Source organism: Mucilaginibacter sp. P4_D1, from assembly GCF_056401935.1.
In genome coordinates this window covers 115343-213189 of record NZ_JBFUIJ010000007.1, presented here as the reverse complement: position 1 = coordinate 213189, position 97847 = coordinate 115343, and the positions used below count along the sequence as shown (strand labels likewise).

86 protein-coding genes and 2 tRNA genes (1 of these 88 cut by a window edge) are annotated in these 97847 nt (G+C 42.0%); 45 read left to right on the top strand and 43 right to left on the bottom strand.

The genetic code is table 11. The features are described from left to right. Positions 1 to 273 (bottom strand): glutamine synthetase III domain-containing protein (locus tag AC1DV1_RS09670; protein ID WP_477358128.1); only part of this gene is annotated, 273 nt, incomplete at its 3' end. A 717-nt stretch (positions 274 to 990) separates the two neighbouring features. Between AC1DV1_RS09670 and AC1DV1_RS09665 the strand changes: the two genes are divergently transcribed. The 3 genes from AC1DV1_RS09665 (at position 991) to AC1DV1_RS09655 (ending at position 4601) form a co-directional block, all read left to right on the top strand. After that, the gene (locus tag AC1DV1_RS09665) at positions 991 to 2517 is read left to right on the top strand and encodes an ammonium transporter (protein ID WP_477358125.1); all 1527 of its coding nucleotides are present in this window, start codon (positions 991 to 993) and stop codon (positions 2515 to 2517) included. Between the two features lie 187 nt (positions 2518 to 2704). Then, a complete protein-coding gene (locus tag AC1DV1_RS09660) occupies positions 2705 to 3772 on the top strand; it encodes a porin (RefSeq protein WP_477358123.1) in 1068 nt (355 codons plus the stop codon). A 235-nt stretch (positions 3773 to 4007) separates the two neighbouring features. Next, positions 4008 to 4601 (top strand): DUF4468 domain-containing protein, encoded by a 594-nt coding sequence (locus AC1DV1_RS09655; protein WP_477358120.1) that lies wholly within the window; start codon positions 4008 to 4010, stop codon positions 4599 to 4601. Positions 4602 to 5028: 427 nt separating this feature from the next. Here the strand turns inward: AC1DV1_RS09655 and AC1DV1_RS09650 are convergent, their stop codons facing one another. Continuing rightward, positions 5029 to 6336 (bottom strand): ammonium transporter, encoded by a 1308-nt coding sequence (locus AC1DV1_RS09650; RefSeq protein WP_477358117.1) that lies wholly within the window; start codon positions 6334 to 6336, stop codon positions 5029 to 5031. A 377-nt stretch (positions 6337 to 6713) separates the two neighbouring features. Beyond that, entirely contained in the window at positions 6714 to 7070 is a 357-nt protein-coding gene (locus AC1DV1_RS09645; RefSeq protein ID WP_477358114.1) for a hypothetical protein, read from the bottom strand. 410 nt (positions 7071 to 7480) lie between these two features. Between AC1DV1_RS09645 and AC1DV1_RS09640 the strand changes: the two genes are divergently transcribed. Beyond that, a complete protein-coding gene (locus tag AC1DV1_RS09640) occupies positions 7481 to 8317 on the top strand; it encodes an energy transducer TonB (RefSeq protein WP_477358111.1) in 837 nt (278 codons plus the stop codon). A gap of 285 nt (positions 8318 to 8602) precedes the next feature. Beyond that, complete coding sequence (locus AC1DV1_RS09635; protein WP_477358108.1) at positions 8603 to 9430, top strand: energy transducer TonB; 828 nt, start codon at positions 8603 to 8605, stop codon at positions 9428 to 9430. 110 nt (positions 9431 to 9540) lie between these two features. Here AC1DV1_RS09635 and AC1DV1_RS09630 read toward each other — a convergent pair whose 3' ends face one another. Beyond that, the gene (locus tag AC1DV1_RS09630) at positions 9541 to 9996 is read right to left on the bottom strand and encodes a GNAT family N-acetyltransferase (protein WP_477358106.1); all 456 of its coding nucleotides are present in this window, start codon (positions 9994 to 9996) and stop codon (positions 9541 to 9543) included. A gap of 173 nt (positions 9997 to 10169) precedes the next feature. Between AC1DV1_RS09630 and AC1DV1_RS09625 the strand changes: the two genes are divergently transcribed. From AC1DV1_RS09625 to AC1DV1_RS09600, 6 genes are all read left to right on the top strand, one after another. Continuing rightward, positions 10170 to 10703: a hypothetical protein gene (locus AC1DV1_RS09625; protein WP_477358103.1), complete on the top strand. Its 534-nt coding sequence runs from the start codon at positions 10170 to 10172 to the stop codon at positions 10701 to 10703. A gap of 110 nt (positions 10704 to 10813) precedes the next feature. Continuing rightward, a complete protein-coding gene (locus tag AC1DV1_RS09620; protein WP_090648758.1) occupies positions 10814 to 11005 on the top strand; it encodes a cold-shock protein in 192 nt (63 codons plus the stop codon). A 212-nt stretch (positions 11006 to 11217) separates the two neighbouring features. After that, on the top strand, positions 11218 to 13029 hold the full coding sequence (locus tag AC1DV1_RS09615; RefSeq protein ID WP_477358100.1) for an AsmA family protein: 1812 nt from the start codon (positions 11218 to 11220) through the stop codon (positions 13027 to 13029). 310 nt (positions 13030 to 13339) lie between these two features. Continuing rightward, positions 13340 to 15955: a DUF5686 and carboxypeptidase-like regulatory domain-containing protein gene (locus AC1DV1_RS09610; RefSeq protein WP_477358097.1), complete on the top strand. Its 2616-nt coding sequence runs from the start codon at positions 13340 to 13342 to the stop codon at positions 15953 to 15955. 127 nt (positions 15956 to 16082) lie between these two features. Further along, positions 16083 to 16799 carry a hypothetical protein gene (locus AC1DV1_RS09605; protein WP_477358094.1) on the top strand — a complete coding sequence of 239 codons (717 nt, stop codon included), beginning with the start codon at positions 16083 to 16085 and terminating at the stop codon, positions 16797 to 16799. Next, positions 16792 to 17343 (top strand): hypothetical protein, encoded by a 552-nt coding sequence (locus AC1DV1_RS09600; protein ID WP_477358091.1) that lies wholly within the window; start codon positions 16792 to 16794, stop codon positions 17341 to 17343. Before AC1DV1_RS09605 ends, AC1DV1_RS09600 begins: the two co-directional genes overlap by 8 nt. Before the next feature lie 35 nt (positions 17344 to 17378). On the opposite strand, the gene AC1DV1_RS09595 is transcribed toward AC1DV1_RS09600, so the two are convergent. Beyond that, the gene (locus AC1DV1_RS09595; RefSeq protein ID WP_477358089.1) at positions 17379 to 17810 is read right to left on the bottom strand and encodes a hypothetical protein; all 432 of its coding nucleotides are present in this window, start codon (positions 17808 to 17810) and stop codon (positions 17379 to 17381) included. 298 nt (positions 17811 to 18108) lie between these two features. Between AC1DV1_RS09595 and AC1DV1_RS09590 the strand changes: the two genes are divergently transcribed. The 5 genes from AC1DV1_RS09590 (at position 18109) to AC1DV1_RS09570 (ending at position 22656) form a co-directional block, all read left to right on the top strand. Beyond that, the gene (locus tag AC1DV1_RS09590; protein WP_477358086.1) at positions 18109 to 18720 is read left to right on the top strand and encodes an RNA polymerase sigma factor; all 612 of its coding nucleotides are present in this window, start codon (positions 18109 to 18111) and stop codon (positions 18718 to 18720) included. Then, positions 18717 to 19157 (top strand): hypothetical protein, encoded by a 441-nt coding sequence (locus AC1DV1_RS09585; protein ID WP_477358082.1) that lies wholly within the window; start codon positions 18717 to 18719, stop codon positions 19155 to 19157. Before AC1DV1_RS09590 ends, AC1DV1_RS09585 begins: the two co-directional genes overlap by 4 nt. Positions 19158 to 19221: 64 nt before the next feature. Then, the gene (locus AC1DV1_RS09580; RefSeq protein WP_477358079.1) at positions 19222 to 19650 is read left to right on the top strand and encodes a hypothetical protein; all 429 of its coding nucleotides are present in this window, start codon (positions 19222 to 19224) and stop codon (positions 19648 to 19650) included. Between the two features lie 133 nt (positions 19651 to 19783). Continuing rightward, on the top strand, positions 19784 to 20164 hold the full coding sequence (locus AC1DV1_RS09575) for a hypothetical protein (RefSeq protein WP_477358076.1): 381 nt from the start codon (positions 19784 to 19786) through the stop codon (positions 20162 to 20164). A 38-nt stretch (positions 20165 to 20202) separates the two neighbouring features. After that, positions 20203 to 22656, top strand: a complete 2454-nt coding sequence (locus tag AC1DV1_RS09570; RefSeq protein WP_477358073.1) for an outer membrane beta-barrel protein — start codon at positions 20203 to 20205, stop codon at positions 22654 to 22656. A 392-nt stretch (positions 22657 to 23048) separates the two neighbouring features. On the opposite strand, the gene AC1DV1_RS09565 is transcribed toward AC1DV1_RS09570, so the two are convergent. The 4 genes from AC1DV1_RS09565 to AC1DV1_RS09550 form a co-directional block, all read right to left on the bottom strand. Next, entirely contained in the window at positions 23049 to 25205 is a 2157-nt protein-coding gene (locus tag AC1DV1_RS09565; protein ID WP_477358070.1) for a molybdopterin cofactor-binding domain-containing protein, read from the bottom strand. A 30-nt stretch (positions 25206 to 25235) separates the two neighbouring features. Then, a complete protein-coding gene (locus tag AC1DV1_RS09560; RefSeq protein WP_477358067.1) occupies positions 25236 to 25877 on the bottom strand; it encodes a hypothetical protein in 642 nt (213 codons plus the stop codon). After that, on the bottom strand, positions 25874 to 26347 hold the full coding sequence (locus tag AC1DV1_RS09555; protein ID WP_477358064.1) for a (2Fe-2S)-binding protein: 474 nt from the start codon (positions 26345 to 26347) through the stop codon (positions 25874 to 25876). Before AC1DV1_RS09555 ends, AC1DV1_RS09560 begins: the two co-directional genes overlap by 4 nt. 312 nt (positions 26348 to 26659) lie before the next feature. Further along, complete coding sequence (locus AC1DV1_RS09550; RefSeq protein ID WP_477358061.1) at positions 26660 to 27679, bottom strand: helix-turn-helix domain-containing protein; 1020 nt, start codon at positions 27677 to 27679, stop codon at positions 26660 to 26662. A gap of 23 nt (positions 27680 to 27702) precedes the next feature. Here AC1DV1_RS09550 and AC1DV1_RS09545 point away from each other — a divergent pair, with 23 nt between their 5' ends. From AC1DV1_RS09545 to AC1DV1_RS09525, 5 genes are all read left to right on the top strand, one after another. Continuing rightward, entirely contained in the window at positions 27703 to 28554 is an 852-nt protein-coding gene (locus AC1DV1_RS09545; RefSeq protein WP_477358058.1) for an aldo/keto reductase, read from the top strand. Between the two features lie 11 nt (positions 28555 to 28565). Continuing rightward, the gene (locus tag AC1DV1_RS09540; protein WP_477358055.1) at positions 28566 to 28961 is read left to right on the top strand and encodes a (R)-mandelonitrile lyase; all 396 of its coding nucleotides are present in this window, start codon (positions 28566 to 28568) and stop codon (positions 28959 to 28961) included. A 12-nt stretch (positions 28962 to 28973) separates the two neighbouring features. Next, the gene (locus AC1DV1_RS09535) at positions 28974 to 29957 is read left to right on the top strand and encodes an aldo/keto reductase (protein ID WP_477358052.1); all 984 of its coding nucleotides are present in this window, start codon (positions 28974 to 28976) and stop codon (positions 29955 to 29957) included. Between the two features lie 69 nt (positions 29958 to 30026). After that, positions 30027 to 30539 (top strand): nuclear transport factor 2 family protein, encoded by a 513-nt coding sequence (locus AC1DV1_RS09530; RefSeq protein ID WP_477358049.1) that lies wholly within the window; start codon positions 30027 to 30029, stop codon positions 30537 to 30539. Between the two features lie 155 nt (positions 30540 to 30694). Further along, the gene (locus tag AC1DV1_RS09525) at positions 30695 to 31525 is read left to right on the top strand and encodes an SDR family oxidoreductase (protein WP_477358047.1); all 831 of its coding nucleotides are present in this window, start codon (positions 30695 to 30697) and stop codon (positions 31523 to 31525) included. A 144-nt stretch (positions 31526 to 31669) separates the two neighbouring features. Here the strand turns inward: AC1DV1_RS09525 and AC1DV1_RS09520 are convergent, their stop codons facing one another. Together AC1DV1_RS09520 and AC1DV1_RS09515 are read right to left on the bottom strand one after the other, a co-directional pair. Continuing rightward, positions 31670 to 32239: a dihydrofolate reductase family protein gene (locus AC1DV1_RS09520; protein ID WP_477358044.1), complete on the bottom strand. Its 570-nt coding sequence runs from the start codon at positions 32237 to 32239 to the stop codon at positions 31670 to 31672. A gap of 428 nt (positions 32240 to 32667) precedes the next feature. Next, entirely contained in the window at positions 32668 to 33543 is an 876-nt protein-coding gene (locus AC1DV1_RS09515; protein WP_477358041.1) for an alpha/beta fold hydrolase, read from the bottom strand. A gap of 515 nt (positions 33544 to 34058) precedes the next feature. Here AC1DV1_RS09515 and AC1DV1_RS09510 point away from each other — a divergent pair. Continuing rightward, the gene (locus AC1DV1_RS09510) at positions 34059 to 35153 is read left to right on the top strand and encodes an SBBP repeat-containing protein (protein ID WP_477358038.1); all 1095 of its coding nucleotides are present in this window, start codon (positions 34059 to 34061) and stop codon (positions 35151 to 35153) included. Positions 35154 to 35945: 792 nt separating this feature from the next. Beyond that, entirely contained in the window at positions 35946 to 36494 is a 549-nt protein-coding gene (locus AC1DV1_RS09505; RefSeq protein ID WP_477358035.1) for a flavodoxin domain-containing protein, read from the top strand. A gap of 400 nt (positions 36495 to 36894) precedes the next feature. On the opposite strand, the gene AC1DV1_RS09500 is transcribed toward AC1DV1_RS09505, so the two are convergent. Further along, positions 36895 to 37122, bottom strand: a complete 228-nt coding sequence (locus AC1DV1_RS09500; RefSeq protein WP_477358032.1) for a hypothetical protein — start codon at positions 37120 to 37122, stop codon at positions 36895 to 36897. Positions 37123 to 37485: 363 nt separating this feature from the next. On the opposite strand from AC1DV1_RS09500, the gene fbp reads away from it, so the two are divergent. After that, positions 37486 to 38514 (top strand): class 1 fructose-bisphosphatase, encoded by a 1029-nt coding sequence (gene fbp / locus AC1DV1_RS09495; protein ID WP_477358028.1) that lies wholly within the window; start codon positions 37486 to 37488, stop codon positions 38512 to 38514. Between the two features lie 226 nt (positions 38515 to 38740). Here the strand turns inward: fbp and AC1DV1_RS09490 are convergent, their stop codons facing one another. The 15 genes from AC1DV1_RS09490 to AC1DV1_RS09420 all read right to left on the bottom strand — a co-directional run bounded on the left by AC1DV1_RS09490 (position 38741) and on the right by AC1DV1_RS09420 (position 62511). Then, positions 38741 to 40090, bottom strand: a complete 1350-nt coding sequence (locus tag AC1DV1_RS09490) for a sugar transferase (RefSeq protein ID WP_477358025.1) — start codon at positions 40088 to 40090, stop codon at positions 38741 to 38743. A gap of 436 nt (positions 40091 to 40526) precedes the next feature. Beyond that, entirely contained in the window at positions 40527 to 41441 is a 915-nt protein-coding gene (locus AC1DV1_RS09485; RefSeq protein WP_477358022.1) for a glycosyltransferase family 2 protein, read from the bottom strand. 6 nt (positions 41442 to 41447) lie between these two features. Then, positions 41448 to 42599: a glycosyltransferase gene (locus tag AC1DV1_RS09480; RefSeq protein ID WP_477358019.1), complete on the bottom strand. Its 1152-nt coding sequence runs from the start codon at positions 42597 to 42599 to the stop codon at positions 41448 to 41450. Between the two features lie 10 nt (positions 42600 to 42609). Further along, the gene (locus AC1DV1_RS09475) at positions 42610 to 43908 is read right to left on the bottom strand and encodes an O-antigen polymerase (protein WP_477358016.1); all 1299 of its coding nucleotides are present in this window, start codon (positions 43906 to 43908) and stop codon (positions 42610 to 42612) included. After that, complete coding sequence (locus tag AC1DV1_RS09470) at positions 43905 to 44717, bottom strand: glycosyltransferase family protein (RefSeq protein ID WP_477358013.1); 813 nt, start codon at positions 44715 to 44717, stop codon at positions 43905 to 43907. The genes AC1DV1_RS09475 and AC1DV1_RS09470 overlap by 4 nt, the downstream gene beginning before the upstream one ends. Then, positions 44710 to 45450, bottom strand: coding sequence for a glycosyltransferase family 2 protein (locus AC1DV1_RS09465; RefSeq protein ID WP_477358010.1), 741 nt, complete (start codon positions 45448 to 45450; stop codon positions 44710 to 44712). Before AC1DV1_RS09465 ends, AC1DV1_RS09470 begins: the two co-directional genes overlap by 8 nt. Then, complete coding sequence (locus AC1DV1_RS09460; RefSeq protein ID WP_477358007.1) at positions 45450 to 46634, bottom strand: glycosyltransferase; 1185 nt, start codon at positions 46632 to 46634, stop codon at positions 45450 to 45452. The genes AC1DV1_RS09465 and AC1DV1_RS09460 overlap by 1 nt, the downstream gene beginning before the upstream one ends. Beyond that, complete coding sequence (locus AC1DV1_RS09455) at positions 46627 to 47550, bottom strand: NAD-dependent epimerase/dehydratase family protein (RefSeq protein WP_477358004.1); 924 nt, start codon at positions 47548 to 47550, stop codon at positions 46627 to 46629. The genes AC1DV1_RS09460 and AC1DV1_RS09455 overlap by 8 nt, the downstream gene beginning before the upstream one ends. Before the next feature lie 2 nt (positions 47551 to 47552). After that, positions 47553 to 48179 carry an acyltransferase gene (locus AC1DV1_RS09450; protein ID WP_477358001.1) on the bottom strand — a complete coding sequence of 209 codons (627 nt, stop codon included), beginning with the start codon at positions 48177 to 48179 and terminating at the stop codon, positions 47553 to 47555. Positions 48180 to 48182: 3 nt separating this feature from the next. Next, positions 48183 to 49454 (bottom strand): lipopolysaccharide biosynthesis protein, encoded by a 1272-nt coding sequence (locus AC1DV1_RS09445; protein ID WP_477357998.1) that lies wholly within the window; start codon positions 49452 to 49454, stop codon positions 48183 to 48185. After that, the gene (locus AC1DV1_RS09440; RefSeq protein WP_477357996.1) at positions 49451 to 50386 is read right to left on the bottom strand and encodes a glycosyltransferase family protein; all 936 of its coding nucleotides are present in this window, start codon (positions 50384 to 50386) and stop codon (positions 49451 to 49453) included. Before AC1DV1_RS09440 ends, AC1DV1_RS09445 begins: the two co-directional genes overlap by 4 nt. 217 nt (positions 50387 to 50603) lie before the next feature. After that, positions 50604 to 51605 carry a lipopolysaccharide biosynthesis protein gene (locus AC1DV1_RS09435; RefSeq protein WP_477357993.1) on the bottom strand — a complete coding sequence of 334 codons (1002 nt, stop codon included), beginning with the start codon at positions 51603 to 51605 and terminating at the stop codon, positions 50604 to 50606. 176 nt (positions 51606 to 51781) lie between these two features. Continuing rightward, a complete protein-coding gene (locus tag AC1DV1_RS09430) occupies positions 51782 to 54262 on the bottom strand; it encodes an SLBB domain-containing protein (protein WP_477357990.1) in 2481 nt (826 codons plus the stop codon). Between the two features lie 153 nt (positions 54263 to 54415). Next, positions 54416 to 56110: a capsule assembly Wzi family protein gene (locus tag AC1DV1_RS09425; protein ID WP_477357987.1), complete on the bottom strand. Its 1695-nt coding sequence runs from the start codon at positions 56108 to 56110 to the stop codon at positions 54416 to 54418. A 497-nt stretch (positions 56111 to 56607) separates the two neighbouring features. Further along, complete coding sequence (locus AC1DV1_RS09420; RefSeq protein ID WP_477357984.1) at positions 56608 to 62511, bottom strand: beta-propeller fold lactonase family protein; 5904 nt, start codon at positions 62509 to 62511, stop codon at positions 56608 to 56610. A gap of 241 nt (positions 62512 to 62752) precedes the next feature. On the opposite strand from AC1DV1_RS09420, the gene AC1DV1_RS09415 reads away from it, so the two are divergent. Further along, on the top strand, positions 62753 to 63859 hold the full coding sequence (locus tag AC1DV1_RS09415) for an acyltransferase family protein (RefSeq protein WP_477357981.1): 1107 nt from the start codon (positions 62753 to 62755) through the stop codon (positions 63857 to 63859). A gap of 155 nt (positions 63860 to 64014) precedes the next feature. Here the strand turns inward: AC1DV1_RS09415 and AC1DV1_RS09410 are convergent. The 7 genes from AC1DV1_RS09410 to AC1DV1_RS09380 all read right to left on the bottom strand — a co-directional run bounded on the left by AC1DV1_RS09410 (position 64015) and on the right by AC1DV1_RS09380 (position 68053). After that, positions 64015 to 64101, bottom strand: a tRNA-Ser gene (locus AC1DV1_RS09410). A 49-nt stretch (positions 64102 to 64150) separates the two neighbouring features. Then, positions 64151 to 64237 (bottom strand) — tRNA-Ser (locus AC1DV1_RS09405). A 98-nt stretch (positions 64238 to 64335) separates the two neighbouring features. Then, positions 64336 to 65316: a YihY/virulence factor BrkB family protein gene (locus tag AC1DV1_RS09400; protein WP_477357978.1), complete on the bottom strand. Its 981-nt coding sequence runs from the start codon at positions 65314 to 65316 to the stop codon at positions 64336 to 64338. 10 nt (positions 65317 to 65326) lie between these two features. Beyond that, complete coding sequence (locus tag AC1DV1_RS09395) at positions 65327 to 65734, bottom strand: acyl-CoA thioesterase (RefSeq protein ID WP_439697830.1); 408 nt, start codon at positions 65732 to 65734, stop codon at positions 65327 to 65329. Further along, positions 65734 to 66786 carry an endolytic transglycosylase MltG gene (gene mltG / locus AC1DV1_RS09390; RefSeq protein ID WP_477357975.1) on the bottom strand — a complete coding sequence of 351 codons (1053 nt, stop codon included), beginning with the start codon at positions 66784 to 66786 and terminating at the stop codon, positions 65734 to 65736. Before mltG ends, AC1DV1_RS09395 begins: the two co-directional genes overlap by 1 nt. 186 nt (positions 66787 to 66972) lie before the next feature. Next, the gene (locus AC1DV1_RS09385; RefSeq protein ID WP_477357972.1) at positions 66973 to 67281 is read right to left on the bottom strand and encodes a rhodanese-like domain-containing protein; all 309 of its coding nucleotides are present in this window, start codon (positions 67279 to 67281) and stop codon (positions 66973 to 66975) included. Beyond that, a complete protein-coding gene (locus AC1DV1_RS09380; RefSeq protein WP_477357970.1) occupies positions 67262 to 68053 on the bottom strand; it encodes a PASTA domain-containing protein in 792 nt (263 codons plus the stop codon). Before AC1DV1_RS09380 ends, AC1DV1_RS09385 begins: the two co-directional genes overlap by 20 nt. 230 nt (positions 68054 to 68283) lie before the next feature. On the opposite strand from AC1DV1_RS09380, the gene AC1DV1_RS09375 reads away from it, so the two are divergent. The 3 genes from AC1DV1_RS09375 to AC1DV1_RS09365 all read left to right on the top strand — a co-directional run bounded on the left by AC1DV1_RS09375 (position 68284) and on the right by AC1DV1_RS09365 (position 71134). Further along, the gene (locus AC1DV1_RS09375) at positions 68284 to 69261 is read left to right on the top strand and encodes a D-alanine--D-alanine ligase (RefSeq protein WP_477357967.1); all 978 of its coding nucleotides are present in this window, start codon (positions 68284 to 68286) and stop codon (positions 69259 to 69261) included. A gap of 125 nt (positions 69262 to 69386) precedes the next feature. Further along, positions 69387 to 70022: an ABC transporter ATP-binding protein gene (locus tag AC1DV1_RS09370; protein ID WP_477357964.1), complete on the top strand. Its 636-nt coding sequence runs from the start codon at positions 69387 to 69389 to the stop codon at positions 70020 to 70022. Further along, on the top strand, positions 70022 to 71134 hold the full coding sequence (locus tag AC1DV1_RS09365) for a hypothetical protein (protein WP_477357961.1): 1113 nt from the start codon (positions 70022 to 70024) through the stop codon (positions 71132 to 71134). The genes AC1DV1_RS09370 and AC1DV1_RS09365 overlap by 1 nt, the downstream gene beginning before the upstream one ends. Here AC1DV1_RS09365 and prmC read toward each other — a convergent pair. After that, positions 71121 to 72059, bottom strand: a complete 939-nt coding sequence (gene prmC / locus AC1DV1_RS09360) for a peptide chain release factor N(5)-glutamine methyltransferase (RefSeq protein WP_477357958.1) — start codon at positions 72057 to 72059, stop codon at positions 71121 to 71123. The two genes, AC1DV1_RS09365 and prmC, sit on opposite strands and share 14 nt — an antisense overlap. Positions 72060 to 72092: 33 nt before the next feature. Here prmC and ribD point away from each other — a divergent pair, with 33 nt between their 5' ends. From ribD to bioB, 5 genes are all read left to right on the top strand, one after another. After that, positions 72093 to 73139 (top strand): bifunctional diaminohydroxyphosphoribosylaminopyrimidine deaminase/5-amino-6-(5-phosphoribosylamino)uracil reductase RibD, encoded by a 1047-nt coding sequence (gene ribD / locus AC1DV1_RS09355; RefSeq protein WP_477357955.1) that lies wholly within the window; start codon positions 72093 to 72095, stop codon positions 73137 to 73139. Between the two features lie 162 nt (positions 73140 to 73301). After that, positions 73302 to 74195 carry an EamA/RhaT family transporter gene (locus AC1DV1_RS09350; protein ID WP_477357952.1) on the top strand — a complete coding sequence of 298 codons (894 nt, stop codon included), beginning with the start codon at positions 73302 to 73304 and terminating at the stop codon, positions 74193 to 74195. A 71-nt stretch (positions 74196 to 74266) separates the two neighbouring features. Next, positions 74267 to 74881 (top strand): IMPACT family protein, encoded by a 615-nt coding sequence (locus tag AC1DV1_RS09345; protein ID WP_477357949.1) that lies wholly within the window; start codon positions 74267 to 74269, stop codon positions 74879 to 74881. Between the two features lie 132 nt (positions 74882 to 75013). After that, positions 75014 to 76369 (top strand): magnesium transporter, encoded by a 1356-nt coding sequence (mgtE, locus tag AC1DV1_RS09340; RefSeq protein WP_477357945.1) that lies wholly within the window; start codon positions 75014 to 75016, stop codon positions 76367 to 76369. Positions 76370 to 76426: 57 nt separating this feature from the next. Continuing rightward, entirely contained in the window at positions 76427 to 77428 is a 1002-nt protein-coding gene (bioB, locus tag AC1DV1_RS09335) for a biotin synthase BioB (protein ID WP_477357942.1), read from the top strand. Between the two features lie 346 nt (positions 77429 to 77774). Here the strand turns inward: bioB and AC1DV1_RS09330 are convergent, their stop codons facing one another. Then, complete coding sequence (locus tag AC1DV1_RS09330) at positions 77775 to 78266, bottom strand: YajQ family cyclic di-GMP-binding protein (RefSeq protein ID WP_439697824.1); 492 nt, start codon at positions 78264 to 78266, stop codon at positions 77775 to 77777. Positions 78267 to 78453: 187 nt separating this feature from the next. Between AC1DV1_RS09330 and ppk1 the strand changes: the two genes are divergently transcribed. The 8 genes from ppk1 to AC1DV1_RS09290 all read left to right on the top strand — a co-directional run bounded on the left by ppk1 (position 78454) and on the right by AC1DV1_RS09290 (position 86514). Then, positions 78454 to 80505 (top strand): polyphosphate kinase 1, encoded by a 2052-nt coding sequence (gene ppk1 / locus AC1DV1_RS09325; RefSeq protein ID WP_477357939.1) that lies wholly within the window; start codon positions 78454 to 78456, stop codon positions 80503 to 80505. Next, the gene (locus AC1DV1_RS09320; protein WP_477357936.1) at positions 80502 to 81380 is read left to right on the top strand and encodes a Ppx/GppA phosphatase family protein; all 879 of its coding nucleotides are present in this window, start codon (positions 80502 to 80504) and stop codon (positions 81378 to 81380) included. Before ppk1 ends, AC1DV1_RS09320 begins: the two co-directional genes overlap by 4 nt. Positions 81381 to 81562: 182 nt before the next feature. After that, positions 81563 to 82126 (top strand): UbiX family flavin prenyltransferase, encoded by a 564-nt coding sequence (locus AC1DV1_RS09315; RefSeq protein WP_477357933.1) that lies wholly within the window; start codon positions 81563 to 81565, stop codon positions 82124 to 82126. Between the two features lie 169 nt (positions 82127 to 82295). Beyond that, a complete protein-coding gene (locus AC1DV1_RS09310) occupies positions 82296 to 82646 on the top strand; it encodes an NINE protein (RefSeq protein WP_477357930.1) in 351 nt (116 codons plus the stop codon). A 117-nt stretch (positions 82647 to 82763) separates the two neighbouring features. Further along, the gene (gene mtaB, locus AC1DV1_RS09305; protein ID WP_477357927.1) at positions 82764 to 84083 is read left to right on the top strand and encodes a tRNA (N(6)-L-threonylcarbamoyladenosine(37)-C(2))-methylthiotransferase MtaB; all 1320 of its coding nucleotides are present in this window, start codon (positions 82764 to 82766) and stop codon (positions 84081 to 84083) included. Positions 84084 to 84112: 29 nt separating this feature from the next. Then, positions 84113 to 85279: a prolipoprotein diacylglyceryl transferase gene (locus AC1DV1_RS09300; protein WP_477357924.1), complete on the top strand. Its 1167-nt coding sequence runs from the start codon at positions 84113 to 84115 to the stop codon at positions 85277 to 85279. Then, a complete protein-coding gene (locus tag AC1DV1_RS09295; protein ID WP_477357921.1) occupies positions 85272 to 85757 on the top strand; it encodes a GtrA family protein in 486 nt (161 codons plus the stop codon). The genes AC1DV1_RS09300 and AC1DV1_RS09295 overlap by 8 nt, the downstream gene beginning before the upstream one ends. Beyond that, positions 85723 to 86514, top strand: coding sequence for an inositol monophosphatase family protein (locus AC1DV1_RS09290; protein WP_477357918.1), 792 nt, complete (start codon positions 85723 to 85725; stop codon positions 86512 to 86514). The genes AC1DV1_RS09295 and AC1DV1_RS09290 overlap by 35 nt, the downstream gene beginning before the upstream one ends. A 231-nt stretch (positions 86515 to 86745) precedes the next feature. Here AC1DV1_RS09290 and AC1DV1_RS09285 read toward each other — a convergent pair whose 3' ends face one another. From AC1DV1_RS09285 to AC1DV1_RS09275, 3 genes are all read right to left on the bottom strand, one after another. Further along, entirely contained in the window at positions 86746 to 87297 is a 552-nt protein-coding gene (locus AC1DV1_RS09285; RefSeq protein ID WP_147051710.1) for a NifU family protein, read from the bottom strand. A gap of 262 nt (positions 87298 to 87559) precedes the next feature. Then, on the bottom strand, positions 87560 to 88345 hold the full coding sequence (gene xth, locus AC1DV1_RS09280; protein WP_477357915.1) for an exodeoxyribonuclease III: 786 nt from the start codon (positions 88343 to 88345) through the stop codon (positions 87560 to 87562). A gap of 90 nt (positions 88346 to 88435) precedes the next feature. Continuing rightward, entirely contained in the window at positions 88436 to 88612 is a 177-nt protein-coding gene (locus AC1DV1_RS09275) for a hypothetical protein (RefSeq protein WP_477357912.1), read from the bottom strand. Between the two features lie 417 nt (positions 88613 to 89029). Between AC1DV1_RS09275 and AC1DV1_RS09270 the strand changes: the two genes are divergently transcribed. Further along, on the top strand, positions 89030 to 89248 hold the full coding sequence (locus tag AC1DV1_RS09270; protein ID WP_477357909.1) for a hypothetical protein: 219 nt from the start codon (positions 89030 to 89032) through the stop codon (positions 89246 to 89248). 220 nt (positions 89249 to 89468) lie between these two features. Here the strand turns inward: AC1DV1_RS09270 and AC1DV1_RS09265 are convergent, their stop codons facing one another. After that, entirely contained in the window at positions 89469 to 91349 is a 1881-nt protein-coding gene (locus AC1DV1_RS09265; RefSeq protein ID WP_477357907.1) for a gliding motility-associated C-terminal domain-containing protein, read from the bottom strand. Positions 91350 to 91789: 440 nt separating this feature from the next. Between AC1DV1_RS09265 and AC1DV1_RS09260 the strand changes: the two genes are divergently transcribed. Beyond that, positions 91790 to 94510, top strand: coding sequence for an outer membrane beta-barrel protein (locus tag AC1DV1_RS09260; protein WP_477357905.1), 2721 nt, complete (start codon positions 91790 to 91792; stop codon positions 94508 to 94510). 301 nt (positions 94511 to 94811) lie between these two features. Here the strand turns inward: AC1DV1_RS09260 and AC1DV1_RS09255 are convergent, their stop codons facing one another. From AC1DV1_RS09255 to AC1DV1_RS09245, 3 genes are read right to left on the bottom strand one after another with little or no spacing between them, the layout of a single operon-like run. Further along, entirely contained in the window at positions 94812 to 95045 is a 234-nt protein-coding gene (locus AC1DV1_RS09255) for a hypothetical protein (protein WP_477357902.1), read from the bottom strand. Next, a complete protein-coding gene (locus AC1DV1_RS09250) occupies positions 95009 to 95923 on the bottom strand; it encodes an IS3 family transposase (RefSeq protein WP_477357898.1) in 915 nt (304 codons plus the stop codon). Before AC1DV1_RS09250 ends, AC1DV1_RS09255 begins: the two co-directional genes overlap by 37 nt. 2 nt (positions 95924 to 95925) lie before the next feature. Then, the gene (locus tag AC1DV1_RS09245; protein WP_477357895.1) at positions 95926 to 96480 is read right to left on the bottom strand and encodes a hypothetical protein; all 555 of its coding nucleotides are present in this window, start codon (positions 96478 to 96480) and stop codon (positions 95926 to 95928) included. A gap of 133 nt (positions 96481 to 96613) precedes the next feature. Here AC1DV1_RS09245 and AC1DV1_RS09240 point away from each other — a divergent pair, with 133 nt between their 5' ends. Both AC1DV1_RS09240 and AC1DV1_RS09235 read left to right on the top strand, forming a co-directional pair. Continuing rightward, the gene (locus AC1DV1_RS09240; RefSeq protein ID WP_477357892.1) at positions 96614 to 97594 is read left to right on the top strand and encodes an NAD-dependent epimerase/dehydratase family protein; all 981 of its coding nucleotides are present in this window, start codon (positions 96614 to 96616) and stop codon (positions 97592 to 97594) included. Between the two features lie 3 nt (positions 97595 to 97597). Next, on the top strand, positions 97598 to 97847 hold the start of the coding sequence (locus tag AC1DV1_RS09235; protein WP_477357889.1) for an SDR family NAD(P)-dependent oxidoreductase. The gene runs 545 nt beyond the window's last position; 250 of the gene's 795 nt are visible here — the first part of the coding sequence; it begins with the start codon at positions 97598 to 97600; its stop codon lies off the right edge, out of view.

Here is a 97847-nt window from a genome sequence, read left to right as displayed (position 1 = left end):
AAACCAGTGTGTATAATGGGTGGCTCCTTTACCCAGCGCCCATGATTTCATCGCCGAAGCTATCTGTTCGGCCAGGTCGCGCGGGATAGGCTCGCCTTTTTCAATGGAATTAACTATACCCTGGTACGCTTCTGTCGAAAGGTATTCCTTCATTTTCTTTTTATCGAAAACATTGGCGCCAAAATATTCTGAGATTTTGGCTGCAGGCGGTTTCACCTCGGGGATAGTTCTGCTTAGAACGTCCTGAAGTGCTTTAAATCGGATGTTAGGCATTTATATATAGGTTTATATACGGTTTTAAATAAAGACAAATTCAAAAATAGAACTATCCTTTAAAATATGCACCAAAATTTAACGAAATAAAATGATTTGAACTGCTATTAAGTTATCAAAATGCTAAATATTTTGAAGGTTAGTGCAGGGATTAGGGAAAATATGAGGCTAAAATTTGCTTTTTATGTTATTTTTTTTCGATTTTTTTGCCAAAACATCGTGTTTTTACTGTTTTATGTAGTAAAATTCCTTTTTTATAATTCTAAATCTGTTTTATTGGTATTTATTGCTTTTTGCTGTTGAAAATTCATTAAAATTTAACCTCTTTTTTAGTTTTGAATTGCGATTATGATAATTTTTATATTTTTTATCATGTTTTTTTTGTTAAAAATTTGTTATTGTTAAAATAACTACCTAATTTCATGAAATAATTTACATAAACCCTATAAATATTATATTTTTTATAAAAAAGTGTAGTGTTTATTGGTCAAAACCTAAAGAGTGCTTTTTTACGGTTGTTTTTTGAAGAATTAATGCCTTGCAATCAAACTATTTTATATAATACAACAATCAAACTAAAATTAAACTATTAAAAAACAATCAAACTAAATTAAAAAACAAATGAAAGTAAGTTCTACAAAATTAAAMCTCCTAAGTTCAGTCCGACAGCTGACACGTGAGAAATGGGCGCTGGGAGCTACCATTTTTACAGGAAAAATGATTGGCCTCTTGCTGGTTTTTGCCGCAATGATGGTTTTACCTGGTGTACTTGGCACATCTGCGCATGCTGCCGAAACTTACACCGCTCATGAAACATCGTTAATTAATACAGTTAACACTGTTTGGACACTGGTTGCAGCCTTTTTAGTATTTGGTATGCAAGCTGGTTTCGTTATGCTTGAAGCAGGCTTTGCCCGCAAAAGAGAAACCGTGAACGTATTAATGGAGTGTATTTTTGATACTTGCCTTTGTGGTTTGTTATTTTACGCTGTAGGTTATGCGTTTATGTTTGGTAATGGTAACGGCTTTATTGGCTGGGGCGGCTTAGGTGCTGATGGTAAAACCATCACCAACTGGTTTTTCCTGCAAAACACGCCTGATACTTATGGCTCAACAGGTATCCCTGTATTGGCACACTGGATATTCCAGTACGCTTTTGCTGATACCTGCTCAACTATCGTATCTGGTGCAATGATTGGCCGTACCAGCTTCCGTGGCGATATCCTTTACAGTATAGGTATTACAGGTTTTATTTACCCAATAATTGGTCACTGGGCCTGGGGACCGGATGGTTTCTTGGCTACAATGGGAACTTCAGGTTTCTTCCAGTCAATAAGCGCTCAGCCTTTCCGTGACTTTGCAGGCTCAACTGTGGTACATACTATAGGTGGTGTAGCTTCACTGGCAGGTGCAATGGTGTTAGGCCCACGGTTGGGCAGGATATTTGCCCGCGATGATAAAGAAAAAGGCGGATTACCTCCAGGTCATAACTTGTTAATTGCAGCAGTGGGTGGTTTTATCCTGTGGTTTGGCTGGTATGGTTTTAACCCTGGTTCAACTTTATCTGCAATGGATATGCAAGGTATCGGCCGCGTAGCCGCCAATACTACACTTGCTGCCTGCGCCGGTGGTTTTGCTGCAATGCTTATGGCATTATGGTTTGGCCCAACAAAAGGTAAGTTTGATTTAGCTTTTACTATCAATGGTTTCTTAGCTGGTTTAGTTGCTATTACCTGCCCTTGCTACTGGGTTAGCCCGCTGGGTTCAATCCTGTTAGGTGCGATTGCTGGTGTTATCATATTTGCAGGTGTTTACCTTATTGAGTGGTTCCGTATCGACGATCCGGTTGGTGCAGTATCTGTACACGGTTTAAACGGTATCTGGGGTACTTTATCATTAGGTTTATTTGCATCTGGCCAGTATGGCGCTACAGGCCCAACTGGTGCCGATAACTCTGCACCCGTAAAAGGTTTATTTTACGGCGGTGGTTTTGATGTATTAAAAGCACAGTTGATAGGTAGCTTTACAATTACCATTGCAGTGTTTGTGGTAACCTTTGCAATGATGTTTATCATCAATAAATTAGGTCACCCATGGAAACTACGTATTGAAGAAGAAGGTGAAACAGGTGCCGGTGGTATCGATGTATTCGATCACGGTATCGAAGTTTACCCAGCCCAGGATGACGAGATTAGCTTAAGTGGCCTTTTTGATAAAGGTGTAGCATCTCCATCTGCAGTATAATAAAAATCTTTAATGCCTTGTGCGGTTGGTTTAATACCGACAATCTTTTACAACCAACCGCACAGGCTTTTTTATTTCAACCTTGCAATTTTTTAACTGCTTTTACTAAAGGCTATTGTTGTGCATTAGCTTAATGGGAAAGCTTTATTTCAACCCAAATCAAATTCAAATCAATTAAATCGTTATCATGAAAAAAACACTTTTACTTTTATCAGCTCTTGTTGCCGGTTCCTTCGTTGTTAAAGCGCAGGATACCGTTAAAACCACGTCAGATGCCCCTTTGGTTATCTACGGTTCGGTAGATACCTACTTCAAAAAAGATTTTGCTAATAAACCAAACATTCAAACCTCTTTTGGTTCTGATAATAACTCGGTATCAATTGGTATGATCGACCTTGGTTTAAAGAAAAAGGTAGGCAAGGCATCGTTTGTTGGCGAAATGTCATTTGGCCCGCGTGGCCAGGAACAATCAGTTCCTGATGCTTTGTATGGTTCATTGCCGGCCGGTACTTCAAGTTACCATATTCAAAACTTATACGTTTCTTATGATGTAACCGATAAGTTTAACTTAACCGCAGGTTACATGGCTACATTTGTTGGTTATGAGGTAATTAGCCCGGTAGGCAACTTTAACTATTCAACTTCTTATTTATTCAGCGCGGGCCCGTTCCAAAATGCAGGCTTTAAAGCAACTTACGCTTTCTCTGATAAAGTAAGCTTGATGGCCGGTATTTTTAACGATAACTGGAATACCTACAAATCAAATTCAGCTACACCAGAAGTATCAACCTTTGGCGCACAGTTGTTTTTATCGCCTGTTAAAGGATGGACAGCTTACATTAACCTTGCAAGTGGCAAATACTCTGGTACTATATTGGATTTAACCACTGCTTACCAAATAACTGATGCATTTAAATTAGGTTTAAATGCGGCACGTAAAACTGGTATGGGTGCTTATAATTATTTTGGTTATGCCTTATATCCTCAAATAGCTGTTTCAAAAGCAGTTACTTTTGGTTTAAGAGAAGAGTATTTTAAAGCTAAAGCAACAAACGGTGGTCCTGATATTGGCATTTCTCCGGGCAACTCGGTTATTGCTTCAACTTTAACTTGCAGCATTAAATCAGGTCCTTTAACTTTCATTCCTGAGTTTAGGTTGGATCATACAAAAACTGGTGATGTTTTCTTGAAGAGTGATGGTACTGCTTCAAAATCAGCCGGTCAGTTTTTGTTAGCCGCTGTATACGCGTTCTAACTTAAAATAAAATATTATTTTACAAAAAGCCTCCTGATATAACCGGGAGGCTTTTTATCTTTATAGCTGCGTAGAGTCAAGAGTTAAGAATCAAGAATTAAGACAAGAGTTTCAAATTCATTTACCTTTGAGAACCCTGTGTTAGTTTGCTGATCTCTAATAATATAATAAAACAGCGGTGCCTTTTATCTTACCTCTTGATTCTTAACTCTTGACTCTTTTTTTATCTTATTAAATGAAAAATATCTTTATTGCTCTAATCTGTATTCTTTCTGCTAAAAGCGCCATCGCCCAAAAAGATACACTGGCCTTTGATGAACGTAATAAATACATTTACTATCAAACGGTTGATCAACAGGGGTTAAGCAAGGATACCTTGTATGGCCGGGGATTGTATTTTATGCACAAGGCATATCCTAAAGGCAAACTAAAAATTACTAAAACTGATGAAACCCAGGGCGTGTTGAGCGGAGAGGGCAGCTTCGCTGTGTCAAAACGGTCGCTGTTGTCTGGTAGTCTTGGCGGCGAAATAAGCTATACGTTAAGGATAGAAGTTAAAGATTCAAAATACCGCTATTGGTTTACCGATTTTAAGTTTACCCCTTATAAACGCGACAGGTATGGCATGGAAGTTTTGGATCCTGGTATTATATTCCCGATGGAAGAAGCAAAAAATAAACTGGAGAAAAGGGATGTTGTAGTTTATTTAGACAAGATACTCAGTTACAGCAGGCAAAATGGTGCGATTTTAAAATCGTATATGCTGAAAATAGCGCCCGTAAAAAAGAATGCTCCTGCATTAAAAAAGATATCGACGAAAGATTGGTAGTTCGTTGGTTCATTGGTTCAAACTGCCGGGGCGATTTTGTTTTAAATATTTGATTTTTTGCCGCAGTTGCCGTACTGGTTGCTTGATGTTCTTTTCTTCGATACAATAATTCGTAGACACCTCCTTTCTTACTAACAGCTTTCAAAGCAGATTTGTGAATTTCGCCCTAATTCGTGAAATTTGTGTGAATCAAATTCGTTTGAAATAAAAAAGCCGCCCCTTAACTGTAGGGCGGCTTTAGTTTTTAGTTAGCCTTGGCGAGACAATATTAAAAACGTTAATTCTTTTTTGTTAATTGATATTATGTTTGATTGTTGTTTGATTCTCTTTTTGTTCTGATATGGTGATTCGTAAACACCTCCTTTCGTATTAATAGCTTTCAAAGCAGATTTGTGAAAATTCGACCCAATTCGTGAAATTCGTGTTATTACAATTCCTCATCGTGCTGGCTGATATCCAAACCTGCCAATTCTTCTTCAGGTGTAACACGTAATGTGCTTATCATGTCGGTTATTTTTAACAATAATAATGAGCCGAAGAAAGCAAATGCCGATACGCCAACCAAAGTTACCAGGTGAAGTAAAAACAAGTGGGTTTCGCCGTAATATAAACCATTACCGGTTGTGTTACCTGCATTTACATTTTGATGCGCAAATACACCGGTTAGCAACATACCAACCATACCGCCTACGCCATGGCAAGGGAATACATCAAGTGTATCATCAATACTGGTTTTGCTTCTCCAGATAACTACCAGGTTACTTACAACAGCTGCAACAATGCCAATTATTAATGAGTGGGGGATGGTTACAAACCCTGCAGCAGGCGTAATAGCAACCAAGCCAACTACGGCACCAATACACGCGCCTAATACGCTTGGTTTTTTACCGCGCAGGATATCAAAAAACATCCAGGCCATTGCTGCTGCTGCAGATGCGGTGGTTGTAGTAGCCAAAGCCGTAGCCGCAAGTGTGCCCGAACCTAAAGCAGAACCGGCGTTAAAGCCAAACCAGCCAAACCATAATAAACCTGTGCCCAATAATACGTAGCTGATACGGGCCGGATTGTGCGATGTTTCGTTACGGCCTTTTAAATATAATGCCGATGCAAGGGCTGCCCAGCCGGCGCTCATGTGTACAACGGTACCGCCTGCAAAGTCAAGCACGCCTTTACCAAACAGGAAACCATCCGGATGCCAGGTTGAGTGGGCCAAAGGCGCATATATAAATACCATGAACAGGCAAAGGAAAATAACATAGGAATTAAAGCGGATACGCTCGGCAAATGCGCCGGTAATAAGGGCCGGGGTAATAACCGCGAATTTTAACTGGAACATAGCAAACAGTACCAATGGAATGGTTGGTGCAAGTTTCCAGGTGGCGTTACCCAAGGTGCCCTTCATCATAAAAAAGGTACGCGGATCGCCAATGAAGCCGCCAATGGTATCGCCAAAAGCAAGGCTAAAGCCAAAAATAACCCAAATTACAGTGATAACGCCCATACATACAAAGCTTTGCAGCATGGTTGATAGTACGTTTTTTTTGCTTACCATACCGCCATAAAAAAAGGCAAGTCCTGGTGTCATAATCAATACAAGAGCAGTACTTACCAATAGCCAGGCAGTATCGCCGGTGTCAATTTTACTGTCTTTAACGGTTGTTAAAGTTACCGATGGAAATATAAGGGCAAGTACTATAATAAGTATAAGTATGCCAAATGGGATGAATTTTTTCATGCTTAGGGTTTTAGGGAATAGTTAATAAAAAKCTGATAGCTTAATGCATGAAGCAAAAAGCCAGGTTTTCAAAAAAAGCCCGGTTTATAAAATATTGATAGCTAACTACAATAACTAACCTTATTGCAATAACAACCGATAGTTAAAGCCTCGCCCTTGTGCAGGCAAGCTTAACATTGTATAAACAAGGTTGGTTAATACTTTTAGTTTAATGACGGATGAAGAAACTGCCCGGTACCCAATCAAAATACCGGGCAGCTCAACAACTATACTTGCAAGGCACCCAATCAAAATGCCTGTAAGTATTTAAACTAAGTTTTTAAAAAACAATAAACACGGTTGTGTAATCAGCACAGCCGCATGTAATTGTTTAACTATTACCAAAAAGCGTGGAATGGAAAAAGAATGAGTTTGCGGAATCGCGATAGCTCGCTTGTACCCCTGCCGCAAATAAAATTGAGATACTTTACGTGTATGATGTAAAAATTGGGGCTTGTGTAAAGGAATGGCAGCGAATGCGCCCCCCGATGCTGCTGCAGATTTATAATTTGTACCGGTACATTATTAAGGCTGTAATCATAGTTATAAGGGCTATGATGGTTGGTTGTGGCCGATACCGATGTTTTTTTATCGTCTTTATGGCTGGCATGGTACAATCCTCCCCTTGCCGAGGCCGAAAACCCCGAAAATAAAAGGAAAATTAGCGCCGTAAACCGATAAAGGCTATTGAACATGCCTAAAAGTAATAAAAAAATAAAATAAATGCATTTTTTTTACAAGTATTTTAACTTTTTGATTGTTTATGTGAAAAATATGTATAGAATTTGGCTTTTTAATTCATTGATTGTGAGAAAATATAGATGGTATATTGAGTTTTGCCAGATTTTATTGTCAAATTTTAACTTTTTTGCATTTTGGTGAAACCTGATTTTTGGTGGTGGGATTTAAAGCACCCGACAATTTGGGGCCCTTTTGGGGTAGTGAGGCTCTGTTAAATAAAAATCTATTAAACTATTCTGTACGAATGCGTCCTTTGTTGTTTTGCGCCTTTCGAAATTTTATTTGGCAAATATTGATTTATTCAAAATTAAATATACTATTTGTTTTGATTTATCGTTATTTTTGAAATAAAATTCTTAAAACAATGTCAGTAACAAAATTTAATTTGTACAACGCCGAGTGGGTCGACCTTGTATTTGATCAGCGTAACAAAAATTATGGTGCCTATGAACTACGGCAACATTACGGTCGTACCATGAGTAAGGCAATGGCGTTAACCTTTGCCGCCATTACAGTTTGGGCGGTGGCAAGTTTGGCATTCAGGCATAAAGTGGAGGACGGAGTTATCATTAGAGAGATTCCCATCTTAAAAGTCCTGCCCCCTCCTCCGGTCTCACCCAAAGCGCGCCAGGTGATACCACCTCAGGCGGCGGGTGCTCAACAACCGAAGGATCTTTCTAAAAAGATTAATTTCCCGCCACCTGTTGTGGTGCCCGAAGAAAAAGCTGTCGATCCGCATACTATGGCCGACCTTCAGAAAGCTACCATATCCAATACAGATCAGGCCGGACCAGATGCTCCGGCAGGAAATATTTTAGATGTCGATATTAAAGAGGGTCCTGGTTCGGGTAATCCTATTACTGAGGACGGAAAGGTACGGCCTTTTAGCGAAGTAGAGATATTACCGCAACCCGATGGTGGAATGGCCGGATGGGCAAAATTTTTACAAAAAAACCTGCATTACCCGGCAATAGCGCGCGAAAACAATATATCGGGGAAAGTATTTGTAAGTTTTATTGTGGAGAAGGACGGGCAGCTAACGGATATAAAAATAGTGCGCGGACTTGGTTACGGACTGGACGAGGAAACCATAAGGGTATTAAAACTGGCCAAGCCCTGGAAACCCGGCATCCAGAATGGGCGTCCGGTCCGCGTAGCTTACAGTATACCATTTGCATTTCAGCTGGCGGAGGAGAATTAATTGGTTCGGGTTGCAGAGCTCGGAGGCGGGCAGAACGGGAGTCAAATAAAGTAAAGGGTTCAGGGATAACGGGGGCGAGGCAGACTAATCCATGTACCATTTATCTGAGCAACCCGTAACCCGTAACCCGAACCTCGCAACCCGCAACCCGATCAACATAATCCGCAACCCAAATGAAAATGAAATTTTGATGAAATTTATTTTTTGCGAATGCTACATTTTTTCATGTTTTGTAAAATATAACAATTGTTTATTCGTTATATAAGAAATTTAATTCTTTAAATTATGCCTATCACAAAATTTGATTTGTACAACGCCGAGTGGCTCGACCTTGTATTTGACCATCGTAACAAAGAATACGGAGCTTATGAATTAAGGCAACACTACGGCCGAACTATGAGTAAGGCTATGGGTTTGGCATTTGCAGGTATCGCGGTTATTGCAATATCCACCTTTGTTTTTAAAGGCAAACCGGTAGAAATTGTTAAGATGACGCCTGTTGATTTGACCAGGGTTTTAATTCAGCCCCCGATTGCGCCGCCCAAGAAGGCCGAACCGCCAAAATCTACCGAACCGCTTAAGCCTGTTGAGCCGATAAAAACAGTTGCCAGCCTGCCACCCGTTGTGGTACCTAATGACCCCATTGTGCAACCGCATACCACTGCCGAATTACAGGCAAGCACCATCGGAGCTACAGACAGTAAAGGAGCTGACAAACCAGGCAATGCAATGGATGTTAATACCAATAAGGGTACAACAGGCACCGGCCCTGCGGTTGATAATGCCATACATGATATGGATGGCACCCTTGAAGCAATGCCCGAACCGGTAGGTGGTGCAGCGGCGTGGAGTAAATTTTTGCAAAAGAACTTGCGGTTCCCGGTGGTAGCGCAGGAGCAGGGGGTATCTGGCAAGGTATTGATGAGTTTTGTGATTGAAAAAGATGGCTCGCTATCAAATATAAAGGTTGAACGCGGTGCGGGTTTTGGATTTGATGAAGAAGCTTCCCGGGTATTAAAGCTGGCCAAAGCCTGGAAGCCAGGCATGCAAAACGGGCAGCCCGTGCGCGTTAAATATGTAATACCAATGAACTTTCAATTAGCCGACCAGTAATATTTAAGTTTCGGGTTGTGAGGCTCGTGGGTGTTGTGATGACAGATGTGTGTGATTGTGTGTTAGCCTCCGGAGAGATCTTCGGGGGCTTTCTTTTTGGGCAAGGTTACTTATAACGCCCTCCTGAAACAGATACTATCCGGCAAATCAACATACGGGCCATATTTGGGGATGGGCACATAGCCCGCTTTTGGATATAAGCTTAATGCCTCTACCTGCTTTTCGCCGGTTTCGAGCACGGTATATTTATAGCCTAAGCTGCGTGCCCAGGTTTCCAGTTCAGTTAATACCATTTTGCTTATGCCGTTGCCGCGTGCATCAGGGTGTACAAACATTCGTTTAACTTCCACAGCTTCGGCATCGTACCATTTAAAACACCCGCATCCGGCAGGCTGGTTATCAACATAAGCTATCACAACGGTATCAATTTTTTCTATCAGGTTGTGCTGATCGTAAATATCCATCATAGCGCCATTGCGGTCGCGCAAATCAGCATCAAGCTGGTTTACCAGGATGCGAAAATCGGGATCGGTGCTGGTGGAGCGGGCGAGGCGTACTGTTTTCATTAGGGCAAAAATAGAATAAGAAAAAGATAAGTTGGATTCGAGACGGGATAATTTTAAGTAATGGAATTTTATCAACCCTGAGCTATAGAAGCTGTATGCTTTAGGGATAAATTATATGTGCCCGGATAAAACCTTTTTGATAATGCATTGTCGTACCTGCAAATTAACTTTATATGAAAAAAATAGTCTTCGCCGCAATGGCATTGTTAAGCTTTTTTAGCTTCAAGGCAGCCGATGCCCAGGTAAGTGTTAGCCTTGGTATTAATATAGGGAGTCAGCCCGCATGGGGGCCTGTTGGCTACGATTATGCCCTTTACTATTACATGCCGGATATTGATGTATACTACTCGGTTCCAACACATCAGTATGTTTATTACCAAAATAACAGCTGGATAAAAACAAGTGTATTGCCCGCCAGGTATGGCAATTTTGACCCCTATCAAAGTTATAAAGTAGTAATAAACGAAAAGGACCCGTGGGTACGGAACAACGTTTATCGTACCAAATATGCAACTTACAAGGGGCGTCGCGATCAGATTATTATCCGAGATAGCCGTGACGAGAAATATCGCAACCATTGGGATAACGGTAAACATAAAGGCTGGGATAAGCAAAAATATAAAAAGCAAAAGAACGATAAGGGTGACGACAACCAGAGCAATGGCAATGGACACGGCAAGGGACATGGTCATAAAGACAAAGATTAATAACCGGCCTTTCGGATAGCTTTGTTTTTTACCAAAAATTAAACTATTTTATCAATAGTAAAAATGTCAATTATTTAGTGTATGTTTGCAACTTATTAATATACAATATAATGCAACAAGGAACAGTAAAATTTTTTAATGACGAAAAAGGTTTCGGATTTATTACCCCAGCAAATGGTGGAAGCGAAATTTTCGTACACTCATCTGGTTTAATTGACAACATTCGCGAGAATAACTCAGTTAGCTATGATGTAGAAGAAGGTCGTAAAGGCCCAAATGCCGTAAATGTTAAAATAGTTTAATACCCTATATAATCATTTTTAAAGCCCGTTCCTGCAAAGGAGCGGGCTTTTTTTGTGTTTTTTGCTCTTGCGTCGTCTTCTATCAGTTACGTAAATCAATTTTGACTTTTAAATTTTAACTTTTGAATTTGTAAAATCAATTTCCCCATTTCCGTGTTAAACAACCAGTAAAAGCCGCCGTGGTGGTTGCTTAATGTAAAAGCAAATAGAATATGACGGCTTGGGTTTTTAAAAACAGGTGGCGAAAAATTGCGATAATTGGCCTGGGCATATTAGGCGTTATCATACTGGTAGTGGTGTTCTTTTTGAATAGTTTTTTAAGCAGAACGCTCTCGTCGAAACTTAAAGAGGCTGTGCTTAAAGGCACCGACAGCCTGTACCGGGTAAACTTCAGCAAACTTGATGTTAATGTATTTAACGGCGCCGCTATATTACACGATATTACTTTTACGCCCGATACCGCGGTATACCACCGCCTGAAACAGGCAGGCCATGCGCCCAATCGTTTAACGGAGATAAGAGTGAAACGGCTGGAAGTGTCTGGTGCACATCCGCTGGATATCTGGCTGCATAAAAAGATAGAAGTAGCATTAATCGACTTAAAAAATCCCGAAATATACATCAGCAAAAACGACGATAAGCAACAGCCCAAAAGGCCTGCAGACAAGCGTACCCTTTATCAAAAGCTTTCTGCAAGTTTCAAGCTTATCCATGTAGCCGATATCCGCCTCGGCGAAATAAACTTTACCTACCGGGATAAATCGGGGCCAAAACCGTCGGTTCATGTGTTAAAAGAGATGGACGTGCACGCTACCGATCTGCTCATTGATTCCGCCACGCAGGCTGATACGTCCCGCACGTTGTATTGCCGCGATATTGTTACCCAGCTTGAGCATTATACAGGCAAATCGGCAAACGGCTTGTATACCTATAAAATAAATTCGGTAAAGTTATCAACCAAAACCTCCAGGTTGGATATTGCCGGGGTAGATGTGCAGCCGCTTGCCATAAGCACGTACCTGGCTAAAAGCAACACAGATCGTTTTGGCCTGCACCTGAATGCCGTTACCCTGCACCATTTTAATTACCGCAGCTACCGCCGTGGCCAGAGTTTGGATGTGGAGAGGGCGGTATTAAGTAAAGGCGAATTCAGCATATTCAGCAATCCAAACGGCCCGCTTAAAACTACCGATAGATTGGTTACTTTTCCTAACTGGGCCATCCGCCAGCTAAAAATGGGGCTTCAGATTGACACCCTCGAGGTTAAAGATCTCGATGTAAATTACAGCGAATTCAAAAAAGATAAATCGCGTAAAACCGGTACGGTAAGGTTTAGCACAGTTACAGGCAGGTTCTTTAACCTTACCAATAAAAAAGCCTTGTTACAAAAGGCCCCCCTGGCTACGGTACACCTGAGCGCCCTGTTTATGGGCAAGGGGCGGCTAAACCTGCAATTTGTCTTTAACCTTGCCGATGATGCCTATAGCTACAGCTACAAAGGCCATATGGGCGCCATGAATATGGCCGATGCTAACCCGGCTGTTATGCCGCTTGGTCTGGTACGTATTACATCAGGCGCGGTAACCAGCCTTGATTTTAATATTCATGGCAATCAGCATAGCTCGGCAGGTAAGGTTACCTTTTTGTACCATAATCTTAAGGTTGATGTATTAAAGCCCGACGATGAAAAAGGTTACGCAAAAAAGGGCATCATTTCGTTACTGGCAAACGCGGTAATACTTAAAAGCGATAACCCCGACAATGGCAAAGCTGTCCCTCGCGTGGCTGATGTTGCCTTTATCAGGCCCAAAAACTTCCCTTATTTTAAAACCATCTGGCTTGCCCTGCTCAATGGCCTTAAAGGCTGCGCCGGCGTAGGAAAGGCCGATGAAAAAGAGAAAAATCAGCCGCTCACCAAAAAAGAAATAAAGGAAAAGGCCGAAGCAAAAAAGAAAGCCAGCGATTTTAAACAGAAAGAGGATAAAAAGTTTAAACAAAAGTTAGCCAAAAAACAGAAACCTTAACCAGGCCGGCCTTGAACTTTAACAACAGGGCCGTATCTTCAACATCAAAACAGAATCAAATGGTAACTTAAGCAGTGTTATTACGTTAACAACACTAAAGAACAACTCAAAATTATGTTTTTGGGGCTTTTTACTTACAGTTTCTAACTGAAATTAACGGCTGATTTGCCACTAACACCATGGTACTTTGGGCATTAACGTAAGGTTAATAGATAATTAATATGAATAACTAAATACTTCAAACCGCGTTTTTTACGTTTAATCAATCAATTTGCTACTTACTTTTTGTAACCCCGACATTAAAATAACTTTGCTGATACAGAGAAAACTCCGCTTTTATAACCTTTTTATCGTTAATAAATTAAACACAGCCGCTCTGGCTATTTTACTGTTATTTTCAATACATGCTGCCGCGCAGCAAACAGATAGTCTTAAAACAGGCAAAGCTGCGGTTACTACCGTAACCGGACATATTGTTGATGATGGCTCGGGCTTGCCGCTGGCCTATATCAGCATTACGTTTAATGGCAGTAACTTTGGCGCCACATCCGATAAAGATGGCAATTTCAGGCTAAGCGCCAACGGTTTGTTTAACCGCATTACGTTTAGTTATGTGGGGTACTCATCGCTTACGCGTGCTATAAAACCGGGGCAGGCCAGCCAGCTACAGGTGCGCATGCGTAGCAAGCAAACGCAGTTAAAAGAGGTTTCGGTTACATCGGGCAAAAAAGCGCGGTACCGTAATAAAGGCAATCCGGCCGTCGAACTTATTCAACAGGTAATTGATCATAAAGACGAAAACCGGATGGCGGCTGTCGACTACTATCAGTATAACCAGTACGAGCGTATCGGCATGTCGTTTTTCCATTTGTCGCCCAAGTTTATTAATGGTAAGTTTTTTGGCAAATACAAGTTTATGCTCGATAGCTCGCAGGTGATTGACGGGCGCAAAGAAACCTCCCTGCCCGTTTACTTTAGCGAAAAGATTTACCAGCAGTATTACCGTAAAGAGCCCGCCAAATCTATCAGTATATTGCAGGCGCAAAAAGAAACCAACATTATTAAGTTTGTTGATACCGCCGGGCTTGATACCTATATTAACCGCTTTTACGGCAATAATATTGATATTTACTCCAACAATATTTTTATTGTAACCAACCAGTTTTTAAGCCCGATATCCAATCACTCGCCCGATTTTTATAAGTTTTTTATTACCGATACCGTACAAACCGATAAAGGGAAACTGGTAGGCATCAGCTTTACGCCACGCAATAAAGGCGACCTGTTGTTTGAAGGCCGCTTGCTGGTTTCATTGGACGGCCATTATGCCGTACAATCATGCGAGCTTAATGTAAACAAGCAAATCAACATCAACTTTATGCGCAGCCTTAAGGTGAAACTTGATTTTCAGCAATTTCCCGGCGGGCGCTACTACCTGCAAAAAAGCGATGTAACTGCTGATTTTGGGATTCTAAAAAACAAAGGAATAGCCGTATACGGTCAGCGTACTGTTTTTTATGATAACTATAAACTAAACCAGCCCCAGCCGGCCGGTTTTTATGAGGGTAAAAGCAGCCAAACCATGGCCGACGCTAATAAGCCCGATACCGCTTACTGGGCACAACACCGCAGCGATACGCTCAACAGCCAGCAAAAACAGCTGTACGCGCGCATTAACCGGTTGGAAAGCATGCCATCATATAAACGGCTCACCTGGATAGCGGCAACCCTTACCGGTGGTTATGCCGTGGTAGGGCCCGTACAGATTGGGCCCATAGGGTCGATTTTTGCGTATGATAACCAGGAGGGTGCCCGGTTCCAGTTAGGCGGGCGCACAACGCCTGCCCTGAGCAAAACAATCTATTTTGACGGCTATACTGCCTACGGCACCAAAGATAAAGCAGCCAAGTATGAATTGAATACCTATATATCACTCAACAAAACTGCGCCCTATCGCTATGCCAACAACTACTTTAAAATAGGATACCGGTACGATGTGGACCTGCCGGGGCAAAGCCTGGCGGTAAGCAACCAGCAGGCTGCGCTTACATCGTTCCATACCGGTACTACCAATTACTGGTTGTATAACCGCACATTTACGCTGGCCTATGTAAGGGATTTCGATAACCATTTTTCGTACAACCTTGCTTTACGCAACTGGAATCAGCGGCCAGCAGGCACCCTTCAATTTCAATCAAATACCGATAATAGCCTTATCCCCAGCCTTACCACTACCGAGGTTGCCCTGGGCATGCGCTACGCCCCACATGAGCAGTTTATACAAGGAACCATATTCAGGCATACCGTATTTAGTAAATACCCCATTTTTAACCTGCAAATCAATCACGGTTTTGCGGGCCTGCTAAACGGGGCTTATAGTTACAATAACATATCGGCCAATATTTTTAAGCGGTTTTACATGTCGCAATTGGGTTTTACCGATATAACGCTGTTGGGCAATCTTGTTACCGGCAAAGTCCCTTTCCCGCTGTTGAATATGCCGCCCGCCAACCAATCATTAAAGTACGACCCGGACGGCTACAATAACATGAACTACCTTGAGTTTGTGAGCGATCACTCGGCGGGCATCAATATTACCCACAACTTCAACGGCTTTATCCTCAATAAAATTCCGCTGATAGAGCACCTCAAATGGCGCGAGTTCCTGTCGTTTAAAGCTATCTACGGCGGTTTACGCGCCGAAAATAATCCGCTGCTATCGGCCAACCTGTATAACCTGCCACCGGCGCTGGGCAACGCCAATGGCACCTACGCACTGGGTAGCACCCCCTACATTGAGGCCGGCGTCGGCATCGGTAATATATTTAAACTGCTGCGGGTTGACGTTATTAAACGCTTCAACTACCTCGATCATCCCGGCGTAAACCAATACGGTATCAAGTTTAGTATTGTGCCTGATTTGTAAAAACAAGTTGTAAGTATTCTTTTTATAGGCTATATTAGTTTAATATTCAATCTGTTATAAATAGCCTGTATTTTAATTTCCCTGTGTTAAAATATTAAGCAGTCTCTGCCCACTTAAGCCTGTTAATATGACTTTGCATCGTGTTTTAAAAAATGCTGTTATCGTTTTGATCTTTATGCTCAACTGTAGCTTAGAGGGCTTTGCGCAAGCTGATAGTCTTCGGTTTTATGCCAGCCAATTAGATTCGATTTATACTAAATGGACTAACTCGCCCGATAGTACACTTAAAACAGACCCGGTTATAATGGCCTTCTTACACGTAAACCCTACCTCGAGGATAAAAGGGGCAGGCAAGCTTGAGGGGTTTGCCCTTACTTATAATACACCCGAAATAAACTGGTATGATTTGGCAACGGTAATAGACAAAGATTCTGTTGGTTATTTAATTAAGGTGCGTATTCCCCGAAAAATTTATAGTCAGCATAAAATGCTTACCTGTTGGGCCGTTTGGTGGGGCAGCGAGATGCAGGTTGTTAAATATGGTGGTATTAATATGCGGATAAAACTAACGCTGCAATCCCAACCGCAAAAAGCCAGCGTATATTTAATACCGCACAGAATTTGGAAGAGCAAATTTGAAAACACCGCGTGGCAAACTCATATTGATTTGCTAAACGATTACATGGTGGATAGCGATCAAACAAACACGTCTGTAACCATTGATGAAACCGTTTATACAGTGGTATTTAAGTTGGGTAATAAATTCCTTACCCGTACGCACTATACCAGGCCGATGGATATAGAACCAACTCAAAAAGTGACCGTAGATTTTCAAAATGAATAAATGGAAAGCTATTTTAAAAACCGGCTCGGGATTGTTTGCAACCATTCCGGGTTTGGGGGTACTTTTAAGTAATATAGGTGTACCGCCCGATAGTTCAAAATACCTGTTTTGCGGTATTATAGAGTCCTTTGGGGTATTTACACTTTTAATATTAAAGTTCAACTCCGGCTATTTCAAATCACTTTCTGTAAAAACCATCAATCGTTTGGCTATCATGTCAATCGTAACTTTTGGGCTTACATTGTTTTTTTACCTGTTCCTTTTTAACCAATATGTTGTGGGGTATAAGGATTCGAAACCCGTGTTTTTCCCGGTATGGCCCCAGGGCGAACTTAGGGAGGGGCTGCTGGAAACAGGTAGTAAAGCCAACTTAATCAGGGAGTGGGGCCGCGATGACGTACGCACGGTTATCCAGTCGTCATCATCGGCCATGTTAAACTATAGCATGCTGCTGTTTTTACTAATATACCAACTGATTTTCGTGTCGCTTACTTTTGCATTCGGAATCCTTTCTATGCGGGTTAGCGAGATTGACAAAGGATAATACTGGCGTGCAAATCAATCCGTCAGTTAATTTCGCTAAAACCTTGTAAAATTGAAAGCGGAAGGGGGGGTTGGAGTGAATATAGTTGCCCTTCGCGATTTAGAATCAGGAGTAAACAAACATTCAGCCAGGGCTTTTACATCGTTTTTGCTAAATGGGATTGATGTGCCTTCCCATTGCCGGTAACTCCGGGTGTCATAATCCACACGGAAACTCCCAATGTAGTACTTTTCAAAATCCTGGCTATAGTTAATGATACAGTAATCTGGCAGGTCGAGATTTTTCATTTCATACAACTCAAGACCTGTGTTGTAGTCGTCGTCCATTAACTCGCTATAGAAATATAGTTTTTCCACCTTCCCCGATTTTAGGTTTGGTGGCTTTTTTGATTGCAGTAACAATGGGCTAACATATATAGCACGTTCGCCGCTTTCTGTTTGAATAGTTAGGGCATAAAAGTTAAGCATAACATTTCAGGTTTACATTGTGGGTATCTGCATGAGCAACCATATTAGCCTTTAATATATGCACTATATTGATAAGTTGAAAATTTGGAGCTGATTGAATGAGGAATTTTTAACTATTTAACAGCTGCCAAAACGATCTTGGGTCATTTAATGATTTAGAGATTCAGCCTCGCCAATCAATGCCAAATAGCGGGACTCAGGCATCAGGATTTTTGATTTCCGGACTTAAGGATGCAATTGCTACTTGATACTAAAAAATTATTGCAACCTTTATGCGATAGCCCGGTCTAATCAGCAAGTGAGTCACCAAAACGAATATCAGCATCCAGATCAGCAACTGGTTTCCCGAGTTTTGGGTGGCGATAGGTATGCTTTTGGCGTCATTATCAAAAATACTGAAGGATTGGTGGCGCAGCTTATCTTTAAGATGATACCCGTGCCTGCCGATAGGAAGGATATAGCACAGGACGTTTACCTGAAGGTTTACAAAAACTTGCCCGGCTTTAAATTTCAATGCAAATTATCAACCTGGATAGCGCAAATTACATACAACACCTGCCTGCATTACCTGGAGAAAAAAAAGGTCGTACTAATAGAAGCACAGGATGATGACGACGGGCAACGGCAAACGCTTGAGCGACTGCAACAAAAAGATGTCGGCCGTTATGATAACGAGGTAGAGCGCTTGCTATCAGCAAAAGAATTGTCGGTTATTTTAAATGCCGAATTGGATAAACTGTCACCAGTTTATAAAACGCTGTTATCCCTGTATCACCAGGAAGAAATGAGTTATACCGAAATAGGCCAGATCACTAACCTGCCCGAAGGTACCGTTAAAAATTACCTGTTCAGGGCCCGCAAGGCATTAAAACAAAACCTGCTAACCAACTATAAACGCGAAGATTTATGAGTAGTTACCATCCAACAGACAATGAATTACAGCAATATGCCCTGGAAGGCACGTTAGCGGGCGCAGACATTGCCGACCACGCACAAGGCTGTGCTGCCTGCAGCGCTAAACTGACCAATTACCGCCTGCTTGGCCGGCAAATGTATACTTTGCAAAAACCTGCATTTGATTTTAACCTTGCCGACCTGGTACTACAGCAAATACCGGCCCCAAAGGCAGAATTTCCGTGGATAGCAGCACTGGGCGTAACCCTCACTGTGGTTTTCCTTTTTACAGTTTCGTTGTTATTTGGCACTTACCTGTTGCAGCTGTTTCAAAATCTGCCGGCCCTGTTTGGCACCATTTTAACAGCAAGCGCAATAGCTGTATTCGCCGGCATGCTTAATACCATGATTAAAGAACACCACGATCAGATGAAAAAGCTGGATTTTAATTAATTAACTGCAACATAAACATGGGCTGCCGGTCTCATCCGGTATTACAACGATAAAAAACAACAACATGAAAAAAATTGCCACTATCATATCTTTAATGTCGGCAGGTATTACTGCCAATGCGCAAACCGTATTTGATCCCTTTACAAACGAGCAGGCCTTTTTTGAGATGATGCACAGCGTCGTGATCATTATCCTCGTTTTCCTTGCCTCGTCATTTGTGCTCACACTCATCAAGCTTTTTTTAGACGACAGGTTAAAACGCACCATTGTTGAAAAAGGCGTTGCCGAAGGTGTAATTGCCCAACTATTACCCGCAAATCAAAAAGGCAAAGAGAACTCGCTTAAATGGTTTGCCATACTAACTGCTATCGCCATCGGCCTCACGGTCATCAGCTTTTACATGCCATCGGGCCTGTACGCCGCCACCGTGATGATATTCAGTATAGCCCTGGGGTTCCTGGGGTATTACTTCCTGTTAAAAAAGCTTAGTTAGGAAGAATCAAGAGTTAAGAATCAAGACAGCTGCAAAATTCCGGTAGCATTTTTAAACGTCCGCATCTTGGGCACAGGGAAAGCTATGCCCTTTAATTAATAAATCCATCCATCAACCCTCAACTTAACCAACCATGAAATCGTTTTATTATCTACTTATAACAGGCATTATATCCATTACTATTTGCCTTGCATTTACTATTGCCAATAATGGCGACCGCACCAGGGTTAAAATAACCGAGACATTCAGCATGTATAAACTGGAAGCCTCTTACAGTCGCGATCAAACTAAAAAGGTGGAAGCTTTTATCAACCAAACCTTAAAGCCGGTAACCGTATTTAACACTTCCGACGAATTAGATACCCGGGTAACGCTTGGCGATAGCAGCAATTTTTACATCAGGGCGTCTGCCGGTTGGCTATTGGTTAAGGTTGATAAAGACACCAATTCTGAAGCATCCCTGCTGCGCCTCAAAAAGCTCTGTCAGCAATTAAGCAAAAACGTAATTAAGTAAGGCCGCGCGCCCGTACCAAACCCTTTAATCTTATTGAAATGAAAAAACTGATCATGGTTATATTAACCATATGGATAACTATTGCCCCAATTTTTGTAAAAGCCCAGATAGCAATTGGTAAAATAACCGGCAAAGTACGGGATGCCACCCAAAAGCCTGCTGATGGCGCTACCATAACACTACGCGGCGTAAAGGATTCTATCGTGCTTAAATACGAACTGGCAGATGCCGGCGGCTGCTTTGTTTTTAACGGACTAAAAACCGGCCTTTACCAGGTGTTTATAACCGCCGCCGGTTATGCCCCTTATAAAAGCGATACTATCGCTATCAGCGATAAGCAACCGGCGGTGGCGTTAAAAGAAGTGGTTTTACAAACCGGTAACATTGCGCTCAAAGAGGTAAGCATCAACGGTAAAAAATCATACATCGAACATAAGATAGACCGGACGGTGGTAAATGTAGATGCTATCATTAGCAATGCAGGTGCTACGGCGCTGGAGGTGTTGGAGAAATCGCCGGGGGTACTGGTTGATCAGAACGGGACAATCAGCCTTAAAGGGCAGCAGGGCGTTGTTATCTTTATTGATGATAAGCCCAGCTACCTGTCGGGTGCCGCCCTTGCCGATTATCTGCGCAGCCTTCCATCATCCAGCCTGCAACAAATAGAGATTATGACCAACCCGCCCGCAAAATACGACGCTGCCGGCAACGCAGGCGTTATCAACATAAAAACCAAAAAAACGCAGGTTAGGGGCTTTAACCTTGGGCTTAGTTTAAGCATTGGCCAGTCCAGGTATACCCGTACCAACAATAGCCTTAATTTCAATTATCGCAAAAATAAGCTCAACCTGTTTGGTAACCTGGCTTACACCGTGCGTAACAGTTATGCCGATGTTGCCATTTTTCGCCGGTACAAAAATACCGATGGCCAAACTACGGGTAGTTTTAACCAGGATACCTATAACCGCCGCCAGGGGCATGGCGGCAAGCTTACTATTGGCGCAGATTATGATGCATCGCCAAATACAACCTTTGGCATAGCGCTCACCGGTTTGGCCCGCTATCCGTATTTGCTAAGTACAGGCACGGGCAACCTGTTAAACGCGGCAGGGCAGCCCGACTCCAGCGTGATTTCGAAAAACACCGAAAAGGGCAGCTTTAAAAACACAGCCCTGAACTTGACTTACCGGCGCGAGTTTAAGAAAGACGGCCCGGATATTACCGCCAACCTTGATTACCTGCATTACGCCACCACCAACCAGCAGGATTTTGACAGCCAAACGTTTTTGCCGGGCGGGGCATTAATAAACCAAAGCAGCTTAAACGGCAGCCTGCCTTCAAATATTAAAATCCTATCGGGCAAGGCCGATTACGGGCATCCCCTGGGCGGCGGCCTAAAACTGGAAGCCGGCTTAAAAACCAGCTACACCCAAACAGATAACGTGGCCGGCTATTTTAATACTGTAGACGGCAATACCACGCCCGATTATGATAAAACCAACCACTTTAATTATAAGGAGAACATTAATGCGGCGTATCTTAACTTCAATAAGGAATTTAAAAGGCTCAGCATCCAGGCCGGTTTACGATTGGAGAATACCAGCTCAAAAGGGCATCAGTTGGGCAACGTTTTAAAGCCCGATTCGGCCTTTAACCGTAACTATACCAACCTGTTCCCAACCTTATTTCTGCAATACAAGCTGGATAGCCTGGCCGATAACCAAATTCAACTGAACTATGGCCGCCGTATTGACAGGCCGTATTACCAGGACCTGAACCCCTTTGTTTCCCCGCTTGATAAATTTACTTACTACGTAGGCAATCCTTACCTGCAGCCGTCATTCGCCAATAAAATTGAGTTGGCCTATATTTTCAAAAATCATATTACCGGGACCCTAAGTTACAGCGACACAAAAAACGATACGGACGAAACCATCCAGATAGTAAACGGTATTTACTACAGCCGCCCCGGCAACATCGGCCATAAAACGGTAAGCAGCTTTTCTGTTGATGCCGATTTTGAGCCGGCAAAATGGCTTACTGTACAGGTAAATGGCGAAGTTACCCACGTACACTCGCGCAGTAATTTTTACACCGGCTTATTGGATACCAAAGGCACGTTTGTATACGGGCAGGGCATTTTGCAGTTTAAACTTAAAAAAGGCTTTAATCTGCAGCTTGATGGCAATTACCAAAGCAGTATTACCAGTGCCCAGTTTGTTACCGGTAGTAAGGGCGCTTTAAATGCAGCGGTATCAAAAAATCTATCGCCCAAAGTAACCCTTAAATTCAGCGTGAATGATATTTTGTATACAAACATCAACCGGGGTACCATCAATAACCTGTACCTTACCGATGCCAGCTACACCAACCACGGCGACACCCGGTCGGCCTTGCTAACGCTTAGTTTTCGTTTCGGCAAAGCCGTAGCCGGCCAGCGCAAAAAAGAACAAACGGGAGCGGATACCGAGCAGGGGAGGGTTAAGAATTAGTAGCAAGCGGGGAAGTATCAGGTAGTTAGTATCAAGTATCAAGATTTTTAACTTTCGGACTTAAGAAATTGCAGCTGTCATGCTACTTGCTATTTGATACTATAAGTGCAGCTGTCTTACTACTTGATACTTGCTACTTGATACTAAAAAAGCAGCTGTCTTACTACTTACTACTAAATAAATTATAGCGTACGCCGCCGGTAGAAGCGGGCGCCAGGCTTTCTGTTCATACTGCACCGGCCTTAGCCACCCGGCCGGTACCCACGCCAATCCTTTACGCGAAATATGGTGATAAAAAAATGCCCGGGTATCAATAAATATCCGGGCGTTGTGTATTCAGTTCTGGCTGTGCCATCAATATATCAAACAAGCTCAACGCTTAAAATTGCGTTTTATACCGTCGCCATGTCAAACGGTAGTTTTCGGATGCGTTTGCCTGTCAAATCAAAAATAGCTTCTGTTAGTGCCGGTGCAAATGGCGGTAGTCCTGGCTCGCCAACACCACCGGCATTGGCATCATTTTCCATAATATGTACCTCTACCAAAGGCATATCATTAATTCTGGGCATTGGATAGTTATAAAAGTTTCGCTGTTCTACCAGGCCATCTTTGAAGGTGATTTCATGGGTGGTAGCAGCACCAAGCGCCATAACAATAGCGCCCTCTACCTGGGCATGAACAATATCGGGGTTTACGTACCAGCCGCAATCTACTACCGCCCACACCTTGTCAATTTTTACCTTTTCACCGTTCTTTTTCGATACCTTAACAATTTGGCCAACCGTGGTTCCAAAGCATTCTGTAATGGCAACCCCAAATCCATCGCCTTTATTTTTCGATTTCCAGCCCGAAACCTGTTCCATTTTATCTATTAGTTTTTGTTCCCGCTCTTCGTTTAAATAACCTCGTCTAAAATCAAGCGGGTCTTTACCGGCAAGGTGTGCCATTTCGTTCAAAAAACTTTCATAAGCAAAGCCGTTGGTTGATGCATATACAGATCGCCACCAGATATTGGGGATAGGTGTTTCAAACGGTACATCGGCAAAGCTAATGTCTTTTATGCTTTTATAATACGGGGCCAGGAAGCCTTCGGTAGTGCTGCGGTTGGCTCTGTCTTTAGTACCGCCCTGCCAGTGCGCCGTGTTTTGTCCGGCCATCCGGAACTTTAAAGCGCTAAGTTGCCCATTGCTGAGCGCACCCTGGCAACGGTATGAGATCCCGGCCCTATAGGGGCCTTGTGTCATATCGTCTTCCCTTGTCCAAACTACCTGCACCGGTGTCCCGGTTTCCTTTGAGATCAGGCAGGCCTCGTGAGGATAGTCCATGAATGCCTTTCGCCCAAAACCGCCGCCCAAAAAGGTCATGTTAACAATCACTTTTTCTTTCGGCAGCTTAAACTGCGCGCAAATGTAATCCTGCACCCATTCGGGTGCCTGTATCGGCCCCCATATTTCAAGCTTATCCGGCTGGTAAAAAGCCACGCAATTCAGCGGCTCCATAGCGCTGTGCGATTGGTAGGGCGTTTCATAAACCAGGTCAAGCTTTTGGGTGGCGGCATTTAATACCGCATCCGGATCGCCCTGTTTCCTGGCAGATAAGCCTTCTTCTTTACTAATGAGTTCGTTTTGTTTTTTATAAATATCGGGCGTGTTTATGTGCTCAAACCCGCTGTCGTCCCATTCAATGGTTAACGCTTTGCGGCCCTGTATGGCTGCCCAGGTACTATCGGCCACCACGGCAACGCCGTCCCTGAAAGTCTGGAAAACGCCTGTTTGTATTTTGAATACTTTTTTAACACCCGGAACTTTTAATGCCGCGCTGGCATCAAATGATTTGAGCGTTCCGCGTAAGCGTGGGTTGCGCTCAACTACCGCATATAGCATCCCTGGAAGTTTAAAATCTAACCCGAAAATGGCTGTACCGTTGGTTTTTAATGGGGTGTCCTGCCGGTGAAGCGGTTTGCCTATCTGTTTGTAATCGGAGCGCTTTTTCAGGACAACCTCTTTAGGTGCTTCCAGCTTAGATGCTGCCTCCACCAGTTCGCCATAATGAAATTTCTTTCCTGTTGGACGGTGGATCACATGCCCGGCTTCGGCATAACATTCCGTTGCCGGTACATTCCATTTGGTGGCTGCTGCCGCTATCAGCATTTCGCGTGCCGATGCACCTAATTTCAATAAATTCTTGTACGAACCACGAATGGTAGAGCTGCCGCCCGTTACCTGGTTGCCGTATTTTTGACGGTCGCCCTGCGCGAAGCGTATGTTTACATCATTCAAATTAACTTCCAGCTCTTCTGCAACAATCTGCGGAACAGATTGGTAAGCTCCCTGGCCCATCTCGGCCCGGTGGCTGAAAATAGTAACCTTGCCATTCGTGTCAATATGTATCCAGGCATTCATCTCTATATCCGAAGCTACCGCCGAATCTGCGGTAGCAACCTTAGCTTCTTCGGCGCTAGACGGAAAATACAGGCCAACAAACAGCGCTGTTCCGGTAAGACCCGCCGCCCTTAAAAAGTTTCTTCTTGATATGTTACTCACACTCATGGTATTCTGGTTAAGTGGTTAGGCTGTCAATTACTTCTTTGGTGCATATGCCCCGGTGGTAAGCCAGGTTATCCATGCTTTTTTAAATGCTGCGTGGCTCATGGGCGGCAGGGTACGGCCTTCGCCGGGGTTCCAGCCACTTAAAACTAAACCGTCATCAGCATGCGCAATCAGCTTTTTCATATCCTTATGGCCATTTTGTTTTGGATCAATGATCTGTTTGGCCAATTGCCGCGGGCTCCTGCCCTGGAATATCATCTTCATATCGGCCGGGGGCAAATGCCAGTTGGGGTTGCCCGGAGGTGTATGCAATCCCGGTGTGTTTGTTGCCTGGTGGCAGTTAGCGCATTTCATGGCATATACACCCTTGCCATCAACGCCTCTTTGGGGCGACATGGTATGCAGGTGACTGTCGTCGCCTTGCAAAGGAACATTGCCCGAGGGGTGACAGTTCATACATCGGGCGCTCATCAAAACGCTGTAAACCTGCTTAAACGCCTTAACCGATGCCACACTATCTTTCCTGATGACGATAGGAGTGGCCTTTGTTTTTTCGGGTTCGGAGTTTAGTCCGAAAGCCATGATAGCTATGGCAGATAACAATACGCCAACTACAGCAAAGGCTTTTGCGACGCTTGTATAACGCGGCTTATTTTTTAGTTGCTTTTTCATTTGCTGGCGCTCTCCTTTCTCTGCAATTCTGCAGCAGTATGAATAGCTTTGCGAATACGCTGATAGGTGCCGCAGCGGCAAATATTACCGGCCATGGCTGCATCAATATCGGCATCGCTGGGGTTGTTATTTTCGCGCAGTAGCACCGCCGCCGACATGATTTGGCCCGAATGGCAATAACCGCATTGCGGCACTTGCTCCTGGTTCCAGGCAAGCTGGGCCGGGTGATTGTTGTTGGCTGATAAACCCTCGATGGTGACGATCTTTTGACCTTCGGCACGGCTTACTTTGGTTACACATGACCGAACTGCTTCGCCATTGAGGTGGACAACGCAGGCACCACACTGTGCCACGCCGCAACCAAATTTTGTACCAGTGAGGCCAATAATATCCCGTATTACCCACAACAGCGGCATATTAGGATCTGCCTCAATCTGATGCGCTGTTCCGTTTACATTAATGTTGATCATAGCATTTATAATTGGTATTAAATGTTAAAGCTTCGACTGTTATTTTTAGATATTGCAAAAATATCAAAAAAGCGTCCCGGTATCTCACCTCCGGAACGCCGTTACCGTTGGGTAATCAACTAAATCACCAATTTCATGCTGGTGATGCCTTTGGCGCTTTCCGGAAGCACACTAAATGTCGTGTCAACGATAAATTGACGGATTGTCTTTAGTCCGAAGTCTTAAGTTCTAAGTCGAAAAAGGAAAAATTCAACATTAGACTTACGACTTAATAATGTTGATTTAACACTAATATATAACTTTAATAAGTTTTCAATTCAATGAACGGTATTCATGGGGTGTTTGGCCCACCTGTTTTTTAAACAATCGTGTAAAGTGCTGCGGGTATTTAAAACCTAACTCATAAGCAACCTGGTTCACGGTTTTTTCGCCGTCGAAAATCTTTTCTTTGGCAAGATTAATAAGTTTAAATTGAATATACTCCTGCGCGGTTTTACCGGTTTCTTTCTTCACAAGATCGCCAAAATAATTTGCTGATAAATTTAATTCATCAGCACAATAGGCAACCGATGGCAGGCCAACTGTTTGAGGTTTTTCTGAAGAAAAATAATCATTCAAAAGCTTTTCAAACTTTTCAATGGTACCCTTATACACGTGGTCGCGGGTGATGAACTGCCTGTCGTAAAAGCGAACGCTGTAATCCAAAAATAATTCGATGTTGGATACAATTAACATCTTGCTGTGTTTATCAATACCCCGCTCCAGTTCGTAGTTTATTTTTGAAAAGCAATCCAATACGATGCTCCTTTCCCTTTCAGATAAATGCAGCGCTTCGCTTGATTGGTAGCTGAAAAAGTTATAGTCCTGAATATGCCTGCCCAACGATGTACCATGAATTAAATCTGCATCAAAAGCCAGCACATGGCCTTTGGGCTGATAGTACTCGCCATTGCTGTTTACGCCTGCAACTTGTCCCGGCGCCATAAAAACCAATGTGCCCTCCTGGTAATCATAGGTATTACGGCCATAAACCAGGTCGCCGCATTTAACATCTTTTAAAAATACGATGTAAAAGCCAAAATACATTTGTGAGCCTTGCCTTGGGGCAGCCTTTGACAGGTCGACCACGCTAACCAATGGGTGCCTGGTTTCATTGTTATTAAATGCATTGTATTCGCTTATCGTATTAAAACGCCGCATGCCGTCCATAATCAATTCTTTATTCGAATTTACATTATTAATCAATGCATTAATCATACCAGCGTGCAAATCGGTAATAATGGTAGAAACATCTGTAATCTGTATCCTATCCGGGTAAATGAAACACCTCATCTTTGTATTTGTTAAGTATCTTTATGCAAAAAGTGAAATTAAATAACGGCGTTGAAATGCCAATTTTAGGATTTGGCGTTTTCCAGGTAACCGACCTGGCAGAATGTGAAAGAAGCGTGGTGGACGCCATTGAAACCGGTTACCGGTTAATTGATACTGCACAATCCTATATGAATGAAGAAGCCGTGGGCAAAGCCATTAAACGCAGCGGTGTGGCCAGGGAAGAGTTGTTTATTACTACCAAACTGTGGATACAATCAAACGGTTACGACGGTGCTAAAAAAGCTTTTGAAGCTTCGTTGAAGAAGCTGCAGCTGGATTATCTTGACCTTTACTTAATTCACCAGCCTTACGGCGATGTATATGGCGAATGGCGCGCGATGGAAGATTTGTACAAAGAAGGTAAGATACGGGCCATCGGCGTAAGCAACTTTCAGCCCGACAGGTTGATTGACCTGATTATCAATAACGAAATTGTGCCCGCCGTTAACCAGGTAGAAACCCACCCGTTTCACCAGCAAATTGATGCGCAGCAATTCATGATTGATAACAACGTGCAGATAGAATCATGGGGGCCTTTTGCCGAAGGTAAGAATAATATGTTTAAAAATGAGCTGCTGCAAGCCGTTGGCAACAAATACAATAAATCAGTTGCCCAGGTAGTACTGCGCTGGTTAACCCAAAGGGGTGTTGTTGCTATTCCTAAATCAGTACGCAAAGAGCGCATGGCCGAAAACCTGGATAGCCTTGGCTTCGAGCTCACAACTGATGAAATGGATAAAATTAAAACATTGGATACCAATGCCAGCAGCTTTTTTGATCACCGCGATCCGAAAATGGTGAAATGGCTGGGAGAGCGAAAATTGAATAACTAAAATTTAAACCTATGAAAATTCAACGTATTGGCTCCAAACCGTCGGCAAAAGGGCCTGCCGAATATTTTACCGGCACTGTAAGAATTGATCCGCTAAACGAACCACCTGCACCTGCCCGTGTAGCAATGGCGCTGGTAACATTTGAGCCGGGAGCACGTACTGCCTGGCATACGCATCCGTTCGGTCAAACACTTATTGTTACCGCAGGAGCGGGCTGGGTACAGCGGGAGGGCGGCGTTAAAGAAAATATCTTTCCGGGCGATGTGGTTTACTTTGAGCCGAACGAGAAGCATTGGCATGGCGCAACTGCCGCCACCGCCATGAGTCATATTGCTGTACAGGAAAAGGAGAATGGTTCACCGGTAGATTGGCTGGAGCAGGTTACTGACGACGACTACAATGGCTAAACAAAACTGAACATGAGAAAGAGGCAATTAGGAGATAGCGGGTTGGAAGTATCAGCCCTTGGATTGGGTTGCATGGGCCTGAGCTTTGGCTACGGCCCGGCAACAGAAAAACAAGAAGCAATTAGATTAATACGCGCCGCGTTTGAACGCGGTGTTACTTTTTTTGATACTGCAGAGGCTTACGGGCCTTTTACTAATGAAGAATTGTTGGGCGAGGCCCTGGAGCCTTTTCGCGACCAGGTGGTTATTGCCGCCAAATTTGGCTTTAAGGACGGCAAACCGCTCCATGGTTTGGACAGCCGGCCGGAGCGTATCCGTGCGGTTGCTGAAGCCGCATTGATACGTTTGAGAACAGACCATATCGACCTGTTTTATCAACATCGCGTTGATCCAAATGTGCCGATAGAGGATGTTGCCGGTACGGTTAAAGATTTGATTGCCGAAGGCAAGGTTAAACATTTTGGTTTATCAGAAGCAGGTGCCGGTTCTATCCGCAAAGCGCATGCAGTACAACCGGTGGCTACCCTGCAAAGTGAATATTCGCTTTGGTGGCGCGAACCTGAGCAAGATATATTGCCTGTACTGGAGGAATTGGGCATAGGTTTCGTACCCTTCAGCCCGCTGGGTAAAGGGTTTTTAACCGGTGCAATTAACGGGAGTACGACATTTGATAAGAGCGATTACAGGAACACGGTTCCTCGTTTTTCTGAAGAAAACCGGAAAGCGAACCAGGCGTTAGTTGATATACTTGGCCATATTGCCGAAGACAAAAAGGCAACGCCTGCCCAAATTGCGTTGGCTTGGTTGCTTTCGCAGAAGCCCTGGATAGTTCCTATCCCGGGTACCACAAAAATACACCGTTTGGAAGAAAATTTGGGCGCTGCTGATATTCAGCTATCCGCCAAAGATCTCCTTGAGATTGGCAATAGCCTGTCGCAAATCGAAGTGCATGGGCATCGCTATTCCGAACAGGGACAACAAATGGTAAACCGTTAAACCGGTGCCGGGTACAACAGCATAAACTAATTTCTTAATACATACAACCAAATATTAAAAACCCAAATCATGAAAGTAACCATTATCGCACTATTTCTGTGTATTGCCTGTGTGCAGCTTGCTAACGCCCAGGCCAAATTGCCTAATGCGGCATCAACAACCACAACCAGAGACGAACAGGAACTACTTGGCCTATCCAAAACGAAATGGACATGGATGGCCGATAAGAATGTAGATGCATTAACCGGATTGTTTGCCGAGAACTGTGTATTTGTACACATGGGCGGAAGCTGGGGTAAAACCCAGGAACTGAATACCATTAAGGGTGGCTTCATCTGGTATAAACAAGCCGAAGTTTACGGGGCATCGGTAAATGTTTTTGGTAATACGGCCATCCTGTTAAACGATATCGATTTACTGGCGGTAGTAGGTGGTAACGAAGTTGTGCATGCGTTTATGGTAACCGAGGTATACATTAAAGAAAACGGGAAATGGAAAATGGGTTCGCTTACTTTTTCAACATTGATACGGCCTGTTAAAATGAAAACCAACCTAGCACAACCGGCACAGCCACAACACTAACTTAATCTGCAATATATGAATCGTCGTGATCTCCTAAAAACCGGTTTAACAAGCGGAAGAGACACAACAACAAGGTTGGTGATCCGTATAACAGCCAACATAAAAGCGAGCCGGACTTTTGTATTGAGATAACTAACATCAACAAAGATATATTTATGAAGAATGTGATTGTTGTAATTGGCGCAGGTGCCATCGGTCAGGCTATTGCACGCAGAGTAAGTGCCGGAAAGCATATTTTACTGGCCGACCTGAAACAAGATAATGCCGACACTGCCGCCAAAGTGTTGGGCGAGGCCGGTTTTGAAGTAAGCACTACAATGGTTGATATTTCGTCCCGTACGTCTATACAGGCATTGGTTGAAAAGGCAACGTCAATCGGCAGTATAACCCGGTTGATACAAGCTGCAGGTGTATCGCCTTCGCAGGCATCGCCTTCAACTATATTACATGTCGATCTCTATGGCAATGCTGTTGTACTGGAAGAGTTTGGCAAAGTGATTGCGAACGGTGGATCTGGTGTAGTTATCGCGTCCCAGTCGGGCTACCGCTTGCCGGCATTAACCCCCGAACAGGATAAAGCTTTGGCAACCACACCTGCCGAAGAATTGCTGGCTTTAGATTTTTTACAGCCCGGCCAGGTAAAAGATTCATTGCATGCCTATCAATTATCCAAGCGGGGAAATTCACTGCGTGTAATGGCCGAAGCTGTGAATTGGGGCAAACGCGGAGCGCGGATAAACGCGATCAGCCCTGGAATTATCATTACGCCGCTGGCTAAGGACGAACTAAGCGGTCCCCGCGGCGAAGGTTATCGCAAAATGATCAATATTTCTGCTGTCGGAAGAGCCGGTACGCCGGACGAGGTTGGAAACTTAGGTGCTTTGCTTATGGGGCAAGACGGCGCTTTCATTACCGGCAGCGACTTTTTGATGGACGGCGGTGTAACGGCTGCTTACTGGTATGGCGACCTTGCCCCCAAACAATGATATAAGCGTTAATCATGTGATAAAGGAAAGCGGCTGTATCATATAATGATGCAGCCGCTTTATCATAAGTATTGCCAACATAAAAGTAAGGCCGAACGAATCAATAATAATCTCGTCCGGCCAACTGCCTGAGGCCATGAAATATCAGGATTTCAACGGTCCAACGTGCCGGTAGGTATTTACGAGCAACCCTGTGGGCGTGGCTTTCGAGTCGACAAATACGAGTTCCCGGGCGTTGATACTGTCCGCTAATAAGCGTTTACCACGGCCAAGCAAAACCGGGTAAGTAATGAGCACAACCTCGTCGGCCAGTCCCTGGTCAAGTAATATAGACGTTAGGGTCGAACTTCCCACAACAATCAGGTCGGGACCGTCAGTTTGCCGGAGGTCTCGAACCGCTTCTATAACGTCATCGCCCAAATGCTTCACCGGTCCCCATTCCAGGCTGCCGGGCCTGTGGGTTGCAATGTATTTTGTTGCAGCGTTTATGGCGTTTGCCATCGGGAAATCTCCGGCATTGGGCCAAAAGCTGCTAAATATGTCGTAAGTGTGGCGGCCAAGCAGCAGGTCGAAGTTTGGCCCGTATGCTTCAAATAGCATTGCCGCCCCGGCAGGGCTTCGGTAGGGCGTAGTCCATGCGCCGTAGGTGTAATCTCCGTCGTGTTCAATCACGCCATCCAGCGAGATATGTTCAAAAACCCTGATTTTTCTCATTTTGTTTATAATTAGTTCATAGATAAATTTGATATTAAAAATGCATGGCTATCACAATTTCCTCGAGACCGTCATTGCGGGTATCTATCAGGTAAAGCCCAAAAAATCGTTATGACGTGCATCGGATATAGTTAAACGAATGCACTAAACTACCGTCATTGAGGTACGAAGCAATCCCCAACTATGTGGGACTTAGCATGTAGGTGATTGCTTCGTGCCTCGCAATGACGGTAGTTTGATACTTACAGTCAATAACTTATTGGCGAGTCATTATAAAGTCCGAAGCAATCTTCCGACTAATGCGTGGAAGGCTATTTGTGTACATCCAATACATAGTGGTAACAACAGCATCGGCCCGCTCATGGCCGCAGGTGGCTATCCGAAGCCTTTCTGCTGACGATTTGGGGACGGCGAAAGCTTTGTTACTTTTACTTTAAAAAGTCGTCCAGGTAAGCTGCTATTGTTTTCGTTTGCATCATCAGGCTCACGTGGCCTTGCGCAGGCACAATGGCTAAATGTGATTTTGGCATCGGCCCCAAATCGGCAGCTACGCCGCCTCCCAATAATTGGTACGTTTTCATCAGCTCCACTTTGTCAAGGCCATCATTGTCGCCCGAGATGAGCAATACCGGCGATGTAATTTTGGCAATATTGGCGTCGCCCACATCAAAGGGCACCCCGGCAAAAGCAATCATTTGTTCAATAAATTTTGTCCATTTTGTTTTGTCGGGTGCTACTGCATCATATGCCGTTTTTATAGGCGTATTGTTAAAAAACTCGGGCTTAAAATTTTTAAACCCACTATTTATAGCGGGCAGCCAGCCACTGGTTTTGTAGGTAGAAGAAATGATTACCAATTTTTTTACCCGTTTAGGGCTTTTTACTGCCAATTGGTAAGCTATAGAACCACCCATACTATAGCCTGCAACATCGGCACTGTCAATTTTTAAAAAATCCATTACCCCTACCACATCACTTGCCAGGGTAGCAATATCTAATTTTCTGTCCGAAAACGGGGTGTGCCCATGTCCCTGCATTTCAAGGGCAATCACCTTTCTTGTTTTTGCCAGTTCGGGTATCAACTGGCTCCAGTTCATCTCGATGGTATAAAACGCGCCATGCAGCAAAACAAGGGGCTTTCCCTCGCCATATACCTCATAATAAACCTTAATGCCATTAACAGGCGCATAACCACTGTTTGCAGGTTTAAGCTGCTGGCCATAACACTGCAATACGGTAAAAAAAAGCAAAGCAATTATGAATGCAGGTTTCATGACATCAGTTCCTTTAAATACTCTTTTCATAAAATGTTATTTAAGTTGTTTCGATTTTATTGACAATACAAATATCGATAGCATTTCGGGACTTTACGCTGGGCAGAAGTGACAATTTGAGGGGTGGATAACGACAAGGTATTGACGATTGATAGGGGAGAGTGTTCGGGTGGTAGGTTGTAGTTGGTTGAGGGAGCAAACGGGTGTTGTAGCAAAACGCACATTTTTAAGATTGAATACAGTGTTGTATACTTAGCATACAGGCCACGAGCCCGGGACGCTTGCGGGGAGACACACCAACAAGCGCGGAATAGAAGGATTTAACAAAATTCCTATTGTTAAGTTATTTGACAACAAGAATTCTGTTAAATGAAAAATAGCTTAGGAGATCCGGCAAAGGACATTAAGGTTAACAATATGCGTTGTTGATTGCCCTAAAAGCATGGTATATACCAGGCAGGTGGGGCACATAGTTATGCAGTATCTATGCGGATGATAGTTTTTCTTCGGCTTTTTTGTTTATTTTCGGCACATAACTTAAACTTATGACAATACGCCCTGCTGCTATATATAAACAAATTTTTTTCGGGTTGATTTTTGCTTTTATTTTCAGCGCATGTAACAAGAGCGCTCTTGATAACGTGCAGCCAACTGATTCTGTCAAAATAATTACCCCTGCAAAAAAGTGGGTGGTTTCTACGGTGGCCGGAGCTGCTACGGCAGGTTTTAACGATGGAGATACCACACAGGTACAATTCAGTAATGCTCAGGGTATTGTTACAGACAACCATGGAAACCTTTTTGTAGGCGACCAGGGAAATGCCAGCATTCGGCAGGTTACCTATTCGGGGCATGTTACTACCTTTACCAGCAAAAGCATTGGGAACCCAAATCCCGATTTTGGAAATATTTATAGCCTGGTAAGGGATAGTAAAGGTAATTTATATACCATAGAATATGGTTTGATACGGAAGATAGCCTCGCCTACGATTAATGCTGTTTTTGCAGGATCCTTGTCGGTAAATTATTTAGATGGCGTTGGCACGCAGGCGGCATTTAATATTATTGGCAACATGGCTATAGATAACCATGACAATATCATTTTACCTGATTACAACAATCACGATAATTTTGTTTTGCGCAAGGTTACACCTAATGGTGTGGTTTCTACCTTTACCTTAAATGATAAAACAGGTTTTTCATCTGATGGATTGCCAAACTACCATTATTTGTATGCAATAGCCGTGGATACATCGGGCAATATATTTGTAACAGGGAATGGCAATTGCCTTATCAAGAAGATAGATAAAGCCGGGAATGTAATTGTTTTTGCAGGAACCGGAGCGATAGGCTTTAAGGATGGTAAGGGAAACGAGGCCCAATTTAACACGATTAGCAGTATGACTTGCGATGCCCTGGGGAACCTGTGGGTTAGCGATAGCGATAATCACGCCATCAGAAAAATAACGCCGGATGGGGTGGTTACAACTATAGCAGGAAGCGGAGAAATGGGCTATAAAGATGGCGACGGCGCCCTGGCACAATTTAAATTTCCGTACGGTATTGCTGTCGACAACACCGGAACCGTATTTGTTATGGACACTGGAAATAACAGGGTAAGGAAATTAGAATATAAATAACGAAATTTTCTGCTCCCGTAATAGGGCGATGCCCATCGCATGCGGGTGCCGCCCTTTTAGGGTTGCAGGAGGCGGGCTTTAAATCACGATGCAATGTCGTCGCGACAAAGTTTGCCGGTTTTGGATAGTTCTGTTATGCATTTGTCACCAGGTAAGTAGCTGGCCCTGAAAGGGTCAACTATATTAACGCAGCGCGTAACGCTGTGCTATCCAAAAGCCCTGAAAGGGTGACATATATCGGCAGTCGCAATGGTGGAGACGGAGGTTTTAGCAATAACGGCGTTGCGTTAAGGACTGAAATAGATACCGGCCCGGTGGTTGGCATGGGCATTGGCCGCGCCTAAGGCCTTGTGCGCGTATGAATGGAAGGCCTGGCCCCGTTTCTACCAACGGGGAAACGCTCATAGAGTATCAAGTAGTTAGTATCAAGTATCAAGATTTTTTTGGGGAAAGTAGGGAGTAGTTGGTATTCGACGAGGGTTTTTTGGGGTTCATTACGATATGACTTCATGACCGAATGACCGCCATGCATAGTTCGCGATTGCCGCGCTGCGCTCGCAATGACGAAAGTTTTGGACAAGATATATTCCCGCAGCTGTCTTGCTACTTGATACTTGCTACTTGATACTTTTTCATGCAGCTGTCTTGCTACTTGATACTCGCTACTTGATACTTTTTCATGCAGCTGTCTTGATACTAAAAGAGACGCCCATCAGCAATTCCCATGACCCTGATCATTTTCCTTAAGGACGCGGCTACCTAAATTGCCGAAATTAAAAACCGGGAAAAATCATGAATGGGATTATTATATACCAGGGTAAATACGGCGCAACTGAGCAGTATGCGCAATGGCTGGCTGGTGAGCTGCACATGCCATTTTTAAAGGCCGACCAAGCTACGCCCACCATACTTGCAGGTTATGATGTGGTGATTATAGGCAGTTCGGTTTATGTTGGTAAACTGACCATTGGAAAATGGCTGAAAAGGAACAGTAGCATACTGGCTAACAAAAAGATATTCTTATTTATTGTGTGCGGCACGTCGGCCGATGATAAGGCAGAGCAGCGGCAGATTCTGCGGACGAACCTGGAACCGCGGGTTATGAAAACGAGGGGGATATTTTTTATGCCCGGGCGGTGTATTGTTGCCAAACTGGCGTGGACAGATCGCCTTGTTTTAAAACTGGGAGCCATGCTGCAAAAAGATCCCCAAAAGAAAGCTGTTATGAACCATGGGTTTGACCATATGGACAAAAAAAACTTACGGAGCCTGATTTCGGCGGTAGGCCTGGAATTTGAAGTGGCGACGGCGGTGCTCCCCAGCGCAACAAGGGGGCACTGAAATGTTGGGGAAACTGAACGACACGCAGATTGAATAACTGCTTAAAAGTCTTTTAAGCCTTCGGCGCCCATACAGCCTTGGGCGCCAGAACCTCCTTAGCAATCGCTGATATGCGGTATATCACTAAGCAGATGGCCAAAATAATAACCCGTTGCACTAAAATTAGCCCCAAACTCCGGCGATGTCACATGCCATTCAGACCGCTTATTGTTTGCGCGTTTGCTGCACATAAAACAGAATAGGGGCAAGCAGGGTGATTAATTTTTTCATTCGCGTTGTTTTAGCCGCCCAGTTTGCCGGCGCGTTTAGCCTCAGGCCAGCCACGAAAAATGCCAATAACCGCATCAACAGGCTGGCCCGATGCGGTTTTTAACAAACTATAGATATCATCATAAGAAGGCTAGCGGGTTATAGATGTATTCACCTGTACTTGAATGTTTTGTTGCTGTAGCTGCTTAATAACGGTACCGATGGCTGTTAAAAGCACATCAATTGTAATAATTAATACATGAACATGCCCTGCACCAATAATTTCGTCGGCCAGTTCAATTATTGAATTTTTTCTGATAATAATTTGCCCCGGAAATCTTATCTTTATGTTCCTGAGGGTACCATCTGTTTGCATCATTAGATGTGTAAACGCCGATATGTTTTTTTATCTATCTGTTATCAAATTATTTTACGATCGTATCTAAAGATAACGGAGTGTGGCCTATAAAGCAGACTGAAATATTCGAACTTTAAGTATAGAAGTTATCGATTAACCGGGATTGCCCCGGAGTACAGGAATTTGTATTATAGGACAGTGCATGACAGTTTTGCTTTTGTGGCCAGCTACCTTAGTGAAAAGGTTTTTAGATAGTTATAGTCAATAAACAGCCAATTACATGCGGTTGTATTAAAGTAACTGGGGCCTCCAATTTTATTTTTTTACCTGCGACACTCTTTTATACCAGGGAGTCTCTTTATTTTCAAACTAACAAAAAGCCCTATGAAGACAGTAAAAACATTAGGGCAATTTATTATAGAGAAGCAAGCAGATTTTCCTTATGCCAAAGGCGAGCTTTCGAGGCTTTTGCGCGATTTAGGTATCGCGGCAAAAATTGTGAACCGCGAAATTAATAAGGCTGGGTTAATTGACATTATTGGCGAAACAGGCGAAACCAATTCGCACGGCGAGCAGCAGAAAAAAATGGATATCTATGCAAACGAACAATTTATTTCGGCATTGCAGAGTGGCGGCGAATGTTGTATTGTTGTTTCTGAAGAGAATGAGGAGCATATTTATATCGACTCTGAAATATCAAAAAGTGCCAAATATATTGTAGCTATTGACCCTTTGGATGGCTCATCTAATATTGACGTAAATGTAAGTGTCGGCACCCTATTTTCTATTTATCGCAGAAAATCAAGCGAAGGTATGGCAACGCTTCAGGATGTTTTGCAGAATGGTACCGAACAGGTGGCAGCTGGATATGTAATATACGGATCGTCTACCATGTTGGTATATACCACCGGTAAAGGTGTAAACGGCTTTACACTTGATCCTTCAATCGGGGAGTTTTGCTTGTCGCACCCTGAGATGAGTATTCCTGCTGAAGGTAATACTTATTCGATAAATGAAGGATACTACACTCATTTGCCCGAAGGTGTAAAAGAATATATTAAATATTGCCAGGTAGAAGATGACATTACCAATAGGCCATATACATCAAGATACACCGGATCGATGATTGCAGATATCCACCGGAATTTAATAAAGGGGGGAATCTTTATCTACCCAACCACAGCCCAATATAAAAACGGAAAACTTCGCCTGGTTTACGAATGTAATCCGATGGCGTTTATTGTGGAGCAGGCCGGCGGACTGGCGACTAACGGATACGACAGAATTTTGGATATTGAAGTAGAGCAACTTCATCAGCGTTCGGCTATATTTATAGGATCGAAGTTAATGGTAAAAAAGGCGCAGGAGTTTATGAATTCTTTTTCGCCTAAAAGTGCTGTTGGTTTAGTTTAGCGTAAACTGCTTGTCAGGGAGCCGTATCAATGGTCTATATCATAATGAAATCGTCTGGTTAAGCACACCATCAGAATAAACTATTTTATCATGATCAAAAGAGCCAATTAAACATACCAATTTAATTGGCTCTTTTGTTTACGGTTTCGTTAATGGCCAAAGACGTGTTGGGGGAGATGCCCAGGTACCTGCTACAAAACACCTAAGAAAAATAAGCGATTCGAAGCTATTTTCCTTTCAATTGCACCATTACCTGGACTGTTTTTAAAATGATATTTAAGTCGTTGTTCAACGAAACGTTTTTCAAATAAACTAAATCGTATCTAACCCTGTCACGCATTTGGTCCAGATTTTCCGCATATCCATAATTTACCTGCCCCATGGATGTAAGACCGGGCTTTAAGCTGAAAAGCTTTTTATAATTAGGAGATTTTTCTATAAGTTGTTCTATAAAAAACTGCCGTTCCGGTCTCGGCCCAACAATAGACATATCCCCTTTTATAACATTCCAAAATTGCGGTAATTCGTCAAGCCTTGATTTTCTGATAATGCTTCCCCACTGGGTAATTCGCGGATCGCCATCACTTGATAATTGTGGCCCTAAGGCTTCGGAGTTTACAAACATACTCCTGAATTTATAAATGTAAAACGGCTTGAGATCTCTTCCCATCCTTTCCTGGCGATAAAAAACCGGACCTTTTGAAGTCAATTTAGTTATGATCATCAACAGTATAAATACCGGGAAACCAATTATCATAACCAAAGCGGAAAATATGATATCAAAACTGCGTTTAAAAACTACAATTTTTAAAGCAAGCTCTGGCTTTGACGTAAGCTGAATAACGGGAAGATTGTCGTAGTTTATAACGTTCGCAAAATTATTAGTAAGGAACAGGTCGGAAACAAACTTTATTTTAACTCTCTTTTCGTCACCTTTATCTACCAGTTTTTGTAACAAAGACGGCTGGATGCTCTTATAACAGACAAATATCTCATCGGCCTGTTTTTCAAAAAAAATATCAAGTAATTTTTCTTCAGGAATATCCTGAGTGGTTTCTTCCTGGATAAAATCTATAAAATGGTAACCATACTCGGGGTGGTTATAGAATGTTCTTTTTAATCTATCTGCAATGTTTTTGTCGCCAATTAAAAGGATGTGCCTTCTGTTGTATCCTTTTTTTCTGATATAATCAAGAATAAAAAAGATAGCGGCTCTTTGTAACAATATCAACGAAAGAAACAAGCTATAGGTAAAAAGCATTTCCCAGCGACTAACCTCGTAAAACTTAAAAAAGTATACAACACCAAGTACCGCTAACGAATGGTAAATAAGAGAAGATAAAATTCGGTTAACACTGTTGCTAAATACTAACGGCCGGTGAATAACATAATTTTTAGTCAGCGAGGCGATGGAAATCCATGCCATATTAACCAGAAGTAAAAAAACAGAGGAGCTTATCTCGTTGGAGAAATAGTTAAATACCAATAAATGAGCACATTGTATACAGATATTTAATAATATTAGATCACTGATAAAGGTGATTACAGGGACGAGTTTTGAGTATCTTATATTCATAAGGTTAAGGATGCACAAATGTAATATTTTTTCATTTAAAAAGCATTAATTATGCCAAAATGATAACAATTACTACTATTACGAATGATAAACCTTAAACGCTACAATAAAGTTTTAATTATTTTTTATTAAAAAAGGCGCTATTTTTATTTTTTTCTACTGATTATATAGTTCAAAATTTCTGTTTTGAACCTGTCAGTTGAAAATCTGGCGGCATGGGTGGTAATTTCGTTGTAATTAAATTGCAATTTATTAATAGCAAACAAGTCACCAGCTGATTGAGTTTAATTTTTCGTAGATAGATATTCGTTTTTTTATTTTCGACAACGCTTGCAGAGTTGTTATCGTCTTGTAGACGAATCGACGTACATATTCGATTACTTTCAATTGTAGTGGCGGCAGCTTACCTACAGATCACTCTACAAACCGGGGGGAATTACTTCCAATAATGTTTGTGCATCGATAGTCTTTTTAATAACGAACTGGGAATTTGCCTGTAAAATTTTCCAGATAAATATCCTAACCACTTTGCGCCGAGTGACGCGATCGACTTGAAAACTACCTTCGGGTCGTTTTTTAACACATATTTCAACTCTGATCTCATGAACTTTATTCCCTCTCCTGTTGGTTTACCGTATTTTTCTATCAACCACTTGTTTTGTTCATGAAAAACACGTGTATCAAAATAGCGTTTAAATTCCTCAGTAATCGCATAGCTATGTGAATGATAAACAGTTGCATTTGCAGCGTAAGCCTTTTTGTAACCAGCCAGTAACATTTTACCGGCCACGATCGCATCTTCTCCCATAATAGAATCTGGAGGAAAACCTCCTACTTTTGCCAGGGCGCTATATCGGTAAGCTGCAAAAGAGTTTGAACAAAAAGTTATTTTGAAGCCCAATTGATCAGCATCAGAAAGGGAATTTATTGCCGACTGATCAGCGTAATTAAATAACCGGGCATGCGTCTCTAAAGGCCTGGCATTTTTATGAGGTAATTGCCTGCCATAAGCCATGCCGATATTGGGATCATTAAACGCAGCCACTAAATTTTCTACAGAGTTGGTTGAGGCTAATATTGCATCTTGTGTCAGAAAAACACAGATATCTACACCGTTTGATAAATCAACCGCTTGTTGCCGGGTTTTGCCGTGATTAAATTCGGACTTTTTTATTTCAACTACCTCAAAGCCATATTGCCTGGCCAAAGGAACGGTATCATCAGATGACCCGGAGTCAATGATGATTTTTCTCTTAAACAAAAGGTCCTGATTGGCTATGCTGTCTAAAACATCAGGCCAGATGTTGCCGGYGTTTAACGTAGGTATTAATATACTAATATTTAACTTCATTGCTTATTAATTTAACTTTCTCTCAGTCTTCTTTTCTTTCGCTTTAAATATCAAGAAAGAAAGAAGACTCTCCCAATTGTTAAAAAAAGGTGCTTCTGGTACTTTGCCTTCTTTTTTATCAAAAGTTAATATGCCTTGCATATAGAGCAACATGTAAGCTGCCAGTTCTTCAGCATCTTCGGCATTAAAAAATTTTACTTTTTCATAACTCCCAACATTTTCGCGGGCATATGGTAAATCCGAAACTATCATAGGTTTATTAGAAGATCTAAACTCTGAAAGCGGTAGTCCCCAGGTTTCTAATTTAGACGGGAATAATAGACAATCAGTTTTTCCATATAAATCATGAACAATGGCGCGTTTTTGTATACCTATAAACTTTATACTTTTTACGTGACCATACTTTTTAATAATTTCGGATGCATATGTGTTTTCGGTACCGTTTAATGTAACTACTAACTCAAATTGTGCGTTCTTTTTTTCAAGCAATTCTGCGGCTTTACATACAACTTCAAAATTTTTGAAGGTTCTTGGAATGGATGGGAAGAAGAATATTTTTTTCCGAAAATCAATATCAAATAAATTATCATGTAATGTGGTTGTTGGCTCAGTTAATTTGATTGCATGCATCGGATATGCTACAATTGTGGCTACATTATACATCTTCCTGAATGCTTCTCTAATCCAATTTTGCTGAACTATTACATAGGCATTTTTTTTAATGTTTATCTGATATAAATACTTATAAAAAATGCAGAACAACGAGAATTTAATATCGTAGAAAAAACGTTTTGTATCCAGCTTGTAAAAAACAGAAGGATTATGGCAGTAAACAACCTGAAATTTACAGTTAACGTTAGGAGTAATATCATGTAATGAAATCCAAAGATCAGGCTTTAACAAATTAGATATCTGTTTGCTTTCTATATACTCAAACTTCACCCGCTTAAGCCACGAGGATTTTATTGAAGGATATTCGATAAAACTAAAGCAGCTTTTGTCTATGTCTTCATCAACAAGGTTTTTATCATGTAGCAAAACAGTGACGTCAAGTTCCTCTGATTTTTGAATTTTGGCTATTGATTTTAACGAGTCCTGAAGAATACTCAAAATCCCACCTTCTACAAGGTTTACGCCCGATATAACAACTTTTAGCATACGTGATATCCTATTTGGTAACTATTATTTTAGATCCTMCAAAAGAGTAACAAAACATAAAAGATAAAGTAATTGGTACCAAGGCAAATACCAGCGTATCAAATAACATCGAAATCATGAGTTGGGCATCCTGGGGGAAAGATGTAATTAATAAGTTCAAAAATATAATGCCAATAGCTATTATAAAGTTGACTCTTTGTTTATCCATTAAAAAAAACTTCTTTCTAACAAAACCAAAAACTAAACCTGTTATAAAAGAATATATAGGTGCGCCAAAGCTTCCGAAAAAAATATGGCCACTAATGTAATAAGGGGTATTGGGCCCTATGGATAAACCGGTATCTTGAGAGCTGTTAATATAATACAATAGAAGATCGTTCCCCAAAGGCATCCTATAATCTACTATTCGTAAAAAACCTAAAACAGAATTAAAGTGATAACTCAAAAAATCGACGAAGTTATAGCTTTGAAAGTGAGCAACCACCGATGGCTCATAATAATAAATTATGGCATCGCCGAAGTATAAAAAACGTATACCCAACTTAATCAGACCGTCTTGCACCGTAGCACCTTCACTACTGCCGCCCTTAATTAAAATAAACAAGGCAGAAACAAACCCGATTATTAACAGGGGTATCTGCACTTTATTAATTTTTTTAAATGAGGCCATTAGCTCTGTTTTCTTAAATACCCCAAGCAAGCTAATTAATGCCACAAATGTTAAAACTACTCCTTTTCCTCCCGATGTCATCGTAAAAAGAAATAATATGAATAACATAATGAGGTTTCTTTTTCTGTTGGTGTGCATATAAGTAAAAAGCAAACTAACAAATACTAGATTTAGCAATCCCCAATTAATTCTTCTCACCGCACCAAATCCACCTCCTTCATCAAAATTGGAGAATTTTGCCAGGCTGGGGTCGTCGCTTAACAGTGCCAGGCCTTTCTGAGATATTAAAATCAAATTTGCAATCACAATGATTATAAAGGCAAATAAATTAAAATAATTTACAAATTTTAATAACTCCCCGGTACAGACAAAATTGCTATCATCTATTTTCTGTACTTTGGGTTTATTTAAAATAAAACCTACATTTAAACATACAACGCAGCACAAAAAATTAATGAGGTAAGGTAGATAAGTAATCTGGAGGAAGGCCATCTGAATTGAAAACGCCTGCGTAATTAAAAAGAAAAATAGCGGATCAAAAACAGAAATGATGTATTTTCTGTAAATAAACAATGATATTGCAAAAATTAAAAAAGTTTGCAAACAGATAACACCTAAATCGCCAAATGACTCTATCATTTAAAAAATATTAAGCTTCGGTATTTAATTGCATATTTGACTGCCACAACAACGTTATTGATTAGCGTTAAAACAAAATGTAAGCCATTTGATGAATAAACGATCAAATTAGCCTTTTTTATTGCTTTGAATATCTTAGCTTTTTGGCCTACCGATGGATTGCTTAGTAGGTTTAGATCGTGCTTTAAATCAACATTCAGCAAATAGAATTTACTGTTAAATTTGCAATACTCGTACATCATAAAGGTATCAGTTCCATAAAACAGCAAACGCTCGTCATATTTAAAGCCACTTGCTAAAAATCTTCCAGAAATTACCATGCCACTGTTAATTGCTGTAACATACCTGGAGTTGTAAAACCCGGACAAGTGCCTGGTCCATCTTTTTGAGAAGAGAATATATTGATAGGCCGGACTTTCAATTTTGCCGTTTACTATCACCCGGGGAAGCAATAAGTCCGGCGAGTTGTTAGCGCTAACTTTATCGATAATTTCGGTGAAATATTCCTTGGTTATAAGCGTGTCGTGATCTAATAAAATCAAATAATCAGCCGGTTGAATGTAGTTGTTTATTACATTATTATAAATTTTTGATAGAGGTAAATTTTCAGGTGTATGTACTAGTACTATATCTCCTAAATATTCTTTCAACAAATCAAGTTCGGTTGCATCAACTTTAACCAGGCTGTTATCCCATATTATTAGCCTGGCCTGTTTCAAAATCCCGGATTTTGAAATGTATAACAACTCAGTTAAAGTGGTTGATTCGCCAAAGGGCTTATTAAAAACCACGACCAGGATATTAATCATTGTTTTTCAGTTTCTTTATCCGGCTATATAAACCATCAAACTTAAAATATGCAAAAGATAGATATTTATATATGGGGCCGAAATTGCTCTCTACTACTTTAAAAACTTCTTTCCCGTAACGCTTATCATGCGAAATTCCATTTAGCTCATGCGTTGCTATAACAGGCTTGTTAAAAATTTGTATCAATTGCTTTTTAGCATAAAGTTTTTGATTTAAATCGAAATCAGAAAACACCTTATATTTTAAGCTGTATTGAATATTTAAGTCGCGTTTATAAAAGCATCCTTGGTGTGGTAACAAATTTCTAATCTTGATTCCCGAATTAATAACCGGTAGTCTTATTTTCTGATTTGAATCCATTACCGGAAAAGCCAGAAGCTTTACGGCAGAGGCCTGATAATTAATCAACGCATCTTTAGGTATATCCAGGAGTAAATCGCCAGCATTAATAAAGTACAAATACACACCTGAAGATATTTTGATTCCCTTATTCATCGCATCATATATTCCATTATCGGGCTCACTAATCCAATAGTTAATATGTTTTTGATATTTATCTATAATTTCAACTGTCCCGTCGGTTGATCCGCCATCTATAATTATAAACTCATTTCCCTGCTCATTTTTTGCAATAACTGATTTTATAGTTGCTTCAATTGTGGCGGCAGCATTATACGTTACGGTAATAATTGATATCAATGGATTCTCCGGTATCATTGCAAACTCCTTCATTAAAGCTTACCTGCCAAATCTTTAACAATTTTATAATAGTTTTCAGAGAACGCCACAGTTCGTTTTAACAAGTCATACTTAAGTTGTTCCTTTAACTGGGGAGTTACCTCGTTTGAACTATAAGTTTCGTCTTTAATGATGTTTCCCAAAATATCGGCAAGTAATTGTTCGTCATTAGGTGGAAAATAAAATGCCTTAGCTGCATTTTGCTCACGGTGAACCGGAATATCAGAAACAATAACCGTTTTCCCGATGCTTTTGGCTTCCTCAACAGTTGAACTCCATCCTTCAAAAAACGAAGGGTTAATTACAGCATCGCATTTACGCATTAATACCAAAACCTCATTATATGGAATTAAACCTAAAAGTAATATGTTTTTTTCAAGGCCGTTTTGGGTTATAAACTCTTTAATCAATTCTATATTCCTGTTGTTTCCTCTAAAATCATGCATAACTCCTGTGGTTACCACGACTGGGTTTAGCCCTTTCTTTACCAGTAGATTAATTGCTTTTAAAACTACCATGTGGTTTTTGTGCGACCAAAATTGATTAGGTAGGTAAAAAAATCTGCCTGTTAAATTATATTTATTCGTTATGTCAAGATACTGTGCATCTACATCTGTAATCTCTCCTGGCTGCGATACAAACTGCAATACCCTGGCCTTATCTAATTTTTCGGGGGCAAACTTTTTATAATCATTTAAAGCATCATAGCTGCTTAAAATAACTACGTCGCTATATTTAACTATATTCTCGTCAATGTTAGTTATATTGTCTAATTGTTTTTGAGTCCATAGCTCTGAAAAATGAAGCCGTTGAAAATCTGGAATCCAATTAATTAATTTTAATGATTTGTACTTACCCCAAAAAAAAGAATGCGAAACAATATTGATTTTATGTTTCTTGAAAAGTAAATATAAAGGTAACTGATATTTAAAAGTGCGGTTAAAGGCCTTGTTCAAAAAMCAAGGCAAGGTGTAACTTTTAAATATGTCGGTATAAACTATCGTGGCATATGGGGAAAACATATCAACGTACTCCTGTTCAATATCAGATGGTACTATTACATAGAACTCCAGATCTGGAAATTTGGTTATAGAATTTGTATATAGTAAGTTTTTAATATAATTAATTCCACCTTTGTATTCTTTCGAAAAATTTATTAAAAATGCAACTCTAATCATTCTGCAACTCCTTAAAATAATTTATGTACTGTAAAATGCCTTCTTCTACTTTCACCTTGGGTAGCCAACCCAAATGCTCGGCCTTTGAAGTATCTGCGTGATAAAACCTCGGGTCGCCGGTTTTTACTTCCTGGTTAAATTTAATATTAATTTGCTTATGGTAAGCTTTTACTAACATCGCTATGGTTTGGGCAACAGTGGTTCTAACTCCAGAACCACCGTTTACAATGCTTATTTTCTCTTTTTCATTGGCCGCTATAGCTAATATCAAAGCCGAGGCATCCGTAACATATAACCAATCCCGGGTTTCCTGGCCGGTACCAAAAAACATAACTTCATCTACCGCATTTTTTATTTTCATGCAGGCATCCCATAGCAATTGCTTTTGCAGGCCTGCCCCATAAATTGAAAAATAACGAATTACTGAAACTTTCAATCCAAAATTCTTGCTGTAAGAAAAACATAATTCTTCGGCTGCTTTTTTGTGAAAGCCGTACGGCGAAACCGGGTCGGACGGGTCATCTTCTTTAATTTTTTTATCGCCAACATCTCCCTGAACAGCGGGACTGGAGGGATAAATAAAATGACATGGATTGCCTTGCAGGCGTATATATTCAAGCAAAGCTAACGTGCTTTGAACACTTTTTTGAAAATCCTCAAACGGGTTTTGATAGGAAAAGGCTACCGAACCGCTGCCTCCGCAATGTACTATCACATCAAAGCGTTTGTTGATATTCATCAATGCTTCAAAAGTAATAGTAGATTCAAACCAATCATCAATACCCCATTTGCTATATTCGTATTTATGCCATTTGCCGTGTCCTATACCACTCACGTGGTAGTCTGCATCTTTAAATGCTTTTGCTGTATATCTCCCTAAAAAACCATACGCACCGGTTATCAGAACTTTTTTCATTTTTAAACTTTTCGTAATTCTGGTGGAATTTCTTTAATAATTTTAGCTGGGTTTCCGCCAACAATTGTCCAGTCGGCTACATCCTTCGTAACTACACTTCCGGCACCCACAATAGCGCCTACACCAATGGTAACACCTTTTAAAATTGTGCAATTCATACCTATCCAGGCGTTTGAACAAATTTTTATGGGTACCGTATTAACAACAGCCCAATTCTTATTTTCGATAAAATTACGGCCGGCCCTGTAATCCTGCAACTGCATCGTTATATCATTTTCACGTTCGCGGTAATCAATTGAATGGGAATCATGATCATAAAAATATGATCCCCAGGCTACAAACACATTATCGCCAAACTCGATCTTTGATTTGCAGATAATATTACTTGCGCCAATAAAGCATCTGTCGCCAACGCTAACTTCACCTGTTTCTGATTCAAATGTAACGTTGCAATCTAAAATTGAATCATTACCTACTTTCAGATAAATTTTATTTTCAATTGGTTTACCTATAGTTAACCTAAAGTTTTCAAAGAAATGAGAATTACCTGCCACTAAATAAACTTGTGCTTTTTTTAGTCGTCTTAAAAAAAACAGACTTTTTATCTTCCTGATTATAAATCCCACCATACATTAAATCTCGTTAATACACTTTTTTGATTCATAGTTAACAAATATAAGTGCCGGAATAGTAAGCAATGCCGATGCCAGCGGAACAGATCCTATACCTATTGATAAACTGAACAAGAGTTTGCATAAAGGAATCATCAGAGCAGAAGCGATAACCGCTAATATTATTTGACCTTTAAGTTTTTCAAAAGCATTTAAAAAAACTGCACCGCAATACGAAAAAACCTGCACAATAAATAAAAATGCAAATGGAAACACATCTTTAACATTAGCAATTTGAATAACATTATTTGTCCACAAGCTTACCAAAGTTGGAATTAAAAATATCGCACAACAACTTCCCATACTGAAAATCAATGCAGATAACAAAAGCTGATTGTATATTTTTTTTAATTTCGCTTTATCACCTAAGGCTTTGGCATGTGATACTTCTGTCCAGTAAACAGAAATCACTACATTAAAGATTGTCATTCCCAACAAAAAAAACTTGTTAACCGTGTCATATTGTGCTACGTTTTTAAGCGACAAATTGCTATAGGTTAATATATTGCCAATTGAGTAAAGAAATAGTGATGAAATTTGCAGCAAAAAAAATCTGGTACCCACCACCAATGAAGCTTTTGACGATAAGAAATTTTTGTAGTTAAATATTTGCTTCCAATTAAAGTGAACATTTTTAAGTGCGTAAAACATGATGGTGAAATTTGCCACCACGTAAAGGCCGCTGTAAAATATAGCAAGCTTATATATATTAACTTCCCAAAACTTGTACTTGTACAAAAGCAGTACAAGTAACCAAACAAAATTTTGCGTAAATAATATTGAATTAAATAAATTAAACTTCTTTACGCCTTGAATTATAAAATGACCTAATGTAAAAGGAAAAGAAAGTATGATGGGAAGATAAATAAGGTAAGCTAAAAACAGGTGCGTTTTAAATACACCTACAAAAAATGTAGCGCACACAAAAACAAGTGTTATAAGAAGGGTCATTATCATATAAAATTGCAATGTACCGGCAATCAATACGTCGATATTTTCTTTTTCGTTACTTGCACGCGATTCGGTAACCTTATTTTTTAAACTATAGCCCGATCCGAAATCAAAAAGGTTGAGCCATGATAATAATGCCGTTAGTGTTACCCAAACAGCATAGTTATTTGTTCCTAATGTTTTTAATAATAAGGGAACTGTAATAAAAGAAATTGCAGCAGAAGATAATTTAAATATGGTTGAACCAAATATGGATTTGATTACGTTTTGGTTAAATTTCAATTTATTAACGCTTTAATAATTCGTAATTGTGTAACCGCCCTTGCTTTCCAGGGAAATCTAACACTTTTTAAATATGAAAAGGCTGGTAAAAAACCTGATTTCGACTTAACGTTTAAGATACCACTTAAAAGGTTTTGTGCATATACCTCATCGGCTATCATATCAAAGTTTGGCTGAGCAACAACGTGATTATATTGGGTTTTGGCAATTTTCTTGATTTTGGTTTGCCAGTAATCAATTTCAGTGAGCCATTGCCGGGTAGCAATCTTTTGGCTCGTTAAATTACCGCCCCAAATACGGTACGACCCAATAATTTCCGGAACAAAAACAGCTTGTCCTGTTAATAAAACTCTTTGGATCAAGTCACTATCGCCGGCCGTTAATTTATATTCGGTGTCAAAAAATTGTAATTCGCTCATCTTTTTTTGCTTGAAAACAATAGCAGGTAGCCGGGCATCCACCCCGTATTTAAATACATCATAACCTAAGGGTTGGTTAAAAACCTGTTCTTTTGGAAATTGCCACCCTGGTTTGATGACATCATGCTCATCTATCACGTTGTGCCCAAATATAATGACGTCAGCATCCGGATATTTTAAGGTGTAGCGCTCAATTATTTCAAATGCATCGGCATTAAACAAATCATCATCTGACGGAATTATCAACCATTTTGATGTTGCATTTTTTGCCGCACTATTCCAGTTTTCAAAAATGTCTATCACGCTTGAGTGCGAAATAAATGTTGCGTTTAAAAATTTAGATTTTAAATCTGAACTTACGTTGGCCCCATTATCGCTCACCGATATCTTAATATGAGATGGAATTGTCGACAACAATTTATCAAGGTAAAAATCCCTTTTATAAGTTGGGATCGCCACTTCAATATCATTTAAGTCATTTCTTTGATTCATTTTGTAATTTATTTTATCCATCAACCTGTTTTGCTAACAGRTGCCTTCATATATACCATAGATATAACATTATCCATCAATTGTTTTATTGCATTTAACGGTAACCTTGGTTAAAGTTGGCCATACTAAAACATTGCCCGGTAACTTTATTGGTATTGTTTCAATAAATCTAAACACTTATAATTTACATTAACTACGCAGGTTTAAATGGCAGTATATGATATTCAACAACAGAAGCTTACCCTATCAAAGTTGTGTATAGTTTTCTGCCTAAAATAACGGCTATGCAAAAAAAAACGCCCAACAATCCTCCAACTATAATTCCCTTAAGCTTACTAAGTTTGCTTTTTAACAGGGGTAATACAGGTTTATCAATAATTTGTATCAACGGCATATCCTGCCTTAATGATATTTTGGATAGCTCTAAGTTTTTAACCATTTCGGCGTATATGGCAGTATTAGCCTGTACATCTACCTGCTTTTTTTGCGATGGTACTCTGAGCGCCAATAATTGAGGATTTGCGTTAGGGTTTGCATCAATTGCCGATGCTACTCCACTTAACGAACTATTTAAAATCATTTTTACACTATCGGCCTGCCTTTGCAGCACAATTACATTTTGATTGCTTTTTTTGGTCTTGGTTAGAGTGTAAAAATTATTTACAGTTTCTACAAGTTTTAAGTTGAAGTTTTTTGCAAAAAGTTCATCTTTACTCACTACCTGAACAGCTATGATACTCAGCTTTTTATCAAGTTTATTTACCGTCAAAACGTTCTTGTTAAAAGACTCAACCATACCCGAAATTATGCTATCCTGAGTTCTGGTAAAGTTCTCCGGGTTTCCGGTAAACGAAATATTGTCAATATGATCTTTTTCTTTCCATACCTTTCTCAACTTATTAAACTCGATATAGCGATCAATTAACAACTGGTTTTTCCCATCTAAGGTAACCTGACTTAATAAAGTTTTTTCAAGCATTAACCGCGATTTGTATAATTCTATGATATTATCGGCTTGAAACATGCCGCCACCACCGCCGCCGCCCAAATCAATACCCGCGAGCGATGCCAAACCGGCGTATTGGCCCAACCCGGATTTTCCGCTCTCCTCCAATACAAACGTGCAAACTGCTGTATATGTAGGCTTTTTAATTATTGAGTACGTTAATCCTAAAGCGCCACCAATTATCCCCAGTACCAGGATAGGCAGCCACTTAAGCCTGATATATATTAAACACATTCTGATTTTGCTTGCAATTTCCTTTAATGAAATTTCAGAAGATTGTGGTGTTTGATCCATTGTAGCTTAAAAATACTTTAACTTAGTGAGCAAGCTTTGATATATAAAACAAAAACGCATTATCCCAGGTATTCAATAATTACCCTGCTGAGTGCTTTTTTATAAATTATTAACGGTTATTTATTTAAACTTAATATACCCAAAATAATTGCGCCTAATGAAGCTAAACCTGTAGTATAACCTAAAATTAACTGGCCTGTATTGTTTTTGCTTTCAGCTTTCTTAGGCACATAAATTTCGCTCCCTGGTTTAACAGATGGGTGATTATTAAAAAACAAAAACTTTCTGGTACCCTTTACGGTTCCGTTAGGGTATACAATGTAAGCGCCTCTTCGTAGCGCCTCCGGGCCGTAGCCTCCGGCGTTAGATACAAAGTCATTAAACGATTTTGAACTATCGTAAACTACCGCACTTGGATAAAGAACCTGGCCATTAACACGCACTATTTGCTGCTGTTTAGGCACCCGTAAAATGTCGCCATCTTCCAGCAATAAATCACCTTTCGAGCCTGGCGTTTTTAAAATGTCGCCAAGATCAATCCCTACGTAGTTATTGCGTTGCTGCGTATCGGCATTGGTTGTCGAATCCTTATAAGTTCTTTTAAGCCTGTTTGCCATTGCTGCCCTTTCCAGTGTTAGGGCTGCAGTATCTGCTTTGTTTTTATCAATACCCAAAATGGCGATATTCTCCCTTTTTAACGAGCCCCCTTCAACATCTGCCGATGCAGTTAGTCCTCCAGCCCGTGCAATCAGGTCAGATACTTTTTCGTTTTTACTTTTTATGGTGTATGATCCCGGATATAATACCTCACCCTCAATTTTAACTGTTTTTTGTTTTTCGTAACCAGGCAAACTATATATAGATACAATATCAAAGGGTGTTAAAACAAAATTGGCATCATTGGGCTTTAGCGGGCCATCAATATTAACGCTAAAAACCTGGGCTACAGTGCTGCTTTTAGATGATGGATCGGCATCAGATATCCTCCTGGCCACTTCAATTCGCCTGGTACTGGCGCCCTCTGCAAAGCCGCCCGCTTTTAAAATAAGGTCCTCTACTTTCATGTTTTCAGAGAAGGCAAACTTTCCCGGCTTCCGTACGCTGCCATTAATAGTAACTACATATTTATCACGCAAATCAAAAATTGATGATATGTTAATAATGTCTTCACGCTGTAACGGAATATTAACTGTTTTATTAATCACATCTTTTACACTAAAACCTATCATTTCGGTACTGTTGTCGGGCTTTAGGCGTGTAATTGTACCCCTGTCTGTAAATGCGTCTTCTTTTAATCCCGCTGTTTTCTCAATTAACTGATATAAAGTTAACCCGTTTTGCAACTCGTATTCGCCAGGCTTAAAAACCGCCCCGTTAATAACAACCCTGTTTTGAAACCGGTTGATAACCGATTCAATAGTGTATTTGTCGCCTCGCAGCGGTATATAGTTTTTATAATCGGCTTCTATAACATCCGTTATTTTCCGCTGCTGGTCACTTATCTGCGAAACCTTTATGCGTGCGGTATAAGCGCTGTCGGTAAAGCCGCCGGCATAGTTTATAATGTCATCAAGATTTTCGCCCGGCAAAACCTCAAACAATGCCGGAATTTTTACCTGCCCGGTCAGTTCAACTCTCGTTCTATACGTTGGCACACGCACAATATCCTGATCCTGCAACGCGATATTGTTTTTTTGATCTCCTTTCACCAGGAAATCATAAACATCAAGATGCCTTATGATGCGGTTGTTTCTTATTATTTCAATTTGCCGTAAAGTACCATTGTCAGTTGGGCCGCCAGCCATGTAAAGCGCATTGAAAACCGTTGCGAGCGATGACAACGTATAAGTGCCCGGCTTAACCACCTGCCCAATAATTATTACCTTTATGCTCCTGATGTTTCCCAGGGTAACCTGAACGCTTGTGCCGCGGCCAATAGCGTAATTATTTGCTGCAAGCCGGCTTTTTATTGCTAAGGTTGCTTGCTCAATAGTTTTGCCGCCAACATTTAAAACACCTACACCGGGTATATTGATATTGCCTTCAGCAGATACTTCCAGTTTCCAGTTTACTAATGAGCTGCCGTAAACATTTATGTTAAGCTGATCATTAGGGCCAACAATGTAATTTACCGGGGTAGCCAGCTTGAGGTTGGGCTCAAATGAATTGTTTTTGTTTTTAAAAATATCTGCCCCAAAAATCTTCGGTTTAAGACTTTCAAATATGTCCCTGTGTATTGATGATGTATCAACACTATCGGGTTGGTAGTTAAGTTGCCGCCCTTCCTGTGCAGTGATGCTATCCGTAGCACCTGCTTGTGATGCACTTGATTTACTGCGGATATTTTTTATCCTCAACTGTAATTTTTGTGCCTGGCCGGCCGACATACCTCTGTTTTGTGCCTGCTGTATCAAATCAGCATCGCTTAACCCGGCATTTTGGGCTTGTTGCAGCACCTGGGTTAACTGTTGATCTGAAACATCATCAACGTTTATTGATGATATGTTTTGCAGATTAGTTTGAGCAGAAACAAATTTAGCTGAACAACAAAAAATGGTGAAACAAATTAAAAACAGACGAAAGCGAAATTTATTCATAAGTAACCATTAAAGGCAATTAATATAATATTGGAATAGGTGATATTATTTTGCAAAAGTAAACTAAATTGAGATTATTAAGAACGATGATGCTTTTTTTAGTTAAAAGTTAATTCTGTCTCAAAAAACGACAAATAACAACAACTATATCAATCAGTTGAAGTAGTAAGTAACATTAAGTCTTGCATGTAAATTGAAGCTGTCGCCATTTTTATATTCGTAATTCAAGGAGTAAACCGGCGAGATTTCAGCCGAGAACAGGTATCGTTTTAATTTAACATTGCTGTAAAAGGTGCTTGAAAGATCAACCCAATGCAAGTTATAAATACCGGTGCCGGCAAACGCGTTGTAATATAAATCATCATTATGTAATTGCCTTTCGAGCGTAACCCCATAAGAATTCATTTTTTTTAAATAGCTAATATCCAGTACAAAACTATTTCCTGCAGGCCCAATGCCGGCGCCGATATAACGTCCGTTGTTTGTATATCCGTCTCTGGGGCTTAGAAGATGCTCGTACCATGTAGGTTCGTCTCTTACCAAAAAGCTTGGTGACCTTTGAAGTGAAGTTATTTCGGTTTTCAATTGTAAATAGGCCTCATTTCCTAACTCAAATAGTTTTCTGCCCCCCAGTGTATAGGCCGATGAATGCCCCGGGTCCTGAATAAAATCATTGGCATTGGCCGATCTGTCATTCCGTGCCCATTCAAAATAAATTTCGGCCTGGTACAGTGGTAAAAGTTGCCTGATGTTAAACGCATACGCAAAATCTTGTCCATCTCCTTTTGTAGCGTTATTAACATCATTTGCTGCCAGGGACGAGCCTGTAATTACCGGAAATAGTTTTCGACCTATGCTTTTTTTATTATACATAGAATCCTTATCCATATAAGTATAACTGCTTACTCCTAAATACAGCCCCTTTAACCATTTAGGTTGCCAGTTAATAGTATAGGCAGACACGTACCTGGTAACTTTGGGTTTTGGACTATATAGGTTGCTGCCATAAATTAACTTACTTACGTCATCAGGCGTAAAGCCCGATTGTTTTAAGTTTCCACCTATCAATTGCCATTCAAAGGAACCTATAATTGTTTTGAGGGGTTTTGCCGAATTAAATGTCCAGTGCAAAAAGCCCGGTGCCGAGTTACTCATCATGATAGAGTTTTTTATACCAGGGCCCCACCATAAATTTTCTGTTGATGCGCCTGCTTCAACGCCTTTATAATTTAGCGTTACTTTAGATTGCCCCGGGTACAAATGTTTTATAGATTTATTTCCAAATCTTTCAGGAGCATCAATACCGTTTATTGTGCCAAAATAAGCACCCATAAGCGCGGGCAAATTATTGGCAGCCTGTACATCCGCAAAAGTGTCAAACCTTTTGTTTTGGGCGTACACTAATTCTGGTTTAACCTGTATATTAAGGATGCCGGCCTTAAGTAAAAAACCTCCGCTGAGCATACTTTGATAACCGGCGTTGGGATATAACGAGCCATTGTTATATCCATACGGCCTTTTAAGGTTATATTCATTGAGCCAATTAAAAGGCAGCGCCTGTATTCCTGATGGAATACCCATGAAATTGAATTTTGCATATTGGGTGCTTCCTGTCAGTTTCTGCACTACGGAGTCTGACCCATCGCTGCTCCAATGACTGTTTACAGGGCGAATAGTGAAAGAAAATGGATTGTCGCTCTTGCCCAAAATTTGCTCCCTGCGTGCAACATCCTCAGTATAAGTACCAACTGAAACGGTTTGCGAGTAACTTCGCAGTGCAGTAATGCAGGATAGGGAAATTATTAATAGTGTTTTTTTTAATGATAAGGTGTAGGTAGTAGGCGGCATAATATTTATAAATTATTATTTTTTTTCGACGGATCGGAAAATACTTCAATTAGCATTATAACATTTTTTTTGATTTAATATTTCATTATCTATTAAAAAAAGATTCTATTGCTAACAGTTTAACATTTAATTGGGCTAAAGTAAACGATATTTTAAATATAACGAACGAATATTGATGTTTAACCCGAAATAATTATTAAATAATTATTCCGGGCCCGATACCCGTACGTTCACGGGCAGCATTTTGAAACAAGTTGGGGTTAAATAAATTCCGAAAATAGAAGATAAAGGATACACCAAGTCCGTTTTGAAATGGTTTGCCCTCAAGAAGCCGTAGTTTTTAAGCAGATTTTCAATAGTTTACTTAAGTAATATCATTGCTTGTAGGTGTTTGTCAGAAGGCCGGTACAAATGATGGGATTATCGGTATAATGGCGGAGTGGATAGTAAGAGCCCGCTTTTGAAGTTCTCTTCGTACGCTGATATCAAGAACGCGTTTACCTTATTATCGCTACCCATCCCGCCTTAACCGGCGATCCGTCGTTAAGATTGATGGTATAATAGTAGGTGCCCACGGGAACAGGACCTCCGCGGGACTTGCCGTCCCACTGTTCGCCATAACCAACAGACGAAAATATCTTGGCACCCAGGCGGTTGAATACATTGACAATACAATTTGGATAGGATTCAATGTGTTTTATTGCCCATGTATCGTTTGTTCCGTCGCCGTTAGGTGTGAAGGTGTTAACAACAACAACTGCTGTTGATGTTATGGCAAGTACTCCAGGAACATAAGTGAAACTATAGTTAAGGGATTCTGCCTCGCCTGTAAAGGAAATGTCATATTCCCCAACAGCCGACGCAAATGTAGCGATTGTTTGTACCTCTGGTTTTTTTATAAGATCCGACTCATTTTCGTCATTTACAAAACCGCTGTAAGTAATTGTAAGAGGAGGGTTTTTTGATTGGAATGGGCGCGTTTTGTTATCGGCAGTAACGGTCATTGAAGCTGGTAAAACGGTGCTGTTTGGCATGGCCAGGTTGTTTGTCAATCCATTGGACGTTAGTACGATATTGCCGGTATAATTGCCAACAATGGCGGTTTTTGCAAGCCTGATGTAAACAGTTGTGGTGTTAAGCGTACCGGGGTCGCCTATGGTGGCTGTGTTTTTAAAATTGGTACCATCGGTGCTCACTTCAAAACCTGCAGGCGGGGTGATAGTTATGGCCGATACAAGGTTATCTCCTGATACATCGAAAGTGCCTGAAGCGGATGCCCTGCCGTACATGGTGCTAAGCGGCAATAAGTTACTTGCATATGTAATAACCGGTGCCGGCGTAGGGTTTACAGTAATTTTGAAAATAACAGGGGTACCTGTACATGGTCCGTTTGATGGAGTCACTGTTACGGTGGCGGTAATTGCTGTTGTTAAGTTATTGACAGCCGTAAAGGTAGGTATATTACCAATACCGCCGGCCTGCAAACCTATGCCTGGATTGTCATTTGTCCATGTATAAGTTGTAGCAGTACCTTTGAAGTTTATGGCCGTTGTAGTTGTCCCGTTGTCAAAGCTTAGCGGTAGTATCTGGTCGACCACTGGTAGTGCGCTGACTGTACCGGTTACGTTAGCAGTTTGACTGGATGCGCCCACAGAGGATATGGTAACATGCCCTGAAATATTACCGGCAGATGCTACAGCCGAGGAACGGACATAAATAACGGTACTGCTAACTTTGCCGGCGGTTTGCACAAGCGTTAGTGTATTGGCATACCCCACATTTGGATTAACCGATATCTCGAAATCTGCAGGCGCTGTTAGCTGAACGTCGCCGGACAAGTATGTACCTGCAACGGTGAACTGCTCAACATCAGGACTGGCAGACGGCGATCCCAGGCATGCGGTTATATTACCGGTTAATGGGCTAATTGTCAACGATGGAATGGGAGGGTTGATGTTAATTTTGAAGGTGAAAGAATTGCCACTGCATGAAGCATCCGATGGTGTAACTGTTATGACGGCAGTAAGTACGGTTTGGCCGTTATTGATGGCCGTAAACGCTGGGATGTCCCCGCTGCCTGTAGCCACCAGACCAATTGAGGGGCTATCGTTAGTCCATATGTAAGTGGTAGCTGTTCCGGTAAAACTAATGGCATCGGTGGTCTCGCCATTGTTAAAACTTTGATCACTTATTTGATTTGCAATTGGCAAGGCGTGGATTACCCCGTTTACGGCAACTTGCTTATCCTGCAATCCTGTAGAAGAGAGTATCACGTTATCAGAAATATTGCCCGCCAGGCTTGATACCGCCGCACGAACATAAATCACCTTATCTGTAATCGTGCCATTCGTTTGAGCGATGACTATGGGATTTGCAAAGCCGCTGTTTGGGCTAACTGACACCTCGAATTTGGCAGGCGCCGTTACCTGAACATTGCCTTTAAGGTCATTGCCAGCGACAGAAAATTGCTGAATATCGGGGTTGGCAGACGGCGATCCCTGGCACGCAGTTATATTACCGGTTACCGGGCTAACGGTTAAAGAAGGAGTGGGGGGATTGATGTTAATTTTGAAGGTGATAGAATTGCCACTGCATGAAGCATCAGATGGTATAACTGTTATGACGGCAGTAAGTACGGTTTGGCCGTTATTGATGGCCGTAAACGATGGGATGTCGCCGCTGCCGTTGGCCGGCAAACCAATTGAGGGGCTATCATTAGTCCATGTGTAGGCTGTAGCTGTTCCGGTAAAACCAATGGCATTGGTTGTCCCGGCGTTGTTAAAACTTTGATCAGTTATTTGATTTGCAATCGGCAAGGCATGGATTACCCCGTTTACGGCAACTTTTTTATCGGGCAACCCTGCAGAGGAGAGTGTCACGTTATCAGAAATATTACCCGGCAGGCTTGATGCCGCTGCACGAACATAAACCACCTTATTAGTTACCGTGCCGCTGGTTTGTACAATGATTACCGAATTTGCAAACCCACTGGTTTGGTTTAGCGATACTTCAAATTTGGCGGGTGCTTTAACTGTAATATCGCCTGATAGGTTACTGCCAGAAACAGTAAACTGTTGTGTGTTTGTTGACGGCGAGCCGATACAGGCTGATATGTTACCTGTTGCAGCGCCGGCCGTGATAGCCGCCGATCCGTTTACTGTTATGGTAAATCTGGTTGGGGTGCCCGTACATCCGGTACCGGGAGCAAAAAAATTCCCTAAACATGTACTGAGTTGCCCATTTACGCTAATGATATTACGTATCGAATTATCGGCTGTACTGATAACGTCTACGTTGTTCGAGTCTTCGTTAGCCACATATACATATTTTCCATCGGGCGTTATGGATACACCAAACGGATGATTTCCTGTGGGTATGGTAGTGATTACTTTGTTGGCTTCAGCGTCTATTACCATTACATTGTTGCTCCGGGTATTGGCAACATATACCCGTTTACCATCCGGGCTAACACAAATACCGGTAGACACATCGCCAATAGGAATGTTGGCTATAACAGACTTTGATACTGTGTTTACTACCTTAAGCAAGCCGTTATATTGTGCGCTGGTGGCGTATACGCGGCTATTATCCGGGCTTACGGCAATGCCTGTTGGGCCAAACTTTACCTTAATGGGCGTTGTTTGATGTGTCTTAGTGTCAATGGCAATTATAGCATTTTCTCCTATGCAGCCAACATAAACAGTCGATCCGTCAGGGCTTGCGGCAATGCCGTAAGGGTAAACCCCTACATGAACAGGTGGCTCAGCTGTGCCTGTAGCTACATCGATAATTGAAACATTAAAAGCGTTTTCATTAGCGATATAAACCTTTTTACCGTCTGGAGAAAAACATATTCCTATAGGCGATGGGATATTATTAACAGTTGATACTACCCTATGGGTAATAGTACTTATGAATTTAACCGTGTTTGAGGTGAAATCCGTAACAGCCACGACAGTCCCGTCCGGGCTGACGGCTATCCCCGTGGGTTGCCCGCTTGTGTTTACAGTTCCTGTTTGCTTATTACTATCGGCATTCACCATTATAACACTGTTTTTACTGGTAAGGTATAGATATCCTGCCGACGAAGGTGTAACGGTGATAGTAGCTTTTACAGGCGCAACGCCTGTATTTACAGCCGTGAATGATGGTATGTCGCCAGCACCGCTTGCCCCAAGACCGATAGAAGGAGTATCGTTTGCCCAGGTGTAGGTGTTACCTGTGCCGTTAATGGTGATTGCAGCAGTTACATCGCCATTGTTGTACACCGGGTTACCGGTAGCATTGGTGGTGGGCAGGGCATTAATTACACCACTTACCGCAACGTTTTTGCTTGCCGCCCCTGCTGTGCTTAATACCACATAATCCGAAATGTTAGCCGGCGAGCCCAACGCTTTAGCGCGAACATAAACAACTTTATTAGTCACCGCGCCGCCGGTTGGTATAATGCTCAATACGTCGGCAAAGCCGCTGGTTTCGTTGAATGATATCTCCAGGCCCGCCGGCGATGTAGCCGAGATATTGCCGGATAAATTATTGCCGGATACGGTGAATTGCTGGGTGCTGGTTGACGGGGCGCCTATACATGTTGTAATAAGGCCACCAACAGGGCCTGGTGTAATGGCGGTAGGCGAGGGATTAACCGTAATCTTAAAATCAGTTGGATTACTGACGCAGGTATTTATGCCGGGCGTTATAAAATTGCCTATTGCATGAGGCGATGTGCCACAGGGTATATTAGCCGTTACCGTGTAATCTGAAGTTCTGATGATTGACAGCGTGCCGGAATCAACATTAACCACATATACATATTTTCCATCCGGAGTAATAGAAATCCCCGCGGGTGATTTGCCGACTGGTAATGCGGTCATAACCGAGTTGTTGGTGGCGTCAATCACCGTAACGGTTCCGGCAGATTGATTGGTAACATAGATACGGCTGCCGTCCGGGCTTACAACAATACCTTCTGCATCAGTAGTTAAGCTGATTGTTGCCGAGAGGGTATTTGTTGCAGCATCTATTACGTAAACGTTATTGGAGTTGCTTCCGGTTACATATATCTTCCCGCCATCCAAACTTGTTGCAGCATAACGCGCTCCCGAAACCGGAATGTTAATAATTTCGGCGTTATTATCTGTATCATAAACCCTTACATCGCCGGTGGCAAAGGTAGCAACGTAAATCCATTTTCCATCGTTGCTTAAAGCCAGCCCGGCACCGCCCGAGGGGAATGTAAGGGCTGTTAGTACGGCGTCATTTGCCACGTCTATCACTGTACACGAACCGCTTGCGCCGGTAACATACGCCCTGGTGCCATCGTTGCTGAATAGTACCCCTGTAGGATTGTCAAAAATCGATATATCCTTTACCTGGTTGGTTTGCGTGTTGATAATAGAAAGGCTTATACCCGAAATGTTTGCAATGTACGCTTTCTTTCCATCTGGACTTATGGCAACAAAGCCAGGATCGGCGCCTACGGGTATCGTGTCAATAATTTTGTTGGTAATAGTGTTAACCGCCAAAACAGTGTTTGAACCATAATTTGGTATATAGGCAACATTGGCCGTCTGAGAAGTAACGCTTAAGTGTGCAACAACAGGACTCGATCCTGTATTTACGATAGCAAAAGGGGCTATGTTATCGCCACCACTCGCCGACAAGCCGATTCCAGGCCGATCATTTGTCCAATAAAAGGTGTTGCCGGTGCCTGTAAAATTTATGGGCGTAGTAAGGTCGCCGTTGGCGAAAATCAGGTCTGATATATGGTCGACAGTCGGCAGTGCATAAATCGTACCTTCTACGGCTACTTTTGTTGTTGCAGCTCCTGTTGCAATTACTGTTACAAAGCCGGATAGATTAGTAGCAGCACCGCCGGCAACGGTCCGCACATATATTATCTTACTGTTAACCAAACCGCCTGTTGGTACTATGGTCACCAAATTGGCAAACCCGCTGGTAGTGTTAAGTGAAACCTCAAAGCCGGCTGGTGCCACAACCCTAATATTGCCAAATAAATTGCTCCCCGAAACAGTAAACTGTTGGGTACTTGCAGACGGTGAGCCAACGCAGGCTGAAATGATACCACTTGCGGGGCTGGTAATAATATCGGGCCCGGCAAACGCCGTTTTTACCTTGTTAGCATATTTTGCGGTTACATTTTTAACAATATTGGCGAAAGTGTTATTAGCACTGATATCAGTAAAAAAAGATGATAAAACAGCATTGCTTCTACCATAACTACCTGAAGTAGCACCATTTGTCTGGATATAATTATGTTTAGTAAAAAAAGTTTGGGCAATATTGTGTTGGCCGCTATGAAGCATTTGGCCATACGCAATCACCTTTTCCACCTGAGCGAAAAAGATAGAGGCTATGCCCAACATAAGTAAAGGTTTACACATGTTTAAGTTAGGTAAAGAAACATGGTTTAGTTGCCAGTAAATTGATTATGAAGTTATTACTTTAATTGTAAAATATATAAAAAACTTATTAACTACAGTGACCCTGGGATGAAGCCTCTTGATGTGGCGCGAGTCTTGATATTGCCGGTGATTGCTTAGGCTGAAACATTGGCGCACCAATGCATTCTTTTTTATAATTTACGCTGGTTATAAGTTATAAATCTGTTTATCCTGTTTTGCAATGAATAATAATGAACTGGCCACCAAGCCACACTACCCCATATTAGATGGTCTTCGCGGTGTTGCAGCTATTATCGTTGTAACCTTTCACCTTACAGAGCCATTAGCTACCGGTCATTTAGATATTATTGTCAATCACGGTTATCTGGCTGTAGATTTTTTCTTTTTATTGTCGGGCTTTGTAATTGGCTACGCTTATGACGACAGATGGAATAAAATGACGATCGGCAGTTTTTTCAAACGCCGTATCGAACGCCTTCAACCAATGGTGGTTTTGGGGATGACTCTCGGCGCCATTGGGTTCTATTTTACCGATTCTACGCTATGGCCGCTTATTCACACCATTCCTGCCTGGAAAATGTTGCTGGTGATGCTCATCGGTTATACTATCCTGCCTGTACCGTTATCGCTTGATATACGTGGCTGGGAAGAGATGCACCCCTTGAATAGCGTGGGATGGTCGTTGTTCTTTGAATACATTGCCAATATTCTTTATGCTATCTGGATCAGGAAATTTTCCAAAACGGCATTAGGTATCTTAGTAGTCATCGCTGCTATCTTACTCGCACACATGGCAATCACAAACGGCGACGTGAGTGGTGGCTGGACACTGAATGTGCAACAGGTACGCATTGGGCTTACCCGTACCATGTATCCTTTCTTTGCCGGGCTGTTACTTTCACGGGTAGTGAAACCAGCTCAAATTAAAAATGCCTTTTTATGGTGCAGCCTTTTAGTGGCTATTGTACTTTATATGCCACGCATTGGCGGCGCCGGCCATCTTTGGATGAACGGGATATATGAATCTGTTTGTATTATCATTGTTTTTCCACTTATCGTATACCTTGGCGCCAACGGCGTGATACAAACTAAAACCGAGAACAAAATATGCAAATTCTTAGGTGATATATCCTATCCACTTTACATGGTGCATTATCCGCTTGTTTATTTTTACGTAGCCTGGATCAGTAATCATAAAGGCGTTACAATTGTACAGGCCTGGCCTTATGCATTGCTTATTTTAACAGGTGCAATAGTTTTGGCCTATGCTGCATTGAAATGGTATGATGAGCCGGTTAGGAAATGGTTACGGAAAAAGCTTGGGTAAGGTGGTGGTGGGGCACTTATAACCGCCAAAAACTGTTAGTAAATTCAGGAACTTTGAGTGAAAAACTTTAACCATCCTGAATAGGGTTAACCTTCGTGGAAACAAAAAAGCCCGCAAAACTAATATTTACAGGCTTTTTTGATGTATTTGTTTTGCGGAGAGGGAGGGATTCAAACCCCCGGTACCTGTAACAGTACACCTGATTTCGAATCAGGCACATTCGATCACTCTGACACCTCTCCGGGGTTATAAAAGCAAAAATCCCGCTTGGGCGGGACTGCTTTTATTCAGCGGAGAGCTAGGGATTCGAACCCCAGGAACCTTTAACAGTTCAACAGTTTTCAAGACTGCCGCAATCGACCACTCTGCCAGCTCTCCGGGGACAAAAGTACAAATCCGGAGCGGATTGACAAGTATCGAAATGGTTTTTTTTCATTTTCTTAACATATCGCATTAAGTTTTTGATAGTCAGTTAATTAATTTTTCAAATGCTCGGCTTTTTTCTGCCTGAAGCTGTTAAAACGTGGCTTTACCACCCTTAAACTGCGTTTTGAAAGCTCAACCGACGCGTTTAATTCAAACCCGATGAGTAAAATAAGCGAGTTTATATACATCCAAAGCATCACCACAATCAGCGTCCCGATTGATCCGTAAACCTTGTTGTACGATGAAAAATTGTTGATGTAATAGGAAAATCCAAGAGAGGTAAGCACAGCCAGCGCAGTAGCCAGTACCGAGCCTGGGGTTATAAAATTCCAGCGCTTTTTGTGGGCGGGACCATAGCGGTACAACCAGGCTATGCTTACAAAAATAATGATGATGATCATGATCCACCGGAACAGCATGATAGGATAGATCCAAAAATGGCTTTCTTTATTGACATGCAGCTGAATCCAGTGAATAACCGCCTGGCCGGCAATCATAATGGCTATCGAAATAAAAAGTGCCATGCTAATGGCTATGGTGATGCCGGTAGCAACCAGCCGCCGTTTGAGCCAGGTTCGCCTGTCGATAATTAACGATGATTTGTTGAAGGCCTTCATCAGGTTGATTACACCGTTGGTGGCAAAATACATGGTTGATAAAAAACCGAACGAAAGCAACTTGCCGTTTTGATTCTTGATAATGTCTATAAGCGTCTCCCTGAAGGCTAAATAAGCGTTTGTAGGCATCACTGATGCCAAAATGGTTAATAGCGTACCCTGGAAGTGTTTTATGGGGATATAGGGGATTAGTGTAAACAAAAAAATTGTTGCAGGAAATACGGCCAGCATAAAACTATAAGCCAGTGCATAGGCGCGGTTTGTTAACGACGTTTTGGTTATCTCTTTGATAAAAAAGTCAATAACCGTATATAGTGGCAGCGGGCGAAAACCTGGCAGAATGATATACTTTGTCCACTCTATAATGTACTGATAAAAACTAAAGCGCAGCAAAAAGTGGTGAAGCCATCTCATCTAACCAAATTTACTCAAAAAAAGGCAATAATTTATCTATAAAATCCTGCGGTGGCAGGCAGGGGCGATTTGTTTTCATATTGATGAAAACCAGTAACGTTTCGCCGGTATTGATCAGTTCGCCTTTTTCATTACTTAGGTCATACCGGAAATGAATGCGGATGCCGGGCATTTTATCCATAATTACTTTTACGCTTATCTCCTCATCGTACAAAGCAGGCTTCAGGTACTTGCATTTAAGCTCCAGTACAGGCATCATAATGCCCGACTGCTCCATGCCGCTATAAGTTAAGCCAAGGCTGCGCAGCATTTCTACACGGCCAACTTCATAAAATTCGGCGTAGTTGCCGTAGTACATATAACCCATTTGGTCGGTTTCGCCGTACCGCACCCGTATTTTGGTGGTATGCTCAAACATTACCTTTTGATGTTGCGTTCGTTAAGCGCTTTTTGAAAAGCATGGGCATTTACTAAATGGTCAGCAACGTTGTTTGCAAAGGCATGATAGCCCGAAAAATCGGCTTTGGCGCACATGTATATGTAATCGTTGTTTTGATGATCGAGCACAGCGTTTACTGCATTTACCGATGGCATCATGATAGGGCCGGGGGGCAAACCCGTATGCAGGTAAGTGTTATAAGGCGAATTGTATGACAGGTACCTGTTTAATACCCGCTTGATGGTAAAATCATTTAAAGCAAAAATTACGGTAGGATCTGCTTCCAGTTTCATGCCTTTTTTAAGACGGTTAAGGTATAAACCTGCAATGACCGGCATTTCATCGTCATGCAATGCTTCGGCATCAACTATTGATGCTAACACAGATACTTCCTGTTGCGACAGGTTAAGGGCAGTGGCCTTCTGCTTACGCTCCGGTGTCCAGAATTTTTCGTAGTTGGCATACATCTTTTTAAAGAATTTATCGGGCGATGTGTTCCAGTACATTTGGTAGGAGTTGGGCATAAACATGGTATACACGTTATCGGTAGTAAAACCATACTTGGCCACATATGCCGATGAATCAAGCAAGTTGATGATTGATGCCGAATCGGGCTCGATTTTCTTGGATACAAAACCGGCAAATTGTTCCTTCTGCCGTAAACCATGAAACTCCAGTTGTACAGGCTCCTGCGTACCAGAGGCCAGCATATTAATGAGCTTACGGTTGCTCATGCCTTCGCGCAGGTGATACCTTCCCGGTTTAACCCGGTGTGTGTAGTTCATGTTAACAGCGGCCCAGTTAAAGGTAACGGTATCTTTAACCATGCCTTCATTCTGTACGGTTTTAATTACGTCGGCATAGGTTGCGCCGGTATGTATGTATAAATACTCCTGTTTCGCAGTTACATTGGGGCCAAAATATTTATAGTAATAGTTTACACCAACGCCTGCCAGTATGATAATGATCACAATTACAAATGCGATAATAAATTTTTTTAATGGTCCTGATTTTGACTTTTTCTCAGTCATGATAAATTAGCTGTAAATGGTAATTATTTAGTTTTTATCACACTAATTTCACTAATGTTGTCAAGTTAAATGAATTAGAAAATTAAGGTGATAATTTATTTGATTTTTATGAGGCAGATTATAACCCGTTAGATCTGTATTTTTTCCATTAATTCAATTCGTGCAATTCGCTTTAATTAGTTCCAATTAGTGTCTGATTTTTTGAATGGCAATCAATCCGCCCGTTAAGTTTTTAACGTTGTGAAAACCGTTTTGCAGTAATAGTGTTTGAGCGGTTTCGCTGCGTAAGCCAACCTTGCAGATAACGATTAATTCATCGGTTTTGTTGTAACCCAGGTTATTTAGCTTGCCCGCAAGAGTGCCCAGCGGAATATTAACCCCACCGATGTTATAGGTGAGATATTCAATAGGCTCGCGTACATCTATCAAATGGAGCTGCTCGCCCTGGTTTATCCGGGCAAGTAATTCGGCTGCATTAATTTGTTGGGGCTGCATTTGTTTTTGCACCTTGTGAAACAGTAATGTTCATGCGTGTACCAATGCTGGTTTTACTCAACGAGTCGGTTCTCATGGGGTATTGCGCAGTTACAACCACATTGGTCGAGTCGGTTATAGAACCCTGGTAAGTTATTGTGCCCATTGTTAATCCTGCGCCTTTAATAGCAAAGCGTGCCGCATCCAAATCAAGGTTAATCAGTTCGGGAATGGCTACCTCGCTTGCTCCTGCGCCATCGCCTAAAACCAGGTCTACTTTTGATCCTTTAGGTAGTTTGTAGCCTGTTTTAATTACTACGCCACCAAAGCGTACTTCCAGGATGCGATCGCGGGCAATATCCGAGCGGTATGTGGTATCGCCAATTTTTAAACCATAATTGGATAGGGTAGCCGTTGCTTCGCGGTAACTGGCCTGTTCCAGGTCGGGCAGGGCTACAGGCGGGGCCTGCAATGTAACCATGGTTAAATAAATCACACGGCCTTCTTTTACATTGGTTCCGGCATCGGGGTCCTGCTCTACAATGGTTCCCGGCTCAACATCCTCAACATAAACCGAATCTATTTTATAGCCAAAGCCCTGCTCTTTTAATAATGACATAGCGCGATCAATTTTCTCGCCTTTCAGTTTTGGTACAGGTATCCCGGAACCATGGTTGGTGTAATATCCCAGGCTGTAAAAGGCAATTAAAACAACTACAACTATAGTAACAATTGCGCCTAAAAGGTTATAACGAAATGATTTTGTTTTTAAATAAAGACCAAATTTGCTCATTGGTATGCGTAGGGATAATTACAGTCAAATAAGTATCAAACATAGCAATTATTTCGGATTTCGGATTTTCGATTTCGGAATTATGATTGTTTGATTTCATATTTGTCTTTTCCGCTTTAGTATATTCAATACTATTATCCTAATTTCGAAATCGAAAACAAACGCACCTTAAAAGGTAAATTAAAAATAAAAATTAAATCCGAAATCGAACATCCGATATCCGAAATCAAATGAAAAACATAGCCCTTTTGGCCGGTGGCTTTACCGGTGAGTATGAAGTATCTGTAAACAGCGCCAAAAATATTGCCGCCAGCCTTGATGCCTCAAAATATAAAGTTTATACCATTTATGTAAACCGCGACAGGTGGATTCATGAGGCCGGCCACGGTGTGGTTGATGTTGATAAAAACGATTTCAGCATTACCCTGGACGGCAAAAAAATCAAATTCGATTTTGCTTTTATTACAATACACGGTACTCCCGGCGAAGACGGCAAAATACAAGGTTACCTGGATATGCTGGGCATACCCTATAACACCTGTGATGCCACTACATCGGCTATTACTATGAACAAGGCTTACACTAAAACCATAGTGAATGGGATACATGGCCTGCATACCGCGCATTCCCTGCGCCTGTTTGAAAAGGATATGCACGATGTTGCTATTATAGCTGCCACGCTTAAATTTCCGTTGTTCATAAAACCCAATAACGGTGGCAGCAGCGTAGGCATGAGCAAGGTTTATAATGTTGCCGGCTTGCCCGATGCTTTAAAAAAGGCTTTCCACGAAGATGAGCAGATATTGGTAGAGGAATTTATTAAAGGCCGGGAGTTTAGCATAGGCATAGCCCGGTTGAATGGTAAAATTACCGTGCTGCCCGCAACAGAGATATTGACCACCAAAGACTTTTTTGATTACGAAGCCAAATACACATCGGGCGTAACCAAAGAGGTAACACCCGCCGATTTGCCGGCCGCGCAGGTTGAACTGATAGCCGATATTGTAACCGAAGTTTATATCCGCCTTAATTGCAAAGGCATGGTAAGGGTCGACTTTATTTTGCTGGAAGGAACTAACGACTTTTATTTTATCGAAATAAATACAACACCCGGCCAGTCGGCAGCCAGCCTTATCCCGCAACAGGTAAGGGCCGCAGGTATGGATCTGGGCGAATTTTACGGTACATTGATTGAAGGGGCGATTTAGATTTCGCAATCCGGATGTTTATGTTCCGATTTTTTCCGTAGAGACGCATCACATGCGTCTTTTTTGTGTAACATGTTTTTTATTCACGGTGTAACAATGGCGCCTTTTTTACCATCCAACCAACAATGCTGCAATTCATAAAATTTAAAAAACTCTACGGTGGTTTCCCCGCCCTTAAAATAGACGAACTTTCCATAAACCCGGGAGTTTACTGGATAAAAGGAGTTAACGGATCGGGTAAAAGTACGCTGCTAAAATCCATTGCCGGTATTTTATCTTTTGATGGTGATATTTTGTTGGATAATACTATCAGCATAAAAAAACAACCTGTGGGTTACCGAAAACTGGTAAACTTTGCAGAAGCTGAACCTGTTTTCCCCGAGTTTTTGACCGGTAAGGAGATGATTGCCCTTTTTGCGCAGGCCAAGGATGCGCCGGCAGGGCAGGAGCAACATTACATTGATACCATGCAGATGCAAGGCTACGTTGGCCAGCCCGTAGGAACTTACTCCAGCGGGATGCTCAAAAAATTGTCGCTGGTGTTGGCGTTCCTGGGCAATCCTAAACTGATCCTGTTAGATGAGCCGCTTATCACCATTGATACTGCATCATTAAAAATTTTAAACAGCTGGATTGCCGAACGGCATCTTCAGCAAGGTACCAGCTTCCTGCTTTCATCGCATCAAACGCTTGAGCTAGATGAACTGCCCAAAGCTGGCGAGTTGCTGGTTGAAGCGCAAACCTTAAAGTTCATAGCGTAATGAAGCAGCCGTTAACCAATGTATTGGTAAAAGTATTTGCTTTTGGTTTTTACCAGGTGCACGCGCCTATATTGTTTTTTGCATTTTTTATATTGGTTGGCTGTGTGCCCGGCAATATGCTCATCAGCTATCATGAATCGTTAATGTTAGCCATGTGTAGCAGTCCTGTAATGCTCCTGGTGGTTATTGGCGGCTGGTTATTATACGTTTTTAAAAGCTGGCACTATGTTTCTGTACAATTACTTGCACCCGAAAAACAGTTTTTGTTTTACAGCAGCAACGCGCTAAGCCGCAACCATCAATTAAAAAGCTGGGGCTGCACACAAGCAATCATTTTAAGCCCGGTTATTATTTACGCTGTAATGGCTGTTTGCGTAGGTGTGGTACATCATTACTATCTGCTGCCTGCCGTGGTGGTTTTGTTTTTAGCGGCCATGGTTTGGTGCAGCGCACTAATTTATACACGAATATTAAACCGGCTGGTTGACGGCAGCAGCCAATCATTTCTGTTAAAGCTAAGCAGCAAATGGCGCAAGCCATACTTTAGCCTGTACATCTATCATGTTTTTGATAAGCTTAAAGTGCAGTACTTTGTTACCAAAGCACTGTCGTGGTTAATTATAACAGGTGTTTTTTATTTATTTGCCGATGTGAAGAATGATTCACGGCTGGCTGGTATAGCCATCCTGGCCGTAATAACAGCGCATGTGGTTTTGATATTTGAGGCGCGCAGGTTTGAAGAAACACGCTTAAGTTTCTCGCGCAACCTGCCTTATAGCAGGTTCAGGCTGTTCCTGAATTTTGCAGGTGTTTATTTTTTTTTGCTGATACCCGAAAGTGTTTGGTTGTTTGGCAGGTTTAGCCCTTTAATGGCTGTGGAGTTATTACTGGCAGGGTTAAGTATTGCCATGCTTTTTCATTGCCTGCTTTACTGGTTTGGCTTAAATATGGATAAATATATTCAATGGATACTGGCCTTATTTATAGTGTTGTTTTGGATAATTATGTTTCACCTGCTTTGGATATTGATACCGCTTAACGTGGGTGTGGCTTACCTGTTCTTTTATTTTAATTACTACAACTACCAGAGCACGGTAGTTAAGGATAAGTAACATTCCATCTGCAACTAATCATCCTGTCGCGGCCGCTCATGTCTTGTCGCAACTCAATATCGGTAAAATGTTTGTCGCGTAATAATTCAACAGTTTCGTTGCCCAAACTCTCATTAATCTCAAAAAATAAATAGCCGCCCGGCGTTAAATTACCCGAAGCAAAATCGGCAATAGCCCTGTAAAACAACAGCGGATCATCCTCGGGAACAAACAATGCGGTATGCGGCTCAAAATCGGTTACGTTGGTGTGCATTTGTCGTTTGTCGTCCAGCGTTACATAGGGCGGGTTACTGACGATGATATGGTGAGTAGTGAGTGGTGTTGAGCGGTGAGTAGTGAGTGGTGAGTAGTGAGTGGTTGCTGCATCTAAAATATCGGCCTGGATAAATTGCACATGAACATCATTTAAGTCAGCATTTTCTTTTGCGGTGTGCAACGCACCTTCGGATATATCAATTGCCGACACCTGGGCCAGTGGTAAATTCTTTTTCAGGCTGATGGCGATACACCCGCTCCCCGTACCAATATCCAATATACTCCCTCCAAACTGCCCACTGCTAACTTGCAACCTAGCGCCCGCAACCCGTAACCCGTAACCCGCAACCGATAAAACCCATTCTACCAGTTCTTCTGTCTCGGGGCGGGGGATAAGCACATTGGGATTTACTTTAAACGGCAGCCCATAAAACTCGGTAACTCCTAAAATATATTGAATGGGTTTGCCCGTTTTCAGTTCGGCAACAATGCTCTTTAGTTTTTGGGCTTGTTCATCGTTTAGCTCCCGTTCCGGAAATGCTTTAATAGATGCTTTTGACCGGTTAGTTACCTGGCTGATGGTTAATAAAGTAAGTGACTCTACCTCGTTAGCATCATATACTTTGTTCAGCTGTTTGTAATCTTCAAAAACATCCCTTATGGTAATCATGCAACAAAGTAACATAAAAGCTACTTTTGCAGCATGGTTCAACATGAAATTTTTATGCAGCGCTGCCTTGAACTTGCCCAGCTTGGTGCCGGGTACGTAAGCCCGAACCCTATGGTAGGCGCGGTAGTTGTTCATGAAGGCAAAATAATAGGCGAGGGTTATCACCAGAAATACGGCCAGGCCCATGCCGAAGTAAATGCTATTGCGCAGGTAACCGCTAAATTTGATAACGCCGCTGAACTGTTAAAGCAATCAACCATATACGTTTCATTGGAGCCTTGCGCGCATTATGGTAAAACACCGCCTTGTGCCGATTTGATTATTGAACATCAAATTCCCCTGGTAGTTGTTGGCACCCGCGACCCTTTTGCCCAGGTTGACGGTAAAGGAATTGAAAAACTTAAAGCTGCCGGTATTGAGGTAATAACAGGTGTGCTGGAAAAGGAATGCCAGTGGCTTAACCGCAGGTTTTTTACCAAAGTACAAAAGCACCGGCCATACATTATATTAAAATGGGCGCAAACCAACGATGATTTTTTTGCGCCTGCTGATGGTAGCCAGCTTTGGATAACGGGCACCCAATCACGCAAGTTGGTACATAAATGGCGCAGCGAGGAAGATGCCATTTTGGTAGGGAAAAATACCGTTGCCATTGATAACCCGCAATTGAACGTACGGCATTGGGAGGGAAGATCGCCAAAACGGGTGGTGATAGACAGGAGGCTGGAACTTAATAAAGAGGCCAACGTATTTGATCAATCTGTTGAGACACTGGTTTTTAATGAAATAGAATTTAACGCCGACGGAAAAAATAAGTATATTGCATTGGAGGATTTTGACCGCTATGTGCCACAATACATTTTGTACCAATTATATTTGCAGGACATTCAATCGGTGATCATCGAAGGGGGGGCACATACCCTGCAAGTGTTTATTGATGCCGGCCTTTGGGATGAGGCCCGCATTTTTACCGGCAAAACTGTTTTATCAAAAGGGATAAAATCACCACAAATAACAGGTATACTTGCCGCCGAATCATTTATTGAAGACGACCGTTTGCAAACGTTATACAACCAATAAGAATTAAAAATAGAATCAAGAATTAAGAGTCAAGAATCAAGATAGGAGAAATATGGGACAGCGAAAAAATAAGCTTGTAATTTGCAGCTGATGCTTTCGCCTGAAGCAAAAAAGTCTTAATTCTTGACTCTGGATTCTTGGCTCTACTACGCACCACCAATTATGCTATTTGTTTTTTTAAGTATCTGTTGTAGTGTTATTGTGTCGGTTATGCTCAAGCTGGCCAGGCGATACCATATTGATGTTTACCAGGCTGTCACCTGGAATTATTCGATGGCTATCCTGCTTACCTGGTTTTTTTACAGGCCGTCGCTTGCCAACTTAAGCCAGTCGCCCGTTTATAACTATATCGCGCTCGGGGTTTTATTCCCGGCCTTGTTTATCATTATGGCAACCTCGGTGCGTAAGGCCGGTATCGTACGTACAGATGTAGCACAACGTTTATCCCTGTTTATCCCGATTATAGCTGCATTTTTGCTTTTTGGCGAGGCATCAACCCCGGTCAAAACAATTGGTATCATACTGGCATTTATAGCTATTTTATGTTCAATCCCATGGCAAAAATCAACAGGGAGGGTTAGTAGCAGTAAAGAAGCAGAAAAAGGTTCATGGGTTTACCTGCTTATCGTTTTCCTGGGCTTTGGCGTTATCGATGTATTGTTAAAGCAAATTACCAAGGTTAATAATGTGCCTTTTACAACGGCCATTTTTATCATTTTTATACTGGCGTTTGCGCTTTCGTTTATCGGGCTTATTTACCAGGTAGTCACAAAAAAAATGCGTTTCTCCTGGCCGCATATCCTCATTGGTTGGGTATTGGGTTTGTTTAATTTTGGTAATATCCTTTTTTATCTGAAGGCGCACAAAGCCCTGGCAAGCAATCCCTCATCGGTATTTTCGTCAATGAATATCGGCGTTATTGTCGTAGGCGCACTCATCGGGATGATTATATTTAAGGAGAAATTAAGCACCCTCAACAAAATAGGGCTGTTGGTTGCCGTGCTGGCAATTGTTGTTATTTATTTTCCGCAAACATTAGGCTTCCTGCACTTGTAATTTAATATTGTACCCATGAATGGCTTTTTAACGCTTTCTGCTTTAAGCCTTCAGCTTTTAGTTCCAAACAAATGCTTTTTGACGATACCTATCAAACCATCGAAAACCCAACGGAAAGTATATTCCGTGACAGGGGCAGCAAGTTCCTGGGGTTTGCTTATCCTATCAGCTCCGATAATGATATTAAAGTTATCGTAGCCAAATTAAAAGCCGAACACCCTAAAGCCAATCACCATTGCTGGGCCATGCGCCTGGGTACTGATAGATCTGTTTACCGGGTGAACGACGACGGAGAACCATCGGGCACCGCCGGCCGGCCAATACTAAATATCCTGCTGTCAAAAGATGTTACCAATATCCTGGTGGTTGTGGTGCGCTATTTTGGTGGCACGCTGCTTGGGGTACCAGGGTTAATTAACGCCTACAAGGTAGCTACAGAAGAAGCCCTGAAGCTGGCCGTCATCATCCAAAAAACGGTGAACGATATTTACACCATTAAGTTTGATTACCTGCAGATGAATGACGTGATGCGGATTATTAAAGACGAAAATCTGCCGGTGCTTGAACAGCAGTTTGATAACGATTGTAGCATGCAGCTGTCTATCCGCAAAATGCAGGTGGAGCAGGTTCTGGGTAAATTAGGAAACGTAGCCGGGTTAAAGGCGAAGTATGATTATAGTTTGTAATCGAGGTTAAATACGGTGATTCCTGAGGCTATTTGGTTATCAACAGGCGGTCAAGCTGCTGGTGAGGCTTAATCCCTATTTAACCTCATTTTAATGTAGTAATTGCGGCGTAAATGCTTATTTTCGTCGCATATGCAATCTTTTGACTTAGATAAAACCGATCTCCTCCGCATTAAAACGGCACTTGATGCCGATGATGCTGAATTAGAGAAAGTTCTGAAGGAATATCACGCCTCTGAGATTGCTTTATTGTTTGAACAGCTTGAGCAGGAGGATAAGGAAAGAATCATCAATATCCTGCCCACTGACGTTGCATCCGAAGTTTTATCCGAAATGGATGAGGAGCACAGCCCCGGTGAGCTGCTCCTGAACCTCCATCCTGAAAAAAGAAGCGAGATAGTTGAAGAACTGGATTATGACGATGCAACCGACATTATATCCCAGCTTGATGAAGATGAGCAGCAGGAGATATTAGAAGATATTGATGCCGATGATGCCAGCAGCATCCGCGCGCTTTTGAACTATGCCGAAGATACTGCCGGCGGTTTGATGAACTCCGAACTCATCAAAGTAAATATCCGGCTGGATAAAAAAGAGGCACTGGACGAGATTATTCGCCAATCGGAAGAGATGGAGGAGTTTTACACCATTTACGTGGTTGACGATGCCGATACTTTACAGGGCATCCTATCGATAAAAGATGTTATAAAAGCCCATGCGGATGCCAAAGTGAGCGACCTGGTAAAACGCGATCCCGTATATGTAAGGGCCGAGCTTGACCAGGAAGAGGTTGCCCGCCTGATATCCCAATACAATTTAACAACCATCCCGGTTGTGGATGACCATATGAAATTGCTTGGCCGGGTTACCGTTGATGATATCATCGACGTAATGGAGCAGGAAAATACCGAAGATATATTAAAGATTTCGGGTGTATCTGAAGACGAAGAATTGAGCGGTAACTGGAAAGATGCCGTAAAAAGTCGTTTGCCCTGGCTGGTTATTAACCTGGCCACTGCTTACCTGGCCGCATCGGTGATTAGGCATTTTGACGATACGGTATCTCAAGTGAAAGGCATAGCCGCTTACATGACCATTATAGCCGGTATGGGCGGTAATGCAGCCACGCAGGCCCTTGCGGTAACCGTCAGGCGTATATCGTTAAGTAACCTTACCGATAGCCAGGCCTATAATACGGTTTTAAAAGAATTTTTAGTAGGCATGCTTAACGGTGCAGCCAACGGACTGGTTGTTTTTTGCATTGCTCTGTTTTATGATGCCAACCCTATGCTTGGCCTGGTTTTGTTTTTAGCCATGACAGGTAACCTCATCATCGCGGGTATTACCGGTGCATCTATACCACTGGTATTAAAAAGGGTAGGGATTGATCCGGCGGTGGCATCGTCTATCATTATTACCACCTTTACCGATTGCGCCGGATTTTTATTGCCCTTATACCTGGCTACCAAGCTTTTGTTGAAGCATTAAGCGTAACTGGCGTTTTATGCGATATTATTATAAATTTGAACCATCAAAATTTGAGATATGACTGAAGTAAGATACGACTGGACAAAAGAAGAAATAGCTGAAATATACCATACCCCATTACTCGACCTTGTTTACCGCGCGGCAACCGTGCACCGCGAAAATAAAGATTACGCCGAAGTACAGATCAGCTCGCTGATTTCTATCAAAACCGGCGGCTGTTCTGAAGATTGCGCTTACTGCCCGCAGGCTGCCCGGTACAATACCGGTGTAGATGTACATGCCATGATGCCCAAAGATGAAGTTATAGCTGCTGCCGAAAAAGCAAAAGCGGGTGGCGCATCGCGTTTATGCATGGGTGCGGCCTGGCGCGAAGTGCGCGATAACCGCGATTTTGATAAAGTGATTGATATGGTAAAGGCTGTTAATAGCCTTGATATGGAAGTATGTTGCACACTGGGCATGCTTACCGAGAGCCAGGCGCAACGATTGGCAGATGCAGGCCTGTATGCTTATAACCATAATCTGGATACATCTGAAGAGGATTATAAGCGCATTATCACCACGCGCACTTATGACGACAGGTTAAATACCATTAAAAACGTACGTAAAGCAAAAATTACAGTTTGTAGCGGTGGCATAGTTGGTTTGGGCGAAACTGTTGACGACAGGATCTCGATGCTGAAAACATTGTCAAACCTACCCAAACATCCCGAATCGGTACCTATCAATGCTTTGGTGCCCATCGCTGGTACACCACTGGCCGATCAGCCCCGCGTACCTATCTGGGATATGGTAAGGATGATTGCTACCGCCCGTATTATTATGCCGCGTTCGGTAGTGCGCTTATCTGCCGGTCGTACCGAAATGAGTACTGTTGAGCAAGCCTTTTGTTTTATGGCAGGTGCCAGCTCTATTTTTGCAGGCGAAAAGCTTTTGACCACACCAAACCCGTCATTTGATACCGATATGGCTATGTTTGAACTGCTTGGCCTTACACCACGCAAAGCCTTCAAAAACGGTCGCCCAAATGAGGTTAAAGAAATGGAAGCAGCAGGGTAATTGCCCGGCTGTTTTAAACAAGAAAGGCGCATTATTTGCGCTTTAAAGCCATGTCATTGCGAGGTACGAAGCAATCGCGAACTGTGTAATTCTGGCCTGCAACGGTCGCGATTGTTACGTTGTTCCTCCTTATAAGGACGTGTTCGCAAGTGTTTGATTCCCAATATCCAATAACCGTCATTGCACGAAGCAATCCCCTACATGCTAAGTCCCACATAGTTCGGGATTGCTTCGTGCCTCGCAATGACGGTAGTTTATAGCATTCGTTTAACTATATCAATAGTACGTGACATCAATTTGGCTTCCGAACGACTGATTTCTAATCTACAGCTGTGGATTTTCCACCTTAATCCCTCATATTAATAAACTGCAGCGGCTGGCCAAAGTTTTCGGTACGGCATAGGCTGATCACCGCTTGCAGGTCGTCAATTTTTTTGCCTTGTACACGTACCTGGTCGTCCATAATAGAGGCTTGCACCTTAAGGCCGCTGTCTTTTATCTTTTTAACCAGCTTTTTGGATGTTTCTTTGTCGATACCTTCTTTAACCTTTATCTCTTTGCGGATCATGTTGCCCGATGCGTATTGCTCTTTACCAAAATCAAGCGCGCTCGAATCCAGGTGTTGTTTCACCATGCGGCCGATGATGGAATCCTGGATGGCTTTAAGGCGCATCTCGTTTTCGGTTACGATGGTTATTTCATTGGTTTTTTTATCCAGGTCGATAGTGCTTTTTGAATCGTTAAAATCGTAACGGTTAAGTATTTCTTTTTTAGCTGTATTGATGGCGTTATCAAGCGTTTGCCCATCTATTTTGCTTACTATATCAAATGTTGGCATAAGTAAAAGAGTTTATAATGTTTACAAAACTAATGTATTGTAAACATTTACACAGCGCCATTATCAATTTGTTTACATGGCACACTAAATAATAATCATTAAAAACAGGTTTTATGTAGATGAGTTAATATTAAATTAACAAATAAATAAGCAGTTTTGTACACGTGGCCTAAGGGGCACAAATTTTATGGATAAACAACCACCATTAATTAACAGGGAAATAAGCTGGTTATATTTTAACGACAGGGTTTTGCAGGAAGCTGCCGATCCAACTGTGCCTTTAATTGAGCGCGTACGCTTTTTGGCTATATTTTCATCAAACCTTGATGAGTTTTACAGGGTGCGGGTGGCTACCATGACACGGCTTGCCGCTTTAAACGAAAAATCGAAAGAAATATTAGGCTATAACCCTAAAAAGCTCCTTAACCAAATCAAGAACCTTGTTGTAAAGCAGGAGCGTAAGTTTAATAACCTGTATGAAAATATCATTGTTAAACAGCTTGCCGAAGAAAAGATATTTATCCTGAATGACAAACAGCTTAACGTAAGCCGGGGTGCCTTCGTTAAAAATTATTTCAGGGAAAAACTGCTGGCCACTTTGGTGCCTATCATGCTTGATGACAGCCTGCCGCTGCCAGAATTAAGAGATCGGGCGATTTACTTTTTTGTAAAGCTTACTAAAAATAAAAAAACACGTTACGCGCTTATTGAGTTCCCGGATACGCTATCAAGATTTGTTGTACTGCCCGAAACCAACAACCTGAAGTTTATTATCCTGCTGGATGATATTATCAGGTACAGCCTGGAAGATATATTTTTCATTTTTGAGCACGACAGCATCGAAGCATATTCCCTGCAGCTCACCCGCGACGCCGAACTTGACCTGGATAAAGAAGTGAGCGGCAAGTTTATAGATGCATTATCAAAAAGCCTTCAAAAGCGCAAAAAAGGTACCCCAATGCGCTTACTTTATGATACCGAGATGCCTATGGATATGTTAAAATACCTGGTAACCAAAATGGGGCTGCATGGCGAAAGCCTTATCCCCGGTAACAGGTATCATAACTTCAAGAATTTTATTTCGTTTCCCAACGTGGGCAGCCCCGATCTGGAGTTTGTTAAATACGCGGCTTTACCGGTAGAAGATTTGTCGTTTGGTAAAAGCTTGCTGGGCCTTATTGCAAAAAAGGACTATATGGTAAGCACACCATATCAATCATATGACTACATCATCCACTTTTTGCGCGAAGCTGCTATCGATCCAAAGGTTAAAGAGATCAGCATAGCGGTTTACCGCCTTGCCGAAAATTCAAGAATTGTACACGCGTTGGTAAATGCAGCCAAAAATGGTAAAAAGGTGAACTGTTTGGTTGAATTGCGGGCAAGGTTTGATGAACAGAACAATATATTTTGGAGCAACAGGCTGGAAGAAGAGGGTGTGAATGTGTTGTACGGTATAGCAGGCTACAAAGTACACTCGAAGATATGCCTGGTTAGCCGCCTGGAAAAACAAAAGATTGTGCACTATGCCTGTTTATCAACCGGCAACTTTAACGAAAAAACCGCCAGGATATATGCCGATCATACTTTGTTTACCGCAAACAAAAAAATAACCGACGATTTGGATATAGTGTTTAAAGCGCTCAAAAGGAATACCTTACCCAAGGGACTAAAAACATTGATTGTATCGCCAATTGATTCCAGGCCGGCTATTTATAAACTGATAGATAACGAGATAAAAAACGCTAAGGCAGGTAAAAAGACCTACATGATCCTGAAGATGAACAGCCTTGCCGATGAAGGGCTTATCAGTAAACTTTACCAGGCAAGTAACGCGGGTGTTAAAATAAAAATGATCATCAGGGGTATGTGTTGCCTTGTGCCGGGAGTGAAAGGTTTTAGCGAAAATATTGAGGTAATAAGTATCGTGGATAAGTACCTGGAGCATGCACGCGTGCACATTTACTGTAATGGAGGGGACGAGCTGATCTATCTTACTTCGGCCGATTTTATGAGCCGTAATATTGATACCCGGGTTGAGGTTGGCTTCCCGATTTTAGACGAACGGCTAAAAAAGGAAGTTAAAGATATGATCAATATTCAATTGCAGGATAATACCAAGGCACGCGAAATAAACAGTGCAAATAGTAATAAATACCACAAAACCAACGCGGCCGAATCGCACAGGGCTCAAATAGAAATATACAATTACCTGAAAACTAAAAACAAACAAAGTTGAGATACGCAGCTATAGATATTGGTTCAAATGCAGTAAGACTGCTGATTGCCGATATTATTGAAAATCATGGTTCCTTTTCATTCAAAAAAAATACATTGATCCGGGTGCCGCTGCGCCTGGGCGACGATGCTTTTATCCAACATAACATTTCTGATAAAAAAGCTGCCGACCTGGTAAAATCAATGAGCGCTTTCCGCAACCTGATGGATGTTTATAAGGTAACCCATTACCTGGCCTATGCCACATCGGCCATGCGCGAAGCTACCAACGGCGAGGATGTTGTTAAACTGATTAAGGAACAAGCCAATATCGACCTTGAGATTATCCATGGCTCCAAAGAAGCAAAGGTGATTTACGCCAGCCATGCCGAGCAAACCATTGATAAAAGCAAAAGTTATTTATACATTGATGTTGGCGGCGGCAGTACCGAACTTTCGTTGTTTTCGGCAGGAGAGTTAATGGCCTCCAAATCGTTCAATATAGGCACTATCCGCATTCTGGATAACCAGGATACCGAAGAAACCTGGGATGAAATGAAGGAGTTTATTCGCGAACATACGCGGGGCTATAAGCAGTTGTTAGGTATAGGTACGGGTGGCAATATCAACAAGTTGCACCGTTTGGCCGAAGAAGGCGATGAGGTACCTATGGCTTTTACCAAGCTAAAATCGTTGTATACTTACCTTAATTCTTTTTCGCTTAAAGATCGTATTAATGTGCTTGGCTTAAACCAGGATAGGGCAGATGTTATAATCCCGGCCTGCGAGATTTATTTGACAGTTATGAAAAATGCGGGGATAAAACAAATATATGTGCCCCGTGTGGGTATGGTTGATGGTATTATCCAAACGCTGATAGATCTGAATTTGTCTTAACAAAAAAACTTAACAAAAAAATAACGTAAAAATATTTTTACAAATTTGCTTTATAATATAAAAACAGTTAGTACATTTGTAGTGCCCTCTCAAGGGCATGTTTTTCATAGGTAGATGTAGGGTCGGGTACTTGTATTCGACCCTTTTTTGTGCCCGTTTTTTTGGATTGTTGGAGAGAAGTAATGAAGAAGAAGATAGTAGTTGCCATCACAGGCGCCAGCGGCGCTATTTATGCCCACCTTTTGTTAAAAAAGTTAAACCAGCTGAAAGATCAAATAGCCGAAGTTGCCGTTGTGATGTCGGATAACGCCAAAGACGTATGGCGTTTTGAGTTGGGAAACGATGATTACAGCAAGCAAGACTTTAAATTTTACGCCAAAAACGATTTCATGGCGCCATTTGCCTCCGGGTCGGCAAAGTTTGATACCATGGTAATTGTGCCATGTTCTATGGGTACGCTCGGCCGGATAGCTGGCGGGATATCAGACGATTTGATAAGCCGCGCCGCCGATGTGGTTTTGAAAGAGCGCCGCAAACTCATCCTTGTTGCCCGCGATACGCCGTTGAGCCTTATCCACATCCGTAATATGGCAACTGTTACCGAGGCGGGGGGCATTATTTGCCCGGCCATACCATCGTACTACAGCAAACCGCAAACTATAGAAGAACTGGCTATGACGGTAGTTAACCGGGTTATTGACCTGATGGGATTGGAGAATGAAAGTTATGAGTGGAAAGGGATATAATTATTGCTTAAGGTTTATCGGTTGTTGTTTAATGATATTAATAATTTAATATTGATGTCGATACCCATAGCGGGTGCGTGTCTGACCTGAATTATGTTGGATGTTTTGTACACATTAGGAAAATGTTTACCTTAGTTATGCCAAAAGTAAACTCCGGTTCGCCCGAATAATGAAATCTAAGTCGACTGCATACATTTTATGTTTTTTTTTAGGTGTACTGGGCGTGCACAAGTTTTATCTCAATAAAACAGGCGTTGGTATACTTTATTTTTTCACACTTGGCCTGGCTGGCATCGGTTGGATTATCGATTTGTTTACCCTGGGCAGTCAGGTTGATGCCTGTAACGCATTGGTTAAACGTAGCCGCGGTGCAAAACATGTTCTAAATACCCCCGATTATAGTAGTGCTGCAACGCAACGGAGTTTATCCGAACAATTACACGAACTTCATATGCTTAAAGAAAAAGGTATAATAAGCGAAGAAGAATACGCCAGGCAAAAGAGCAAAGTATTGGCGTAAGCTGCTTTTAATTGTGCTTACTATCGGGAGAGTTAGCTATAAATAATTAACCCCAAAGTAAAATCACTAATTCAATAACTCAGTAATTCACTAATTGCTTATCTTTGCGCCCTTGCAATGAATAAGAAAGTCGCTTTTTACACTCTTGGCTGTAAGCTTAATTACTCGGAAACCTCGTCAATAGGCCGGATGTTTACCCAGGCCGGTTACGATACGGTTGAGTTTTCAAACACGCCCGACGTTTTTGTGATCAATACTTGCTCGGTAACCGAAAACGCCGACAAGAAGTGTAAAAAGATAGTTAAAGAAGCGCTCAAGATTTCCCCGAATGCTTACGTAACCATTGTAGGTTGCTATGCCCAGTTAAAGCCACAGGAAATTGCCGAAATTCCCGGCGTTGACATGGTACTTGGCGCTGCCGAAAAATTCCAGATCATTGATCATATTACCGACCTTACCAAAAAGCCCAAAGCAGTTGTTTACAACCAACCTGTGAGCGAGGCCAACCAGTTTGTGCCGGCATATTCATTTGGCGACCGTACCCGTACGTTCCTGAAAGTTCAGGATGGCTGCGACTATTCCTGTACCTTTTGCACCATCCCCCTGGCCCGCGGTGCCAGCAGGAGCGACACCATTGCCAACGTAATTGAACAGGCTAAACAGATAAGTGCTTCGGGCGTAAAAGAAATAGTACTTACAGGTGTTAACCTGGGCGATTTCGGGATCCGCAACGGGCAACGGGAGGATAAGTTTTTTGACCTGGTTAAAGCCCTCGACGAGGTAGAAGGGATAGACAGGATCCGCATTTCCTCTATCGAACCAAACCTGCTTACCGACGAGATCATCGCTTTTGTGGCTACTTCAAGACGGTTTGTTCCCCATTTTCACATCCCGCTTCAGTCTGGTTCCGACAAGATACTCGGCCTGATGCGCCGTCGCTATAAACGCGATTTGTATGTAAACCGCGTAGCCAAAATAAAAGAACTGATGCCCGATTGCTGTATTGGGGTTGATGTTATTGTAGGTTTCCCCGGCGAAACACGTGAGGATTTTATTGATACCTATAATTTTTTAAACGATCTGAACGTTTCATACCTGCACGTATTTACTTACTCCGAAAGGGAAAATACCCTGGCCGCCGAAATGAAAGGCGTAGTACCTGGTTCAGCCCGGGCGGATAGAAGTAAAATGCTGCATATATTGTCTGAAAAGAAACGCCGGGCTTTTTACGAAACCCAGTTAGGCAAAACCGATGAGGTTTTATTTGAGGGTGATATTAAAGACGGTTTTATGCATGGCTTTACCCGCAACTATGTAAAGGTAAAAGCCAAATACGATCCTATATTGGTAAACGAATTGAAAAAGGTTTGCTTAACAAATATTTCACCGGATGGTGATGTCGAAATAACAGAAGGTGAAGAAATATTAGTTCATTAAAACGCTATCTTCGCTTCAAATTACAACCTATGTTTCCAACCATAACATCGCTTCTGCAATATCTTTTCGGTTTTAATTTCCCGTTGCCTATACAAACATTTGGTTTTTTTGTAGCTATAGCTTTTATGGCAGCATACTGGGCCTTTGTTCAGGAATTTAAACGGAAAGAGAAGCTGGGGATTCTTCATTCATCAAAAAGAACGGTACTGGTTGGGCAACCTGCTTCGGCAGCCGAATTGGCCGGTAATGCTGTATTTGGTTTCATTTTAGGTTATAAATTAATCGACTCGGCATTAAATTACCATGCACTTTTAGATGATACACAGGGTTTCCTGCTGTCATTAAGAGGCAATTGGATAGGTGGTATTATAGGTGCCGCAGCTTTTGCTTACTGGGCGTATTACGAAAGCGAAAAGCAAAAATTAGCCAAACCCGAAAACAGGGAAGTAACCGTACACCCGTACGAAATGATGGGCAGCATTTTGTTGTGGGCTGCCATATTTGGCTTTGCAGGCGCCAAGTTATTTAATGCCCTTGAAAACTGGGGCGATTTTATGAAAGACCCGGTTGGCATGCTAATAGGTTTTAGCGGCCTTACTTTTTATGGTGGCCTTATTTGCGGTGGCGCGGCCGTGTTATATATTGCCAATAAAAATGGCGTTAAGCCTTTAGATATGCTGGATATTGGTGGCCCGGGTATGATGCTGGCTTATGCATTAGGCCGTGTTGGCTGCCAAATGTCGGGCGATGGCGATTGGGGGGTGGTAAACCTTGCGCCGAAACCGGGCTGGCTGAGCTGGGCGCCTGATTGGGTATGGTCTTTTAAATTCCCGCACAATGTTAATGACGAGGGTGTTCCCCTGGCAAATTGCATAGGTAAATTTTGTCACGAACTGCAATACCCTGTATACCCAACATCGTTATATGAATGCATCATTTGCCTGTTACTGTTTGCGTTCCTGTGGAGTATCCGCAAACGGATAAAAAATTCAGGCGTTCTGTTTGGTATTTATATGATATTAGCCGGTGTTGAACGGTTTTTTATCGAACTGATCCGTGTAAATACAAAATATCAGGTGGCTGGTATTCGCTTTACCCAAGCCGAAATGATCTCGTTGATTATGGTTATTGGTGGTGCTGTGTTAATTACAAATGGTTTAAAAAATAAAAAAACAGCTACGTTACAGCATGGCTAATAAAAAACAGGCTCATAAGCTGTTAAATAACCAGGTATTCAGGTTTGTGCTTTCGGCTGGTGCCGGTTTTGTTGTGGATATCTCTGCTTTTTATCTTTTTTATCATAACCTGTTAGCCAGGCATACTTACCTTATCGGTTCATACACTTTCCGTAATTCTACTTTATCGTTAGCCATCTCGTTTTTGCTTGGGGTAATTGTCAATTTTGCCATTACCCGCGCGCTTGTTTTTACCGAGTCAAAATCATCTGGTTATAAACAGTTTTTTCGTTTTATAGCTGTTGCCTGTGTTGGTTTTTTCGCCAACCTTGGGCTAATAAAAATATTGATCCAGGTTTTTGGTATCTACGCTCCCGTAGCGCGTATAGGTGCAGCTTTGAGCTTGTTTTTTGCAAGCTTTTTTATTCACAAGGTTTTTTCATTCAGCTTATCATTACGTAAACATGCAACTGCAAAACATAACGCAACAAGTAATTGAAATAGCCAAACAGGCAGGCGAATTTATCAGACAGGAACGCAAAGCGTTCGACCCCGATAAAATTGAATACAAAGGCCTTAATGATATGGTGTCATACGTTGACCAAACTGCCGAACGGATCATTGTTGAAGGCTTAAAAAAAGTACTGCCCGAATCTGGTTTCATCACCGAAGAAAAAACTACTACCATAGTGGGCGACCGATATAACTGGATTATCGACCCGCTGGATGGCACCACCAATTTTATTCATGGCGTGCCTGCTTATTCGGTAAGTATAGCACTAAAGGAATATGATGAACTGGTGGCCGGAGTTGTGTACGAGATAAACCAGGACGAATGTTTTTACGCTTGGAAAGATGCGCCGGCTTATCTGAATGGCCGAGAAATCCAGGTAAGCAAAAACACTACGGTAAGTACAAGTCTTATCGCTACAGGTTTCCCTTATTATGATTTTAGCAAGCAGGCCCAATATATCGAACTATTTACCGAATTGATGAAAAGCAGCCACGGCCTGCGCCGCATTGGTTCGGCAGCTGTCGACCTGGTTTACACCGCCTGCGGTCGCTTTGATGCTTTTTACGAATACAACCTGAACGCCTGGGATGTAGCCGCCGGAATTGTAATTGTAAAACAGGCAGGTGGCGATATAGTAAACTTTAAAGGTGGAAGTGAAGTGTTGGAAACAAGAGAATTACTTGCTACAAACAGTAAGATAACAGGGGAGATGCTGACTGCGATCCAAAAATATTTCAAGTAACGCTGATTTCATACACACCAATTTCACGAATTGAATCGAATTTTACTATTTTTTTAGGAATTAAAATTTGGTGAATGATCGGGTTTTGATTGATTAGTAATCTGATACGTGGAAATAAAGAGGCCCAAATCTGAATTTTATCAGATATGGGCCTTGCTTTTTATTATATACTAATTCGTCAAATCCACCACGATTAGTGAAATTCGATTCAATTAGCGCAATTCGGGTGCATTATAGCGCTTCAGATACCACTTCAGTAACTTCGGGAACCATGCGTTTAAGCAGGTTTTCGATGCCGGCTTTAAGCGTTATAGTAGACGAGGGGCAACCGCTGCATGAACCGCGAAGCTCGACAGTTACCACACCTTCATTAAATGAACGGTAGGAAATAGCGCCGCCATCCTGCTCAACAGCCGGGCGAACATAATCATGCAATATCTGCTGAATTTTAACCTCTGTTTCAGATCCTTCAAAGTTTGTTTCCTCAGACTGCTCTTCTAATTGGATCTTCAACTCCGATTCAACCGCGCCCTTTACAAACTCTTTCATAATAGGTTCAACGTCGGCCCAGTCGCTTTCATCGGTTTTAGTGATGGTAACGAAGTTGCTGGCGAAGAAAACACCATTTACAAACGAAAATTTATATAATTCCTTAGCGAAGGGTGATTTATCGGCGCTTTCTTTAGTAGCGAAATCGGCGCTGCCATTAATCAGCAACTTGTTCACAATGAACTTCATTGTTGCCGGGTTTGGCGTTGATTCGGTATATACGTTGATATTCATCGAAAATTCTATTTAGATTAATTAAACAAATTTAATCACCTTTTTGGTTTAATTACAATACTAAAATTGTTATGACGGGGAAATGATAGATATGCAGTACCCCAGGCGTCATTACGGGTAACTACGCGTGTTGCCGGAAAAAATAGTAATGACACTTTTGTTGATTACATAGTTGATGAAGATTAGCCTTGCAAAAAAAGCGAGCTACTTACCCGTTTAAACCCTGCGCCCCTCCCGCAGCTCTCTTGCTACCTGATACTCACTACTTGGTACTATCTTCAATTTCTATCCATACCGGGCAATGGTCGCTGGTTTTTTCCCAGCCGCGCACGTTGCGGTCAACACCGGCTGCCTGCAGGCGGTCGGCTACGTGGGGGCTTAGCAGGAAATGGTCAATCCGTAGGCCGGCGTTGCGGCCATAGGCGTTGCGAAAATAATCAAAAAAGGTATAGATCACCTCGGTTGGGTATAGTTTGCGGATGGCGTCTGTCCAGCCCTGGTCCACAAGGTTTTTGAAGGCCAGGCGCACTTCAGGGCGAAAGAGGGCATCGTCCAACCAGCGTTCGGGTTTGTAAACGTCCAGTTCGGTGGGCATCACGTTATAGTCGCCGGTAATTATAGTAGGTATTCCATGCGCCAGCAGGCCCGAGGCGTGGCTGGTAAGGCGTTCAAACCAGCGCAGCTTATAATCCAGTTTGGGGCCCGGAGCTGGGTTGCCGTTAGGCAGGTACAGGCAGCCGATGACTATGCCATTTATAAACGCTTCAATGTAGCGGCTATGCTCGTCGTCGGGGTCGCCGGGCAGGCCTTTGCGCAGTTCTTTAATCTCGTAGTTATTACGGGCCAGGATGGCTACGCCGTTCCAGCTTTTTTGCCCATGCCATATGGCGTTGTAGCCAGCGTTGGTAATGGCCTCCAGCGGGAATTTATCCTGCGGAGCTTTTAACTCCTGCAGGCAAACTACATCGGGCGCGGTTTCGGCAAGCCAGCGCAGCAGCACCGGCAGGCGACCGTTTACGCCATTAACATTATAGGTGGCAATTTTCATGTAGTTAAAAATTGAATATTTGTGTAAAAAGTTAACGAAAATTAAGCCATAATTATTCAAAAACTGAATTTACCTGCACAAAAATTGCAACTATGAGAATAAGCCATGCGTAATCTCTTCAACTTCCGAATCGCCGTAGAAAAATATGGTTAAGCCGCGTGGGCCATCGGTGATGGTAAGGATGTCCTCGCGTTTGATATCGTTTTCGTTAATGAAACGCGCCAGCCGGTCTGGGGTGCTAAAAGAGTCGGTTTTTACGATGATCATAGTGGTATGTTTTTACTAAGATAGAAAAGTGGCAGGTTTTGTTACAGGCGGGYGGATTGAAAAACAAGGTGTCTCCGGGTGTATGATGGATACCTGGTTAATATATAAGGATTTGATTGCCAATTGTTTGTGAAATTAAAAAAAAACATTATAGCACTTAAATATCTTATAATCAGTTATTTGTATTATTCCCCCGAACACCCGAACACCCGAACGCCCCACAAAAAACCGAACGCCCGTACGCAAATATTTTTTTGGCAATTACAGGTTATGGTGCAACCTTTTGCCAAAAGCATGCGTCACATAACATAACGCTTATGTATTATTAAATAATTTAATATATAATACAACGTTTATATAGGTATTTATACAAAACATGCTATCCGCACCGAAAAATAACCAATAGCCCCGAATTATATGGAAGATCATATTTGGATGCTTGTTACCAAAAAAATGGCAAATGAGGCTACCGGGGAGGAGTTAGATGAATTAGACAGCTTGCTTAAACAAAATCCGATTGCCCATAATTCGTTGAAATTGCTTTTTGATTGGTGGGATACTGATGATGAGCCGGCCGAAGACAATACCCATTTGCAGTTTAAAAAAATATTGGCACGGATAAGTTATAAAAAGTAAAAAACAAGGTGCAATTACCACTTGTTACTTTTTCATCAGCTCTATAATCAACAAACCGACTACGATATTGGCATTTTGCCTGAAATATTTTTAATACTATACACAATCGGATGATGGTAATACAATTATCGCTCAAAAAAATTGGTTTACCCAAAAAACTTTGCTGAAAACATGATTAACGGTATCTGTTTGGGGCATTTACAGAAGCTTAGGTATTGGGTTACAATACAATAAGCAACCAACCCGATAATACCGTCCCGTTTTTTAAATCGATGCGGTAATAGTAAGTACCGGTGGGTAGTTTGTTGCCTTTGCTGCTGCCATCCCAGGCTTTTGAATAGCCTTTGCACTCAAAAACCAGGTTGCCGTAACGCCCAAAAACCTGTGTTGTCGATGCCGGGTAAGTATCCAGCGCTTCAATTTTCCAGGTATCATTATTGCCGTCGTTATTGGGGCTAAAACAGTTTGGTATAATTACCTTTTTGTAAACGCTTATAAAAACCTGGTCGGTTTTCTCAACACCACAGGGCGCACCGGATGTTACATGCAATGTATACGTGATATCGCCGATGGGGGATGCTATGGGGCTAAGTAAATAGGGGTTGTCCAGGTAATCGGCAGGCGTCCAGTAATACGTTACATTATCGCCGGTTGCTTTGCCATTTAGTTGTGTTGTTTGCCCCAGGGTAATGTGTTTATCAGGGCCGGCATCGGCCACCGGGTCTTTTATCACTGTAACAATAACGCTATCAGTTGCTGTGCAGCCGTTGCTGGTTACCGTTACGGTGTATTTGGTGGTCGTATCCGGGTGCGCAAACGGATTGGCTATAGTGGCGTCAGATAGTCCGGTTGCCGGCGTCCATTGGTATTTTGTGCCGCCCGTTGCCTGCAAAGCAATACCGTTGCCCTGGCAAACAGCTACCCCGGCACCTGCATACGCGTTTATTTTAGGGTTTGGTACAACATTAACACTATCAGTTGATGAACAATCGCCGGTGGTAACAGTAACCTTATAATAACCCGCCTTTACGTCTGCCGCCATTACAACCGGGTTTTGCTGGCCGGATGTAAAGCCGCCGGGCCCTGTCCAACTGTAACTACTGCCTTCGGAGGCAAAAAGCATCAGGTTATCGTTGTAGCAAACGGGTGTCGAAGCGGTGGCTATAGCCCGTGGCGGCTGTTTAACTGTAAGCGTAATTGGCTGCGATACTACCCGGCACTGGCTGGAATTGATGTTGATAGCTTCGGCGCTGGTAAGCCTGTACTGGTAAGTGCCGGCTGCTACAGGTTGGGTAGCCTGGTATGATAAGGTGCTGGCCCCAGGTACGGCTTCCCAACTGCTGCCGTTATTAATTTGCCATTGGTAGGCAGGGTTGGTGTAATTGAAACCGCTTGAGAGCGTGGCATTTAAGCTAAAAGTTTTATTGCCGCCTTCGCAAGCTGTAAGCATGATGTTTTGGGCATCAAACGCCGGAGTTAGTGTAGGGCCATAGGGGCTAAAGGTGATATCATCCAGCGCGATATCATTGCCATAGCCGCCACCGGCATTGTTGGTCATTTTCAGGATAATATCGCCGCCTGTGGCAGGTGTTGTAAACGTAATACTGTATTGTTGCCAGCCCAGTCCGTTCGGTATGGGGCCGGTATTATAAGTTTTAACGCCATCATTGGTGGCCACCGAAAAGGTAATGTCGGGTTTAATACCATCAAATTGCATTAGGTTTAATAAATAAGCGCTAAAGCGATATGTAGTGTTGGGGCAAAGATCCCTGATCCGTTGGTTAAAGAAATCGCCGGGAAACTCGTTGGCACCGGCTACCATCATGTAACCTCCGGGATTACCGGTATGGTCGCCGGTTACCAGCCAGGCGCCGGTGTACATACCCTGGGTCGAGTTTGCTATCGTATAAGTACCGTCGGCCGGGGTGCCTGCAAAATAACTATAGGTGGTAGTATAATCGCTGTTGTTGATTTTAGGGCCAATTGTACTGTTGCCCGATCCAAAATCAATAGTAAAAATAGGATCGCCTACCTGGGCATACGCACTTAGCGTAATAAATGCAAACAGAAAAACAAAAACCAGCAAGGTATATAGTTTCATGTATTTGAAAGCAATAAGGCCTGGATTTATGCAGGATTATTGGTTGGTAATTGGCAAATGGTAAAGCTATCAAAGCATGTATTCAATTAAAATGGATAAAACTTAACATTTGATGGATAATACTTTTAAAGTATATCCGTTTACCTGTTTTGTAAAATATAAAATATTACCTAAGCATCTTTATTATGAATCGCAAAATCCAGCACCGCTTATTTATTAGCAGTATTATCCATTATAATATGCAGATAGTCCATTTTTAGGATGCATTATCGCTCATATTTTTGGATGAGCTGTTAACTGACCTCATTTTTTTATATATCCATCAGGATAGCAAATATCCTTTTATCAATACATCGCCTGCTTTTATGAAGTAAACTCCTGCCCGTTATAAAAAAAACTGCCACAAGCCTTCAATCTACCTTATTACACCTTACACATCCATGCGCTACCTTCTTATCCTATTATTCCTTTTTACCGGTATATCCATTTCTTTTGCCCAAAAACATGTAACTATTAAGGGCCACGTTGTCGATTCGTTAAACAGAAAATCCCTTGAATTAAGTACCGTGGCCGCGGTTGATTTAAAAGATACATCGCTTATAGCTTATACGCTAAGCAAAAAAAACGGCGAGTTTGAACTAAGCAACCTCCCGTCGGGAAAAAAAATCAAACTGGTGATATCATACACAGGCCACAAAAGTTTTATCAAGGCTTTAACTTTTCAAAAAAACGAGGTGGTTGATCTTGGCGAAATTGCGCTGAGCAATAAAATGTTGGATGAGGTAGTAATCAAGGCCGAGCGTTTGCCCATCACCATTAAAAAAGACACCATTGAGTTTAGTGCCGAGGCTTTTAAAACCCGGCCCAACGCAGTGGTAGAGGAGTTACTCAAGAAACTACCCGGCGTGCAGGTTAACGGCGACGGCACCATAACCGTGAATGGCAAAAGTGTAAGTAAAGTACTGATAGATGGCAAACAGTTTTTTGGCAGTGATATTAAAATTGCCACTAAAAACCTGGATGCAGCCATAGTAGGTTCGATACAGGTTTATGATGACAGGGAGAACGACCCCGACCACCTGATTAGTGATACCAAAGTACAAAAGGTGATTAACCTGAAACTGAAAAAAGCCATAAAGCGCAGTACGTTTGGTAAAGGTTTTGCCGGCGCAGGCACGCGCGACAGGTATGAAAGCGGCGGCTTGTTTAACATGTTCAGGGATACCTTACAGGTAAGCCTCATCGGCTTAAGCAATAACCTTAACCGTACCGCTTTTTCAAATGATGAATTGTATTCGCAGGGCGGGTTTGATAGGAGCGGCGGCAATAACCTTTATAACGGCACTGTGAATACCGGTGGCCAAAACTGGGGCGGAGGTATCGAAAAAATAACATCGGGTGGATTCAATATCAATACCGACTATGGCAAAAAGCTAAAATTGAACCTGCTATATTTTTACAGCCAAAAAAACAATACGTCACAAAACCAGGCGCACGTGCAGAAGTTCCTGGGCGATACTACGCTTAATACCACATCAACTAATGATAACCGGTCAAACAATTACTCGCATTCCATAACCGGCCTGGTTGATTGGAATCCGGATACGCTTAATACCATCCACTATTCGCCTAAGCTTGTTTTTAAACGCGATAATTCGTCAAATAGCTCTTTTTCTGATAATTATAACAATTTTGAAGGTCATTTAAATACCAATGGAGGCAGTTCAAGCAACAAAAGCCATGGCACAGATTTTCAGCAGGACTTTTATTATAACAAGCGACTGAAAGGAAAAAAGGGAGCATCTATAAATATAGGCCATAACCTGCAGTACAGCCCCAGCCAATCGCAAAGCCTGAGTAAAACAAACCTCAATTCATTTGTATCAAGCCTTAAATCGGATACCTTAAACCGGCAGGGCAACGGGAAAAACTCCAATTTCTCGGCGGGTTTAAATGGGAGTATCAGGTACCCGTTTACCAAAAAATTGATTGTTGATGTTACCACATCGGGCAATTATAGCCGGTCGCGCGAAGAGAATGCTGTTTTTGATTTTAATAAAACTACCCAGGTTTATGATATTTACCTGCTTAGCCAAAGTACCAACCTTAAACGTAATTTATTTACCGAGGATGTTAAGCCCGGTATTACCTACCAGTTTACCAAGGAGATATCGCTTATCGCGGGCTTATCATTTAACTGGCAGCAGGCCGAAAATAAATTTGCTGTCGCGACAAATTATCACAACTACCTCTTTTTCCTGCCGACTATAAGAATGGAGCTCGGGTCTTTTTCTGTTGGTTACAACCGCTCGGCCAGTTTGCCATATTTATCTGCCTTACAACCGCAAACTATCGTTTATAGCCCGTTATACAGCTTTACAGGCAATCCCAATTTAAAGCCGACTATTAACGATAATGTCAATATCAATTTTAATAAGTACTTCCAGGCATCGCAGGTTAATATTTATAGTTATGCCAGTTTCAGTACAGAGCAGGATGCCATTGTGCAAACACAAATAAGCGTAGCCAATGGCGCGCAGGCCACCAATTTTGTAAATCGCGATGGGCAGTTTAGCGTAAATGGATCAATGGGGATGTACAAACAGTTTAAAAAGATGGGTAAATGGACGCTGAACACAAATACCTCGGTTTATGGATTTTACCGGCGAAATATTAACATTATTAACGGGGTAGATGGATGGCAAAAGTATTTTTCGCTCGGTTTTAACCAAAATTTCAATATAAACTGGAACGATAAGATAGAGCTTAATGCTGGCGGCGGCTATCGCCCGGTATATACTTCCTATAATTATGGCGACCATAAAAAAGTGTTTACCGATAACTACAGCATGCAAAACAACCTGGTGGTGCGCTGGCCAAAAAAGATAGTGTGGGAAACTAAACAGGAATTTAACTATAACTCGCAGGTGAGCAATGGCTTTCAAAAAAGTGTTAACGTGATAAGTAGCTCGGTAGCCCTTCAGTTCCTGAAAAAAGACAGGGGCGAGATAAAAGTGACCGGTTATGATTTGTTTAACCAAAACACCAGCGTATATCGCTTTACCGGTAATAACACCATTTACGATGTACAGAACAATACGCTGAAGCGCTATTTTTTATTGACGTTAACCTACAAGTTCAATACCCTGAGTACAAAATAGCCAGGCAAGGCAAACGCATCAACATAGTTAATGGAATGAGGTTATGGCGTCGGGAAGATATAAGTATCAAACGACACTTTGTTTTTATTGGTGGATCCTGGTTAAATGATCCGGTTACCGAAGGGACTTTTATTGGCCAACAACAGGCACAAGTATTAGGATACAACTAAATTTTTCGATTAGTTTCATGTTAACCATGTTAAAATATAAAATATTGATTATCAAATATTTATAAATATATTATCTAAAATGTGTTAAGTTATGTTAACCCAATTAGATGCGTTGACCCGTCCTGAAATAGCTATACAGATTTGTGAGTTAATCCTGTAAACACTATACAGGTTCTTTTTTTAAAGATAAAGTTAAATAACTTGTTGTTTGTTTGTCGTGTTGGAATGTGGGAAACTCCTTCAGTTTTCCATATTTCAACACGTTTTTCTTTTTTTGCTTCTTTTTTTCTTTTTGCTGAACCTCCTCTTTTTGTTGATAACTCATCTGTCAGGCGGGAATGGCCAGCGGCTTTTCCTTCTCCCATTTGCCCGGGTATTCCTTCCAGCGTTTTTTCAGTACATCACCTTGTTCATGCGCCTGGCAAGGCGTCAGGTAGTCACAGCTTCCATGGGGCCTCAATTCGTTGTATGCCTTAATACTGCCATCGATCTTTTTATAAGTCTGCTCAAAGTTAACCGGGCTGATGTACAGGTTGAATTCCCCCTTGATGATGCCATTCATTCGTTCGGCCAGTGCATTCTCATACGGGTCACCCCGTTCAGTCATACTGATGGAAATAGTTTCGCTCCCAAGCAATTCCACATAATCCTTAGAGCAGTACTGAGACCCTCTGTCAGAATGATGGGTAAGGGTTTGCCCGCTGTAACTGCGGACATCCAGGGCCATCTGTAAGGCCGATATAGGCCCCAGCGCCAGCATATCCAGGCGGAAACAATAACCCATGATCTTACGTGAAAATGCATCTGTTATCAGTGACAGGTAGCCCCATTGGTTTTGCACCCGAATGTAAGTTATATCGCTTACCCAAAGTTCCTCCGGCCGTATAATATGCATTTCCTTTACCAGGTTGGCGTACTTATGCATCCAGTGCCGGGAATCGGTGGTGATTGCTTTTCGTTTACGCTGCCTGATCAGCAGCTTAGGAGCGTCAAGCAAGTCAAACAGGTAGTCCCTGCCGATTTCTATATGATGAGAAGCCAGTTGCGGCTTAAGCAGATAAAGCATCTTTCTTGTCCCTAACCGGGGTAAAGGCTTCCTTATTTCATGAACAAGCTGCAGGATAATTTCCTCCTTGATAGAGTCATCTTGGTTTCTCCATAAGTGATCATAGTGCGCATGGCGGGTTTTGCCAAACAGTCCGCATAGAAACTCCCAGCTTAAATGGGCGTAGTCCTGCTTCATTATCATGACTGCCTGGCCCCAGCTTTTTTTCTTATCTTGATCTTAAACTGATCCTCCGCTACATCAATAAGGGTATTTAAGGCACTGATCTTTAGCTGTGCATATTCCAAAGCCTTTTTTAAAGCTTCCTTTTCCGGGTCCGGCACACCAGACTGCACTTCAACTTTATCCTTCATCTCAAACGGATCATGGACCGCAAGTTCCGCATTTTCTTTCAACGAGGCCTTAAGCCATTTATTTAGCGTTTCTCCACTTAGTCCGTATGACTTCCTCGCTGCATAAGGTTTCAGAATGCCTTGCTCAACCTGGCGGACAACGGATCTTTTTTCTATGTCGCTTAAATGATATCCCCGCTGTTTTTCCTGGTACTCTTTCGAGCCGTGGTCGCGCATCCATTTACTCAGAGATGCCCGCGACATGCCATACTGATAGGTTATCACGCTCCGCGGGGTCCCTGATTCTATCGATTTTATGATCTCATCCCGTAGGCTGCTTTCAAAGTGACATCGAGTAGTAAGGCGAATCTGACTCGCTTTTTGTTCCGATTCTTCTTTCATACACTTTCTTTTAGTGTATAGTTATTTCAGGACGAGTCAAGCTTTCCTGTTTGTATGCCGCTTGTTTTTCGAAACATACCCAATTTTTCATAATCAACATAGGGGTAAACCTTAATACCGTTGTATAACGGTTATGAAAATATTAGTTACCGGCGCTACCGGCTTTATTGGCCGCCAGCTTACATTAGCGCTTGCTCAAAAAGGTTTTGATGTGAAAGCCTTATGCCGAAATACGGCGCATCCCTTCCTGCTCAAACATAAAAACATTGAGCCCGTTAAAGGGGATATACTCGATGCTGCCGGTTTGCTTAATGCCATGCAGGGTTGTAGCCAGGTTTATCATACTGCAGCCCTGGCCAAAATGTGGAGCCGCAATCCCGATGATTTTCATGTAACCAATGTTACCGGCACACATAATGTGTTGGAAGCGGCCGCTAACGCAGGCATTCAAAAAATAGTTTATACCTCAACCTGCGGTGTATGGGGCCCAACGCTAAAATACCCGCTAAGCGAGAACGAGCCCCGGATAGTTGGTTTTCCGATAGCCTACGAGCGTACCAAATACCTGGCCGAGCTGGAAGTACAGCAATTTGTAAAGCAAGGTTTGGATGTGGTTACCGTAAATCCATCGCGCGTATTTGGCGAAGGGCCGGTAACCGATAGTAATACCGTTGGCAAAATGGTTTACGGCTATTTAAAAGGTAATTGGCGCATTATACCCGGCAACGGGCAGCAGGTGGCTAATTATGCTTTTTTAGATGATGTAGTAGGCGGTCACATGGCTGCGATGGAAAACGGTATTGCCGGCAACCGTTATATTTTGGGTGGCGAGGATATTAGCTTCAATCAATTTTTTAGTACGCTCACGGCTGTATCTGGCAAGCACCGCCGCATGCTCAATATTCCGCAGCGCGCTATTAAAGTTTATAGCAGGGTAGAGTGGCTGAAAGCCAGGCTTACCGGTTTGCCTCCGGTGTTTCTGCCCGAGTTTGCCGACAGGTTAAAATTCGACCAAAAGTATAGCAGCCAAAAAGCTGTTGATCAGTTGGGCTATCAAATAACCCCTTTTTATGAAGGGATGCAGCGCACCGTTAACTATTTAAAGGTAAACTAAGCCATGACGCAATTAACCGCCATAATTACCGGCGCCAGCGAAGGCCTGGGCAAATCATTTGCCATTGAGCTGGCCCGGCGTAATATTAATTTATTGCTGGTAGCGCTGCCCGGCTCGGGCCTTGGCAATTTGGCTGCCTACATCCGTAAAAACTTTGATGTGCATGCCCATCACCTGGAAATGGATTTGACCAACGTAGAAAATTACCCCAAGATATTTAGCTACCTGCAGGAAAGAGGTATTACCGCCAACC

Coding starts and splice junctions, on each gene's coding strand:
- AC1DV1_RS09665 (WP_477358125.1), top strand. CDS start 991: ATGATTGGCCTCTTGCTGGTTTTTGCCGCAATGATGGTTTTACCTGGT.
- AC1DV1_RS09490 (WP_477358025.1), bottom strand. CDS start 40,090: ATGAATATAAGATACTCAAAACTCGTCCCTGTAATCACCTTTATCAGT.
- AC1DV1_RS09660 (WP_477358123.1), top strand. CDS start 2,705: ATGAAAAAAACACTTTTACTTTTATCAGCTCTTGTTGCCGGTTCCTTC.
- AC1DV1_RS09285 (WP_147051710.1), bottom strand. CDS start 87,297: ATGAATATCAACGTATATACCGAATCAACGCCAAACCCGGCAACAATG.
- AC1DV1_RS09515 (WP_477358041.1), bottom strand. CDS start 33,543: ATGAAAAGAGTATTTAAAGGAACTGATGTCATGAAACCTGCATTCATA.
- AC1DV1_RS09635 (WP_477358108.1), top strand. CDS start 8,603: ATGCCTATCACAAAATTTGATTTGTACAACGCCGAGTGGCTCGACCTT.
- AC1DV1_RS09300 (WP_477357924.1), top strand. CDS start 84,113: ATGTTTCCAACCATAACATCGCTTCTGCAATATCTTTTCGGTTTTAAT.
- AC1DV1_RS09470 (WP_477358013.1), bottom strand. CDS start 44,717: ATGATTAATATCCTGGTCGTGGTTTTTAATAAGCCCTTTGGCGAATCA.
- AC1DV1_RS09350 (WP_477357952.1), top strand. CDS start 73,302: ATGCTATTTGTTTTTTTAAGTATCTGTTGTAGTGTTATTGTGTCGGTT.
- AC1DV1_RS09295 (WP_477357921.1), top strand. CDS start 85,272: ATGGCTAATAAAAAACAGGCTCATAAGCTGTTAAATAACCAGGTATTC.
- AC1DV1_RS09365 (WP_477357961.1), top strand. CDS start 70,022: ATGAAGCAGCCGTTAACCAATGTATTGGTAAAAGTATTTGCTTTTGGT.
- AC1DV1_RS09290 (WP_477357918.1), top strand. CDS start 85,723: ATGCAACTGCAAAACATAACGCAACAAGTAATTGAAATAGCCAAACAG.
- AC1DV1_RS09535 (WP_477358052.1), top strand. CDS start 28,974: ATGAGAAAGAGGCAATTAGGAGATAGCGGGTTGGAAGTATCAGCCCTT.
- AC1DV1_RS09240 (WP_477357892.1), top strand. CDS start 96,614: ATGAAAATATTAGTTACCGGCGCTACCGGCTTTATTGGCCGCCAGCTT.
- AC1DV1_RS09575 (WP_477358076.1), top strand. CDS start 19,784: ATGAAATCGTTTTATTATCTACTTATAACAGGCATTATATCCATTACT.
- AC1DV1_RS09450 (WP_477358001.1), bottom strand. CDS start 48,179: ATGGTGGGATTTATAATCAGGAAGATAAAAAGTCTGTTTTTTTTAAGA.
- AC1DV1_RS09605 (WP_477358094.1), top strand. CDS start 16,083: ATGACTTTGCATCGTGTTTTAAAAAATGCTGTTATCGTTTTGATCTTT.
- mgtE (WP_477357945.1), top strand. CDS start 75,014: ATGCAATCTTTTGACTTAGATAAAACCGATCTCCTCCGCATTAAAACG.
- AC1DV1_RS09530 (WP_477358049.1), top strand. CDS start 30,027: ATGAAAGTAACCATTATCGCACTATTTCTGTGTATTGCCTGTGTGCAG.
- AC1DV1_RS09440 (WP_477357996.1), bottom strand. CDS start 50,386: ATGGATAAAATAAATTACAAAATGAATCAAAGAAATGACTTAAATGAT.
- AC1DV1_RS09260 (WP_477357905.1), top strand. CDS start 91,790: ATGCGCTACCTTCTTATCCTATTATTCCTTTTTACCGGTATATCCATT.
- AC1DV1_RS09465 (WP_477358010.1), bottom strand. CDS start 45,450: ATGAAGGAGTTTGCAATGATACCGGAGAATCCATTGATATCAATTATT.
- AC1DV1_RS09345 (WP_477357949.1), top strand. CDS start 74,267: ATGCTTTTTGACGATACCTATCAAACCATCGAAAACCCAACGGAAAGT.
- AC1DV1_RS09540 (WP_477358055.1), top strand. CDS start 28,566: ATGAAAATTCAACGTATTGGCTCCAAACCGTCGGCAAAAGGGCCTGCC.
- AC1DV1_RS09275 (WP_477357912.1), bottom strand. CDS start 88,612: ATGATCATCGTAAAAACCGACTCTTTTAGCACCCCAGACCGGCTGGCG.
- AC1DV1_RS09510 (WP_477358038.1), top strand. CDS start 34,059: ATGACAATACGCCCTGCTGCTATATATAAACAAATTTTTTTCGGGTTG.
- AC1DV1_RS09620 (WP_090648758.1), top strand. CDS start 10,814: ATGCAACAAGGAACAGTAAAATTTTTTAATGACGAAAAAGGTTTCGGA.
- AC1DV1_RS09245 (WP_477357895.1), bottom strand. CDS start 96,480: ATGAAAGAAGAATCGGAACAAAAAGCGAGTCAGATTCGCCTTACTACT.
- AC1DV1_RS09370 (WP_477357964.1), top strand. CDS start 69,387: ATGCTGCAATTCATAAAATTTAAAAAACTCTACGGTGGTTTCCCCGCC.
- AC1DV1_RS09600 (WP_477358091.1), top strand. CDS start 16,792: ATGAATAAATGGAAAGCTATTTTAAAAACCGGCTCGGGATTGTTTGCA.
- AC1DV1_RS09500 (WP_477358032.1), bottom strand. CDS start 37,122: ATGATGCAAACAGATGGTACCCTCAGGAACATAAAGATAAGATTTCCG.
- AC1DV1_RS09380 (WP_477357970.1), bottom strand. CDS start 68,053: ATGAGCAAATTTGGTCTTTATTTAAAAACAAAATCATTTCGTTATAAC.
- AC1DV1_RS09330 (WP_439697824.1), bottom strand. CDS start 78,266: ATGCCAACATTTGATATAGTAAGCAAAATAGATGGGCAAACGCTTGAT.
- AC1DV1_RS09400 (WP_477357978.1), bottom strand. CDS start 65,316: ATGAGATGGCTTCACCACTTTTTGCTGCGCTTTAGTTTTTATCAGTAC.
- AC1DV1_RS09545 (WP_477358058.1), top strand. CDS start 27,703: ATGCAAAAAGTGAAATTAAATAACGGCGTTGAAATGCCAATTTTAGGA.
- AC1DV1_RS09555 (WP_477358064.1), bottom strand. CDS start 26,347: ATGATCAACATTAATGTAAACGGAACAGCGCATCAGATTGAGGCAGAT.
- AC1DV1_RS09315 (WP_477357933.1), top strand. CDS start 81,563: ATGAAGAAGAAGATAGTAGTTGCCATCACAGGCGCCAGCGGCGCTATT.
- AC1DV1_RS09480 (WP_477358019.1), bottom strand. CDS start 42,599: ATGCTAAAAGTTGTTATATCGGGCGTAAACCTTGTAGAAGGTGGGATT.
- fbp (WP_477358028.1), top strand. CDS start 37,486: ATGAAGACAGTAAAAACATTAGGGCAATTTATTATAGAGAAGCAAGCA.
- AC1DV1_RS09430 (WP_477357990.1), bottom strand. CDS start 54,262: ATGAATAAATTTCGCTTTCGTCTGTTTTTAATTTGTTTCACCATTTTT.
- xth (WP_477357915.1), bottom strand. CDS start 88,345: ATGAAAATTGCCACCTATAATGTTAATGGCGTAAACGGTCGCCTGCCG.
- AC1DV1_RS09415 (WP_477357981.1), top strand. CDS start 62,753: ATGAATAATAATGAACTGGCCACCAAGCCACACTACCCCATATTAGAT.
- AC1DV1_RS09255 (WP_477357902.1), bottom strand. CDS start 95,045: ATGGGAGAAGGAAAAGCCGCTGGCCATTCCCGCCTGACAGATGAGTTA.
- AC1DV1_RS09615 (WP_477358100.1), top strand. CDS start 11,218: ATGACGGCTTGGGTTTTTAAAAACAGGTGGCGAAAAATTGCGATAATT.
- AC1DV1_RS09455 (WP_477358004.1), bottom strand. CDS start 47,550: ATGAAAAAAGTTCTGATAACCGGTGCGTATGGTTTTTTAGGGAGATAT.
- AC1DV1_RS09265 (WP_477357907.1), bottom strand. CDS start 91,349: ATGAAACTATATACCTTGCTGGTTTTTGTTTTTCTGTTTGCATTTATT.
- AC1DV1_RS09395 (WP_439697830.1), bottom strand. CDS start 65,734: ATGTTTGAGCATACCACCAAAATACGGGTGCGGTACGGCGAAACCGAC.
- AC1DV1_RS09250 (WP_477357898.1), bottom strand. CDS start 95,923: ATGAAGCAGGACTACGCCCATTTAAGCTGGGAGTTTCTATGCGGACTG.
- AC1DV1_RS09375 (WP_477357967.1), top strand. CDS start 68,284: ATGAAAAACATAGCCCTTTTGGCCGGTGGCTTTACCGGTGAGTATGAA.
- bioB (WP_477357942.1), top strand. CDS start 76,427: ATGACTGAAGTAAGATACGACTGGACAAAAGAAGAAATAGCTGAAATA.
- AC1DV1_RS09625 (WP_477358103.1), top strand. CDS start 10,170: ATGAAAAAAATAGTCTTCGCCGCAATGGCATTGTTAAGCTTTTTTAGC.
- AC1DV1_RS09650 (WP_477358117.1), bottom strand. CDS start 6,336: ATGAAAAAATTCATCCCATTTGGCATACTTATACTTATTATAGTACTT.
- AC1DV1_RS09565 (WP_477358070.1), bottom strand. CDS start 25,205: ATGAGTGTGAGTAACATATCAAGAAGAAACTTTTTAAGGGCGGCGGGT.
- AC1DV1_RS09630 (WP_477358106.1), bottom strand. CDS start 9,996: ATGAAAACAGTACGCCTCGCCCGCTCCACCAGCACCGATCCCGATTTT.
- AC1DV1_RS09425 (WP_477357987.1), bottom strand. CDS start 56,110: ATGCCGCCTACTACCTACACCTTATCATTAAAAAAAACACTATTAATA.
- AC1DV1_RS09655 (WP_477358120.1), top strand. CDS start 4,008: ATGAAAAATATCTTTATTGCTCTAATCTGTATTCTTTCTGCTAAAAGC.
- AC1DV1_RS09640 (WP_477358111.1), top strand. CDS start 7,481: ATGTCAGTAACAAAATTTAATTTGTACAACGCCGAGTGGGTCGACCTT.
- AC1DV1_RS09310 (WP_477357930.1), top strand. CDS start 82,296: ATGAAATCTAAGTCGACTGCATACATTTTATGTTTTTTTTTAGGTGTA.
- AC1DV1_RS09435 (WP_477357993.1), bottom strand. CDS start 51,605: ATGTGTTTAATATATATCAGGCTTAAGTGGCTGCCTATCCTGGTACTG.
- AC1DV1_RS09505 (WP_477358035.1), top strand. CDS start 35,946: ATGAATGGGATTATTATATACCAGGGTAAATACGGCGCAACTGAGCAG.
- ribD (WP_477357955.1), top strand. CDS start 72,093: ATGGTTCAACATGAAATTTTTATGCAGCGCTGCCTTGAACTTGCCCAG.
- AC1DV1_RS09595 (WP_477358089.1), bottom strand. CDS start 17,810: ATGCTTAACTTTTATGCCCTAACTATTCAAACAGAAAGCGGCGAACGT.
- AC1DV1_RS09585 (WP_477358082.1), top strand. CDS start 18,717: ATGAGTAGTTACCATCCAACAGACAATGAATTACAGCAATATGCCCTG.
- prmC (WP_477357958.1), bottom strand. CDS start 72,059: ATGATTACCATAAGGGATGTTTTTGAAGATTACAAACAGCTGAACAAA.
- ppk1 (WP_477357939.1), top strand. CDS start 78,454: ATGGATAAACAACCACCATTAATTAACAGGGAAATAAGCTGGTTATAT.
- AC1DV1_RS09520 (WP_477358044.1), bottom strand. CDS start 32,239: ATGAGAAAAATCAGGGTTTTTGAACATATCTCGCTGGATGGCGTGATT.
- AC1DV1_RS09270 (WP_477357909.1), top strand. CDS start 89,030: ATGGAAGATCATATTTGGATGCTTGTTACCAAAAAAATGGCAAATGAG.
- AC1DV1_RS09550 (WP_477358061.1), bottom strand. CDS start 27,679: ATGAGGTGTTTCATTTACCCGGATAGGATACAGATTACAGATGTTTCT.
- mltG (WP_477357975.1), bottom strand. CDS start 66,786: ATGACTGAGAAAAAGTCAAAATCAGGACCATTAAAAAAATTTATTATC.
- AC1DV1_RS09385 (WP_477357972.1), bottom strand. CDS start 67,281: ATGCAGCCCCAACAAATTAATGCAGCCGAATTACTTGCCCGGATAAAC.
- AC1DV1_RS09570 (WP_477358073.1), top strand. CDS start 20,203: ATGAAAAAACTGATCATGGTTATATTAACCATATGGATAACTATTGCC.
- AC1DV1_RS09525 (WP_477358047.1), top strand. CDS start 30,695: ATGAAGAATGTGATTGTTGTAATTGGCGCAGGTGCCATCGGTCAGGCT.
- AC1DV1_RS09645 (WP_477358114.1), bottom strand. CDS start 7,070: ATGTTCAATAGCCTTTATCGGTTTACGGCGCTAATTTTCCTTTTATTT.
- AC1DV1_RS09580 (WP_477358079.1), top strand. CDS start 19,222: ATGAAAAAAATTGCCACTATCATATCTTTAATGTCGGCAGGTATTACT.
- AC1DV1_RS09560 (WP_477358067.1), bottom strand. CDS start 25,877: ATGAAAAAGCAACTAAAAAATAAGCCGCGTTATACAAGCGTCGCAAAA.
- mtaB (WP_477357927.1), top strand. CDS start 82,764: ATGAATAAGAAAGTCGCTTTTTACACTCTTGGCTGTAAGCTTAATTAC.
- AC1DV1_RS09420 (WP_477357984.1), bottom strand. CDS start 62,511: ATGTGTAAACCTTTACTTATGTTGGGCATAGCCTCTATCTTTTTCGCT.